Here is a 111,935-nt window from a genome sequence, read left to right on the forward strand (position 1 = left end):
GGGCGACCGAAGGGAGCCCGAAGACGCGCCCGACGAGGCTGGGGAGGCGTGAGGTGCGGTTGCGGTGCTGGGTGGGGCGGGACTCAAAGGGGCAGTCGCGAAGCCGCCGCAGACGACGCAAGCACCGGAACGAGTGAGCGGAGCGAACGAGGGAGGAGCACAGCGAGTGTGCGGCGGCTTCGCGGCTGGGGCTTTGGCGGTGTTCGCCGCGGATCCGTCATCAGCCATTTATAAGCGAACGGCCGCGATTTCCGCTACTATCACCACACCGACAACCCCGCCGGCGAAACACGAAGTTCCGTATTACTCGAATCGGTACGTCGCGCCGTCCGGACCATCTTCAATCTCAACGCCAACGTCACGAAGCGCGTCCCGGAGTTCGTCGGCGCGCTCGTAGTTACCCGCCTCGCGCTCCGCCTCGCGCACGTCGAGCACCAGCTCGACCAGCTCGCCGGCCAGGTCTACGTCGCCGTCCGTCGTCGACTCGAACTGGAGCCCGAGCACGCCGCCGGCGAGGTCGTCGAACGCCTCGACCGCCTCGCGGAGGCCGCGGTAGTCGTAGGCGGTCTCGGCGTCGGCGCCGGCGCCGTCTCCCGCCCCGTCCTCGACCGCGTCCACGTGGCGGTTCACGGCGTCGGTGAGGTCCAACAGCGCCGCGGTCGCCTCCCGGAGGTTCAAGTCGTCGTTCATCGCGGCCGCGAAGTCGTCGCGGGCCGTCGCGACCGCCTCGCGGAGCTCGTCGTCGGTCGCCTTCGCACGGGCCTCGGTGGAGTCGAGCGCGTCGACGGCGCGGTCGTAGGTCCGGGAGAGCCGCTCCCAGCGCTCCTCGGCCTCCGCGATCGTCTCCTCGGTGAGCGCCTGCTCGGAGCGGTAGGCGGCGCCGGCGTAGAAGGTGCGGACCACGTTGACGCCGAGCTCGTCGAGGGCGTCCGGCACGGTCCAGAAGTTTCCGATCGAGGAGGACATCTTTTCGCCGTCCATCGCCAGCAGGCCGACGTGGAGCCAGTGGCGCGCGAACGTCTCGCCGGTGGCCGCCTCCGACTGCGCGATCTCGTTCTCGTGGTGCGGGAAGACCAGGTCGCGCCCGCCCATGTGGATGTCCAGGGTGTCGCCGAGGTGCGTCGTGGACATCGCCGAGCACTCGACGTGCCACCCGGGGCGGCCCTCGCCCCAGGGGGAGTCCCACGTCTCGCCGCTCGGGGTCTCGGCGCCGTGGTCGTGTTTCGCGTGCTCGCGCGCGGCGGTCTCGCTCACGCCGTCCGCCTTCCACAGCGCGAAGTCCGCCGGGTTGCGCTTCTCGGACCGCTCGTCCGGCTCGCCCTGCGCCTCGAGGTCCTCGACGTCCTGGTTCGAGAGCTTCCCGTAGCCGTCGAAGCCGGTCACGTCGAAGTAGACGGAGCCGTTCGACTCGTAGGCGTACCCCTTCTCGATCAGCGTCTCGACGAGGTCGCGGATCTCCGGGACGTGCTCGGTGACGCGGGGGTACACCTCGGCCCGTTTGAGGTTCAGTCCGCGCATCGCGTCGAAGGTGGTCGCGGTGAACGCCTCGGCCACGTCGCGCTCGGCGGCCCACTCGTCGCGCTCGCCGATCCGGGCCGTGATCTTCTCGTTGACGTCGGTGACGTTCTCGACGTGACGCACGTCGTAGCCGAGGTGGTCGAGCCACCGGTGGAGCACGTCGGCGTGGAACCACAGGCGGGCGTGTCCGAGGTGGGGGTCGTCCGACACCGTCAGACCGCAGACGTACAGCGTGACGTCGCCGTCGGCCGTGAAATCGACGCGCTCGTCTGCCAGGGTGTCGGTAACGACGAGACTCATTAGCGGGTCGTTGCTGTGGTGAGACTTTTAAACCGTCGGATCGGGCGAGAGGACGAAGACGTGTTCTCTGTCGGTTCGTCTACTCGAGGTTAACTGGTCGTTGTCGACGGCGGATCGGTGACGGACGCCGCAAAGCCTCGGCCGTCCATTTATAAGTGGTTAACCGTCGGTTAGCGGAGAACACCGCCACAGCCCCAGCCGCACCGCTCCGCACAGCACCTCGCACCTCCCCAGCCTCGCCGCTCGCTCCCTCCGGTCGCTCGCGGCGTCCCTCGCGCGTGCGACTCGCGCCCTGCGGGCGCTCGCCGGCACGCGCCACCGCAGTCCCATTTATAAACAGACGATTGCCTATCTTCACAGAGGAGGAAGCCCACGAGTTCAGTCGTGGGTCACTGACGCCTCCCGCGTCGTCCACTCCACTTCGTAGCCCGCCTCGCGCACCGCCGTCAGGACCCGGTCGACGTGGGCGGGCCCGTTGGTCTCCACCTCGAACACGAGGTCGGCGTCGCCCACCGGGAGGTCCGGGCGACTGCGCTCGTGGCGCACCGTCCGGATGTTCGCGCGCTCCCCGCCGATCAGGGTGGTGATCTCCCCCATCGTGCCGGGCGTGTCGTCGATCCGGACGGACAGCTCGATCAGCTGGTCCCGGTCCACGAGGGCGTGCGTCACCACCTCCTTCAGCGTCGTGACGTCGATGTTTCCGCCGCAGAGCAGCGGGACCACCGTCTCGCCGGCCAGATCGAGCACGTCGACGGCGCCGTCGTTCAGGAGAGCGGCCGCGGCGGTCGCGCCCGCGCCCTCGATCATCTGTTTCGCGCGTTCGAGGAGGAGCAGGATCGCGCTCGCCACGTCGTCGTCGCTGACGACGACCACCTCGTCGAGGTGCTCCTCCAGAAGCCCGAAGGTGAGGTCGCTCAGCCCGCCGGTCGCGATCCCGTCGGCGATCGTGTCGGGCTCCCCGCGCGTCACGAGCTCGCCGGCCGCGAGGCTCTCCGAGAGCGTCGAGGCGCCCTCTGTCTGGACGCCGACGACCCGCGTCTCGGGCGAGCGCGCCTTGACCGCGGTCGCGACCCCGCCAGCGAGCCCGCCGCCGCCGACCGGGACGAGCACGGTGTCGACCCCGGGCACCTGCTCGAGCACTTCCAGCCCGAGCGTCCCCTGTCCGGCGACCACGTCCGGGTCGTCGAACGCGTGGACGAACCGCGTCCCGGGATCGTCTATCAGGGTCTGCGCGTGCGCCATCGCCTCCGGGAACGCGCTCCCGCGCAGCACGACCTCGGCGCCGTACCCGCGGGTCGCCTCGATCTTCGCCGCCGGCGCCGACTCAGGCATCACGACGGTCGCGTCGATCCCCGCGCCGGAGGCCGCGAGCGCGACCCCCTGCGCGTGGTTGCCCGCGCTCGCGGCCACGACCCGGTCGATCTCGGGGGCGTCGGTTCCCGCCCCGGACTCGGCGACGGCTCGAGAGATCGCGTTGTACGCGCCCCGCGTCTTGAACGAGCCGGTGCGCTGGAGGTGTTCCATCTTGAGGCGCACGTCGGCGCCGCACCGCTCGCTCAGCGACCGGCTGCGCTCGACGGGCGTGCGCTGGACGATCGCCGCCGGTTCGAGCCGATCGGCGGCGGCCTCGACGTCCGCGATCGTGACGGAGGACATGAGCACGGTGTTCTCAGCGGTCCCCGAAAAGGACTCGGTTCCGAAACGGAGTTTTATCGAGCGGACCGCCCGGCCCTCACCGTCTTCCCGGCCCTCACCGTCTTCCTGGCTCTCACCGTCTTCCTGGCTCTCACCGTCTTCCTGGCTCTCACTGTCTTCCCGGCCCTCACCGTCTTCCTGGCTCTCACCGTCTTCCTGGCTCTCACCGTCTTCCCGGCTCTCACTGTCTGCCCCGCCTTCACCGTCTGCCCGACCTTCACCGCTTCCCGAGCGCCTCCTCGAACACCCGCTGGGCGCGCTCGTACCCCTCGTCGCGGTCGACGATCGGCTCCGGGTAGTCCGGCGCCAGCCCCTCGCGCTCGCCCCGCGAGAGGGTCGGCCAGTCGACGATCTTCTCCGGGGGCACGTCGCGGAGCTCGGGGACGTGCGCCTTCACGAAGCGGGCCTCGTCGTCGTACTTCGCCATCTGCGCCACCGGGTCGAAGATGCGCACGTCCACCGAGTCGGTGCCCGTGGAGGCGGTCCACTGCCACGCGCCGTGGTTCGAGGCGTGGTCGTGGTCGATCAGCTGCTTCGTGAAGTAGCGCGCCCCGCGCCGCCAGTCGATCAGGAGGTGTTTCGTCAGGAAGCTCGCGACCACCTGCCGCGGGCGGTTGTGGACGTACCCCTCCGCGTTCAGCTGGCGCATCCCCGCGTCGACGAGCGGGTACCCCGTCTCCCCGCGCGTCCACGCCTCGAAGTCCGCGTCGGACTCGCGCCACGCGATCTCGTTGGGGAACGCCTTGTAGTTCGAGACGGCCAGATCGGGGTTGTGGTACAGCAGGTGGTACATCTGCTCGCGCCACGACAGCTCGTCGCGGTACTTGTCGACGTTGCGGCGCTCGTCGCCCGTCGCCGCCTCGAACGCGGCGGTCGCGTCCGCCCACAGCTCCCGGATCCCGATCGCGCCCGCCGCGAGGTACGGCGACATGCGCGAGACGGCCCGGGTCGGCGCCTCGACGGCTCGAGCGAGGTCGTCGCGCGTGTCGGCGTACGACCGGATCCCGTACTCGAGGAACCCGTCGAACCGGTCGCGCGCGGCCTCGTACCCCGCGGTCGGGAGGTCGATGTCGGCGTCCGGCTCCGGGACCGCCTCCCCGTCGCGCACGGTCGCGAGCGCCGCCGGATCGGGCTCCGGACGCGGGTCCCGCTTCGGAACGGCGTCCCAGTCGTCGCGGAACCGGCCGTGGTTCGGATACCGCTCCGCCAACCGACCCGGATCGACCAACACGGCGTCGGTGTGGGCCTCGGTCGCGACCCCGACGCTCCCGAGGGCCGCCTCGACGGCCCGTTGGCGAGCGCGTCGGGCCGGCCGGTAGTACTCGTTGTAGAACGCGGCGTCGGCGTCGTGCTCGTCGGCGAGCTCGACGAGGACCGACTCGGGGTCGCCGACCCGAACGACGAGGTCGCTCCCGAGTTCGCGGTACCGCGCCTTCAGTCGCTTGACGTGGCGGAGGACGAACGCGCGCTGGCGCGCGCCCGTCGTCTCGAACAGGTCGTCGTCGTAGACGAACACGGGGAGGACGGTCCCCGCGCGTGCGGCCGCCGCGAGGCCGGCGTTGTCCCGCGTGCGCGGGTCGCGTCGGTGCCAGAAGACGTGCATGGGTGTGGTACGGGCTCCGCCGGATAGTGTCCTTCGGGGCTCGCTCGACGCCGAGCCGCCGAACCCACCCGTGCGTTTATATCGTCGAGGTCGAAGCGAGGGTATGCAACCGCTCGTCGTCGTCATCCTCGTCGGCGTCCCGCTCGTGTGGCTCGTCGCCTTCGCTGCCTACGCGTATCTCGACGCACCGAACCACGGAATGGACCGGCGGAAGTGGGCGCTCATCTGCTTTTTCGTCCCGCTGTTCGGCTTCTTCGCGTACGTGTTCGAGCGCGGCGAGCTCGACTACGACCCCTCCGAGGACCCCTACGCGCAGGGCAGCGACGCGCGCAAGGCCGGCCTCGCGGTCCACGAGCGTCGGCGCGGGGAGAAGGGGCTGGGCCCGGCCGGGACCGAGGCGGACGACGGCGAGGACGACGAGACCGACGAGTGGAACGACCCCGACGGGATCGATATCGACGACGACGGGTGAGCCGCCGACGGCGGGGGACCGCGGAAACTCACAGCATGTCGAGCAGCGCCGAGCGCCGCCGGTCGAGATCGAACGCGGCGTCGTCGGCGTCGAGCCGCTCGAAGAACGCGAAGGCGTCTGCGCCCGACCGCTCCGCGTGCTCGACGAGCGCCTCGATCGACGCCCGGTTGAGCGCGAGCGATTCGAGGTGGCCGCAGGCGAGCGCCAGCGCGACGCCTGCCTCGCCGGCGGGGAACGCGGGATCGACCGCGGAGAGGTCGGGGTCGCTTTCGACCGCGCCGCCGGCGTCGGCGTCGACGGCGGGGAACGTCCGGAGACAGCGGGTGCAGACCGCCGTCTCCGCCGCCGGTGCGTGGTCCCGAACCGCGGTCGGAACCGCGAACGCGACGACGTCGGCGTCACAGCGAGGACAGGGCATGTCAGCCACGACGACCGTGGCGAGTATGAATGTGGCCGTCGACCGCGGCGAAGTCGATCCCCCGTCGGCCGAGCGATATCAGTCCACCGTGGCGGACACGCGACCCCGAGACGCCCGGAGCGAGCGGAGCGTCGTGAAGACGATCGCCGCGGCCACGACGACCGCGGCGCCGATCACGAGGACGAGTCCCAGCGTCTCCAAGGTCTCGTTCCCGAGGTACGTCCCGATTTCGCCGATGCCCACCGCCACGGAGCCGGCGAGCAGCATGCCGCCGAAGTACACCTTGATGTCGTCGGCGTCGACCACGGCGGTCGCCGCGGAGCCGATGCGGGCGCCGAGCGCGCTCCCGAACAGGAGGGGGGCGACGATACCGAGGTCCACGCCCCCGCTCTGCCCGTACAGGTAGCTCCCGATCCCGCCGGAGAACACGATCTCGAAGAGGTCGGTCCCGACGGCGACCGGCGTGGGGACGCCGATCGCGTAGATCATCGCCGGCATCCTGATGAATCCGCCGCCGACGCCGAGGAACCCCGAGAGCACTCCCGTCGAGAAGGCGACCGCGGTGATCACCCACGCCGAAACGTGGACGTCGCCGCGGAGCGTGACCATCGGCGGGATCCGGACGGTTTCCTGGATCCGCTTGGCGATGTCCGGAATCTCGTACTCACTCAGGTCCTCGTCGGCGGCCGCGTCGTGGTCGATGCCGCCGTCGCTATCGTTCGAGAGCGCCTCGCGCGTGATCATCAGCCCGATACCGCCGAGCAGGAACACGTAGACGACGCTGATGATCCCGTCGGCGAGCCCCAGCGCCTCCAGGTAGAACACGCTGGCTCGGCCGACCTCGATCCCGACGGTCGTCCCGGCGATCATGATCGCCCCGAGCTTGTAGTCGACCTGCCCGAGGTCGTGGTGTTTCAGCGTCGCGATCACCGCCGTCCCGAAGACGAACGCCATTCCGCTCCCCACCGCGACGGAGGCCGGATACCCCAACATCAACAGCGCGGGCGTCACGAGGAAGGAGCCTCCCATGCCGAAGAAGCCGAAGAGCAGCCCGACGACCAGCCCGAAGCCGACGAACAGCGCCAGCATCTCCGGCGAGGTGTCGACGACTCCTATCAGGTTACTGAACATCTTTCGACCCTCCGACGATCACCCGCATGAGACGGGGACCGACGAGCCGTTCGAGCCCCCCGTAACCGACGTACAGCAGGACCGCCTCGACCAGGATCGCCCCGATCAGCATCGCCGTCTGGGGGTCCCACGTGGGGATCTCGAGACCTGACATCACTCTGCCCTCCGGTTGCTGCGAACAGTCGTTTGGGTTTCGCACATTTCTGCTCACTACACCGTATCCCGCTCACGGATAAAATAGTTGTGTATAGTCAGCACAATTCTATATCTCCGTAACCTCCCCCCGACCACAGATAACTTATTCGTGGGTTTCCCGATGGGCCGCCCGACCGCGACGCCGTGGCCCGCGCTGTCAGCGCGGCCTTCCGCCGGAAACGTCAGTTCGTCGGTCGCGGCATTCTCCGCGTGGCACATTCCGTCGATCGCTACATCCTGTCGACCGCCGCATCTCGTCCATCTCCATACCCCGCCGACCGCCATATTCCATCAGCCGCCGGTTTGCAGGTCTTAATATTGTATAATAATGTGGTTGATACACACTAAATTCGACCTCGAAGCGACGGCTTCCGACTCGTCGACGGCGGCTAACGCAGCGAAAAGGCGTCGCTGACGCAGCGAAAAGGCGTCGCTGACGGAGCGGCGGCGGCGAGCGGATTCAAAAGGGGGCGACTCCGCGAAACGGACTCGACCGGCCGCCTCAGTCGGCGGGTTCGGGGTCCTCGACCGCGGCGGCTTCGACCTCGGCGGCCGCCTCGGCCTCCGCCTTCTCCTCTTCTTCCTTCTTGGCCTTGATCTTCTTCATGCGGAAGATCTCCTCGCGCTCCTGCTCTTCGAGCTTCTGCTCGATGTACTCCTGATTCTCGTAGAGGGTCGGGAGCAGCGTGAACTCGAGGGCGTTCACGCGGCGCTTCGTGGTCTCGATCTCCGTGAGCATCTTCTTCATCGCCGTCTCGACCTCAGCGGCGAGAATGATCTTCTCCAGCAGCTCCTCGTAGGCGTCCGCGGCCTCGTCGATCCGCGCGGAGGACCCGAGCAGTCCGTACCCCCGCTCGTCGAGGCTCTTTTTCACCTTCGAGGACTCGATCTGCGGGACCACGACGCCCATGATGTTCTTCGACTGGGTCGTGATCTCGGGGTGCTCTTTCAGCGCCGCGGCCGCGCCACGGACGGCGACGTCGCCCTCCATCGCGCGGGCCATGTCGATCTTGCGCTGGGCCGTCTCGTAGTTCTCGGACACGTCCGAGCGGACGTCCTGCGCCTGATCGAGGATGTCCATGAACTCCATGATGAGGCCGTCACGCTTCTGTTCGAGCGTGTCGTGACCGCGCTCGGAGAGCTCGATGCGGTCCTCGATCGCCATCAGGTTCTTGCGAGTCGGTTTGACGTCCTTGGCCATCTATTGGAGGGAGATAACGAACCGAGCCTGTTAACCTTTTATTGTTTGTCGACGGATTCCCGCGCTCGCCGCTCTGCGGTCCGTCCGGCGCTGTCGGTCGGTCGCCGCCGTCGCTTCCGCCGCTCGACGAGCGGCTGACGACGCTAACCGAACTGCGGAACGGCGCGGCCGGCACGCGGACCGCGAGGAGAGACCGAACGCAGACGGACGGACCGCCCGCCCTCGAAACCGGTGCAGCCGCGCCGTCGGTTCACACGACGTGTCGGTTCGCGGGACACGCCGTCGGTCGGCAGCCGTCGATCCTCCGCCACCGCCGAGCGTCCCGACCTCGTCGGGCGCGCTCGGACGTTTCTATCAGTCCGCCGCTCCGGGCTCGGCCGTCGCCGAGCCGGCGGCGTCGAGGACCTCGCGGCTCGACAGCAGGATGAACCCGAAGCCGACCTTCGCGACGAGGTCGAGGACCATGAACCCTGCCGTCTCAATGTTGAGCGTGAGGATCTGCAGCCCTTCGGTCCCGAGGAGCCACCAGACGGGGTAGACCAGCCAGATGACGACGATCAGCGTCCGAAGGGTGCTGAACGTCGACGCGGCCGAGCCGGACAACCGGGATGCCTTCTCGTCGAGCGAGCCGTACAGCATGTACAGGAGCACCAGCAGGAAGCCGGTGGAGACGCCCCACCAGACGAGACGATTCCCGCCGGCGCCGAGCACGGCCGCGCTCGTCGACAGCGTCGCGATCGCACCGGTACCGATCATCAGCACGTCGAGGCCCACCAGCGAGGCGAGCTCGTTCCGGTTCGCTCCGGCGAGCAGACCGAGGTCGAGGAGCAGAAGCGGCGTCGTGAACAGCCAATCGGTGTACCGTGCCCAGTAGATCGGAACCTCTTCACCGGCGAGCGTAATCGTCGTTAACCCGAACCCGAGCGCCATCGCGAGGTAGTTGACGAACGCGATGGCGGTGATGAAGATCGTTACGATGTAGAACTCCTGCCGCCGCCTGTCGGTCTCCCCCCACCCCCTCGCGATGAAGTACAACATCCCGAGGAGCATCCCTAGCGTCCCTATCCAGAGCCAGATCCCTTCGCTACCGGGTTGTGCCATCATGGCGCGGGTAAAGATATGTGAAGATCCGTACTAAACGGCGTACCCAACTAGTGTGGCTCTCCGCTGAGAACCGGTCACACCTGCTCGAAGCGAGGTGGTCGCGGCCGGCCGGCCCCGTTCACTGGTCGACGATCGCCGCCACGATCTTGCGCTGTGCCACTCGCAAGTGCTGGTGGAACGTCGATCGGGTGACGCCCATCGACTCGGCGATCTCGTCTCCGCTCGTTTCGTGTGGCCACGCGAAGTACCCGCTCGTGTGCGCGCGGACCAGCGCGGCGCGCTGTCGCTCCGTCAACTGCGACTCGATCTCGCCGACGAACCCGCGATGCGTCCGGTGGGTGTGTTCCCGCCGCCGATAGCTGCGGAGGTCCGCGTTCGGCAGGTCCTCCATCGCGTCGGCTGCGAGAGACCGCGCCAAGGCTTCCCGACCGACTTCGATCGTCGCGACCGCGACGCCGTCTTCGACCGACCAGCGACACAGCTCGCCGCTGTACTCCCTGAGAAGCCCCTCCAGCGGCGTCTGGTCGACGGACAGCTCGACCAGGGTTGCGGCGGTCTCCGCGGCGAGGATCGCGTGGACGGTGACGCCCGCTGCCTCGGCGGCCGCGTGGACACGCTCGTCGTCGACCCCCGTCGCGCCGTCGAGTTCGAACAGCAACGACTGCTCGCCCCGATCGCCGACGGTCCCGGTGTGGCGGAGCGAGCAGGACAGCGCCTCGGCGAACGCCCCCAGCGGGTGGTCGCCGAGCGCCAGCTCGAACTCGACGACGTTGTCCCCCCGGAGCGTCCGCTGGCTCTCGAGCGCGTTGATGCCGATCGCGACGGTCCGACCGAGCGCCGTCAGCACGTCGCGTTCGTGCCGCTGAAACTCCTCGGTCTGTGCGTAGACCGCGATGGCGCCGTAGGTCGCCTCGCCGAAGTAGAGCGGCACGCCGGCGACCGCGGCCGCCTCGGCCGGCTCGGTGGATTCGATCGGTTCGAGCTGCACGCGCCGGTCCTCGACCGCCGCCGCGACGACGGGGCTCGCCGAGCGAGCGCTGCCCTCCGTGGAGTCCATGGAGATAGATTCGATGTCCGGCCCGACCTCGCCCGCCGTCGCTTTCGGTTCGACCGTTTCGGTCGCCGGATCGTACGTCCCGATCCACGCGCCGGTGTACGTGTTCGCGATGCTCCGCACCACGTCCCGTCGGAGCTCGTCCCGTGACGACGCCAGCGCCACGGCTTCTGTCACGTCGGCAACGACGCCGTCCAGCCGCTCCAGCAGGCGGGACTGCCCGGTCCGCTCGCGTTCGACCCGTTCCGCGCGCTCCGCAGCGGCCTCTTCGGCCCGCTTGCGGCGCGTGACGTCCTGTTGGAAGCCGACGTAGTACGCGATCTCGTCCGCCTCGTCCCGGAGCGGCGCGAGCGTCACCTCGTTCCAGAACAGCTCGCCGTCCCGCCGGTAGTTTCGGAGTTCGACGGTCGTGGGCTCCCCGTTCTCGATCGCGGCGCGCATCTGACGCACCGGCTTCTCGCGGGTCGCCTCGCCCTGCAGGAACCGGCAGTTCCGACCGACCGCGTAGGACGTCGAGTACCCGGTCATCCGCTCGAACGCCGCGTTCACGTAGATCAGCGGCATGTCCGGCTCCGTCGCGTCCGCGATCGTGATCCCGACCGGCGCCTCGTCCATCGTGCGGGTCTTCAGCGCCTCGTCGACGGCGTCGGTGCTCGCGGACGTCGCCGAACCGGACGCGCGGGTCGACCGTTCGGACCCCCGTTCGGACCTCGGGAACTCCGGCCGTGTCATATGGGTACACGGTCGCGGACGACCAAAACCTACCGGGTCGCGCGAGCAGCCGGTCGGAGCCGTCCCTCAGCGCCGCCGCTGGCCGGAACGGGCGCGAAAGAGTGGAAAGAAGGCGGCGTCAGTCGGCCGCTTCGACGACCTGCCGCTCCGAGTCGTCCTCGCGGTAGTACTCCTCGATGAACTCCTCGTCGATCCGGTTGAGGGCGTCCTTCGGGAGCATCGAGAGCAGGTCCCAGCCGATCTCCAGCGTCTCCTCGATGTCGCGGTTCTGGTCGAAGCCTTGGTCGACGAACTCCGACTCGAACGCGTCCGCGAAGTCCAGGTACTTGTTGTCCAGCTCCGAGAGCGCCTCGCGACCGACGATGTTCACGAGGTCGCGCAGGTCCTCGCCCTCCGCGTACGCCGCGAACATCTGGTCTTTCACGTCGGCGTGGTCCTCGCGGGTGAGCCCCTCGCCGATCCCGTCGTCCATCAGCCGCGACAGGCTGGGAAGCACGTTTATCGGCGGCTGCAGGCCCTGACTGTTCAGGTCGGGGTCGACGTAGATCTGCCCCTCCGTGATGTACCCGGTCAGGTCCGGGATCGGGTGGGTGTCGTCGTCGCCCGGCATCGTGAGGATCGGAATCTGCGTGACCGAGCCCTCACGGCCCTGAATCCGCCCGGCGCGCTCGTACAGCTGCGCCAGGTCAGTGTACATGTATCCGGGGTAGCCACGCCGACCAGGGACCTCCTCGCGGGCCGCTCCGATCTCGCGGAGCGCCTCGCAGTAGTTGGTCATGTCCGTCAGGATGACGAGGACGTGGTAGTCCTTCTCGAAGGCGAGGTACTCGGCCGTGGTGAGCACCATCCGCGGGGTGACCGTCCGCTCGACGGCGGGGTCGTCCGCGAGGTTCATGAAGACGACGGAGCGCTCTAGCGCGCCGGTGCGCTCGAAGTCCTCCATGAACTCGTTGGCCTCCTCCTGTGTGATCCCCATCGCGCCGAAGATGACGGCGAACTCGGAGCTCTCCTCGTCGTCGCCCTCCTCCTCTTCGGGCACGCTGGCCTGCCGGGCGATCTGCATCGCCAGCTCGCTGTGCGGCTGGCCGGAGCTGGAGAAGATCGGGAGCTTCTGGCCGCGAACGAGGGTGTTCATCCCGTCGATCGCCGAGACGCCCGTCTCGATGAACTCCTCGGGGTACTCCCGGGAGTACGGGTTGATCGCCGCGCCGACGATGTCTTGACGCTCCTCGGGGACGATCTCCGGACCGTCGTCGATCGGGCGGCCGGAGCCGTCGAGGACCCGTCCGAGCAGGTCCTCGGTGACGGGCATCTTCATCGTCTCGCCCAGGAAGCGGACGGACGCGTTCTGGTCGATACCGGAGGTGCCCTCGAACACTTGGATGGCGACGACGCCCTCCGAGGATTCGAGCACCTGTCCGCGCAGCGTCTCCCCCTGTGCCGTCTCGATCTCGACGATCTCGTCGTAGCCGATCGACTCGTCGACCTCGGCGTACACGAGGGGGCCGCTGATCTCGGTGATGGTTTGATACTCTTTCATGTTAGTAGAGGCTCCGGAGTTCCTCGGCGATCTCCGATTTGAGCTCCTCGACGTACTCCTCGTAGTCCTCTTGGACGCCGATCCGGTTGATCCGGGGGGCGGCCTCGGTGTCGACGATCTCCTCGACGGGGACGCCCGCTTCGAGCGCCTTGAACGCCTCGTCGTTGAACGTCTCGATCGTCGTCAGCATGAGGTACGTCTTCTCCGGCGGACAGAACGTGTCGACCGGGTGGAACGCGTTCTGCTGGAGGTACGCCTCGCGCAGGTAGCGGGCGACCTCCAGGGTGAGCTGCTGGTCGTCGGGGAGGGCGTCCTTCCCGACGAGCTGGACGATCTCCTGCAGCTCGGTCTCCTCGTCGAGCACGTCGACCGCCCACTGGCGCTTCGTCGCCCAGTCGTCTGCGACCTCGTCTTCGAACCACGGGTCGAGCTGGTCCTTGTACAGCGAGTACGACTCGTTCCAGTTGATCGACGGGAAGTGGCGGCGCTCCGCCAGGTCCGCGTCGAGCGCCCAGAACGTCTTCACGATGCGCAGGGTGTTCTGGGTGACCGGCTCGGAGAAGTCGCCGCCGGGCGGCGACACCGCGCCGATCGCCGAGACGGACCCCTCCGTCCCGTTGACGTTCTCGAAGTAGCCGGCGCGCTCGTAGAACTGCGCGAGCCGGGCGGCGAGGTACGCGGGGTACCCCTCCTCGCCGGGCATCTCCTCCAGCCGGGAGGAGATCTCGCGCATGGCCTCCGCCCACCGCGAGGTGGAGTCCGCCATCAGCGCCACGTCGTACCCCATGTCGCGATAGTACTCGGCGATCGTGATCCCCGTGTAAATGCAGGACTCACGCGCCGCGACGGGCATGTTCGAGGTGTTCGCGATGAGCGAGGTGCGGGCCATCAGCGGGTTGCCGTTGGCCGGGTCCTCCAGCTCGGGGAAGTCCTCGATGACCTCGGTCATCTCGTTGCCGCGCTCGCCGCAGCCGACGTAGACGATGATGTCCGCGTCGGCGTACTTCGCGAGCTGGTGCTGGGTGACCGTCTTCCCCGAGCCGAACGGCCCCGGGATCGCGGCCGTCCCGCCCTTCGCGATGGGGAACAGGCCGTCGAGGATGCGCTGCCCGGACACCAGCGGCGTCCGGGGCGTCTTCTTGTTCTCGGAGGGGCGCGCCTCGCGGACGGGCCACTCCTGGTGCATCGACACGTCCGTGCCGTTGGCGAGTTCGGCCACCGTCTCGGTGACGTCGAACGACCCCGCCTCGATGGCGGTGACCTCGGTGGTCTCGTCCTCCTCGAGCGCGTCCGGCGGCACCATCACCTTGTGGTCGATGGTGACCGTCTCCTCGACGACGCCGACCACGTCCCCGCGGCCGACCTCGTCGCCGACCTCGACCGTGGGCTCGAACTCCCACTCCTTCTCGAGGTCGATGCCGGGCGCGTCGACCCCGCGGTCGAGGTACGGACTGCCCATCTTGCCCTCCAGCACGTCCAGGGGCCGCTGGACGCCGTCGTAGATGGCGTCCAGCATGCCCGGACCAAGGTCGACCGACAGCGGCTCGCCCGTGTTCTCGACGGGCTCGCCGGGGGCGACCCCGGAGGTTTCCTCGTACACCTGAACGGTCGTGATGTCGCCTTCGATCTCGATCACTTCCCCCATGAGGCCTTCGTCGCCGACGTAGACGACGTCGTTCATGCGGGCGTCGAGGTCGCGGGCGCTCACGACCGGACCGCTCACGCTCTGGATAACACCGTCTTCGCTTATGGTGGTCTCCGTGGATTCTGCTTTACTCATATTAGTCGTCCTCCTCCATCAGGTCGATCCCGATGGCTCGTTTGATCTGGTCGCGCAGCCCGCCGCTGCCGGCGCCGGACCCGCCGAGGGTCACGAGCACGGGCTCGATGCTCCCCTCCACCGACTCGCGGGTCCCCCGCGAGAGGTGGTCGAGGTCGTCGTCGTGCATCACGATGATGCCGGTGTCCTCGTCGCCGAGGGTCCGTTCGACGGCGTCGTCGAGCCGCTCGTCCTTCTCGTCGTCCGGTACGTTCTCGAACTTCCGCACGCCGGCGAGCCGGAACCCGGTGGTGAACTCAGGGCTCCCGACGACGGCGATCTCCTGGCTCATGTTATCACCAGCTACGATTCGATCTGGTCGACCGGCAGCCCGGCCTCCTTCCCGCGGGCGATCGCCCGGATGTTCTCCACCTCGCGCTCCTTCGCGAGGATGTAGGAGATGATCGGGGTGACCGACACCGGGTGAATCGTGCCGAGCCGGTCGCCGTACGCCAGCAGGGCGGCGTCGGTCGCGTGCTCGAACGCGATGAGGCTGTCCGCCTCCTCGAGCTCGCGAAGCGCCGGCCCAAGCTCCTCCCCGTACTGGCTGTCTCCGATGTACTCCACGAGCTCGTCGAGGTTCCGCGCGAGCCGCGCGAGCGAGTCGCGGGTGAACAGCTCGCCGCCCTCGATGAAGTACGCCGCGGGGTCGATGTCCGCGCCCGACCGGGCGAGCCGGAGGGCGTTCGTCGCGTTCCGAAAGTCGACCTCCGCCTTGAGGAACGCCTCGTACTGCCGGGTCGGCTCTGCGTTGCCGAGTCCCGACAGGAGGCGCTCGTAGAACGCGCGGTCGACGGCGTTCTCCAGCGGCACGAGCGTGTCCGTCTCCTCGTACTCGCCGTACGCCTCCCGCAGCGGGTCCCCGTAGATCGTGTCTTCGAGCACCTCGACGACGGCGTCGATCGAGTCGGCCTCGAGCAGCCGCCGCATCCGGCGGCCGTCGAACTCCCCAGCGCGGATCAGGTCGACCTCTATCGCCGACTGGTCCGCGTCCGTGTAGGCTCCGCGGATGACCGTCTTCACGTTCCAGGCGTCGAACTTGCGGAGGTACCGGGCGATCAGGTCGTACAGCGACCCCTCGCTCCAGTCGAGGATGTCGTCGAACTGCCCGGCGAGGTTCCGGTTCAACGCGTACTCGATCAGGTCCACGCCGCCGTGCCGACTGCCGAGGGCGTTGATGTCTGCGCCGTAGCTCGACTCCTCCATGAACCGGGCGATCTCCGCCGGGCCCATCCGGGTCAGCTTCCGGTACTCCTCGTCGCCGTAGAGGCTGCCGCGGCGGGCACGAACCCGCGCGACGACGTACTCTGGGTTCGAGCTCCCGACGGCGCTCATTGGTCGAACAGCTGCTCCGAGATGTTCTTCAACTCGTCGTCCCAGACGGACTCCAGGATCGAGTCGAACGTGTTGTTCACGCGAACGCGAGAGGTATCGCTCTCCGCGACGACCCCGCCGAGGCAGTCGACTTCGCCGTCGACCTCGGCGTTGCGGTCCTCGACGAGCTCCTCGACGAGCTCGACGTCCTCGGGGCGGGTGTAGACGGCGACGTCCTCGTCGTCGTCGAACTCCGCGAGGGTCGCGTCGAGCAGCGTCTCGGTCAGCTCGCGGCGGCGGTCGCCGTCGAGCCCCTCGATGGCGGCCTCGACGTCGTCGTAGACGTCTTCCAAGACGTCGCGACGGGCGCCGAGCCGCTCCTGTTTGGCCTCGAGTTTGGCCGAGGAGAGGGTCTGCTCGCGTTCCTGATCGATCTGTCGATCGACCTCTGCGAGCCGCTCCTCGCGGATGCGCTCGGCGTCGGTCTCCGCCTCGGCGACGATCTCGTCGGCCTCGGACTCCGCCGCCTCGCGGATCTCCTCTGCACGCGCGCGGGCTTCGTCTCGAACGTCCTCAACGACAGTGTCCAAACTCATTGGTGTGAAAGGGAGTGCCGCTTAGACGATGAAGACGACGACGAGCGCGAGGATGACGATCGTCTCGGGAAGGACAGTCAGGATGAGCCCGTTGACGAAGAGGTCGTCGTCCTCGGCCATCGCGCCGACGGCCGCCGAACCGATACCTCGCTCGGCGTAGCCCGCGCCGAGCGCCGCCAGCCCGACAGCGAGTGCTGCCGCGGCGTTGGCGTCAGTCAGCGTTCCACCGGCCTGCAGTGCGACGTTCCCGAGTTCGTTGGTAGCTTCAAGCATTGGTAGTAGTTGCGGTTGCTCGTCTCCGAACAGTTGCTAGTTGCCGCCACAGTGGTCATAAAGCTTCCCAAAACAACCGAATAGAGCGCCCCTGATTCGAAAGAGAGATACGACTGACAACGGTGATTCTCGCGCTCCGTGCGACGCCGGCGAGGCGATTCGCGGAGGCGGCCCCCGAAGGTGGACTCGGGGCGGACCGGACCGCGTCGGCGATTTTGCGTCCGTCGCGGTCAGTCGTCCTCGGCGGTGTACCGCCGGTCGTAGCCGAACGGCAGGTACGAGTCGCCGCCGCCCTCGTAGAAGTTCCCGAAGAACTCCACGTACTCGAGACGCACCGCCTGAATGCCGGCGGAGGTGACCCCGAGCGCGAGGACGACGATGTGCCCGACGACCGCGACGACGACACCCGCGACGAGAGCGAGGATGCCGACGATGGCGCTGGATTCGGGACTGTTGAACGCGGTCGTCATCCCCGCGAAGACCAGCTCGTAGTCGGCGGTGTTCTGGACCTCGGCGAGGTAGTCGGCGCTGAAGATGAAGTGGAAGCTCCCGTCTCCGCCGTCGTCAATGTACGCGCCGAACGCGAGCAGGTTCACGGCGAGCGCCATCCCGCCCTTCGCGAGCAGCACCGCCATGATCCGGGCGTACGAGATCACGTTGACGATCGGCGCGAGCACCTCGGCGAGCTCCGGCGGCTCACCGATCGCGAGCAGGACGATCCCGAGCACGATGGCCGCGATGGCGGCGTACCCGACCGCGACCGGGAAGCCGGCGAACGATACCGCGCCGAAGGTGAGGATGGAGAACGACTCGAACAGGAACTCCGGCTTCGGACCGGGGAGCTGCTGGCTGAAGATCCAGATCCACGCGCCGTTGAGGATCAGCAGCCACGAGCCGCCCTCGTACATCGCGTGTTTCAGGTCGTGCTGCTGGTAGTTGCTCACGAACGAGAGGACGTGCCCCACGTTCAGGTGAACGAGTCCGAACAGCACGCTGGCGACGAGGAACGACAGCGCCCAGTCGATGTCGGCGGGCGAGAGCCCCTTCCCGTCGACGGGCCAGTGGATATCGCCCGGCAGCAGCTGGTAGGCGTGGTAGCCGAACACGTCGATGCCGAAGTAGATGCCGAACAGGATCGTGAAGCCGCCGGCCCACAGCGCGACGGCGCCGAGTTCGCGGAACGTCCCGTCGTACCTGCTGTACAGGAAGGCGCCGATCGCGGCGTACAGCACGCCGTAGCCCACGTCGCCGATCATGAAGCCGAACATGAGCGGGAATGTGAGGAAGACCAGAAGCGTCGGGTCGAACTCCGAGTACTTCGGCCGCCCGAAGCCTCGCACGAGCACTTCGAAGGGGCCGGCCGCGCCCCCGTTGTCCTGGACGACCGGCGGGTCGTCGCTGCCGTGGGTCGCGTGGCCGCCGTCCGTGGCCGCCTCGCGCTCGCCGCCGCCGTCAGCGACCGCCTCGGTGTGGTGGTCGCCGTCGGGGGTGAACGACGCGCGCTCCAGCTCCTCGACCTCGGCGTGGTCGCCGACCGCGTCGGCGATAGCCGTCTGCAGGTCGGGGAACGTCTCGGTCGGGACCCACCCCTCGGCAATGAAGGCGTTCTCGGTGGTCGCGAAGGAGAGGGGCGCCTGCTTCTTCTCGGCCTCGATGGTGAGCCGCTCTTCGGCGCGCAGCAGGAAGCCGGCCGCCTCCTCCTTCACCGCCGCGAGCTCGGCCTGAACTTCGTCGAGGTCCTTCAGCAGTCCATCGCGTTCGCGCTCCAGCTCTGCGACGTAGTCGCTCGGGCTGGCGTCCGCGCCCGGCACCTCGAGCAGCGCGATGTCGACGCCCACGAGCGAGTCCTGCAGGACGCCCTCCTCGGCGCCCTCGGCGGGTCGCGCGAAGATCGCGACGACGTCGCCTCCGGCGAACACCTCGAACGCGTCGATTCCGTCCGCGTCGGCGAGCGCCGCCTCGACCGCATCCGGCTTCGCCTCGCCGACGACGACTTCGAGCGAGTCGTAGCCGCCGAGCAGGTCGAGCTCGATTCCCAGGTCCGCGAACGGCTCCATCCGCTCGATCTCCTCCTCGCGGTCGCGGATCTCGCCTTTCAGCTCGTCTTGGCGGTCGTTGAGCTCGTTGACGCGGTCGCGCACGTCGGCGAGCTCCGCCTCGAGTTCCTCGTCGTCGAGCGGGCGGGCCTCGTCGGCCTCGTCGCCCTCGACGTCGAGGATGCTCTCCAGCGAGCGGACCGTGACGAGTCGCTCGTTAACGGTCTCCGCGCCGTCGAGCGACTCGCCGGGCGCGAACCCCTCGTAGCGCTCGTCGTAGTCGGTGACGTGCAGGGAGTGGTGTTCGTACGTCGCCTCGATCACATCGTCGATGACGCGCTTCGAGCCCGTCACCGACACCTTGCTCATCCGCTCAGGCCTGAGCATCCACCGCCTCCTCGGCCTGTTGGTTCACCGCTTCTTCGAACCGTTCGACGGCGTAGTCGACGGCCGAGTCCACGCGGTCGCGGGCCTCGCGTTCGAGCTCGTCGCGGTCGGCACGACCCGATTCGAGGATCTCCTCGCGGCGTTCCTCGATCTCCTCGCGGGCCGCCGCCAGCCGGTCGTCGGCCTCGGAGTCCGCCTCTTCCTCGGCCTCCGCGCGGATCTCATCCGCGCGTTGTCGAGCCTCGGCGAGGCGCTCGTCGGCGTCCGATTCCGCCTTCGCGATGATCTCGTCCGCCTCCGTTTCAGCCTCTTTGATCCGGTCGAGCACCTCTGGTCTCGCCATGCTACTAATCGCCTGAAACTCCACAAGCGACGTATAAGGTGTTTGCGAAAGTGCGCGCGCGCTTCCGCCGATTCAGGCGGTCGACCGCGTCGAAACGCCGACGGGATCGCCCCGTCGCCGCCTACCTTTAAGTACCAGTCGCCGGACCCTCACCGTATGGCAACGGTGTATGCGGTCGCGTCGGCGAAAGGTGGGGTCGGCAAGACCACCACGACCGCGGCGGTGGCGACGCTCCTGGCCGACTCGGGCGCCGACGTCGTCGCGATCGACGCCGACCTCGGCATGGCGAACCTCGCAGAGGCCGCGGGCGTGGCCCCCGGCGGGATCACCCTCCACGACGTGCTGGCGGGGGCGGCCGATCCCCTCGACGCGGTCCACGAGGGACCGGCCGGTCTCCGCGTCGTCCCCGGGGCGGCGGACCTCGACGCGTACGCGGCGGCCGACCCATCCGGGCTCAGGGAGGTCGTCGGCGCGTTCGACGACGCGGACTACGTGTTCGTCGACGCCGGCGCGGGCCTCTCCCACGACTCCACGCTCCCGCTCGGGCTCGCGGACGAGACGCTGCTCGTCTCCACCGCCGAGCGGAGCGCCCTCGGCGACACCGAGAAGACCCGACAGCTGACCGAGCGCCTCGGCGGCTCCGTCGCGGGCGCCGCGATCACTCGCCTCGACCCCGCGACCGCCGCGGACGACGGCCCGATCGACGCGGTCGAGGGGACGCTCGACGCGCCCGTGATCGGACGGATCCCCGAGGACGACGCGGTGTTGCGCGCGGCGGAGTCGGCTCGGCCGCTCCCGCTCTTCGCCCCGGACTCCCCCGCGACCCGGGCGTACCGAGACCTGACGCGAGCGCTGACCGGCGCGGCGATCGACGGTCCCGGGCTCGCTGCCGGTGGGGTCGCAGAACCCGACCTCGCCGAACCCGAGGAGACCGACGCAGACGACCCGGACGCCGAGGAGACCGACGCAAGCGACGCGGACGCCGAGGAGACCGACGCAAGCGACGCGGACGCCGAGGAGACCGACGCAAGCGACGCGGACGCCGAGGAGACCGACGCGGAGACCGACTCCGGGGCGGAAGGCGAAGCCACCGACGGAGTTGGCGAGGCGGAGCGCGCCGCCGAGGGTGACGAGGCCGCGGCGGCCACCGCGGACGACGAGGCCGACACCGCGGACGACGAGGGTGACACCGCGGACGACGACACCGCGGACGACGAGACCGACGAGGACATCATCGTCGCGGACTCCGAGCGGGCCGGCCTCGGCGAGCCGGGCGACGAGGAGGACATCATCGTTGCCGCGGAGTCGGCCGTCGACGACGTCGAGGAGGCCGAGCCCGAAGCGTCGGCCGAAGACGCTCAGCCGACCGAATCGCCCGAGCCGACCGACGAGCCCACGACCGGCCCCGCGAGCGATTCGGAGGCGACCGAGACCGGCGCCGTCGCCGGCGACACGGAGACGGTCGGGGAGGACCACGTCGACGGCGACGACCTCGAAGCGATGATCGAGGACGACCTCGGCCCGGAGCAGTTCGACGACGAGGGTGGCTCGGCCGCCGAGTCGACCGTGGACGACGAGCCGGCGGCGGACGCGTCGGCGCCCGACGAGCCGGCGGCGGACGCGGAGCCTCCTGCGGAGCCGTCAGCGGACGACACGCCCGAGTCCGGCGGAGAGGCGACGACGGAGACGGACCCGGCGTCGAACGAGGCGGCCGAGGCCGACCCGGACGACGAGCTCGCCGGCAGCGTCCCGTTCCGCGACGACGACACCGGAACGATGAACACCGTCCTCTCGGAAGACGAGGCGGACGACGAGGAGGAGGAGGACAAAGACGGCGGCTTCTTCAGTCGGCTGCTCGGTCGCTAGCGGCGCTCTCAGGCTCGGCTCGGTCCGAGTACGGTCGAAGAACGATCCGGCCGGTCAGGCCTCCGACGGCGCCTTCGCCCGGTCGCGGATGAGCTCGCGGATGTCTTCCGGGTCGGAGATGTCGGCGAGCTCCTTGCAGGAGACGAGGGCGGTGCCGTCGACCGATTCGCGCTTCTCGTTCTCCTCGGTGAAGTACACCGAGCGGGTGCGCGCGACTTCCCCGATCGAGGACATGATCCGGGCGCGCTTCTCCGCGGCCGGCGTGAACGTCGAGTGGCCGGTGAGCACCCGCGTCACGGCGCTCCCCTCGTCCTCGGAGACCGCCTTGAACGGCGCGCGGGCGGTCGGGTGGACCGTGAAGCCCGCGTTCGTGAGCACGTGGAGGACGTGCTCGTCGTCGGGGTCGGTCTCGGGCGCCGACGGAGTGGGGTCGGCGTCGCGGACCTCGTCGGCTCCGTCGAGCACGTCGACCGGGCTGGAGAACGGCTCGTTGAACAGCTCCTCCAGCTGGATCGCCACCTCGATGGAGGCGTTCATCCCGTCCTCGTACTTCGAGACGGTGCGCCGTGAGACGCCGAGCTCGGTGGCGAGGCGGCCGAGCGACCAGCCGCGCTCCTCGCGCTCGTCGGCGAGCAGGTCGCCGTCGAGGCTGACGTAGAGCCCGCCGGGGGCCGCGTAGATGAGCGGCGGCATCCCCTCGACGAACAGGTCGTACCCCGTGTCGGGGTTGATCACCGGGACGCCGTGCCGGAAGTAGACGACTCCGGGCTTCAGCTCCTCGTCGCGGGTCCGGACCCCGATCACCATCGGCGTCGCCTGCAGGTACTCGCCGAGCCGGCGCATCTCCGCGCCCGTCTCCGCGTCGAGCGCGTCGACGTTCCCGAGGATCTTCAAAAGGACGAGGTCCTCGTCGCGCCGGGCCGCCACGTCGAAGCTCTTGGGCCGGACCGCACACCGGTCGCTGACGAGGAAGCCCGCGTCCTCCAGCATCGCGGTGACGTTTTCGATCAGCGCAGTCCGGGACATGGTCGAGATAAGCGGCTCGCCGTATATATGCGTTGTGTCAGTCGTATACGCTCGAAATCGCCGCCCGCCTGCGATTTTCCCGATCGGGGTGCCGGTGCAGTTATATACGGCTTCGCGAGGGCCGGCGTCGCCCCCGCCCGAAACCGGTTAGTCCGCGAGCGCGAAAGGGCGGGTATGCCCATCGTCGCCGTCGACGACACCGACTCCCGCGAGCGCGGGATGTGCACGACGTACGTCGGCGCGCGGCTGGCCGAGCGGCTCGGCGCGGCCGGCGGCCGCGTCCGCCGTCGGCTCCTCGTCCGACTCAACCCCGCGGTGAAACACAAGACGCGAGGCAACGCCGCGGTCGCGCTCCACGTCTCCGGCGTCGGCGCCGAGGCGGCGTTCGACCTCGCCGCGGAGACCGTCCGGAAGTTCGCCGCGGCCGACGACCCGCGAACCTCGCCCGGCGTCGTCGTCGCCGACCTCGACGTGGCCGACCTCGACATGGCCGACCTCGACGCGGCCGGTGACTCCCTCGAGCCAAGCGCTGTGACGATCCCCCCCGCCGTGGCCGATTTCGCCTGCCGCGCGCTCCGGCACCGCCTCTCGCTCGACGAGGCGCTCGAACTGGCGGACGAGCACGGGTTCCGCCACGCTGCGTTCGGATCCGGCGGGGAGGCCGAGGCGGACGCGGTCGCGGGACGCGGGCGGATCGGCGCGCTCGCGGCGGTCGGCGCCCCCGCCGCGTTCGACGACTGGACCGTCGAGCGGATCTCCTACCGCGAGCTGGACCGCTGCGGCACGCCCCGCGACGTCGACGTCGAGAGCGTGTTCGCGGCCGCCGACCGGGGGTACCCGACCGTCTGGGACACCGTCGACCGCGGGACCGGCGAGGCGGTCTGCGTCCCGAACGCTCCCGGCCCGATCCTCCACGGGATCCGCGGCGACGACGCCGGCGCGTGCCGCGAGGTCGCCGAGGCGATCGCCGCCGAGCCGGTCGAGCGCGCCGCGACGTTCCTGACGAACCAGGGGACCGACGCGCACCTCGCCCCCGGTGCGATCGGCGACCTCCGCGACGGCGCGGGGTACCGCGTCCCCGGCGTCGTCGCGAGCGAGCCGGAGACGAAACGCGGGGGGCACGTCCACGTCGACGTGGCGGCCCCGACCGACTCGACGCCGGACGCCGACCGTTCTCCCCGCCTCCGCTGCGTCGCGTTCAACCCGACCGGCCGATTTCGAGACCGGGTGCGCGCCCTCCGACCCGGCGACCGGGTGACGGTGTGCGGCGAGCACGAGGTCCGGACCGCCGAGGGCGACAGCGGAGGAACCGGGGGCAACGGTAATCCGACGACGGACACGCTGAAACTGGAGAAGTTCGCCGTGCGCGACCTCGTCGAGACGGAGCCCGTCGTGCCGACGTGCCCGGACTGCGGGCGGTCGATGTCCTCGGCGGGCCGGGATCAGGGGTACCGCTGTCGGGACTGCGGCACCGACGCGCCCGGGAAGGTCGAGGAGGCGATCGACCGCGAGGTAGCCCTCGGCTGGTACGAGGTCCCGCCGAGCGCCCGGCGCCACGTCGCGAAGCCGCTGGTTCGCGGCGGCTTCGACGGGCCGACCCATCCGGAGCGGTGAGGGGCGGCGGTCAGCGCGGTCGCGCCGACAGCGGGGGTCCCGTCACTCGCTCGCGACCAGCTTGTAACACATCCCGGGCTCGTCGGAGCCCTCCGGGGCGCGCTCCGCGTAGTAGATCGCGTCGTCGGTCACGAACGGCGCGCTGGTCACGTCGCCGCGCCCCCCGGCGGTCCAGGTGACCGACCCGTCGTCGCGGTCGAGCGCGTACAGCTTCGCGTCGTACGAGCCGACGAGCACGTGGTCGTTCGTGGCCACCGCGCTCCCAGTGATCCAGCCGCCCGTCGGGGTCGACCACAGCTTCTCGCCGGTCTCGAGGTCGATCGCGTAGGCGTTGCTGTCGTGGCTCCCCACGTACACCTCCCCGTCGTGGACCGCCGGGGCGCACATGACGCCGCCCGTGCTTCCCGGGTCGGGATCGTCCTTCGAGGTCTCGCCGCCCTCGGTCTCGAACTCCCACAGCTTCGAGCCGTCCTCGACGTCGAGCCCCGTGACGGTCCCCGCCCACGAGGGGACGACCGCGATCCCCTCGCTGATCGCGAGCGGGAGCTTCACGTCGCCGCCGGTGTCGTAGGCCCACTCGCGCTCCAGCTCCGGGAACGACCACGCGTAGCAGTGGCCGTCGTTCGAGCCGAAGATGAGGCGGCCGTGCTCGCGGTCGATCGCGACCGTCGAGTGCGGGTGGTCGGTGGGTCGCCTGTCGCGCTCGTCGATCTCGCCGCTCTCCGCGTCCATCTTGACGAAGCTCCCGTTCGGGGGCGCGTGCTCGACCGCGACGTAGAGCTTCCCGTCGAGGTAGGTCGGGCTGGCGGCGGCCGAGCCGCCCACCTTGTTCTGCCACAGGATCTCGCCGTCGTCGAGCGCCAGCGCCGAGACCACGCCGTCGTAGGTGCCGACGTACAGGCTCCCGTCCGCGATCGCCGGGGTCCCGTGGCTGCCCCGGTCGTCGTCGCTGATCGAGGTCGCCCAGTTCACCGACCCGTCCGGCGCGATCGACTGCACCCGACCGGTGTCGTCGGCGAGCACGACCGCGCCGTTCGGCGCCTCGATCGGGCTCCCCTTCGAGGCCGAGTGGTCGCCGCGGTTCGCCGGCAGCTCCCAGGCGGTCTCGACGGCCTCGGGGATCGCCGCGTCGACGTACCCGGTGTTCCGGAGCCCCTGGCGGAACTGCGTCTTCACCCCGTCGTCGGGGCCCGTCGTCGGGCGGTCGCTGCTGTCTCCGGAGCCGCCGTTCCCGGAGGTGTCGTCCTCGGCCGGTCCGCCGGCGTCGAAGGCGGAGCAGCCGGCGAGCCCCGCGGCGCTCGCGGCCCCGAGGGCCCGGAGCCAGTCGCGGCGCGTTCGTTCGGTCATGGTGGCCCATACCCCAGCGGGAATAAAAAGCCACGTTCCTCGGCGGCGCTCTTCGGGAGACGCTGGACCGAGACACCGGACCGAGACGCTGGACCGAGACACCGGACCGAGACGCTGGACCGAGACACCGGACCGAGACGCTGGACCGAGATGCCGGGACGCCGCCCGGTGTCGTGAAGTACCTCGTGCCCGTTTTCGGAGCCATGTCCGGAATCGTCTTCCACGCGACGGAGCGGCACGACGCGGTCGTCGAGTTCTACCGCGAGACGATGGGCGCCGCGGTGCGGCTCGAACAGCCCGACTGCACGATCTTGGGGTACGACAACATGCTGTTCGGGTTCTGCGAGCGCGACCGCACCGACGACTGCGGGACGCTCACGTTCGTGTACCCGGACCGCGAGGCGGTCGACGAGGCCCGCGAGCGGCTCGCCGAGGCGCCCGGCGCCCGCGCCGTCGAGGCGCCGCGCGAGAACGAGCGCTACGACATTTACCAGTTCTTCGCCGAGGACCCCGACGGCCGGACGATCGAGTGTCAGGCGTTCCTCGACGACGCGGTGTCGCTCCCTTGAGCGCCGGCCCGGGCCCGGTCGCGGGGTCGTCGTCGTGGACCAGTCGGCGCTGCCGATCAGTCGATGTTGCGCTCCTCGCGCCACGCGGCCGCGCGGTCGAGCGCGGCCTCGCGCTCGTCGAACCGCTCGCGCTCGTAGGCCGACTCGTCGTCGGCCTGCTCCATCACGTCGAGGCGGGCGACGAACCCGCCGTCGCCGCGCTCGCGGACCCGGACCGTCGCGTAGCCGTCGGAGCGCTCCCACTCGGTGATCACGTCGTCTTCGCGTCCCAGTGACCAAGCCATACCGGAGAGGGCGGGCGGCCGAGGCTAAAACGGCGCGGTTCGTGTCCGGCGAGGGGAGCGCGCCGCTCCGGTCACTCCCCGTCGGCTCCGGGTGCCGTCGCGTGCGAGCAGACCGGACAGACGGCGTAGCCGAGGGCGTCGTACGGCACCGACGCCGAGGGAGCGGTCACGCCGCACTGGGGACAGTCGAACGTCGACCCCTTCTGGATGCTCATACCCGCTCGTGGGCCGCTTCGCATATCGTTATGAGCCGCTTGCCGCCCCTCAACGCATCCCTACTTATAAGCGACCGCCGGTCCGAATGCGACCGTGACAGAAGACGTCCACGCGGAACGGCGCGAGCGCGCCGCGGCGCGACTCCGGGAGACCGGCGCCGACGGGCTCGTCTGCTTCCCCAGTCGGAACCTCCAGTACCTCACCGGCTTCGCCGAGGAGCCGGCCGAGCGGCACCTCCTGCTCGTCGTCCCGGCGGGTGACCGCGCGACGGACGGGGCCTCCGTCCCCGAACCGGCGTTCCTCGTCCCGGCCCTCTACGAGACGCAGGTCCGGGAGGAGACCACCGTCGGCGCAGTGCGAACGTGGGCCGACGGCGACGACCCGACCGCGGCCGCCCGGGAGCTGCTCGGCGACCTCGGGCTCCGCGGGGGGCGCCTCCTCGTCGACGACACGATGTGGGCGACGTTCACGCAGGACCTCCGGACCGCGGCGCCGGGCGCCGAGTGGGGGCTCGCGAGCGAGGCGCTCGCGGACCTCCGGGTGCGGAAGGACGAGGCGGAGCTGGACGCGATGCGCGCGGCCGCGGCGGCCGCCGACGAGACGGTCCGGGACCTCCGCGACCTCGGCGCGGACGCGATCGGGATGACCGAGCGCGACCTCGCCGACCGGATAGCGGACCGGCTGGCCGCTCACGGCGGCGCGGGGACTTCCTTCGAGACGATCGTCGGTGCGGGGCCGAACGGGGCGAAGCCCCACCACGGCTGCGGCGACCGCGAGATCCGGGCGGGCGAGCCCGTCGTGCTCGACTTCGGCACGCGGGTCGACGGGTACCCCTCCGACCAGACGCGGACGCTCGTGTTCGACGGCGACCCGCCAGCCGAGTACGAGCGCGTTCACGAGGTCGTTCGGGAGGCGCAGGCCGCCGCGGTCGAGGCGGTCGAGCCGGGCGTCCCCGCCGAGGCGATCGACCGGGCCGCCCGCGAGGTCATCGAGGACGCCGGGTACGGGGACGCGTTCGTCCACCGCACCGGCCACGGGGTGGGGCTCGACGTCCACGAGGAGCCGTACGTCGTGGCCGGCAACGACCGGGAGCTGGAGCCGGGAATGGTCTTCTCGGTGGAGCCGGGGATCTACCTCGACGGCCGGTTCGGCTGTCGGATCGAGGACCTCGTCGTCGTGACCGAGGACGGGTGCGAGCGGCTGAACGACACCGACCGCGGGTGGCGCTGAGCGGAGTCGAGGGGAGTCGGTTCCCGCTGGGCGTCGGTTCCCGCTGGGCGTCGGTTCCCGCTGGGCGTCGTCGCGCCGCTCCGGCTCTTGGCTCGCATCGAAACCATTAGTGTCGCCGGAGCGAAAGCGCGGGGTATGAGCGACACCGACGAGGCCGAGGCGGAGGAGGCGGAGGAGCCGGCCGTCGAGCTGGGCGAGGGGCCGGACGTGGCGGGCGAGCCGATCGCCCGCGTCGCGTCCCGGCTCACGTGGCCCGCGAAGCGCAGCGACCTGCGCGCTCAGGAGGGCGACGCGACGATCCGCACCCCGGAGGGCCCCCGCGACCTCGACGACGTGCTCGCGGACTCCGAGGTCCCGCTGTTCGAGAGCCGGAGCGAGTTCGTGACCGAGGTCGAGGAGGTCGTCGGACGCGGCCCGGTCGCGACCGAGTAGCCGGTCCCGCTCCGCTTTCGTTCCCCTCCCGGATCCGCTTCCGTTTCGCCGCTCCGCCGCCGCGGGCTTTTTGTCCGGGCGCCTCGGAGTCGAGCTATGTCGATCCCGTTCGATCCGCACGAACTCGACCCCGAGGAGTACGGCGAGACGCAGACGACGCTGGAAACCGACCACGAGTCGGCGATCGAGCGCGTCCGCGAGGTGTGTCTCGACGCGGGCTTCGGGATCCCGGTGGAGTTCTCACCGTCCGACATGCTCAACGAGAAGGTCGACGCCGGCCGCGACCCGTACTACGTCCTCGGCGCCTGCAACCCCGCCGTGGCCGACCGCGCGCTCGACGCGACGGACGGACGGATCGGCGGCCTGTTCCCCTGTAACATGGTGATCTGGGAGGCGGCGCCCGGCGAGCAGGTCGTCTACCACATCTCGATCATGAAGACCGCGCGGCTCCTCGGGCTCCCGACCGACGACGAGGAGATGGACGCGATCATCGCCGACACCGGCGAGATGGTCGACGCCGTGTTCGCGGAGCTGGATGAGTAGCGCTCTCGGAGCCGAAACCGTTTGAGAGCGCGGGATTCAACTGCTGAAGTCGTTACAAACAGGAATCCCGAGCGTGTTGTAATCGCTCATTGCCGCCAGTTCGTCGGGCACTGAGTGGATGTCGATCGTCTTGTCGACCAACGCCGTCGGATCCAGCTTCCCGGAACTGATCATGTCCAGCATCTCGCTGTATCGGGACGGTTGGAGCCCTAACGACCCCTTGAAATCGATCTCTTTCGCGACGAACTCGTCCGTCGGGAGCGACACCATTCCCTCTTCTTCGGACGTCGTCAGCCCGATCTGCACGTGTGTGCCCCCTTTTCGGAGGCTGTTGACCGCGTTTCGACAGGTCGTTGCGATGCCGAGTGCGTCTGCTGAGACATCCGCACCGCCGTTCGTGATGTCGCGCACTTCGGAGGCGGGGTCGTCGACCTCCGCGGCGTTGACGGTGGCGACGGCACCGAGCTCCTCGGCTTTCGTTAGTTTGTTGTCCATCAAGTCGACGCCGATGACGTTGGCGCCGAGCGCGTTGGCGATGTGGATTGCCGAGAGGCCGATTCCGCCGCAGCCGTGGATGACGACATCGTCCCCTGCGCTAACGGGCGCCCTGTGTGCCATCGCGTGGAACGAGGTCATAAACCGGCAGCCGCAGCCGGCAGCCGCCTCCGCATCGATATCATCAGGCAGCGGCACCGCGTTGATGTCTGCGTTGGGGATGTGGACCTCCTCAGCGAACGCTCCCGGTGCCTCGTTCATGAAGCCGAGGCCGACGTGGTTCTCACAGATATTCTCCCGCCCGTTCCGACACATGTCACAGTCGCCGCAGGCGAAGTTGAACGGGATCGCAATCTCCTGTCCCTCTTCGACGTTCTCGACCTCGTCGCCGACAGCGACGATGCGTCCTGTCGGTTCGTGACCGAGGACGTGCGGCGGGTCAGGGCGGTATCCGAACCAGTCCCAATCTCCCTGCCAGCAGTGCCAGTCCGATCGGCACACACCACAGCCGATCACTTCGGCGACGGCTCCGTCGGGTTCCGGTTCGGGACGCTCAACGTCTTGTACCTCCAGCGGTTCCTGAAACTCCTCGAGTAGCACGGCTTGCATCACGTTAGCACGATTGGTGAGTTAGACATTAAAATTAATTATATATAGTATACAAAGATATACTCTTCATGTCATATTTCTCATATCCCGAAGTGTGTGGCAGGGCGGCCGTCGTTCACGGCCCTGATTCACGGACGAAAAGAGGCGTCAGGCACCGTCGACGGCGGAACGTCTCGGGACGGAGAGAGCCGACCCGCTTCGTTCGGTCACTCCGACGACAGCGGTCGATCCAGCCACGAGATCGCGACCGACTCGAACGGCTCCGAGTACTGCATCAGCGTCGTCCCGAGGATCGCCATCACGAGGACGTAGCCGACGGCGAATGCGTTGATCCTCGCCGCGAGCGCCGGGTCGAACGCGCCGGCCTGACCCGCAGTCACCGCGATCGTCGCGATGATCAGCGAGAACTCCCCGCGGGTGGTCATCCCGAGCGCGACGCGGGTCGACCGGCGGGTGTCCAGGTCGAACGCGCGCCCCGCGAGGAAGCCGGTCACGAGCTTCGTCGGGGTCGTCACGACCACGGCGAGCGCGATCAGCGCCGCCACCCCGCCGAACAGCAGCGGGTCGGTGACGAGCCCGATCCAGAAGAAGAACACCGCGGCGAACGTGTCGCGGACGGGTTCGAGCAGCGCCTCGATCTCGTGGTTGTACTCCGTCGAGGCGAACGCCATCCCGACGAAGAAGGCCGCGACCGCCTCGCTGACGCCGAGCGCGAGCGCCGCGCCAGCGATCAGCACCACGGTCGCGATCGACCGGAGCGCGACGAACTCCCGGTTGTCCGTCTCGACGAGCCGGGAGAAGGCGGGCGTGCCGAACCACACGAGCGCCAGGAGCCCGAGGATGAACCCGATCGCGATCCCGATGTCGACGGCTGCGGCCCCAATGTCTCCGCCGCCGAGCGCGATCGCGGACGCGACCGCGAGGTACACCGCGATGAACAGGTCCTCGTAGACGAGGGTGCCGAGCAGCGGCTCCGCCTCGTCGTTGGCGATCCAGCCGAGGTCGATGAGCGACTTCGTGATCACCGCCGACGAGGAGATGTACACGATGCCGGCGACCAGGAACGCCGGCAGGAACGCGCCGAAGACGAGCCACCCGAGGACGAGCCCGACACCGAAGTTCGCGAGGTCGATCGTCCCGGCGGTGCCGATCTGCGTCCGGCGGGCGAGCAGGCGGTCGAGGTTGAACTCCAGCCCGAGGAAAAACAGGAGGAAGACGATCCCGAGCTCCGCGCCGAGCGCGATGAACTCCGTCTCGGGGACGTAGGCGGTTCCCCAAACCGGCAGCGCGACCCGGCCGAGCACGAACTCGCCGAGGGCCATCCCCGCGACGATATAAAAGGGGATCACGGACTGGCCGAGGCGGTCCGCGAGCGCGCCGGCGACCGCGACCGCGGCGAACATGACGCCGACATCGAGCAGCGCCACTACCGGTCACCTCTGAGACGACCGGCCGGCGCGGTCGAGTCGGCGGCGTCTGACCGGCCGCTCATCCGGCCAGGATCTCCTCGAACGCCTCGCAGTCCTCCGGCGTTCCGACTCCGATCAGGGTGTCGCCCTCGCGCAGAGTGGCCTCGGCGCCGGGGCTGTCGATCACCTCGTCGTCGCGCTGGATCGCGACGACGGTGAGCCCGGTCCGGTTCCCGATGTCGGCGCTCTCCAGCGTCTCGCCGACGAGCGGGGAGCCCGGGGGGAGCTCGTACCACTCCAGGAGGATGCCGCCCGGCAGCGTCGTCTCCTGGGTGTCCGGCTCGACCGGCTGGAAGTACGCGCCCTCGATGATCGACCCGATCGTCCGGGCGAGGTCGTCGCCGAACTCGAACACCTTCTCGGAGTCGGCGCCCGGATTTGGCCGGCGGAACACCTCGCGTTTCCCAGTGTTGTGGATGACGACGACCATCTCGCCGTCTCGGAGTTCGATCTCGAACTTCTTCCCGACGCCCGGAAGGTCGGATTCCCTGATCGGCATATCGGAGGCAAACGGGGCGACCGTCTTAGTAGTGTAGCTCGCCGGGGACGGATCGGCCCCGAGGCGGCCCGTCCGACGGGCGTCTGCCGCGTACCAAACGCTAAGTACGCCCGGTCCGAGGTGAGAGACATGTGGCGCTCCCGGAAAAGCCGGGACCGGCGGACGGTGATCTGCATCGCCTGTGGCGACTCCGTGCTGCGCGAGGACGCGCGCGAGTACGACAAGGAGGGCGACCGCTGGAACCGGCGCGACAAGGAGTTCGAGTACCTCTGTACCGACTGCGACGACGAGATCTGTCACCAGCCGCGCGACGGGCTCGAATCGCTGATCCTCTCGATCGAGTCGGACGGGCTCTCTCGCGAGGAGTTCCTCGACCGCTACGCCGAGGCCGTCGCCGACGCCGGCGGGTCGCCCGGCCGTTCCGAGCGCGACCGGTAACGGTCGAGCGTCGTCGTCGACCGTCGCCGTCCCCCGCTCCCCGACAGGCCTTTCTAACGGACCCGCGTTGGTCACCGTATGTCAGACGACGAGCCGAAACCGGGGTCCGCGGAGGACCAGGGTCCCGTGACGATCACGCCGGATCTGGCCGACACCCTCGCCGAGAAGCGGACGGAGCTGTTCGAGGAGTTCGAGATCCGCGACGAGTTCCCGAGCGAGGTCCTCCGTGAGGCCGAGGCCCGGACCGAGGACGTGTACGAGGAGATCGAGGCCGAGATCGACGAGCGGGAGGACCTCCGCGACCTGACCACGTGGACCACCGACCCGATCGACGCGCAGGACTTCGACGACGCGATCTCCATCAAGCGCGAGGAGGGCGCCTACCGGCTGTGGGTCCACATCGCCGACGTGACCCACTACGTCACCCCCGACACCGCGATGTGGGAGGAGGCGGTCCAGCGGTCGAACACCGTCTACCTGCCCGACTACACGATCCACATGCTCCCGCCGGTGCTCGCCGAGACCGTCTGCTCGCTCGTCCCGAACGAGGACCGGCTCGCGCACACCGTCGAGATGGAGATCGACGACGAGACGCTCTCATTCGAGAACATCGATATCTACAAGTCCGTCATCAACTCCGACGAGCGACTCACGTACAACGAGTGCGAGGAGCGGCTCGAGGACCCCTCGCTCCCCCTCGGCGAGGAGAACGAACTCGCCTTCGAGCTCGCCGATCGGATGCACGAACAGCGCAAGGAGGACGGCTCCCTCGTGTTGAACCCCCGGAGAGACCGCGCGCACACCATCATCGAGGAGTCGATGCTGAAAGCGAACAAGGCGGTCACGCACACGCTGATGTGGGACCGCGGCGTCGAGGCGATGTACCGCGTCCACCCGCAGCCGACCCCCGATCAGTGGAACCAGGCGTTAAAAGAGATCCAGGAGCTCGACTCCGTCTCCATCCCCGGCGACGCGTGGGGCGACGACCCGCGTAAGGCGGTCAACGCCGCCTTAGAGGAGTCGCCCGGCCGCCAGCTCAACAAGATCCAGCGCGCCGTGCTGAAGGTGATGCCCCGCGCGAAGTACATGAACGACCCGTTCGGCGGCCACCACGCGCTCAACTTCGACATCTACGGCCACTTCACCTCGCCGATCCGCCGCCTTTCGGACACGATCAACCACTGGATCGTCCACGAGAACGACGTGCCGGAGAACCTCGTCGAGCTGTGCGACCACGCCAGCGACAAGCAGAAGGACGGCGAGACCGCGGAGCGGCTCTACAAGCAGTTCCTCCAAGAGGTCGGCCTCGACCCCCACGCGGTCAACAACCGCGGCGTCGAGGTCGTCGAGGACCCCGACGAAGCGAAGCACACGGCCTGAAACGCGGCAGCTTGCACTCTCTGCGCACCGATCTCTTCTCCTGTCCCGCTTCTCGCGTCCCTCGCTTCCCGTTCGCGCCCGCTCGCCGTTTCTCTGAACCGATGTCTCGTCGATTTCGGGCGCGCGATCGCGGGATCGCCCGTCGATTCGTCCTACAACGACGCCGTGAACAGCAGCAGCGCGACGGCGACGAGGGAGACGAGGATGATCCACCCGACCATGATGATCCCCATCTGGCGATGCGTGAGGTTCTGGCCCTCAAGAATGTCGGAGATGCCCATACGACGCCAAACTGACTCGGAATATATAAGCGGTCTGGGTCGCGGTACGGCGTCCGTCCGCGCCGGTACGCCGTCTCGCCGCGTCGTCACGCCGTTTGGCCGCGTCGTCACGCCGTTTGGCCGCATCGCCGTACCGCCTCGCAGAGAAACCGAGAGCCAGAGCGACCGCGCGGCGCCGAGGTGCGCTCACCCGGCTCGCTGGGCCGCGGACTTGCGGTCATTTTGTCAATCGGCCAACCAGACCTCGTTCGTTCAATTTTCGTCCCTGATATTCATGCCATTAAGTACATAAGCGAGGTCCGCATCGCTTCAGCTAACCAGCAACCGATCGGAACGCGCGTGGGGGGTCCGCGGCGTCGTCGACGGCGCGCGGACTCACTCCTCACGTTCCTCGGTGGGCCGCTGGGTTCAACTCATGAAACCAAGCAACCAGTCCAACGCAGACGACCGTGCAGTGAGCCCCGTTATCGGGGTTATCCTGATGGTCGCAATCACTGTCATTCTGGCCTCCGTCATCGGGACGTTCGTGCTCGGGCTCGGCGATCAGCTCGGAGACACCGCGCCGCAGGCGTCGTTTACTGTCGACGGGAATTCCTCGGATAACATCACCGTCGTCAAAACCGGCGGCGAACCGATCGAAGGCGCTGACCTCGTCGTCTCGGTCGACGGTGAGAGAGGCGAGGCATTCGACAGCGGTGCTTGGGAGAGCGGGCAAAAAAAGAACGCTACCATTACCGGCCTTAGCCCCGGCGAAAACAGCGTCGTCCGGATCATCCACGATCCCAGCGGAAACACGATCTACGAAGAAACGTACGACTTCTAATCCTGCGTTTTCTTTTGAGAATTTCTTCAAACCTGTTTTCTAATACCATACCCGCTCTAACAGCGGTATTGCCATTGACTCGCGGGGATTTGAACCAGAGCCAGACGTGCTCGCTCACTGCTCACGGCTCCGCCGCTCGCTTATCGAGGTGATCGCTTCGCTCGCACCGTTCGCTGTGCGCGACTGGCAGGGTTCAAACCTCGCTCGTTGCAGGGTTGCGCCGCTCGCGGTGTTGCTCGCGGCGCAAAAACATGGACTCGCGGGGGTCTCGCGAGTGAACGCAGTGAGCGAGTGGGACCACGCGAGGGAACGACTAAGCGAACGAAGTGAGCGAAGGAGTGGACTCGCGGGGATTTGAACCCCGGGCCTCTTCCTTGCGAAGGAAGCGATCTGCCGCTGATCTACGAGCCCGCACCCGAAACCAATCGCCGTTCGTATTTGTACCTTACCTTTCGACGACCTGCACGCGGGTGAGTCTCACCCCTCGCCGCCGACCGCCGCGCCGTTGGAGCCTCCCGCTCGACGCCGTCACAGCTCGCGACGAGGACCGCCGATACCGACGGGATTAGGTACCGGGGTCACCGAGTTTCGGTTGACGAAACAGCTCGCCGACGCGCGGATCCCACTGCAAACGCTGTTAACGTTTTTGGGATGCATCTCATTTCCGTTACTCTTTTGCGTGCGGACGACGCAGATCTGATCATGGCAGAAGCGACGTCGACGGCGGACCCCGACCCGGCCGCTATCGCGGCCCTGAAACACGTCGGGCTCGTCGGCGGCCTGACCGAGACGAAGGTGTCGTGCGCGGCGCTCGGCGACCGGCTCGACGCCTCGACGCAGACCGCCTCTCGGCGGCTCCAGAGCCTCGAATCGGCGGGGTACATCGAGCGCGACGTGGTCGGCGACGGGCAGTGGGTGCGCGTCACCGACGAGGGCGAGGCGGCGCTCCGCGCCGAGTACGCCGACTACCGCCGGCTGTTCGAGACCGACGTGGAGCTCGTGCTCCGCGGCGCGGTCACCGGGGGAATGGGTGAGGGACGCCACTACATCACCCTCCCCGGCTACGCCGAGCAGTTCCGGTCCCGGCTGGGCTACGAGCCGTTCCCGGGGACGCTCAACGTCGACCTCTCGGAGGAGAGCGTTCGCCGGCGCGGCGAGATGGCCGGTATCGACGCGGTCCCGATCGACGCGTGGGAGGGCGAGGACCGGACCTACGGCGCGGCCTCGTGTTATGGCGTCACGATCGTCGCGGGCGACGACCGGTATGAGGAGGTCCACGCGATCGTCCCGGACCGAACCCACCACGACGACGACCAGTTCGAACTGATCGCTCCCGATCGGCTCCGCGACGCGCTCGACCTCGACGACGGGGACGCCGTCGAGGTCCGCGTGGCCGCCACGAGCCGGGCGGACGCGCCCGAGAACGAGGCGGAGCTGGAGACGGAGGTCGCCTGATGCGCGCCGACGCCGACGCCGAGGGCGACGCCGCCGGGTCCGCACCGGACGCGGCGGCCGACCCGGTCGAGTGCGCGCTCGACGCGTTCCGCGCGGGCGACCCCGTGTGCGTCCACGACTTCGCGGACCGCGAGGGGGAGACGGACATCGTCTACCCGGCCGGCGCCGTCGACGAGGCGGCCGTCGCCCACATGCGCAACGACGCGGGCGGGCTGATCTGCGTGGCCGTGAGCGACGCGGTCGGCGACTCGTTCGACTTACCGTTCCTCGCGGACGCGCTCGACCACCCCGCGGTCGACGACGACCCCGAGTACGACGACCGGTCGTCGTTCTCGCTCCCCGTGAACCACCGCGAGACGTTCACCGGGATCACCGACGAGGACCGCGCTCGGACCATCGTCGAACTGGCGAGCGCGGCGGCCGCCGTCGACGCCGACCCCGCGGGGTACGGCCCCGAGGACTTCGCCGCGGAGTTCCGCGCGCCCGGTCACGTCCACGTGCTGCGGGGCGCTCGGGACGGCTTGGGCGGCCGGACCGGCCACACGGAACTCGGGCTCGCGATGGCTGAGGCGGTCGACGCCGCCCCAGCCGCCGTCGTCTGCGAGATGCTCGACGACGAGACGGGCGCCGCGCTCTCGCCCGAGGACGCCGAGGCGTACGCCCGCCGGCGCGGGATCCCCTACGTCGAGGGGGCCGCGCTCGTCGAGGCGTTTAAATAACGAACTACGGTGCTGTCGGCGCGCGCCGCCGAACGGCCGCCTCCGGCGGCCGTGAGGTGCGCGTGCGAGGGAGTCGCTGGTGCCCGAAGCGAAGCGGAGGGTGCCAGCGACGAGGCTGGGGAGGCGTGAGGTGCGGTGCTGTGCGGTGCGCGGCGGGACTCAAAGGGGCAGTCGCGAGGACAGCGCACGCTCGCTGCGCTGTCCTCGCGACTGGGGCTTTGGAAGTGTTCTCCGCCGATCAGTGATTGAGTGTTTATAAGCGAGCGGCTGGGGCTGTGGCGGTGTTCGTCGTGGAGCCGTGAGCAGCTGGTTCATTGTCCAACCTCGGTTCCTCGCGGCAGCCCCCGCCCGGTTGTCACAGTTTTAAGCCCGCCGACCGCAACCTCCGAGTATGGGATTCGACGAGATGGATGTCGACACGATCTGGAAGAACGGTGAGTTCCTCGACTGGGAGGACGCGACGACTCACGTTCTGACGCACGCGCTGCACTACGGGAGCGGCGTGTTCGAGGGTGTCCGCTGTTACGACACCGAACAGGGACCGGCGATCTTCCGCTGGGACGAGCACCTCGACCGGCTGTTCGACTCCGCGAAGCTGTACGACCTCGAGATCGAGCACTCCCGCGAGGAGATCACCGAGGCGACCCTCGAACTGCTCAACCGACAGGACCTGGAGTCCTGTTACATCCGGCCGATCGCCTACTACGGCTACGACTCGCTGGGCGTCTCGCCGAAGGACTGCCCGACGGACCTCGTCGTCGCCGCGTGGCCGTGGGGCGCGTACCTCGGCGAGGAGGCCCTGGAGGACGGCGTCGACGTGATGGTCTCCTCGTGGCGGAAGCACGCCTCCTCGCAGGTGCCCACGAACGTCAAGACCACCGGGCTGTACGTCAACTCCATGCTCGCGGGCGAGGAGGCCCGCCGCAACGGCTACGTCGAGGCCATCGTCCTGAACAAGGAGGGGAACGTCGCCGAGGGGCCGGGCGAGAACATCTTCATGGTCAACGACGGCGAGATCTACACCACCGGCCTCGCGCAGTCGATCCTCGAGGGGATCACCCGCGACACCGTCATCGAACTGGCGGAAGAGCGCGGCTACACCGTCCACGACGAGGCCGTTATCTCACGGGGACAGCTGTACACCGCCGACGAGCTGTTCTTCACGGGCTCTGCGGCCGAGGTGACTCCCATCCGATCGGTCGACGACACGGAGATCGGCGCGGGCACCCGCGGCCCCGTCACGGAGGAGCTCCAGAGCGCCTTCTTCGATCTGGTGGAACGCCGGACCGACGACCACGACGACTGGTTCAAGTACTTATAAAACGACCCTCTCGGGCGTCTCTCTGCCTCTCCGCGGTCTCCGCGGTCTCCGCCGAGACTCCCTCCGATTCTCGCGTTTTCTCCGCCGGGCTCACCTCCCGATCAGTCGCCGTCTCAGTCGCTCTCGCCGTCTCAGTCGCTCTCGCCGATCAGTCGCCCTCGCCGCTGCCGTCGGTCGACGGCCGCTCGGCCTCGCCCGGGGTCCCGTCGGTGCGGACGCCGCCGACGCCGCCCGGCTTGCCGGTGGTCCCCTCGGGCGGGCGCTCCTCCTCGACGGGGACCTGGTGTGCGGACTCGGCGAAGCCGGCCGAGAGGACGCGCGTCATCCCCTCCTCGACGGTCTCGCCGGTCTCCTCGATGCGCTCCGGCTCGACTTCGATGACGAAGCCGGTGGTGATGTTCGGAGCGGTCGGCATGAACAGGACGATCTTCCCGTCGCGGGTCTTCTTCCCGGTCCGGAACGCGGTCATGCGGATCCCCGGCCACGTCTCGATGTACACCGGGCTCTGGAGCTCGTCCGTCCCGGAGACGGCCGTCTCGATCGCGAGCTTCGACGCGTTGTACACCACGCGCAGCGCCGGGATTCTGTTTATCGCGCCGTCGACGGCCGACTCCGCCAGCCGGCCGAGCGTCGTCCGCATGAAGTAGCCGACCGCGAGGACGACGGTCGCGAACACCGCCAGCGCGATGATCACCCGGGAGACCGGCTCCAGCGGGGCGGGAATGATCGCCGGCTGGAGCCCCTCGATCAGCGGGATCGACGCGATGTACCGGTAGATCCACTGGAGGACTAAGAGCAGCACCAACAGGGGGGCCAGCACGATGAGACCGCTGGCGAAGTCGCGTTTCCACGTGGACATCTATCGAGTCGATATGTGGCGGCGACCCTTAAGAGGGCTTCTACGGGAGCGCACGGCTACGCTTCCTCGGCTCGCGTCCGGGCGTCCGCGACGATCGCTCGGCGCCTCGCTCACCGAATCGCTCACTGGCCGACCACCGCCCGCAGCGCGAACGTCAGGTTCTGTCTGCGCTCGCGCACTCGCCGGTAGAAGTACGAGAGCCACTTCGTCCCGTAGGGGGCGTACTGGGCCACGTCCACTCCCTGCGCGGCGAGGTCGCGCTGGGCGTCCTCTCGGACGCCCATCAGCATCTGGACCTCGTAGTCGGTCCCGTGTTCGCGGGCGAGGCGGTCGGCCAGCCCGATCATCTCGGGGTCGTGGCTGCCGACGGCGACGCCCCGGTCTCGGGCCTCGAACAGGAAGCGGAGGTCGTCGCGGTACGCCTCGTCGACCCGCGATTTCTCCCTGTACGCGATCGACTTCGGCTCGTCGTACGCGCCCTTCACGAGCCGTATCTTCCCGGGCACGTCGCGGAGCCGGTCGAGGTCCTCGCGGGTGCGCTTGAGGTTCGACTGGACGCACTGGCCGACGCTCCACGGGTACTCCGCGGCGATCGACTCGAAGGCGCCGAGCGTCGCGTCGGTGGTGTCGGCGTCCTCCATGTCGCACCAGACGAACGCGTCGAGCTCGTGGGCGCGAGCGACGATCTCGCGGTAGTGCTCCTCGAAGCACTCGTCGGACACGTCGAGGCCGATCTGGGAGGGCTTCACCGAGACGCAGGCGTCCAGCCCGCTGTCGGCGATGTCCTCCAAGAGCGCGAGGTACGCGTCGGTGTCCGCGCGCGCGTCGTCGCGGTCGTCGTAGTGCTCCCCGAGCAGGTTCAGGATGACGGCGACGCCGTCCTCGTTGCGCGCTCGGGCGTGCTCGATGGCTTCCGGGACGCTCTCGCCGGCGACGAACCGACGCGCGATCGGAGGGATCATACAGCCTACTCGCGTCGGTAGCGACTTGATTGTTGCCGACTCGGACGGTTTCGGGGCGGACCGCGCGTGAGTCGACCGTCGCTTCGGCCCGGTCCGGATCCGAGGTTTATATACCCCAGACGGGCGACGGTGGGGTATGATCGGTTCGCTCGTCGCGACCGCGTTCTGGGCGATGTTGCCCGCCTACGTGCCGAACAACGCCGCGGTGATCGCCGGCGGCGGCCGCCCCATCGACGGCGGTCGCGAGTGGCGCGGCGCCCGCCTGCTCGGCGACGGCAAGACGTGGCGCGGCACCGCGGTCGGCACCCTGGCCGGGGTCGCCCTCGCGCTCGCGCTCAACGCCCTCGCGGAGCCCGCGAGCGCCGCGCTCGGCGTCGACCTCCCGACGTTCGCGCTCCCGGCCGCGTTCGCGCTCGCGTTCGGCGCGATGTGCGGCGACATCGGCGCCTCGTTCCTCAAGCGCCGGTCGGGCCGGGAGCGTGGGGCTGCGTTCCCCGGGCTCGACCAGCTCGACTTCGTCGTCGTCGCGCTCGCGGCCGTCTTCGTCGTCGACACCGACTGGGCGCTCGCGGTGTTCACGCCGTCCGTCCTGTTGGTCGTCCTCGTGATGACGCCGATCCTCCACGTCGTCACGAACGTCGGCGCCTACGCGCTCGGGCTGAAGAACGAGCCCTGGTAGGCGCGTCGCGCTGAGCGACGCGGCGGACGCGTCGCCGCCGCCTCCTCGACCTTCGTTCACACGGGACATCCGCTTGCTGTAGGTTTTTGCGCCGACGGGCACAACCGTTCGATCGATGACCCCAGAACTCGACGCGATCGACCTCGACACGGTCCCCCTCGGCCGAACCGGCCTCCGGACGAGCGAGCTCCAGCTCGGCACGTGGCGGTTCGGTCGCGTGACCGAGGCGGGCAACGTGGAGATCGACGAGGCCCGCGCCCACGAGCTGCTCGACGGGTACGAGGCCGCCGGCGGGCGCTACATCGACACCGCCGACGTGTACGGCGGCGGCGACTGCGAGCGCTGGATCGGCGACTGGCTCGCCGAGCGCGACCGCGAGCGCTTTACGATCGCCTCGAAGGTGTACTGGCAGATCCGCGACGGCGACCCGAACAGCCGCGGCACGAACCGCAAGAACGTCCGCCACCGCGTCGACGCCCTCCTCGACCGGCTCGACACCGACTACCTCGACGTCCTCTACATCCACCGCTGGGACGACGAGACGCCGGCCCGCGAGCTGATGAAGACGCTCAACGGGCTCGTCGAGTCCGGAAAGGTCCACTACATCGGCGCCTCCACGCTCCGCCCGAACGCGTGGAAGGTCGCCCGCGCCAACCAGATCGCCCGCGACGAGGGGTGGGAGCCGTTCACCGTCCTCCAGCCGCGCTACAACCTCGTCGACCGCGAGATCGAGGGAGACTACCTGGAGTTCGCGCGCCAGCGCGACCTCGCCGTCTCGCCGTGGAGCCCGCTCGGACAGGGCTTCCTGACCGGGAAGTACGACCGCGACGAGGACCTCCCGGAGGAGTCGAAGGCCGCCGAGTCGAGCCGCTTCCAGGAGGCGTACCTCACCGAGACGAACTTCGACCTCCACGACGAGCTCGACGCGGTCGCCGACGCGGTCGACGCGACCCCCGCACAGACCGCCCTCTCGTGGCTCGCTCACCGCGACGGCGTCACCGCGCCGATCGTCGGCGCGCGCACGACCGATCAGCTCGCGGAGAACCTCGCGGCCGCGGAGATCGACCTGTCCGACGAGCAGGTCGACCGGCTCACCGCCGCGAAGCCCGGGCCGTACGACGGACTGTGAGGCGGGTCTTGGGTCGACTCGCCTCCGACTCGGGGCCTACCGGTCCGCGCAGTACTCGACGAAGTTCCGCAGAATTCTGAGCCCCGTCTCCCCGCTCTTCTCGGGGTGGAACTGCGTGCCGAACACGTTGCCCGCCTCGTTGGCGACGACGGCGGGGAAGTCGACCCCGTAGTCCGCGGTGGCGACGACCGCGTCCGGGTCGTCGGGCTCCGCGTAGTAGGAGTGGACGAAGTAGGCGTACTCCCCGTCGACGGACCCCCCCGTGGGTCCGTCTGCCTGCGGGGTCTCTGACCCCGCTCTGTCGACCCCCTCGACGATGGGGTGGTCGCGCTCGACCTCGAGCTCGTTCCAGCCCATGTGCGGGACCTTGCGGTCGACGTCGAACCGGACGTTGGTGCCGGAGACGAGATCGAGGCCGGTCACCTCGCCTTCCCCCTCGTGGTCGGCCTCCTCGCTAGAGGTGAGAAGCATCTGCATCCCGAGACAGATTCCGAAGAGGGGACGGCCAGCCTCAGCGTGGTCGGTCAGCGCCTCGCGCAGGGGCCCGGCGTTCTCCATCCCCTCGCGGAACGCGCCGACGCCGGGGAGGACGACGCCGTCGGCGGCCGCGAATGCCTCCGGGTCGTCAGTGATGTCGACCGAGGCGCCCGCGCGTTCCAGCCCGCGGGTCGCGGACCGAAGGTTCCCGAGACCGTAGTCGACCAGAACCACGTCCGCCAGCGTCTCCGCGGGCGGTTCGAAAGTGCTCATGGGTCCCCTCCGAGGGGGACGGAAAAGTCGGTTTCCCTTGTGGCAGTTCGGTGGACGGCCGTCCACTCCGGACGGGTGCGGTCCGGTTTAAACGGGGCGCGGACGGCGAGGGCGCTGCGGCGGTTATCTCAGCATCGAGTCAGCCATCCGGCGCGGGAAGCCCGTGATGAGCTCCCAGATGCTCATCTCCACGTCGTCGGAGCGCAGCCGCGACCGGAGCCGCTGGCTGAACAGCTCGACGGAGATGATGAGCAGGAAGATGGCGAGTAGCGTCGCCATCATGTTCGTGAACCGCAGCAGGTTCTGCTGCGAGGTGAGGACGTACCCGAGTCCGCCCGCACCGATGACGCCGACGGTGACGCCGATGCGGACGTTGATCTCGAAGATGTACAGCGTCCACGCGATGAACGCGGTCCGGACTTGGCTCAGCATGCCGAAGAAGACGATCTGCGGCTTGCTTGCCCCGGTCGTGCGCATCGCCTCGATCGGCCCGTCCTCGATCTCCTCGAGCTCGTCGACGAACAGCCGTCCGAGGTTCCCGATCGTGTCGAACGCGATCGCGATCGCGGCCGAGGCGGGCCCGAGCCCGAGGAACGGGATGAAGATGAGCGTCCAGATGATCGCGGGGATCGCCCGGATGAACGACATCGTCCCGCGGAAGATGAAGTTGAAGGGGAACGGGGTGACGCGCTCGGAGCCGAGCGTCCCGAAGACGAGCGCGAACGGGAACCCGAGAACCGTCCCGACGAACCCCATCGCGAGCGTGATGCCGGCCTCCCCGAAGATCTGGAAGATCCCGAGCTCCTGGAAGAAGAACACGTAGATATCCGTCGGGTTCGGCGGGAACTGGAACAGGAGCCCGCCGATCTCGGGGTCGTACAGCAGGTTCTCCTGTCTGATGAAACTGATGTACTGGCCGACGTCGAGGAACGGGATCACGCCGAAGTAGTCGGTGATCGGGAAGAAGCCGGTCAGCGATTCGGTGAACGTCTCGAGGCGCGCGTCCGGATCCAGCAGCTCCGTCGCGGCGAACGCCTGCAGGGTCGTAAACGCGAGGAACGCCAGCAGTCCGGTCCACCCGAGCGCCCGGCGGCGACGGGTCTGCTTGATGTTCTCGAACTGTTCGGTGATGCGGTCCGGAACGTCGGCGTCGTCGACGCCGACCGCCTTCGATCTGCGCGTCCCGTCGGAATCGGTGGTGTCTGTTGTCACTCGTAGATCAGCTCCGTTCTCGTCACGTCGTCGCGACCTCGTCGGCCGCGCCGTCCCCGTCACCGTCGTCGCGGACGAACATCCCCTTCGTGTCTATGTCGCCGTAGAGGTCGTCGATGACATCGATCGTCAGATCGTCCCGGTACCCGTCGAACACCTTCTTGCCGTCTCTGAGACCGATGAACCGGTGTCCGAACTTCCGGGCGATGTTCACCTGGTGGAGGCTACAGAAGGTCGTCAGATCGCGGTCGTCGGAGGCGGTTCGGAGGTACCCCATTACGCTCTGTGCGCTGCCGGGGTCGAGGCTCGCGACCGGTTCGTCTGCGAGCAAGACGTTCGGCTGTTGAACGAGCGCGCGAGAGATCCCCACCCGCTGCTGTTGGCCGCCGCTCATGCTCCGCGCCTTCTGTTCGGCCTCGTCGAGGAGCCCGACCGTGTCGAGCGCGTCGAGGGCGCGGTGTTTCTCCTCGGGGTCCTGTAGCTGCAGCACGCTCGTGAGGAACCCCGAGCGGTGGACGCCGCCGGAAAGCGAGTTCGAGTACGCCGTCATATCGCCGATGATGTTGTGCTGCTGGAAGATCATCGCGACGTCCGGCCGCGGCTCGATCATCGGCTCGTCGTCGATCCGGATCTCCCCCTCCGTCGGGGCGAGCAGCCCGCTCAGCGTCCGGAGCAGCGTCGACTTCCCGGAGCCCGAGACCCCGAGCACGATGACGAACTCGCCGGCGGGAACCTCGAAGGACACGTCGTCGAGCGCGACCGTGTCGCCGAACCGTTTCGTAAGACCGTCTACTTCGATGTAAGTCATAAAGAAAGCGTGTAACAGCTCGCTCGGTCTACAGGTCGCTCCACTCCAGCCCGAGCTCCTGACCGAGCTCCGCGACGGGGTCGTAGTCATCGACGCCCGCCTCGACGACGCCGCTGAACCAGAGGGAGTGGGCCTCGACGAGCTCCAGATCGGCCTGCTGATCCTCGCTCAGCTCGGACTCCTCCATGTCGAGGATCTCGGGGTCGACGCTGAGCGCCTCGGCGATGTCCGCCTGCGACTCGTGTTCGAACGCCTCCTGCGGCGCGTCGATCATGAGCTGACGGAGGTCGTCTTTGAGCGACTCCTCCCACGCGGCGTTGCTCACGATCGGCGCGCGCGGGATCGGGTCGGAGACCGCGAGCAGCCGGAGCTCGGGATCGGCTTCGCCGGCCCCCTCGTACTCGGCCGAGATGTCGACGAAGTCCTGCGACATCTCGTCGAACTGCTCCTGCGGCACGTGCGCGGCCGTGGAGAACGCGCCGGTCCCGGCGGCCGCGATCCGGTCGTCTTGGATGAGCTGTTCGCGGGCGGTCGAGTGGTCAGAGGTCCGGAGCTCGAAGTCCTCGGGCGAGCCGGAGGGGGCGCTCCCGATGTCGAGCCCGGCGTTGCTGAGCATGAACAGCGGGAACAGCGTCCCGGAGACCGACGTCGGGGCGGCCGACGCGACGAGCTCGCCTTCGAGATCAGAGAGCGACTCGATGCCGCTGTCGGTCGTCGTCGTGATGAGCGAGAAGTACTTCTCGGCGCCGTAGGCGACACGCATCCCCGTGACGTCGAGCTCGCTGGGAATCTGTGCGACCGCGCCGGGCGACACGTCGGCGAAGATCCGATCGCCCTCCGCCGCGCGGCGGAGCTCCTGTGCCGTGCCGGAGTAGCTCGCGGTCGGCTGTTCGACGATCTCCACCTCGGCCTCGGACTCGAGGTACTCGAACAGCGGCTGGTACTGGACCTGAATGTCGATCTCCTCCTCCGCGGGGTTCAACACCCACGTGACCTCCGTTACGGAGTCGCTGGAGTCGCCGGCCGTCCCGCCGTCCGAACCGTCGCTTCCGTCTCCCGATCCGTCGTCGCTCCCGTCTCCGCCGCTGCTGTCAGAACAGCCGGCGAGCCCGACCACGCCAGCCGCGCCAGCCGTCTTGACAAACGTTCGCCGATCCGCCGACCACCTGTTGTCGGACATACAATTGTGGGTTCGACTCGCATGGTATATTATTTTCTATGTTTCATATACAGCGCCACTGTGACGAACGTTCGCACGGCTTTTTTGCCCGATACGTTCGTTTCAGAACTCCCCGAGCCGCGACTGACCGCCCGACTCGCCGCCGGCGGTCCCGCTCAGCTCGCCCGCCCGTGCGATGGTCTCGAAGAACCCGTCGCGCTGGCTCCGGTCGTACAGCGTCGCCGCCGGGTGGACGGAGAGGAGCACGCGCCGCGAGGCCCCCGCGATCCGCGCGTCGACCACTTCGCCCGACTCCGCGGTGATCGCCACCGACCGGTCCAGCAGGTGCTCGCTCGGCACCTTCCCGAGGGTGACGATCAGCTCGGGGTCGAGCCGGTGAATCTCGCTTTCGAGGTGCCCGCGGCAGTTCGCCAGCTCCTCGCCCGTCGGGTCGCGGTTGTCCGGCGGGCGGCAGCGAACGCAGTTGGTGATCCGCACGTCTGCCCGCGCGAGCCCGGCGTCGCGGAGCGCGTCGTCGAGCACGTCGCCCGACCGGCCCACGAAGGGCTCGCCCTGCTCGTCCTCCTGTGCGCCCGGGCCCTCGCCGACGAACAGCAGATCTGCGTCCGTCGGGCCGACGCCGTCGACGATCCGGCTCCGCGACTCGACGAGCGCCGGGCAGCGCTCGCAGGACGGCACTCGGAGGTCCTCGTCGAGCGCGCTCTCCGAGGCTCCGCCGGCGGGCGCGTCCCCGTTCTCGGTCATGGATCGAGGTGTGAGCGGGGCGGACATAAGTCCGTCCGCCTCGGATCGATCTCTCGATCGGCTGAGCGGGGTCGGTCGTTTATAACTAATCGTCGTGCGCCTCGACACTCACTCTCGTTTCTCCACCACGATCGCTCGCAGGTCGTTGACGTTCGTCCCGGTCGGGCCGGTCTCTAAGAGCGCGTCCGCGTCGTCGAGGAGCGGGTACACGTCGTGGCGGTCGAGGGCGTCGCGGGCGGCGTCGGGGTCCAGCGTCGTCGCGTCCGCGACCGCTCCGGCGACGTCGGTCGGGCCGTCGAGCCCGTCGGTGTCGACGCTCGCGACGACCACTCGGTGGTCGGTCTCGTCCTCGGTCCGCGCTCCGTCCCCCAGCGGCCCCTCCGCGAGCGCCACCCCCGCGCTCGCGACGAACTCGGCGTTCGGGCCGCCGGTTCCCGGCTCCTCCGCGTCCGAGAGCGTCACGGTCGTCTCGCCGCCGGAGAGCAGCACGGCCGGCGGCTCGACCGGCGACCCGCGGGCGGCGCACTCCTCGGCGATCGCGGCGTGGGTCGGGCCGACCTCGCGCGCCTCGCCCCGGACGCTCGCCGAGAGCACCAGCGGCTGGTACCCGCGCTCCGCCGCGGCGCCCGCGGCCGCGTCCAGCGCGGTCCGGCCGTTGCCGACCACGAACGCCGCGCTCCGGGCGAACGCCGGATCGCCCGCGGCCGGGGTCTCGGGTCGGTCCCCCTCGGCGCCGGCCGACAGGCGCTCGCGCACCGCCGCGGGCGCGTCGAGGTCGTACCGGTCGAGGACCGCCAGCGCGTCCGCGTAGGTCGAGGGGTCCGGGACGGTCGGCCCGCTCGCGATCGTGTCGAGCGGGTCGCCGATAACGTCGCTGACCGCGAGCGCGACGGTCGTCGCGGGGGCCGCGGCGCGCGCCAGCCCCCCGCCCTTCACCGCCGAGCAGTGCTTCCGGACCGCGTTGATCTCGTCGATCGACGCCCCCGACGCCAGCAGCCCCGACGTGAGCGCGCGGAGGTCCTCGACCGAGACGGGGTCCGCGGGCGCGGCCAAGAGCGCGCTCCCCCCACCGGTGACGACCGCGAGAACGAGGTCGTCGGGGCCGGCGCGCTCGGCCGCGTCGAGCACGCGCCGGGCGCTCTCGACGCCCCGCTCGCTCGGGAGCGGGTGATCGCCCGGGATCACCTCGATCCCGGCGGCCGCCGAGGGGTTGGTCGAGGGTTCTCCGCCCCCGGCCGGCGGGTCGTCGGTGACGACGAGCGCCTCGTCGACCTCCGCGTCGCCCCCGCCGAGCACTCCGGCGAGCCCGCGCGCCGCGCCCGCGGCCGCCTTCCCCGCGCCGAGGAGGACGATCCGGTCGTACGCGTCCAGGTCGTACTCGCCGACCGCGCCGTCGACGCCCGCGATCCGGAGGGTCCCGTCCGTGACCGAGGCGGCGTCGCGGACCAGCCGCTCCGGAAGCGCGGCCTCGATCCCGGCCGCGAGGCAGTCGAGGGCGATCCCGTGCCCCGCCGTCCGAGCGAGTCGCTCGCGGTCGCGGAACGTCACGGCTGTCTCGTGTGTCATGGCGGCGGATCTCGGCGGAGCGGTATATATGCGGCGCGCGACGGGTCGCTTCGGACGGACTGGTGCGCGACGGGTCGCTTCGGACGGACTGGTGCGCGACGGGTCGCTTCGGGCGGACTGGCGCGTGGCGAGTCACCGCGTCACGCGCGACGGCGGTTACTCCCCCGCCGTCGCCTCTCGGTGGGCGCTCGCCGCGATCGCGGCGATCCTGAGCGGCTCCGGGCGGCGGAACCCCTCGCGGACCAGCCCGCGGACCGCGGCTGCGGCCTCGTCGGCGTCGATCCCGACCGCGCGGACGAACAGGGGGTCGAGGGGGTCGCCGGCGGACTCCCCCGTCACGTCGCGCTCCACCCGAACCCGCGGCGGGAGGGACCGATAGGTGTCGAGTCGCCGTGCGAGCGCCGCGCCGTCGAACGCGTCGCGGAGCGCCGGTTCGAGCCCGGGGCTCTCCTCGTAGCTCACGGCGTACGCCGGTCGGCCGAGGGCCTCGCGGATCCGCGGCAGTTCGAGGAGGTTGAACCACGCCGGCGCGATCCCGGCGACGGCGACGTGACGCACGTCCTCGCGGCCGAGGCGGTCGAAGAGCGCGATCGCGGCGTCGGTCGCGTCGACCCCGCCGACGGTGCAGGTCTCGAACCCGAGCCCGTCGAGGGTCCCGTCGTCCCTGACGACAGCCCCGGCTAGGACGCTGGTTCGGTCGCCGTCCGAAAACGCGATACCGAGCGTCCGGCTCGGCGGCGTCACCCGCTCAGGTCTCCTCGGACTTGATCTCCTGGAGCCGGTCGAGCAGCTCGTCGTTCGACGCGCCGGGCTCGTAGTCGACGGACCCCTCGTGTACCTCTTCTGCGGCTCGGACTCCGTCGTCGTCGTCGAAATCCGCATCCAGGTCTTGGTTCTCCTGTTCGGATTCGTCGTAGCTTCCGAAGCCCATATGTGCGTGAAACTAACACGCCGCGACGGATAAATCCCCGGGCGGACCGAAATCGCCGCCGTCTCCGGGCTCCCGGGGACTGCACGCTTTTCCCGTCGGGCGCCGTCCGTGGGCGTATGGAGCCGATCACCGTCACCGCGAACGCCGAGGAGTTCACCTGCAACGCGTACCTCGTGCCCGGCGAGGCGCCGACCCTCGTGGACGCCGGGACGATGCCGGGCGTCGACGACGTCATCGCCGACGCGCTCGATGAGGCCGGCGTCGACGGGCTCGACCGGGTGGTGTTGACCCACCAGCACCACGACCACGTCGGCGAGCTCGACGCGGTGCTCGACCGCTTCGACGCGACCCTCTACGCCAACGCCGCCCACCCCCGACGCGACGTGGCGATCGGCGACGGCGACGAGATCCTCGTCGGCGACGAGCCCTGCGAGGTCGCGTTCACGCCCGGTCACGCCCCCGACCACGTCGCGCTCGTGGGCGAGGAGCGGCTCTACTCCGGCGACGTGGTCGTCTACAACGACGGCGCGTTCGACGACGGCTCGTTCGGCCGCACCGACATGGCCGGCCAGTCGCGCGAGGAGCTGATCGAGAGCCTCCACACGATCCTCAACGCGCTCCCGGATACCGTCGAGGCGATGTACCCCGGGCACGGCGACGTCTACCGCGCGAGCGACGGCCCCGACACGGTTCGCGAAGTCATCGAACGCGCGACCGAGCGCGCGGAGCGCCGCGAGCCGAAGTACCCGGAGGAGTAGGCCAGGGATCGCGCGCGGGACGACGGACAGCTATATATAAACAAATATGTGGTGGCGCGCGCCTCCGAGCGGCCATCGACGAGGTTGGGGAGGTGAGGGGTGCGGGGCGGTCGGGTGGGGATTTTGGCGGTGTTCACCGTCGATCCGGTCTCAATCAGTTATAAGCGAGCGACCGGAGCTAGACACCGACCTGGGCCTCGATCCACAGATCCACCGCTCGCAGAAGCGATCTGCAGGAGAAACGAGGGGGCCGGGGACCGATCTACGCCGCGCGGCGTTCCTTCGCCTTCGGGCGGAGATTCGTGTAGCCGCACTTGCGGCAGCGGTCCGCGTCCGGGGAGTTGCGGGCGTTACAGCGCATGCAGATGTGTCGGTCGAGGTTGCGGCGTTCCGCGGCGTCGAAACTGGCCATACCGCAACTGTCGGGCCGACGCTGTAAAAGGTTGCGAGACGCGGCGGGGGCGAGCCGACCGCCTTCGGCTCCCCTGAGTGCCCGTGGTGTCCCCGGTCAGGCGCCCGCTTCGGAGAGCGCGGCCTCGATGTCCTCGCGCTGGGTGACGCCGACGAACCGGTCGACGACGCCCTCGTCGTTCTCGACGATGAGGGTCGGCAGCGAGCGCACTTGATACTGGTTGGCGACGTCCTGCTCCTCGTCAACGTTCACCTTCTGCAGCTCGAAGGCGTCGCCGAGGTCCTCCTGGATCTCCTCCAGAATCGGGTCCTGCGTCTTACACGGGCCGCACCAGTCAGCGTGAAAATCCAGCAGTCGAACAGTCATTATCCGGCGCAACCTACCCCCGGGCCGCGCATAAGGGTTTCCCACTCGTGCACGCGTCGGCGTCGAACCGCGGCGGTGACGCTCCGATCGCGGCCGTGGCGCTCGGAGATTGACGTCCCGAGCGGGCCCCGCGCCGATCGTCGAACGAAACGTTTAGAACGCCGCGAGGCGCACCGTCGCGTATGAGCAGTGGTTCCAACTCCGGCGGGCTGATGTCCAGCGCGGGGCTCGTCCGATACTTCGACAGCGACGACCGGAACGCGATCACGATCAACCCGAAGACCGTCCTCGCGTTCTGCATCCTCTTCGGCGTGTTCGTGCAGGTCCTCTCGCTGACCGTCGCGTAGGTCCGCCGGTCGAGTGTTCCGCTTCCTCTCACCGCCCCGCAACCTCCCGCTTTCCGGTCCGTAGCGCGCCCTTTTTGCCCGTCCCCCACCGACCGGTTCACATGCAAGCAGGCGTCATCGCCGTCCAGGGGGACGTAGCCGAACACGCCGCGGCCGTCGAGCACGCCGCGGCCGCTCACGGCGAGCCCGCGGAAGTAGTCGAGGTTCGAGACGCGGGGATCGTCCCCGACTGCGACGTGCTTCTCATGCCGGGCGGAGAGTCGACGACCATCTCGCGGCTGATCCGCCAGGAGGGGATCGACGAGGAGATCCGCGAGCACGTCGCGAGCGGGAAGCCCGTGCTGGCCACCTGCGCGGGGCTCATCGTCTGCTCGCGCGACGCGAAGGACGACCGCGTCGACCCGCTCGGGCTCGTCGACGTCTCCGTCGACCGCAACGCGTTCGGCAGGCAGAAGGACTCCTTCGAGGCGAAGGTCCCGGTGACCGGGCTCGACGACCCGTTCCACGCCGTGTTCATCCGGGCGCCGCTCATCGACGAGGTGGGCGCGGGCGTCGAGGTCCTCGCCACCGTCGACGACCGCCCGGTCGCGGTCCGGGACGGCCCCGTCGTCGCCACCGCGTTCCACCCGGAGCTCACCGACGACCCGCGGATCCACGACCTCGCCTTCTTCCCCGAACGGGAGGTGGTCGCGTGAGCGACCCGGACGCGGAGCCCGACGGTGTCGAGCACGCAGCGAACCCCGACGTCCCCTCCGAGGCCGTCCTCGACGAGCTGTTCGCCACCATCGAGTCGCGGAAAGCGGAGCTCCCCGAAGGCTCGTACACCGCCTCGCTGTTCACCCACGAGAAGGGCGAGAACGCCGTCTTAGAGAAGCTCGGCGAGGAGTCCACGGAGACGATCCTCGCGGCGAAAGACGACGACCTCGACGAGCTCACCTACGAGGGCGCCGACCTCGTCTACCACCTGCTGGTGCTGTTCGCGATGAAGGACCTCGACCTCGACGACCTGCGCGACGAGCTTCGGGACCGTTTTTAATTGCTAGCGCTCGCGTTCGAGTTCCTGTTCGATATCGGCGACCTTCCGGTCGACGTCGTCAGGCTCCTCAGTCTCCAGCTCGCTCGCGATCCGGCGTTCGAACTCCGCTTCGCTGATCTGTCCCTCGACGTACTGCCGGCGGAGCCGGTCCTGCCGGCTCTCCGCGGCGGCGTCGGTCGACGCCGAGGCCGACCGCGACCCCCCGACCGAGTCGCTCGCGGAGTAGTCCGCGTCGTCGCCGCCCAACAGCCACGCTCCGGTCTTATAAAGGACGTAGACGACGCCGGCGAGCACGGCGAGCGAGACGATCCCGGAGACGATCGCCCACGCGAGACTCAGAAGCGCCGAGACCACGGAGACGACGATGCTGACCCCGATCAACACCGCGATCCCGATCGCCGCGTAGTAGAGGGCCCTCTTGCCGTCCATACCCCGGAGTCGGGTGGCCGGCCGCAAATACCTTCTCCCGGGAGCGTTCCGCTCGTCCGTCCGTCAGAAGACTTATTCGCCGCTACGCTCGTGAGTTAACGAAATGCATCCGGAGCCGCGGTCTTCGACGGACGATCCGCCCACGGAGGACCCGGAGGTGCGCCCGTGACCGATCGCGCCGACGCTGAGGGCGGTCGCTCCGACGCCGGGAGCGGTCGCTCCGACGGCGGCGTCGACCGTCGGACCGTCCTCGGCGCGCTCGCCGGAGCGGGGAGCGCCGCGATCGCGGGCTGTTCCGGCTCGGAGCCGGACGACGCCGCGACCAGCGGACTGGAGGCGGAGACGCTCGAGGAGCTCGCGGCCCGGTTCGCGCCGACGCTGTACTTCGACTCCGCGGAGCCGTGGTTCCCGACCGACCCCCGCCCGTACACGGTCGAGGAGGGCGGCGAGACGGTCGTCGACGGGTTCGCGGCGTTCGACGGCTACCATGAGCGGTACGACGAGGCGGGGGAGCCGCCCGACCCGACCGTCTTCTACAACGGTGTCCGGTACGAGGACTCCCCGCTCGCGGTCGTCCAGTTCTGGATCTACTCCTCGTTCGATCAGTTCACGGCCAACTTCCACTGGCACGACTGGGAGGTGCTCCACGTCTTCGTCGACCTCGACACGGGCGACCCGCAGCTGTACGTCGCCAGCTCGCACTCCCGCAGCGTGCCGAACAACGAGTTCCTCGACCCGGAGCCCGACGCGATCCCGCGGATCCTCACCGAGCTCGGGTCGCACTCCAGCACCCTCTCGGTCAACGAGAACCCCGACGGCTTCCAGCGGGTCGGCGAGGAGGGGCTGCTCGCGGACATCACGAACACGACGATCGACACCGTCGAGGACCTCCTCGGGATCCCCATCGCGTACGGGCTCCCGCGCGACGAGGGGATGCGGCTTCCGTTCGTCGTCCCCGAGTACGAGGGCGAGCCGATCTACGAGCACCCCGACCTCCCGTCGGTCACCGCCGAGTCGCTGGTCGACGACGCCCTCTCGATCCGGTCGCTCGACGCGCTGCGCTCGCCGCCGACCGACCTCCCGCTCCGGGAGACGGGGATCGCCTTCCGGTACGCCGACCGCGAGGACGCGACCGCGGACGAGGTCGCCGAGGAAGTCGTCGGGTACGACCTCGTCGAGACCGCCGAACTGGAGGACATCGCGGCGTTCACCGGCCCGCAGCTGAGCTTCGAGTTCGCGGTTCCGGAAGCCGTCGAAGACGCCGTCGCCGGCCACATCACGACCACCGGCGTCCCGTGGGACCAGCCGCGGTACGAGAACCCCGCGCTCGACGTGACCGCCGGGAACCACCGCGCGGAGCTCGCCGGTCGGTACGACGCGATCGCCGACGCCGAGTCGCTCGGCGCCGGGGCGGCCGAGGAGCTCGACGCCGTCGTCGCGCGCGTCACCCGGGCGACCGAGACCGACGAGGCCCCCGACGGGGAGGGGTTGACGACGACCGATGCGGTCACCGAGTCGTTCGTGCTGATCGAGAGCGACCCCGAGGCGGTTCCGACGTTCGCCGGCGGGGTCGCGGTCGCGAACGGGGTCCCGGAGGGCGACCACCGCCTGACGATCAACGGCGCCGGGCAGGCCCCGCACAGCGAGACGCTGACCGTCTCGGCCGACGAGCCGGTGACGACGGCGGGCGTCGACAGCGAGATCCCTCTCGTCGCCAGGGAGAACGCGCGGAAGGTGGAGATCGACGACGCGGACAGCGACGTCGACCTGGCCCGCACGGCGATCGAGGACGACTTCGCCGGTCGGATTTACGACTCCGCTGTCGACGGGACCGACGCGGTGTACGTGCACGCCGGCGGCGCGTACACGACCGAGGTCCGCGACGCCGACGACGAGATCGGGGCGTACCGGGTCAACCCTGACCCGCCGGGGAGAGACGACGACTCGGACGACGGTGACGACTCGGACGACGGCGCCGACTCCGAGGGGAACGCCCCGATCCGGATCGACCGCCCGGAGACCGGCGCGGCTCCGCTCGCCGGCTACGTCGCCGACGTGGCCGAGGAGACGCGCGCCGCGGTCGCGGCCGCGGCGGCGGAGGGCGACGACGGCGACGACGATGACGACGACGGGAGCGACGACGCTAGCGGCGGGGGCGGCTCCGGCGGCTCCGGCGGCCCGTCGAACGCGGTGAACGGCCTCGAACGCGCCCTCGCCGCAGCGGTCGACGCCGCGGAGCGGGCCGAGGAGCGCGCCCGCGAGGGCGACGGCGAGGGGACCGACCGCCAGCTGGAGAACGTGCTCGCCCGGATCGCGCGGATCGAGGAGCGGCTCGAAGCGGCGCGCGAGGGGCTCCCCCCCGGCCTCGCGAACGCGACCGGGAAGCGGGTCGAGCAGGCGACCCGGCGGGTCGAGCAGGCGCAAAACGCCGGGAAGCTATAGGCGGCGGTCCGCTTCTCGCCGGCTTCACCGCCGCCCACGAGCCAGTGTGCCACGGCGCACCACTGGATGGAAAGCTATACGACGCCGACCCGACCACGGGTATATAAGCAGATGTCTCAGGAGGGTTACGACCACACCGCGGTCGAGAAACGGTGGCAGGAGGCGTGGGACGACGCCTCCGTGTATCGCACGCCGGACGAGGTGGACGACCCCACCTACGTGCTGGGGATGTACCCGTACCCGTCCGGGAAGCTGCACATGGGCCACGTCCGCAACTACACCATCACGGACGCGTACGCCCGGTACCGCCGGATGCGCGGCGACGACGTGCTCCACCCGATGGGGTGGGACGCGTTCGGGCTCCCGGCCGAGAACGCCGCGAAGGAGCGGGACACCAACCCCCGCGACTGGACGTTCGACTGCATCGACACGATGAAGGGACAGATGAAGTCGATGGGGTTCGGCTACGACTGGGACCGGGAGGTCACCACCTGCACCCCGGAGTACTACCAGTGGAACCAGTGGCTGTTCCGCCGGTTCCACGAGGCGGGGCTCGTCGAGCGCCGCGACGCCGAGGTGAACTGGTGTCCCTCCTGCGAGACCGTCCTCGCCGACGAGCAGGTGGAGGGCGACGACGAGCTGTGCTGGCGCTGTGACACCCCCGTCGAGACCCGCGACCTGGACCAGTGGTTCCTGGAGATTACGGAGTACGCCGACGAGCTGATCGACGCGATCGACGAGCTGGAGGGGTGGCCCGACTCCGTGCGCCAGATGCAGCGCAACTGGATCGGCCGCCAGCACGGGACGACGCTCGATTTCCACATCGATGGCCACGGCCCCGTGCAGGCGTTCACCACCCGCGTCGACACGATCCACGGCGCGACGTTCTTCGCGCTCGCCCCCGATCACCCGATCAGCGAGGAGCTGGCCGCCGAGGACGACGCGGTCCACGAGTTCGTCCACCACGAGGCCGACCCCGAGGGCGATGAGCCGAACGGCGTCGCGACCGGCCTCACCGCCACCAACCCCGCCACGGGCGAGGAGATCCCCGTGTTCGTCGCCGACTTCGTTCTCTCCGACGTGGGGACGGGCGCGCTGATGGCGGTGCCCGGGCACGACGACCGCGACCACGCGTTCGCCGAGAAGATGGGCGTCGACATCGAGCCGGTGATCGCCCCGGAGCCCGACGACTGGGACGGCGAGACGCTCCCTGAGGCCCCCGACGTGAGCGAGGCGGCGTTCACGGACGACGGCGTCGTGATCAACTCCGGCGAGTACAGCGGCCTCGACAGCGAGACGGCCCGCGAGCGGCTCACGGAGGACATCGAGAGCGCCGAGGCGACCACCCAGTACCGCCTCCGCGACTGGGGCATCTCCCGGCAGCGCTACTGGGGGACCCCGATCCCGGTCGTCCACTGCGACGACTGCGGCTCGGTGCTCGTGCCCGAGGCGGACCTGCCGGTCGAGCTACCCGAGTTCATCAACACGACGGGGAACCCGCTCGACGCCGCCGAGGAGTGGAAGCAGACGACCTGCCCGGAGTGCGGCGGGCCCGCGACCCGCGAGACGGACACGATGGACACGTTCGTCGACTCCTCGTGGTACTTCCTGCGCTACGTCTCGCCCGGGAACGAGGCGGTCCCCTTCGACCTGGACCGCGCGAACGACTGGATGCCGGTCGACCAGTACGTGGGCGGCATCGAGCACGCTGTGATGCACCTGCTGTACTCCCGGTTCGTCACCAAGGTGCTGGCCGACGAAGAGGGGCTCGACCACCGCGAGCCGTTCACGAACCTGCTGGCGCAGGGGATGGTCCAGCTGGAGGGCGAGAAGATGTCCAAGTCGAAGGGGAACACGGTCTCTCCGCAGCGCATCGTCGAGGAGTACGGCGCCGACACGGCCCGCCTGTTCATGATGCAGGCCGCCCAGCCGGAGCGCGACTTCGACTGGTCCGAGGAGGGCGTCAAGTCGACGCACCGCTTCCTGGCGCGGCTGACCGACCTGGTCGAGGCGTACGCGGCCGGGGAGACGGGAACCGCGCCCGCCGACGCCGGCCGCGATGAAATCGACGACTACGTCGCCGGCGAGGTCGACGCCGCGGTCGCCATCGCCGGCGCGGAGTACGACGACCTCACGTTCAACGTCGCGCTGCGCGAGGCGCAGGACCTCGTGGGGACGCTCCGAAGCTACCGGGACCACGCCGACCCGAACCCGGAGACGTACGAGCGCGGCCTCGACGCGGCCGTCCGCCTGCTCGCGCCGGTCGTCCCGCACCTCGCCGAGGAGCTGTGGGCGACGCTGGACCGCGACGGGTTCGTCGTCGAGGCCGACTGGCCGACCGCGACGGCCGACCGCGAGACGGTCGAGCGCCGCCGCCGGCTGGTCGAGAACACCCGCGAGGACGTGCGCGACATCGTCGACGTCGCGGGCATCGAGGACCCCGAGCGGATCGACGTCGTCGTCGCGCCCGACTGGAAGTACGACGCGCTGTCGATCGCGATCGACAGCGACGCCGACAACCTCATCTCCGAGCTGATGGGGGAGCCGCACATCCGCGAGCGGGGCGACGACGCGGCCTCGTACGGGCAGGACCTGCAGGCGAACCGCGAGGCGCTACAGGAGACCCTGTCGGGGGACGACGAGTATGAGGCACTGCGCGCGGCCTCGTGGCTGATCGAGCGCGAGTTCGACGCGCCGGTGAGCGTCGAGCGCGCCGCGGACGCCGACGAGTCGGTGGTCCGGAAGGCCGAGCCAGGCCGGCCGGCGATCGACATCGTCGAGTAGGGACCCGGCGCTCATTTTTAAACGGCCCCGGCGGCCCGGAAGCGATTAGTCGGCGGCGACACCCGTTCGCGTATGGAGGACCCTGACGCCCCCGCCCGCGACGACCCCTACGCCCCCGCCCGCGACGCCCTCGCCGGCGACGGACTGGCCGGCGGCGCAGCCGATTCCGACCCCGCCGTCCTCGCCGCTCGCCTCGACGACGCGGACCCGCTCTCCTCGTTCGCCGACCGGTACCGCGTTCCGGACGACCTGCTCTACATGGACGGCAACTCGCTCGGCCCCGCCAGCGACGCCGCCCTCGCGAGCCTCGATCGGGTCGTCGACGAGTGGCGCGAGCTCCTGATCTCCGGGTGGACCGACGCCGACCCGCCCTGGTTCTCGGTCGGCGAGCGGCTCGGCGACGCGCTCGCGCCGCTCGTCGGTGCCGACCCCGNAGGTCGTCGTCGGCAACTCGATCACGGTGAACATCCACACGCTCGTCGGCACCTTCCTCGACGAGCTGCTGGCCGGTAACGGCCCGGAGCGCCCCGAATTCGACCCGGCCGACGGAGCGTGGGACCCCGCTGTCGACCCCGCCGTCCTCGTCAACGAGCTCGACTTCCCCTCCGACCACTACGCGATCCGGGCGCAGCTCCGCCAGCGCGGGATCGACCCGGACGAGAAGCTCCGGGTGGTCGAGAGCCGCGACGGCCGGACGATCGATCCCCGGGATATCGAGGCCGCGCTGGCGGCGCACGACGACGTCGGGATCGTGTGGATGCCGACCGCGCTGTACCGCTCCGGCCAGCTGTTCGACGTCGAGCGGATCACCCAGGCCGCCCACGAGGCGGGCGCGTTTGTGGGGTTCGACGCCGCGCACTCCGCGGGCGCGGTCCCGCACGAGTTTCGGGAGGCGGGCGTCGACTTCGCGGTGTGGTGCACGTATAAATACCTCAACGCCGGCCCCGGCTCCGTCGGCGCGCTGTTCGTCGCCGAGCGCCACCACGGGCTCACGCCCGCTCTCGCCGGGTGGTGGGGCCACGAGAAGGCGACGCAGTTCGAGATGAACATGACGTACACCCCCGCCGACTCGGCCGGCGCGTGGCAGATCGGGACCCCCCCGCTGCTCGCCGCCGCGCCCCTGGAGGGGTCCGTCGAGACGCTGCGAGAGGCCGGGATCGAGCGCCTCCGCGAGAAGTCGCTGGCGCTCACGGACTTCCTGATCGCTCTGGTCGACGACCGACTCCCCGAGGTCGCGGTCGGGACCCCGCGAGAGCACGCGGCCCGCGGCGGTCACGTCGCCCTCGAGCACCCGGAGGCGGAACGCCTGAGCGCGGCTCTCACCGACCGCGGCGTCGTCGTCGACTTCCGACCGCCGAACGTGGTGCGCGTCTGCCCGGCCGCGCCGTACACCTCCTTCGCCGACGTGCTCGCGGTCGTGGACGAGGCCGAGGCGATCCTCGACTCGGGCGCACACGAGGCGTACGCGACGAGCGAGGGCGGCGTGACGTAGCGGGCGCGGGGCCGTGAGGAGCCGCGATCGGGGTCGACGGGCGGATTATTCCCCGCGTTGACATCCGCGGTATTATTACTTGCGGCGGCGTAGAGAGAGAGAAGTGAGATAATGGGAAGCGGGTCATCTACTAACACTACTGATCGGTTCGAATCTGGCGGCGACGAGGTGACGAGCGTTTACGAGGCGATGTTTCGAGAGGCGGACGACGCGATCTTTCTCGTTGATGCCGAGCAGACCGGCGGCGAGTACGAGTTCACGTTCAAGCAGAACAACACCGCACACCAGCAACAGACCGGACTGACCGAGGACGCGATGTTCGGGAAGACGCCGCGAGAACTCCTCGGCGAGGAACAGGGGGCCGCGGTCGAAGCGAACTACCGGCGGTGCGTCGAACGGGGGACGACGATCGAGTACGAGGAGCGACTCGACTTCCCGGGCGGGACGACCGACTGGCAGACGAAGCTGACGCCGGTCACCGACGACGAGGCGGTAACGCAGATCGTCGGTATTGCTCGCGACGTCACAGAGCAGAAGGAACGGGAGCGGGAGCACCAGCGAACGTACCGCCGGTTCCAGACCGTGTTGGAGACGATGTCCGCGGCAGTGTTCCTGAAAGACGCCGACGGGCGGTACCTCCTGATGAACCAGGCGTGTCGCGACGTGTTCGACGTGGACGTGGACCCAATCGGCATGACCGACGAGGAGCTCTTCCCGGAGGCCGTCGCGGCGCGAGCTCGGGCGGACGACCGCCGAGTCGTCGAGGACGGCGAACAGATCGAGATCGAGGAGACGATCCCGACGCCCGCCGGCGAGAGCGTTCGGCTGACGCGGAAGTCTCCCGTGTACGACGAGGAGGGGACGATCCGTGGTGTGTGCGGCGTCTCGACGGATATCACCGAACAGCGAGAGCGGGAGCGAGCGCTCCAGCAGCTCAAAGACCGGATCGAACTCGCGGTCGAGGGCGCGCAGATCGGCGTCTGGGACTGGGACATGACCACGGACGAGGTCGAGTTCAACGACCAGTGGGCGGCGATGTTGGGCCACTCGCTCGACGAGATCGACCCGCACCTCGACGCGTGGGAGCGGCGCGTTCACCCCGACGACACCGAGTCGGTCGAAGCCGCCCTGTCGGAGCACGTGGCCGGCGAGACGGAGTACTACGACGCGGAGCATCGGATGCGGACCGCGTCTGGGGAGTGGAAGTGGATCCGGGACATCGGGAAGGTCGTGGAGCGCGACGGTGACGGGGAGCCGGTCCGAGCGGTCGGGATCCACCTCGACATCGACGAGCAGAAGCGGCGGGAGAAGGAGCTGATACGGACGCGGCGGCTCATCGAGCGGACGCAACAGAGCGCGTCGATGGGGTGGTGGGAGGTGGATCTCGTCGACGAGTCGGTCACGTGGAGCGACGAGGTGTACCGGATCCACGAGATGCCGACCGACGAGCCGATCGATCTGGAGGCGGGGTTAGACTTCTATCACCCGGACGACCGCGACACCATCGAGCGGGCGTTCACCCGGGTGACAGAGGCGGGCGAGTCGTACGACCTCGAACTACGGATCCTCACGGCGTCCGGCGGGACTCGATGGGTCAGGACCGTCGGCGACCCGCAGTACGACGAGAACGGCGAGGTCGTCGGCGTGTTGGGGCTGTTCCAAGACATCACCGACCGGAAGGAGCGGGAACAGACGCTCGAGGAGACGAAACAGCGCCTGACGGTCGCGCTCGACGGCACGAGAACCGGTGTCTGGGAGTGGGACTTAGCCACCGACGAGGTGATCTGGACCGAGTCGATGGAGCGCCTCTTCGGGCTCGAACCGGAGACGTTCGAAGGCACCTACGAGGCGTTCGCCGAGCACGTCCACCCAGACGACCTCCCGGCGTTAGAGCGGGCGATCGAGCGAGCGAAGGCAGCCGACGAGCCGCTCAAGACGGAGTACCGGATCCGGACCGCCGACGGCGAGCAGCTGTGGGGCGAGGTGCGTGCCGAACTCGTCGAATCCGAGGACGGCTCGCGCCGGCTGGTGGGGGTGCTCTCAGAGATCACGTCGCGGAAGGAGTACGAGATAGCCCTCGAGGCGACGCGTGAGGAGCTCCGGAAGATCATCGACCTCGTGCCGGACTTGGTGTTCGTGAAGAACCGCGACGGCGAGTACCTCTTGGCCAACGAGGCGACTGCAGAGGCGTACGGGAAGACGCCCGCGGAAGTGGAAGGGTGCTCGGAGGCCGACATCATCCCGGACGTCGAGGACTCGGTCGAGTTCCGGCAGGACGACTTGGAGGTGATCGAGTCCGGCGAGCCGAGGTCGATCGGGGAGGAGACGCTGACGACGGCGGACGGCGAGACACGCGTCCTTCAGACGACGAAGATCCCCTACAAAGTGCCGGAGACGGGGGAGGACGCCGTCCTGGGGTACGCCCGCGACGTGACCGAGCTCAAGGAGTACGAGCGGACGCTCGAAGAGCAGCGGGACAGCCTCAAGCTCCTGAACCAAGTCGTTCGGCACGACATCCGGAACCAGCTGATGGTCGTCGAGTCGTACACCGAACTGCTCGAGGGGTCGCTCCCCGACGATCAGAGCCGAACGTACGCGCGGACGGTCATCGAGGCGGCGAAACAGGCCGCGGAGATCACGGAGACGGCGAAGGACGTGACCGACGTGCTGCTACAGGTCGGTTCCGACCGCTCCCCGGTGGGTCTCCGTACCGTACTCACCGAGCAGATCTCGCAGATCCGGTCGGATCAGGACCGCGCGACGGTCTCCGTCGACGGGGACGTCCCCGACGTGACGGTGTTGGCGGACGACCTGTTAGAGTCGGTGTTCCGGAACCTGCTGACGAACGCGGTCGTCCACAACGACAAGGACGCGGCCGAAATCGCGGTCTCGACTCGCGCGGCAGACGATTCCGTGCGCGTGTCGATCGCCGACAACGGCCCGGGCATCGCCGACGACCACAAAAAGCAGATCTTCCAGGAGGGCGAGAAGAGCCTCGAGAGCGGCGGAACGGGGGTCGGGCTGTACCTCGTGAAGACGCTCGTCGACAAGTACGGCGGCGACGTCTGGGTCGAGGACAACGAGCCGACGGGCAGCGTGTTCGTCGTCGAACTACTCCTCGCCGACTGAGCGATCGCAGGCCCCTCGCGGACGGGTCCGACGGCTCACACGGATCTCGCACAGCGACGGGCTTAATCGCCCGAGCGCCCAACGTCCGACGAACAGATCATGGCGGAACCGTCGGGCATGGACGCGTTCGCGCACCTCGGGAGCGAACTCCGCGCGGCGCTCTCCGAGCAGGGGTTCTCGACGCCGACGGAGCCGCAGCGCGAGGCGATCCCGCCGCTCGCCGACGGTCGGAACGCCCTCGTTCTCGCGCCGACGGGCACCGGGAAGACGGAGACGGCGATGCTCCCCGTCTTCGACGCGATCGTCGACGCCCGCGACGCGCCCGGCGACCGGCCCCGCGACGGGATCTCAGCGCTCTACATCACCCCGCTCCGCGCGCTCAACCGCGACATGATGGACCGGCTGGAGTGGTGGGGCGACCGGCTCGGCGTCGAGGTCGCGGTGCGCCACGGCGACACCACCCAGTACGAGCGGTCGAAGCAGGCGGACGACCCGCCGGACGTGCTGATCACGACGCCGGAGAGCCTCCAGGCGATCCTGACGGGCTCGAAGATGCGGGTCGCCCTCGAAGACGTCGAGCACGTCGTGGTCGACGAGGTCCACGAGCTGGCCGCCGCGAAGCGCGGCGCCCAGCTGACGGTCGGGCTCGAACGCCTCCGGCGCGTGGCGGGGCCGTTCCAGCGAGTCGGGCTCTCGGCCACCGTCGGCGACCCAGAGGAGGTCGGTCGGTTCCTCGTCGGCTCGGGGAAGCGCGACCCCTACCGCCCGGGTGACCGCGCGTTCGAGATCGTCGAGGTCGCGGCCGGGACGCGGACCGACGTGCGGGTGCTCGACCCCGAGATCACCGACCGCGACGCGACCCTCGCCGGCGAGCTGGCGGTCGACGAGACGACCGCGAGCCACGTCCGGACGATCCGCGAGATCGTCGCCGACCACGACTCGACGCTGATCTTCGTCAACACGCGGCAGACCGCGGAGGCGCTCGGCTCGCGCTTTAAGACGCTCGCGGAGCGGGAGGAGAAAGACGAGGGAACCGCCGACCCCACCGAGATCGAGGTCCACCACGGCTCGCTCTCGAAGGACGTGCGTATCGACGTGGAGGACCGGTTCAAGTCGGGCGACATCGACGGGCTCGTCTGCACCTCCTCGATGGAGCTCGGCATCGACGTGGGGCGCGTCGACCACGTGGTCCAGTACGGCAGCCCGCGCGAGGTCGCCCGGCTGCTCCAGCGCGTCGGGCGCGCGGGCCACCGCCGCGACCTCGTCTCGGAGGGGACCGTCGTGACGCAGGGCGGCGACGACACGCTTGAGGCGCTCGCGATCGCCCGGCGCGCCGACGCCGAACTCGTCGAGCCCGCCGACATCCACCACGGGAGCCTCGACACCGTCGCGAACCAGATCGTCGGGGTCGTGATGGACGAGGGCGACGTCCACGCCCGCGTGGCGTACGAGATCGTCACGAGCGCCTACCCGTTCCGAGACCTCTCGGAGCCGCAGTTCCAGGAGATCGTCCGCGAGCTGGACGGGAACCGGCTGCTGTGGCTCGACGAGGAGTCGGACACCCTCGAGAAGTCGGGCGGCACGTGGCAGTACTTCTACGCGAACCTCTCGATGATCCCCGACGAGTCCACCTACGAGGTGTACGACATGTCCTCGCGGCGGCAGATCGGCACCTTAGACGAGCGGTTCGTCGTCAACTTCGCCGGGCCGGGCGAGACGTTCATCCAGCGCGGCGAGATGTGGCGGATCACCGAGGTCGACGAGGAGGAGGAGCGCGTGAACGTCACGCCGATCGCCGACCCCGCGGGCGAGGTCCCCTCGTGGATCGGCCAAGAGATCCCGGTCCCGAAGCCGGTCGCCGAGGAGGTCGGGCGGATCCGCGGCGAGGCCGCCGCGGCGCTGTCTGCGGGCTCGACCCCCGAGGCCGTCGCGGGTGACCTCGCGGAGCGGTACCCGGCCGACGAGGGGACGATCGCGACCGCCCTCCAGCCCGTCGTCGACCACGTCGACGCCGGCCACCCGGTTCCCACGGACCGCCGGGTCGTGATCGAGGGGAGCGCGCGCACGGTCGCGGTCAACGCCGCCTTCGGTCACGAGGTCAACGAGACGCTCGCTCGCCTGCTCGCGGCGCTCGTGGGACAGCGCGCCGGCTCGTCGATCGGGATGGACGTGGACCCGTACCGGATCGAGTTCGAGGTGCTTCACGACGTCGACCCCGGCGTCTTCCGCGAGGTGTTGGAGACGACCGACCCCGACCGGCTGGAGGCGTACCTCGAACTCGCCCTGAAAAAGTCCGACGCGCTCAAGTTCACGCTCGCGCAGGTCGCCGCGAAGTTCGGCGCCGTCAAGCGCTACCGCGAGGGGAGAGGGCGGTTCGGCGGCGACCGCCTGCTCGCGGCGTTAGAGGGGACGCCAGTCTACGACGAGGCGCTCCGCGAGGTGTTCCACGCCGACCTCGCGGTCGCGGAGACCGCCGAGCTGCTCGAGGGGGTCCAGAACGGGTCGATGGACCTCGCGATCGCTCGCGAGCGGACCCCGCTCGGCACGGCCGGGCGGTCCTCAGGTACAGAGTTCCTCGTCCCGGAGAACGCCGACGCCGACGTGATCGAGACGGTCCGCGAGCGCATCCGGAACGACCGCGTCATCCTCTTCTGTCTCCACTGCGCCGACTGGCGGCGGACGACGAAGGTGCGCCGCGTCCCCGACCAGCCGGAGTGTCCCGACTGCGGCTCGACGCGGGTCGCCGCGCTGAACCCGTGGGACGACGAGACGGTCGCGGCGGTCCGGGCGACCGAGAAGGACGAGGAGCAGGAGCGGCGCACCGAGCGCGCCCACCGCGCCGCGAGCCTCGTCCAGACGCACGGGAAGCGCGCCGTGATCGCGCTGGCGGCGCGCGGGGTGGGACCGCACAACGCCGCCCGGATCATCAACAAGCTGCGCGAGGACGAAGACGAGTTCTACCGCGACGTGCTTCGACAGGAGCGCGAGTACGCGCGGACGCAGTCGTTCTGGGACTAGACGCGTGTCGGCGTTCGATCGAGTCTCTGTCGGGTGGCGACGCGATCACCCATTTATAAGCGATTGTTACTGATGACGCGGTGAGAAGCGCTGCTGCGGTGTCTGTCGGTCGTTTATAAGTCGTTCACTGTCGGACCCGCGCTCACGCATCTCGCACCCGTTTCGTCCGCTCGCCGCTCGAACCGCTACCCCAACACCGTAACTGCGAGGAGCATCCCGCCGGCCGCGGCGGGCGGGATGGTGAGGTTGTCGTCGACGGCGACGCCCCGGATGATCGGCGGGAGTCCGTCGGCGACCGCGGCGGGGACCGCGCCGGCCAGCGCCACGGCGACGCCGACGCCGGACCCGAACGCCGGCACGGTGAAGGGAAGCGCCAGCGCGAGACTGACGAGGAACATCGCGATCCACGCGACGGGGCGCTTCGCCTCGGTCGCGTCGTTGTCCCCGAGCGCGCCGCTGACGGGGTCGCCGAGCGACACCATCCAGATCGCGGGGACCGCCAGCGTCGGCGTCATGCCGGGGACGCCGAGCGCGGGGACCGCGGCGACCGCGACCGCCGCGGTGCTGATCTGGTACATCGCGTAGCCGGCGACGCTGTCGGACTCGTACTCCCGAGTGAGGCGCCGGTAGACGGCGTGATCGAGCCCCACGACGAGCCGGAGGAACTCCAGCAGGCCGACGACGGCGACGCCGAGCGCGAGGATCGCAGCCGTCTCGGTCCACGTGAGCCAGCCGAGCAGGTACGGGACCGGGAACAGGGTGCCGCTCGCGTGGACCAGCCGCCGCTCAAACTCCACCTCGGCCCGCCACTCCGCCGCCGGAAGGGGCACGGGTCAGTTGGTCTCGACGTCGGTCGCGACAGTCTCGTAGCGGTCCACCAGCGCGTCGAACTCGCCGCCCGCGCGGAGCGCGGCCAGCTCCTCGGCCAGCTTCCCAGCTGGGACCCGGACCTGCGCCGCGGAGTCGCGCTCGCGGACTGTCACGGTGTCGTCGCCGTCGCTCTCGATCCCGTCGCGGTCGATCGTGACGCAGAACGGGGTGCCGATCTCGTCCTGCCGGCGGTAGCGCCGCCCGATCGAGCCGGAGTCGTCGTACGCGACCGCCAGCCCCGCCTCGCGGAGGTCCGCGGCGACGCGGTCGGCCAGCTCAGTGAGCCGCTCGTCGTTGGTCACCAGCGGGAAGACCGCGGCGTCCTGCGGCGCGACCTCAGGCTCTAAGGAGAGGTACGTGCGCTCCTCGCCGTCGACCTCGTCCTCGCTGTAGGCGTGCGCCAGCAGGGTCTGGACCGTCCGCCCCACGCCGAAGGAGGGCTCGACGACGTGCGGCGTGAGGTGCTCGCCGTTCTCGGTCACCGTCTCGACCGAGAAGTTCGCCACGTCGGCGTCGACCTCGTGGGTCTCCGCGTCGTCGCCCTCGCCGACCTCGACCGACACCGTCTCGCCGTCGAACGCGCCGGGGTCGCGCTCGGCGAGCGTCTCGAGGGCCTCGGCGACCGCGGCGGCGTCCCCGCCGAATTCGGGCCCGAGCACGGACATGTCGGGGTCGACCGTGGCCCGCTCGACGGTCTTCGGCTCGTCGTAGCGCTTGAACACGGTGAACGCGTCGTCGCCGTACTCGTCGTGCTTCGAGAGGTCGTAGTCGGCGCGGTACGAGAAGCCCGCGATCTCGATCCAGTCGCCGTCGACCTCGCTCTCCGCGTCCCAGCAGTCGGCCGCGTAGTGGGCGCGCTCGCCCGCGAGGTGCTGGCGGAACCGGAAGCGGTCGAGGTCGACCCCGATCCGGTCGTACCACTCCTTCGCGACGCCGAGGTAGTAGCCGACCCACGGGGAGCCGATGACCCCCTCGTCGACCGCCTCGCCGACCGTGGTCTCGACGTACTCGCCGTCCTCGGCCTGCTGTTCCGCCGCGGGGTACAGCCGCACTGACACGTCGCGCACGCGGTCCAGCGGCGGCTCGTCAGCCTCGGGGTCGATGAACTGCTCCAGCTCGGCCTGGGTGAACTCGCGCAGCCGGAGGAGCCCGCCGCGCGGCGAGATCTCGTTACGGTAGGCGGGGCCGATCTGGGTGATGCCGAAGGGGAGGTTCCCGCGGGCGTACTCCTTCAGCCGCGGGAACTCCACGAAGATGCCCTGCGCCGTCTCCGGTCGGAGGTAGCCGGGCTGGGCGTCGCCGGGACCGATATCGGTCGCGAACATGAGGTTGAAGTCCTCGACGGTCACGCCCGCGAGGGCGGTTCCGCAGGAGGGGCAGGCGATGTCGTTGTCGGCGATGAGCTCCTCGACCTCCGGCCCGGGCAGCGCCTCGGCGTCCTCGATCTCCGTGACCGCCTCGACGAGATGGTCGGCGCGGTGGGACTCGCCGCACTCGGGGCACTCGACGAGCATGTCGTCGAACGTGTCGAGGTGCCCGGACGCCTCGAAGACGGCCTCCGGCATGATCGTCGGCGCCTCGATCTCGCGGTTCCCCTCTCGGATGGTGAACCGGTCGCGCCACGCGTCCTCCACGTTCTTCTTCAGCGCCGCGCCCTGCGGGCCGAAGGTGTAGAAGCCCGCGGTGCCGCCGTACGCGCCGTTCGAGCCGAAGAAGAACCCGCGCCGCTTCGCCAGCTCGACGATCGCCTCGGACGCCATTTATAAGCCCTCCAGCAGGTCGACGTCGCGAACGATGCCGTCGAGGTCGGTACCGTTGACCAGCGGCACCTGCTCGATGTCGTTGCTGATGAGCTCCTGTGCGACCTCCTTCGCGGTCCGCGTCCCGCTGACAGTCACGAGGTCCGGGGTCATGAAGTGACGCACCGCTCCCACGGGGAGCTCGACGTTCCGGGTCGGGAGGTAGCGGGCGCCGGTCGCCTTGATCCCCTCCCAGGACCACTCGGAGTCCTGCTCGGCGATGGAGTCGCCCGTGCTGGCCTCGCCCTCGACGACGCGGGCGACCTCCAGCACGTCGACCTCGGTGAGCATGCCGGCGAGCCCGGCGTCGTCGTCGAGCACCACGGCGTAGGGGACGTTCGCCAGCCCGATCTCCCGCTCCGCGACCGGCAGGGGGGTTTCGGTGTGGGTCGCGTTGACCGCGCGGGTCGCGAGCCCCTCGACCTCTGTGTCGCCGTCGATCTCGCCGCGGGCGATGGCCCGCACCACGTCGGTGACGGTGATGATGCCGACGAGCGAATCGCCGTCGACGACCGGAAGCCGACGCGACCCCTCGTCGACCATCGTGGCGGCGACGTCTTCGATCGCGTCCTCGGCGCTCACGGTCGGCACCTCCCGCATCAGCAGCGCGAGCTGGTCCTCGTCCGGCTGCTCGATCAGGTCGTCGCGGGAGACGAGCCCGCGGTACACCTCGTCGCCGTCGACGTCTTTCACGACCGGTACCGAGGAGAAGCCGTACTCCTGGATGTACTCCAGCACGTCGTTCCGGCTCCCCGGAATCTCGACGACGACGAGATCCGACCGCGGCGTCATGGCGTCTGATACGTTCATGCACCGTCTTTCAGCGTGGCACCTCTTGTATACTGCGAAGGTGGTTCGCGAGCGGTCGGCGGTCGGCGACCGGCTCGCGCGGCGTTCGTCGGGTACCGAGAGGCGGCCCGGAGAAGCGACTCTGACAACGAGCCAATCGGTCCGTCAGATCGACGCTTCAATCCGCCCATTCTCCCGTGATCGACGACTGACACGGGCTCTCGTCCCCGATCTTTCCCTCAGGTCGCGGATCCACCGACAACGGCGGTTCCCAGTCCGGAACCCTTATACGTACTGTGAACAATTCACAAACATGTCACGGAGTTCCACTCCATGGGACGACCCGGACCCCGATCACCGCCGGACGGCGTTACCGACGGACCCGACCCTCGACGCGGCGGACTCGCCGGACATCATGGCGTCCATCGACTCCTCGTCGTCGCGACCGGAGCTCGTGATCGCGGACGTTTCTCGGGAGAACGCGTGGGTCTCGGTCGACGAGACCGACGCCACCGTCCTCGAAGAGTGGTGCTGAGGCCGTTTTAGACGCAGCTGGAGGCGCCGTCGACGCCTCCGTCTCTCACTCCTCCGACGTCACTCCGCCGCTTCCTCGTCAGCGTCCGCTTCGGGTCGAACCCCCGCACCGGCCTCCCACGCCCGAATCAGCGACGCGAGCGTCCGACACGTCGGCGCCGACACGCCGAACCGGTCGGCGCGGTCGATCGCGGCCCCGTAGATGGCGTCGACCTCGGTCTGACGTCCCGCCGCCACGTCCTCGCACATCGACGAGCGGTTGGCGGCGGTGTCGGCGCCGACGCGCTCGACGGCGGCGACGGCGTCGGCCTCGTCGAGCGCCACCCCGTCGGCCCGCGCGACCCGCGCGACCTCTCGGGCCGCCTCGCGGGCCGCCTCGCCGCCGGGTCCGTCGAGGGTCGCGCCGTTCGAGAGCCGCGCGAGCGCCGAGGGGCCGTTGATCCCGGCGTTGACCGCGAGCTTCTCGTACCGGCGCCGGGGCATGTCCGCGGCGACGGTGGTCTCGATCCCGGCCGCCGCGAACGCGCTCCCGGCGCGCTCCGCGAGCGGGTCGTCGCCCCCCGTGAGCGCTCCGACGACGACCTCGCCGACCCCCGTGCAGGTCACGCGCCCGGGCTCGACGAACCGGGCGCCGTAGCTCGCGGTGCCCGCGAGCACGGTGGGGTCGAGCGCCGCGACCAGCCGCTCCTCCGTGAAGCCGTTCTGGAGCGAGCAGACGGCGCCGTACTCGCCGGTCGCGAGCGCTCGCGCGGCCGCGTCGGTGTCGTACGCCTTCGTCGTGACCACCGCGAGGTCGGCGGAGCGGTGCGCCCCGTCGGTGAGCGCCTGCGGGTGGACGTGCGCGTCGACCGCGCCGTCGATCCGGAGCCCGTCCTCCCGGATCCGCCGCATGTGCGGGTCCCGCCCGACGAGCGTGACCTCGTGAGCCCGCGTCAGCAACCCCCCGACGAGGCTCCCGAGCGCGCCCGCGCCGTAGACGAGGACCTTCATACGCGTCCTCACGGGGCGGGACGGAAAAGGGATGGCGGTGGGCGGGGGGTCGGCTACCGCGGTCAGTCCGTCGCCCCCGGTCGCCCGTTCAGCATAAATCGAGGTGGAGCCTCCGACCTCAAGGAGCGAGTGCGGCGAGCGAGTAGGTCGGAGAGGAAACCGACAACGGACGACGTAACCGCACGACGGTAGCAACCTGATCCCCAAGTATATAAATACTGTCGGCTAGTAATCTGAAACATGGAGGTGCGTCGAACTGCGTCGGTCAAACTCGTTGTTCCCGATGAGCGGCGCGACGACCTCCACGAATCCGCGCGACAGTTCCTTCACTGTGCGAATCGTGCCGCGGAGTTCTGTTGGGATGACGACTCCTACACCAACTGTGTTACGGCGAACTCGACCGCACGGGACGCGCTCTACGAACAACTGCGAGAGGAAACCAATCTCACTGCGAACCTCGTTCAAGAAGCTATCCGACGTGCCGTCCAAGCGACGAAAGGGTGCGTCGAACGGTGGAAATAGGGCAAGCGTGTGAGCCAGCCGGAGTTCACCTCGTGGAGCATGGTCTACGACAAGCGAAGCGCGACGTTCTACCGCGACCGCGTGTCCCTCTCGACCGTCAACGGACGCGTCGAGTGCGAGTTTGAACTTCCGACGGATAGCCCGACTCCCTACGAGCGGTACGTTCTCTCGGAGGACTACGAGTTCCGGGCGAGCACACTGCAATACGACAAGGCGACTGGCGAGTTCTACTTCCACATCACGACGCGGAAGTACGATACCGACGAATCCGAGGTTTCGGAAGATACCGAGCACCAAACAGTTCTTGGTATCGACCTCGGCGTCAACAGCCTCGCAGTAGCTTNCGTTCTGGCAGGGAGACGACTACGATCACTGGTGCCGCGAGTTCGAGAAGCGACGTGGTGAGATGCAACAGCGCGGGACGCAAGCCGCGCACAACGCGGTTCTTCGCCTCGGAAAGCGTGAAGAAGCGTGGCGGAAACAGTACATCCACACCGTCGCCAACGAGATCGTCACGGAAACCACCGAGAACGGATGCGACGTAATCGTGTTTGAGGAGTTAACGGACATCCGCGAGCGACTTCCACAGGCGAAGTGGCACCACATGTGGGCGTTTCGACGCCTCGCCGAGTACGTCGAGTACAAAGCGCCCGAACAGGGCATCTCCGTGAAGCAAGTTGAGCCGAACCACACGTCCCAACGCTGTTCTCGAACGGACTGTGGGTTCACGCACGAATCGAACCGTGACGGCNCGTGAAGCAAGTTGAGCCGAACCACACGTCCCAACGCTGTTCTCGAACGGACTGTGGGTTCACGCACGAATCGAACCGTGACGGCGAACACTTCCATTGCCAGAAGTGTGGCTACGAGGTCAACGCAGACTACAATGCAGCGAAGAATATCGGGCTACGCTACGCCCGAAAGCGACAACATAGACTCCGTTCCTCGCCCAAGTCGGGGAGCGGAGACGCACCAGTAGACGTGCGTGTAAATGGTGGGACGTTCACGAGAGCAGAGCTCTCGTGAGCCAACCAGAACGCTCTGCGTTCTGGTGACGTTGAACGGCAAGAGTCACCAGCCTATTGCTGGCGACTGATCACCGGGAGTCCACATCAAAGCCCTACCCTCAACGAGCGAACCCCGTATGAGGTGAGCGAAGTAGGGTAGGGTAGTTTACCCCTTCAGCCCGCTCCCGGTCAGGGGGACGACCACGTCGTCGTCGGCCGCGAGAACGCCGCGCTCGCGGAGGTCACGGAGCGCCGCCGGCGCCACCGCGCAGGTCGGTTCGGTGTAAAAGCCCGCGGCGTGAAGCCGGTCGAGCTCCCGCTCCGCCGCCGCCTGCGTGACCGCGAGGGCGTCGCCGTCGGTGTCGGCGACGGCGTCGAGGATCTCCCGCTTCCGGACCGGTTCGGCGATCTGGATCCCGTCGGCGGCCGCGTTGACGCGCCCCGCGGGGTCGGCCGCCTCCGCCCCGTGGAGTTCGCGGACGACCGGCGCGACGCCGGCCGCCTGCGCGCCGAACAGCCGTGGGACCTCGTCGATCCAGCCCGCGCGCTTCAGCCGGCGGAACCCGCGGTGGGCGCCGAGGAACAGCGTGCCGTGCCCGAGCGGGGTCACGACCGCGTCGGGGGCCTCCCAGCCGCGCTGGAACGCGATCTCGTAGGCGACCGTGGCGGTCCCCTCGAAGAAGGCTGGGTTCCACGCGTGGCTGGCGTACCACGCGGACCCGACGCCATCACCGCGCTGTCCGCCCTCGTCGCCCTCGCCGAGCGCGGCCACGCACGCCTCGGTCACGTCCGCGCGGGAGCCCTCGACCCGGATCGGCTCGGCGCCGGCTCGCCGGATCGCGCGGAGCTTCGCGGCCTTGACGTCGGCCGGGACGTACACCGCGGCGTCGATCCCGGCGCGCGCCGCGTACGTGGCGATCGCGGCGCCGGCGTTACCGGAGGAGTCCTCGACGACGCGCTCGACGCCCAGCTCGCGGGCCCGCGTGAGCGTCGTCGTCGCGCCGCGGTCCTTGAACGAGCCGGTGGGGAAGACGTACTCGAGTTTGAACGCGGCGTTCCACTCGCCCGCGTCCGCCGGCCCATCTCCGTCCGCCGTCGCGTCGCCCCCCGGCTTCCCGCCGTCCGCGTCGACGAGCGGCGTCATTCCCTCGCCGAGCGTCACTCGGTCGGCGGGGTCGTCGCCGACGGCGAGAAACGCCTCGAACGCCCAGAGCCCGTCCCGGGCGTCGAGCCCGTCGCCCTCACCGCGTCCGTCGCTCCCCGTGTCCGGTGCCGGTCCCTGCGGAATCGGCGGGGCGGCGAACTCCAACGGGGCGCCGCACTCGCAGCGCCACCGGTCTCGCACCGTCGCGCCGCACTCGGGACAGGCGAGGTCGCGGGCCGGACCGCGGTCGTCGGGCATCAGTACCGGTCGACGTTGGTGCCGACCGAACAGACGTACTCGCCGGCGGCGACCTGCGGGAGCCGCCGCGTGCGCCAGAAGACCCCGTCGTCGTCGGCGGTCACCTGCGCTTTCAGCTCGCCGAACACGTCAGTCACCTCGTAGAGGACGTCACCGGTCGAGACGCGCTCGCCGAGCTCGCGCTCGAACCGGACCAGTCCGCCCGCGGGGGAGCCGTACTGGTCGAAGCCGCGCGCCCTGGTCTGCCGTTCGAGTTCGACGTCGCCGTCGAGGAAGCCGTAGTGGCGGAGCACGTTGAACACGCCCTCGACGCCGTACCGGATCGACTCCTCGTCCCAGCCGACGCAGCCGCCGAGCTCGGGGTCGATGGTCGGGATCCCGTGTTCCGGGCCGGCGCGCGCGAGCTGTCCGTCCGGCCCCTTGATGTCGAGGACGTGGCCGCAGCCGAAGGCCTTCGCCAGCTCCAAGCAGTCGCCGTGGAGGTGGTGGCGGATCCCGCAGCGGACCCGCGTCTCGTTTATCATCCTGCTGGTCGACCCTTGGTGGAGATCGAGGATGAGGTCCGCCCGCTTCGCGGCCTGGAACGTCGCGTGGGCGATGCGCTCGCTCGTCGTTCCGTCCTCGTCGCCGGGGTAGCCGCGGTTCATCTTCCGGTCGTCGATCGGATTCCGGTGCTCGGCGACCTGGAACGCGAAGTAGTTGACGACGCCGACGACGAGGACGGTCCCGGACAGCTCCGCCGGATCGAGTCGGGGGACGACGCGGTTGACGACGCCGAGCCCGTTGAGCTCGTCGCCGTCGCTGACTGCCTGCACGTACAGCGTCTCGCCGTCCTCGGCGCCGTTGATAACGGCGACCGGCAGTCGGACGGGACTTCCGTCCCGCGTCTCGCCGACATCGAGACGGCCCGTGTCCGTCTCCCCCGGCGAGGCGCGAGCCGTTCCAAGCGTGATCATTACGCGAATGTGGGCCGGCCGCCCCTTTATCCGTTCGGTCCGCGGCGATCCCCCGACACAAGCTTTATCGCCGGGTCGCCCCAGAAATCGGTAACAACGGCCGCAACGCATCGCCACCGCGGCGACTCCACGGCAGACCGAACGCGGCCTCCCCCATGAGCATCGACATCGACCCGCTGTCCGAGGCGGCCGGGCTCACCGTCACGGATCACATCGAGAACACGCAGTTCGAGGTGTACACCGACCGGTCGGTCGAGCCGGTCGCGAGCCCGGAGGACGCCCACTACTTCCCGGTCGACGCGAGCGTGACCGTCGAGACCGGGTCCATCGAGATCCCCCGCGTCGCGGTCGTCGAGACGCGCTCCGGCGACGGGACGCTGCTCACCCGCGGCGACTCCTACGCGATGCCGGCGGGGGCGTATCACGTCGGGATCGACCCGGCGCCGACGAAGCTGTACCTCTCGTTCGAGGCGCCCTTCTCGGTGTCGACGACGGAGCGGACGACCCGGATCGACCTCGATGTCGCCGCCGAGGTCACGCTCGGGTTCCGATCGCTCCACCAGGTCCCGGCGGGGACGATCGAGACGCCCACGGACCCCGAGTCGCTGATGGACGCCGTCTCCCTGCTCGGTTCCGCGCTCCAGACGACGAGCCCGGAGCGGTCGTTCCCCACGCTCCGCGGGCACCCGCCGCTGATCGAGCCCGGCGACGAGTTCCGCGTCCCCGACCGCGTCGAGCCGCTCGACTCCGGGGTCCGAATCGTCGTCCCCCCGGAGTACCGCTCCCTCTACCCGGTGGTCTCGCTCGCGTACTACTTCGCCGCCGACGTGGTCCCCGGGGACGCCCCCCGGATCGAAGGCGACGGCTGGATGCACTCGCTCGAGCCCGACTTCGAGCGACGGACCGCGGAGGTGCTCCGGCAGGCGTTCCACTTCGACTGTCTCGCGCGGACGGAGGGGTTCTACCCGGTCGACCTCCACGAGCGCGAGACCACCGACCTCGACCTCGACTGGGGGCGGCTGTACGACCTCCCGCTCGCGGAGCGGCTCGGCGAGTACCTCGACGTGCCCTTCGAGCGCGTCGAGCCGGAGCTGCCTCAGTGGACGCTGACGACCGACGTGCGCCCCGACCCCGACAACGTGGAGATGCTCCCGTTCGTCGCCGGCGAGCTGTCAATCGTCCGGTCCCCGGAGACGGTGACCCCCGCGACGGCCGGCGAGGCGGACGGGCTCGGGTTCTTCCGCGGGCCGGGGGCCGGCGCGGCGACGCTCGGGCCGGACGAGTTCGTCCGCGGGGCCGCCGGAAGCGAACTCACCCGCGGGGCCGCCGGGAGCGAACCAACCCGAGGGATCGGAACCGAACCCACCCGCGGCGCCGACGCCTCGTCGGAGCGCGGTGCGGTGCCGACCGACGCCGACTTCATCCGGCCCGAGCCGGTCGACACGGTCGAGCACGCGTGGGTCGGCGCCGGCGTCCCGCTCGACGCCAACAAGGCCACCCTCGACGCCTACCACCGCCGGCTGGAGGCGGGCGCGGTCGAGCAGTCGCGGATCTCCGTGCTCGTCGTCTGTAACGACGAGCAGATGCGCGAGGAGGGCGAGGTCGCCGACTTGTACGGCCTTCGCGACATGGTCCAGTTCGACATCGAGGTGCGCCACGACCTCACCCGCGAGGAGATGCGCGAGACGCTCGAGTCCGACGTCGACTTCCTCCACTACATCGGTCACGTCGACGACCGCGGGATGCAGTGTACCGACGAGTACCTCGACCTCACCGCCGCGGACCTCGACGTCGGCGTCAGCGCCTTCCTGCTCAACGCCTGCCAGTCCTACCAGCAGGGCGAGGCCCTCGTCCACCGCGGCTCCCGGGGCGGCATCGTCACCCTCTCCGACGTGGCGAACTCGCCCGCGACCCAGCTCGGCCGGATCGTCGCCCGCCTGATGAACAGCGGCTTCAACCTCCGCACCGCGCTCCACGTCGCCAAGCGGGAGCTGATCACGGGTCACCAATACATCGTCGTCGGCGACGGCGGGACGACGATCTGTCAGAGTCGGAGCGGGGCGGCTGTTGTTGTCAATATAAATGGTGAGGAAACTCCCTGGAATCTTTCTATAGAAGTATATCCAAATGGTCCATACGGTTCCGGATCTCTAACAACTCCAAATACCGGTTCTGACTCATCAAATTATTATGTCCCGGGTGACGTTGATCTGAGCAACATCAGCGACCAGCAGCTAGGAAAGTTTCTCAATTTAGAGGTACTTCCTGTCTTCACCACTTCCGGCTTGAGCTGGAGTGATGAATTTGAATAATTAGGGACCGGGGGTGGTTGCCATCGCATTCGCCGCCGCGGGCGCCGCCTGCGTCAGCAGGAGGAGCGCGGTGAACAGGACGCCGGCCATCTTCGGGTGCTCTGCCACGTAGTCTGCAACACTTTCGTGCATATTACACAGAATATCGCGTGATATTAACATCAAAACCGTTTTGCGGTAACTATTCTCGAATATTTGAACACTAATTCAATAATAAATTAACGATCGCTCAGGAGATGCCGCTCGGTCCGTTCGCCTCGTCACCGCCTACGACCGCCGTCGTGAAGCCGGTTTCGGGGGGTCGCCCCACTGTTTTTTCCGCTTCCCCGACGGAGGGAGGAGCATGACTGACGTCAACGCGGCCGTCCGTGAGGCGTTTGAGCACACCGACTACGACCTCGGCGACGTCGCCGTCAACCGGCGACAGGTCCGAGTGCCGGTGCTCCAACAGGGGGCCGACCCCGAGGCGCTCACCGCGGTGATCGAGGAGGCGCTCGGCGCGGACGCGGTCGTCGCCGCGACCGTCACCACCGAGGCCATCGACGGCGAGGACACCATCGGCACCGTCGTCTCGTTCCGGTACCAGCCGTGAGGGGGTCGCGGGACGCGCGGCACGCCGTCTCTCGGTGCGAGGCGACCCTCTCGCCGAAACGCGACGCGGTACGGTTAACAGTGCGGTGGTCGAACACACGGGCCGCACGATGACGGCCGACGACGGACACGACGGCGCACAGTACCTCGCCGGGTCTCCCGTCCGCGTCGCGATACTCCGGTCGCTTCGCGAGGAGCCGCGCCGCCCGGCGGACCTCACGGCCGCGGTCGACGCGACGCGGACGACGGTCCAGCGCATCCTCTCGGGGTTCCGCGAGCGCGACTGGGTCGTCAAGCGCGACGCGGCCTACCACGTGACGCCGACCGGGGCCAGGGTCCACGACGCGTACGAGACGCTGCTCGACGAGGTCGAGGTCGCCGACCGATACGGGCAGTTCGCCGCCGACCTCGAACGCGTCGGCGCCGACTTCCCGCCCTCGGCGATCGGCACCGGAGAGCTGACCGTCGCGGCCGATCGCAACCCGCTCGCGGTCGTCGACCGACTCACAGAGCTGCTGCGCGAGGGGTGCGGCTCAGAGATCCGCGCCGTCTCGCCCATCGTCATCCAGCAGTTCAACGACGCGGCCGCGGAGGCGATCGACGCGGGCGCCCAGGTCGAACTCGTCATCGACCGGGACGTGGTCGCGGAGTCGATCTCGGAGTTCGGTTCGGCGACTGACCGGGCGCTCCACGACGACGGTGCGACGGTGTACGTCTCCCCCGAACCGATCGAATACGGGATCTTCAGACGCGGGGAGGTCGCGTGCGTGACCGCCTACGACCGCAGAAACAACCCTCGCTGCGTGCTCGAATCGACAGACTCGAAGGTGATCGAGTGGGTCGACGACCGGTTCGAGTCGTTCGTCGACGGGGCCCAACAACTCTCCGCGGTCGTCGAGAACGTCTGAGCCGACTAGCGGTCCGCCTCCCCGTCTTGGGCCGCGTCTCCGGACCCGTCGTCGTCGTCTTCCGGCTCGAAGTTGGCGGGGACGACCGTCGGGTGGTCGATGCCGACGGACGGCTGGCTGTGTGCGCTCATGGCTCTACCTGCGTGTAGACGACCGATACCCTAAAAATTACCCATGGGCATAACGCATCCGCGGCGCGGGTGGGTATGCTCGAGGGTTATTCACCGCATCGGGGCCGAAGCCGTCTCGCGTTTTCGGATCGGACTACTGGAACTCTTCGTCGTACAGGTCCTGCGCGTGTTCGATCGCGTCCTTCGCGGCCTGCTTGTCCTCCCACCCGAGAGTCTCGACCTCTTTGCCCGCTTCGAGGTTCTTGTACGTCGAGAAGAACTCGTCAATCTCGTCGCGGATCTGCTTCGGGATGTCGTCGAGGTCGTCGATGTGGTCGAACCGCGGGTCCTCTGTCGGCACCGCGATCACCTTGTCGTCCTGCTCGCCGTCGTCGTCCATCTTCATCAGCGCGACGGGGCGGGCCTCGATCACGCAGCCGGGGAACGTCTGGTCCTCGACGAGCACCATCACGTCGAAGGGGTCCTCGTCGTCGTAGTACGACTGCGGGATGAAGCCGTAGTCGTACGGGTAGTGGACGTTCGAGTGCAGCACGCGGTCGAGGACGACGCCGGGGATGTCCTTGTCGTACTCGTACTTGTTCCGCTCGCCTTTGAGACACTCAACGACGGCGTAGATCTCGTCCGGCGCGTTCGGTCCCGTCTCGAGATCTTCCCAGAGATTGGCCATGTGAGGTGTACTCCGTCCATGGCTCGCAAAGTCCTTTCGGGTTCTCGTCGCGAGCCCCCGAACGGCACATTTTCCGGCCCGCCGACGACCTCTGCCGAGCGACGGGAATTCCGGCCGGGGACACCGATATCTCGGGTGACATATTTGGCCCGAACGACCCGATCCGGTCGAGGATCTGTCGTGTATTTCCGCCTTACGTCGGCGATCGGTTGATGACGAAAATCGACCGGATCGGCGCGCTCGAGTCCGCTCCCCCGGGCGGCGGTGGGACTCGCCGTTTTTACCACTGATGAAGTATTTAAACGTTCGTGAACCTTGAGAAAGGTTATAAGTTCGGGTTCCCTTCATCTAGCTATGTCAGAGGCACAATCAGTCACCGATGGCTCACAGACGCGGACGGCGGCGGACTTAACGGCGTTCCAACAGAACATCCTCGCGATCCTCTCGGAGGAGCCCATGTACGGGCTCGCGATCAAACGCGAGCTTGAGTCGTACTACGGCTCGGAGGTAAACCACGGTCGGCTCTACCCGAACCTCGACGACCTCGTCGAGGAGGGGCTCGTCGAGAAGAGCGAGCTCGACAAGCGGACCAACCAGTACGAGCTCACCGAGGCGGGCCACGACGCCGTCCTCGCCCAGCTGGAGTGGGTCCTCGATCGGTTCGTCACCGACGAGGCGCGCGCGGACGAGGTCCGCGCGCTCCTCGGCGAGTAACGACGGCCGCGTCGCAGACGTACCGAGCGGCAACCGACACTCTTGGCACACGAGCGCGGCGAAAGCCGCGCGCGCTCGATCCCTGAGCGGCCGCTCCGTGGGCCATCGCGGGGTACTGCGGGCCGCCGCCTACGACCCCTCAGAGCCGTGCCGCCTACGACCCCTCAGGGCCGTCCACGTCCGCCGCGACTGACTCGATCACGCCCAGCGACTCGTCGACGACCGCCAGCTGCTCGTCGCTCGGCCAGCCGTTCCGCGGGAGGTACTCCTCGCGGAACTCCGCGCGCACGTCGGGCGTCGCGTCGTCGACCGCGCGCACGTAGTGGTTGCTCATGAACGCGGCGAAGCTCTGAGCGGTGTCGGCGTGGACCGCGTCGTGCGTCTCGGCGACCGCGTCGGCGACCGCGTCGTTGTACGCGGCGATCTCGCGGTAGCGGTCGGCGTCGCCCGGCCCCGACAGCGACACCTCGACGGCCCGGTCGGTCGTCTCGATCCGGTCGAGCTGGACGGTCCCATCGTCCATCCACTCGTCGGGGTACAACACGAGCGTGTCGTCATCCTCGCGGAGCCGCGGGACGTAGTCGTACCCGTCGACCAGCTCGTCGCGGCGCTCGCGGTAGAACGCGGCGGCCGCCTCGTCCTCGGTCCCGCGGGCGAGCCGGGTGAGCCGCTCCGCCTCGTCGACGACCTCGGCCGGCACGTCGGGGACGCGGTCGGCGTCACCGCCCGCGTCGGCGTCGGCCCCCTCCGACGTTCCGTCGCCGGTCGTCCCGTCGTCGGTCTCCGCCGCCATCACTTCTCGCGCCCGTTCCTTCGCCCACTCCGGTGGTTCGTCGTCAGTTCGCGTCATCGAGTGCCTCGTTCGCCAGATCGTCGGCCCGGTCGTTTATCTCTCGCGGAACGTGGCCGATCGACCACCGGTCGAACCGGTCCAGCAGCTCGCGGACGCGGACCCGCCGCTCGCGGAGCTCCGGGTCGTTGGCGTTCCACTCGCCGCGCACCTGCTTGACGATCAGCTGGGAGTCGCCGCGGACGTCGATCTCGTCGAACCCGTACTCGTCGGCGGCCTCCAGCGCCCGGATCAGCGCGGCGTACTCGGCCTGGTTGTTGGTGGCGCGACCGATCCGCTCACCCCCCTCGGCGACGATCCCGTCCGACGTGACCAGACACCAGCCGACCGCGGCCGGACCGGGGTTCCCGCGCGAGGCGCCGTCGAAGTAGACGTGCGCGCGACCGCCGCCCTCGTTCAGCAGGGCCGTCAGGCGGGTCGGATCGCTCCCTTGGACGACGACCTTGTCGTCGTACGCGACGGCGACGGCGCCCTCTCGCTCGGCGCGCCACCGCTCGTGGGCGGTGTTCCCCTCGTCGATCCGGACGCCGGCGTCCGTCAAGCGGGCCCGCGCGGTCGCCGGATCGCAGTCGATCGTCGGCATTCGAATGGCTTCCGCGCTCGCCGGACAAAGGCCTGTCCGTCCGCCCCGTCCGTCATGTGAGGACTCGGTACTCGTCGACGGCCCGGCCGGAGCGGCCGTCCGCTCCGAGCTCTCCGCAGATCGTGTTTCTGTGTGACACACCACCACTCTAACGAACTTTTAAGTTAATTCGTTTGGATAGTATATAAATGCGATGACACGGCCAACCCGGCAACGGGATCACGACCGGCAGCGTGTGCGGGACGAGGACGCCGACGAGACTGAAACCGACGCCGAGGGGGTCGACACGACGGAGTTGGACCCCGACGAACTGGACCCAGAGGATTTCGACCCGGAAGAGCTCACGAGGACGGCCGACGGGGAACTGATACACGAGGAGACGGGGATGATCATCGAGGAGGAGCAGATCGACCCCGGGCCGGAGTGGCGCGCGTTCAACCACTCGGAGCGACAGGAGAAGTCGCGCGTCGGCGCCCCGACGACGAAGACGATGCACGACAAGGGGCTGACGACGACGATCGACTGGAAGGACAAGGACGCGTACGGTCGCTCCATCTCCTCGAAGAAGCGGTCCCAGATGCACCGGCTCCGCAAGTGGCAGGAGCGGATTCGGACGAAGGACGCCGGTGAGCGCAATCTCCAGTTCGCGCTCTCCGAGATCGACAGAATGGCCAGCGCGCTGGGCGTCCCGCGCTCGGTCCGCGAGGTCGCGTCGGTGATCTACCGACGCGCGCTGAACGAGGACCTGATCCGCGGCCGGTCGATCGAGGGCGTCTCCACCGCCGCCCTCTACGCNACCGACGCGCGCTGAACGAGGACCTGATCCGCGGCCGGTCGATCGAGGGCGTCTCCACCGCCGCCCTCTACGCCGCCTGTCGCAAGGAGGGAATCCCCCGATCGCTCGAAGAGATCTCCGACGTCTCGCGGGTCGACCGCAAGGAGATCGGCCGGACGTACCGATACATCTCCCAAGAGCTCGGACTGGAGATGCGACCCGTCGACCCGAAGAAGTACGTCCCCCGGTTCTCATCCGAGCTCGAACTGAGCGAGGAGGTGCAGTCGAAGGCCAACGAGATCATCGAGACGACCGCCGAGAAGGGATTGCTCTCCGGGAAGTCCCCAACCGGGTACGCCGCGGCCGCCATCTACGCCGCGTCGCTCCTCTGTAACGAGAAGAAGACCCAGCGCGAGGTCGCCGACGTCGCGCAGGTCACCGAGGTCACCATCCGCAACCGGTACCAAGAGCAGATCGAGGCGATGGGGATCCACAGCTAGGCCCCGCCGGGAAGACCGCCCGCCCGCGGTTTCCCTCTCGCTAGCAACGTTCAAGCCGCCGGGGACCTAACCTCGATCCGAATGCGGCTCGACGAGTTCATCGAGTTCGAGGCCAACGAGCGCGCCGAGCGACGGCGCCTCGCCGCCGAGAAGGACTACGGCATCCTCGACCACCTCGACTCCTTCGAGCGGCGCTTCGAGGAGCACGTCTCCGACGACGCCGTGGTCGGCAGCGTCTCCCCCTCCATCTTCGTCGGTCGCTCGAACTACCCGAACGTCTCGACCGGGCTGCTCTCACCGGTCGGGCGCGAGGATCGAGCCGAACGCTTCGAGACCTCCGCGGCGTGGTACGACGAGGGCGTCTCCATCGCGGACGTGTTCGACCGTCGGACCAGCCTGCTCAACTCGACGCGGGGGGTCGACGTGGCGGACGCCGGCGCGACCGGCGGGGTCACGTCCCTCGGCGGTGACGGGCCGAGCGAGAGCGTCCACGACGCGTGGGACGGGTGGCTCGGCGTCCAGCGTGAGGTCGCGATCGCCGACCGCCCGGTCGACGTCGAGATCGGGCTCGACGGCTCCCCCGACCTGGACTTCGACATCGGCACGGAAGACATCAAGACGCCGACCGGTCCGCGCGCGGCGGCCCGGACCGCCGACCTCGGCGAGAACCCGCACGTCCCGCGCCCGGTGAAGAAGACGCTCGAAGACGACGACTGGCGCGCCGAGGGCGCGATGACGTACCTCTACCGCCGCGGGTTCGACGTGTACGAGATCAACACGATCCTCTCGGCGGGCGCGCTCGGGCGCGGGCGAAACCGCCGGCTTGTCCCGACGCGCTGGTCGATCACGGCCGTCGACGACACGGTTGGACAGTTTCTCCGCGGCTCGATCCGCGACAACCCGACGGTCGACCGGATCGAGGTCCACCGGAACGAGTACTTGGGGAACGCGTTCTGGGTGATCCTGGTCCCCGGACGGTGGGAGTACGAACTCGTCGAGATGAAGTCGCCCGGCTCGATCTGGAACCCCGACCCCGAGGCGGGCGTCTACCTCGCGGCCGCCAGCGAGGGGCGCGAGGGCCGGACCGGCTACGTCGAGGAGACGGCGGGCGCCTACTACGCGGCCCGGCTGGGCGTCTTGGAGCACCTCGACGACCGCGGCCGGCAGGCGAAGGCGCTCGTGTTGCGGCACGTCTCCGACGACTACTGGGGGCCGGTCGGCGTCTGGCAGGTGCGCGAGGCGGTCCGGAACGCCTTCGAGGGCGAACACGGGGCCGCCGAGACGTTCGGGGAGGCGGTTCGCGGCGTCGCCGACCACCTCCCGGTCTCGGTCGGTCGACTCCGCCGGAAGTCGACGATGGCGGCCGGGCTGCAGGCGAACCTCGGGGACTTCGTCGACGCGGAGTGACCGCGCAGTATGTATAAGCGGCTGTGGAAGCGGTCGCGTCTACTTATAAAGAGACGTGCGGTGGCGCGCGCCTCCGAGTGGCCGCCGAAGGCGGCCACGAGGAGCCCGTGCGAGGGAGTCAGTCGCCGAGCGGAGCGACGGCGACTGACGAGGCTGGGGAGGCGTGAGGTGCGGTCGCCGTGCGGGGCGGGGCTCGAAGGGGCAGTCGTGAGGCGGGCGCAGGCGACGCAAGCACCGCAACGAGGGAGCGAAGCGACCGAGTGAGGAGCGCAGCGAGCGTGCGCCCGCCTCACGGCTGGGGCTTCGGTGGTGTTCGCCGGGGATCCACAGCTGCCTGTTTATAAGTGATCGGCTGGGGCTTCGNGGGCTTCGGTGGTGTTCGCCGGGGATCCACAGCTGCCTGTTTATAAGTGATCGGCTGGGGCTTCGGTGGTGTTCGCCGGCGATTCACAGTTGACTGTTTATAAGTGATCGGCTGGGGCTTCGGCGGTGTTCGCCGCGCCGACGCAGTCAATCGGTTAACAATAAACGACGAGGACACGAGCGGGGTTCCCGCCGTCGTCGTCTCAGTCCTCGGCCCAGTAGTACAGCTCCTCGCGCGGCGCGTCGCAGTTCGGGCAGTTGGCCGGGAGCTCCTTGCCAATCTCGCCCATCTCGCCGCACTCCCAGCAGCGCCACATCACGTAGGCGGTGCCGAACACGTCGCGGGCGTCGGTGAGCGTCAGCGGCTCCGAGCCGGACGGTGACGAGACGTAGAAGCCGTCGTCGTCGACGCCGCGGACCGTCCCGAGCTCCTCGCCGTCTTCGTCGTACACGGACTGTCCGATGCTCACTTCGGCGAACACGGGTTCTTCGGAGGCCATACGCGGCTGTACGCGTTGATTCCTTATAAGTGTGTGAGGAGATAACACGGATCGTACACGGGAGCGCGGAGTCAGTGGCTGGTCGTGTCGACGGATCGGCCGTGAACATCGGCAGAGCACCAGTCAGGTCGCTCTGTCGAAGTTCCGAGGCCGCGATATGGCCTTCAAACCGCACAGACGCGATACAGTTATGTTTTCTTTCATCGTAGATCGTGTGGTATGTCCACACTACTCAAAGACAACGTGGCGGTCGTTACCGGTGGCTCCAGCGGAAATGGACGCGCAATTGCCCGTCGGTTCGCTTCGGAAGGGGCCGACATCGTTATCGCGGACATTCAGGAGTCTCCTCGTGAAGGAGGAGACCCGACACACGAACTGATTGAGGCCGAAACGCAGGCGAGGGCGACGTTCGTCGAGTGTGACGTCACGAACGTCGACGACCTCGAGGCTGCGGTTGCGGCTGCCGAGGAGTTTGGTGGTGTCACCGTAATGGTGAACAACGCGGGGATCTTCCACGGCGAGGAATTCCTCGAAGTCGACGAAGACGCGTTTGATCGGATGATGGACATCAACGTCAAAGGTGTCTATTTCGGCGCGCAAGCGGCGGCAAAACGGATGGTCGAGGCCGGTGGCGGGCGGATCATCAACATCTCATCGGTCGCCGGTCTTGAGGGCTCAGGAGAGTTCATCACGTACTGTGGGACGAAGGGTGCTGTGCGACTACTCACGTATGCGATGGCGGCGAAGTTGGGACCCGATGGTGTTCGGGTAAACGCCATCCATCCGGGGCTGATCGAGACGACGATGACGACCGACGACTACCCGATCATGGGCACAGATGCTGAAGAAGACTTCCTACAGGCGATTCCGTCGCGGCGGGCAGGCCAGCCTGAAGACGTCGCAGATACGGCGCTGTACCTCGCTAGTGATCTCTCGGACTACGTGAACGGTGAGTCGCTCGTCGTTGACGGCGGGATGACGAATACACAGTGAACTGCCTCGGGGCTTGACCCCGAGGCACTCGTCCTGCTCAGCCTGTAGATACAAAACGACGGTCACACGACGAATAGCAAATCGACTCGGGCGACTGAGACCGACCGCTTCAGGCGACCGGCGTGCGCTCGACGACGGTGCCGTCGGCAGTCGGATACTGCTCGACGATCTCGCCCTCGTCGAGGTCGCCGTCTTCGACCATTTCCTCGAGGAGCCACCACGCGACCTCGACGTGGTTCGACTTGACGGTGTAGAACTCCTCGGGAACGCCGAGCGCCTCGAAGCGCTCGGGGTCGGCGAACGCCTTGCCGTAGACGAGGGTGCCGTCGTCCGTCACCTCGTCGAACTCGCGACGGATGTTCTTCGCCATCCGCTTGAGCCGGTTCCGGTGCTGGGCGGCGTCTTTGAACACGGACGTACAGAAGTACACCTTCTCGTGGCTCGCCATCTCGGAGACGATCGCGGCGTCTTTCGACCCTTCGACAGCGGACATGTGGTTCTCCTGCAGCTCGAACCCCTCCTCCTGCATCCGGCGGTAGTTCCCGTCGGACATCTCGAACTCGTTGATGTTGCAGAACTCGGCGGCGCCCTCGTCCAAAAAGTCCAGGAACTCCGGCTCCGCGCGGATGCCGGGGATCTCGAAGGCGGGCGTGAGTCCCTCCTCGCGGGCGATATACAGGATCTCCTCCCACTCGGTGCCGTGCATGTCGCCCCACATCTCGAGCGGGGGGTGAAAGCGGATCTCGTCGAGACCGGCCTCCGAGAGGCGGCGCATGTTCTCGCGGCCGCCCGTGATCCCGGTGTAGAGGTGGGTGTGGTGGTCCTCGCCGAACTCGTCTTTCAGCAGCTCGAGGTACCGGGTCGTCTTCGCCATCGCCTCCTGCGGCTCGCCGCCGGTGATCGACGTGCCGAGCGCGCTCATGCGCTTAGCCTCCTCGATCACGTCCTCGTCGGACTCGACTTTCCGCTCGTTGGCGTACACGTCGGTGACGTTCTTCCGGTTCTCTCCGAGGGGGCAGTAGAAGCAGTCCCGCTGGTCGCAGTAGCCGTAGACGAAAAGCACCATCTTCCCGCCCTTGGCGCACTGTTCACAGCCCTTGGAGATCATCTACTCACCCATACCGGCTGCGGCCTCAAAAAGCGTCCGAACCGCGCGCTCCCGGGAGATCCGTTGTCACGGGGGCGTTTCGCGTGGCCCTCGCGTCGCTTCCGTTTCCCGAAACGAACACAAAGTATGTACCTCCGCCGCCGGGACCGACACATATGACATTCGACCAGCCGTCCGACCGGCCGTCCGACTCTCCCGCGGGGAACCGCTCGGAGACCGACCCGACGACCCGCCGCCGCGCGCTCGCGCTCGCCGGGGCGGTCGGCGCGGCCGGCCTCGCCGGCTGTACCGCGCTCGACGTCGTCACGGGCGACCCGGCCGAGTTCGCTTCGGGCACCGCGACGGTCGCGGACGCGACGCTCTCGGAGAGCGGCTACCAGCTCAACGAGGTCACCGAGAACACCCAGACCCGCGAGTTCGACGTGGCCGGATCGACCCGCGAAGTGCGGGTGACGAGCCGGATCGCGGAGTACGACAAGGCCGTCGAGCTCTTGGGCGAGCGGTATCAGGCGGCGGTGTTCGCCGTGCTGGCGACCCCGCGCGTCGAGGTGCTCGGGCAGGCGTTCAATCCCGTCGGCGAGCTCGACGACGAGGAGCGCGCACAGCTGATCGTGGACCGCTACGAGGGCGTCAGTAGCCTCGAACGCGGCTCCGAGTACACGACCGACGTGCTCAGCACCGAGGCGTCGGTCGTGGTGTACTCGGGGGAGGGTGAGATCGAGGGGACCGGCGTGAGCGTCGAGCTCGAGTTCCACGTCGCCGAGGCGGTGGAGGCCGGCAGCGACTACGTCGTCCCGCTGGCGGCGTACCCGGCCTCGTTCGGCGACGGCGAGAACGTCCGCCGGATGCTGAACGGGATCGAACACGAGCCGGCGTCGGAGGACGACTGAGGGGAGGCGACCGGGCGGCAGCGATCCGAGTCGACCCCCGCATGCGGCAGCGATCCGAGTCGACCCCCGCATGCGGCAGCGATCCGAGTCGACCCCCGCATGCGGCCGCCGCCCGAGCCGAAAACATATGCCGACCCCTCGCCTAGCGTCGCCTAATGCTGCTCGTCCTCTGCGTCGACCTCGACGACGACCTCGGCCGGAAGACGGGGATCCCCACGCCCGTCATCGGCGCCGACGAGGTCACCGAGGCCGCGGTCGCGCTCGCGACCGCCGACCCGGAGGACTCCGACGTGAACGTGCTGTTTCAGGGCGTCAACGTCTACGACGAGCTGGCGGCCGGCGGCGAGTCGGTCGAGGTCGCGGCGGTCACCGGCGTCGACGGCTCCGACGTGCGGGCGAACCGCGCGGTGGGCCAAGAGGTCGACCGCGTGCTCGCCGAGCTGTCGACCGGCGAGGAGGTCTCGGCGGTCGTCATCACGGACGGCGCACAGGACGAGTCGGTCCTCCCGGTGATCCGCTCTCGGATGCCGATCGACGGGATGCGCCGAGTGGTCGTGCGGCAGGCGCAGGACCTCGAATCGCTCTACTACACGATCAAGCAGGTGCTCGCGGACCCGGAGACGCGCGGGACGATTCTGGTGCCGCTCGGGGTGCTCCTCCTGATCTACCCGCTCGTCGTCGTCGCCAACCTGTTTGACGTCGCGGGCGCGGCCGTCCTCGGGATCCTCTCCGGGGTCCTCGGGCTCTACTCGCTGTTCCGCGGGCTCGGCCTCGAAGACACGGTCGACGGCGCGGCCGCGTCGGTTCGCAACGTGCTCTACACCGGGCGGGTGACGCTCGTCACCTACGTGGTCGCGCTCGCGCTGATCGTCGTCGGCGGGGTCCAGGGGATGGAGACGATCGAGTCCGTCCGCGGCGTCCGCGGAGGGGGCGTCACCGCCGGCATCGCGCTCGCGGCGTTCGTCCACGGGTTCGTCCAGTGGCTCGCGGTCGCCGGCGTCACCTCCAGCCTCGGCCAAGTCACCGACGAGTACCTCGCGGGTCGGTTCCGGTGGCGGTACCTCAACGCGCCCTTTTACGTGCTCTCGATCGCGGTCGTGCTGTACGCGGTCTCCGGGTTCTTCCTCCCGGCCGCGCCGGGCGTGACCTCGCTCGGGCTCTCCGACCTCGCGATGGCGCTCGCGGCCGGGACGCTCACGGCCGTGTTGAGCACGCTCGCGTTCGCGGTCGCGGAGTCACAGCTCCCGTCTGCGGACCCGACGTGAAAATCCGACGACGCTCGTCACCGGTCGCTCCCTCCTGGCCCGCTACCGCGGGGTCCACTCCTCGCAGGCGTCCATGTCGTCCATCAGCTCGTCGTGGTGGCCGCAGTACGGCTGCATCCCCTGCTCGGTCCGGACGTAGTCGAACTGCGCGCAGTTCCCGCAGTACGTGTCGCCCGGGCCGTCGCGAGCGGCGGGCGAGACGCCGGGGGTGACCGGACCGCCCGGCGTGTCGGAGTCGTCCCCGTCGCCCGTCCCGTCGAGCGGCGACCTGATGTCGGTCGCGGTCGCGCCGCCGTCGCTCACGCCGGTGGTGCCCGTTCCCGGAGCCTCCATGCCGCCGGTCGACCCCGACCCGGTGGGGGTCGACCCGTTCGTCGTTCCGGGGGAAGCGGACCCGCCCGACCCGGAGCCGCTCCCTCCCCGCCGGTTCGTCTGCGTCTCCACGTTGCCGTCGGGGGTGTCGCCGAGGAGCCCGACGCCGCCGCCCCGGCTGAGCTCCGCGCGGTCGACCTCGATCACCTTCGTCTCGCCCTTGTGCGTCACCTCCATCGTGACGGTGCCGCCGGGGTCGTTCCGGGTCTTGAAGTTCGCGACCCCGACGAACACGCTCCACAGCGTCGTCGCGGCGCCGACGAAGTACAGCCCCGCGGTCGGCAGCGTGAGGTCCGTGAGCTCCGGGCGCGGCCCGCCGACCCAGTGGTTAGGATACGCGTACGCGAACAGCGCGACGCCGAGACACATCACGGACGCCCCGACGACCGCGGCGACGCGGGTGTTTCGATCCGCCGGGAGCACGGTCATCACGCCGAGCAGCACGAGGGGGACGCCCACGCCGCCGAGCACGCCGCCGAGTTGCCGCGCCGCGCCGGAGTTGTAGCCGCTCGGGAGGACGACCTCCGCGGCCACGAGGATTCCGGCGACGAGCAGCAGCGTCCCGGCGACGAACGAGCCCACGCCGAGGTACAGTCGGCGCGAATCGACCTCGGAGCGCCCCCGCCCGCCGTACGCCTCCGAGAGACTGGTCATACGGGCCCTACGGTGTCCTCCCTGAAAACAGTATGTCAGACGTTCGCCCGCGGTGGGGGACGGGACGGGGACGGACCGACCGGGTCCCCGGTCCTCGTCTCAGACGAGCGCGTCCACGTCGACGTTGGCGTCGAGCAGCTCCGCCATCAGCTCCACGGTGCGCGCGTCGCGGGTGCGCCCCCCGCGGACGACGCCCTCGGCCCGGTCGATCGTGGTGACCGTGTCGGTGTTCACCGCGAGCACGGGCTTGCCGGCGTCGGCCGCCTTGCCCAGCACGGCTCCGGAGGGTCGGTGGCCGCCGGTCAAGACGAGACAGGCGACGCCGGAGGCCTCGAGCGCCGCGGTCTGGACGTCCGCGCGGTCGCCGCCGGTGATGACGGCGGCGTCGCGGGCGCGCCGGAAGTAGCGGAGCGCCTCGTCGCCGCCCATCGCGCCCACGAGGAAGCGCTCGACGAAGCCGTCTGTCGGGGCGTCGGTGAGCAGCTCCGCGCCGAGCTCGTCGGCGAGCTCGCCGACCGTGACGCCGGCCAGCTCCTTCTCGGTGGGGATGGCGCCGAACACGGTGATCCCCTTCGACTCGAGGAACGGGATCCCGTCCTGATCGAGCGACTCGAACGCGTCGTCGGAGATCTTGTTGAACACGACGCCGGCGAGCCGGTCGCCGAACGCGTCGGCGGCGGCGAGCACGTCGTCGAGGTCGTTCGGCGACTGGTACCCCGCGACGAGCACCACCCGTGCGTCGAGCAGCTCGGCCACGTCGACGTCCGTCAGGTCGACGACCCCGCCGGTGGTCCAGCTGCCGCCGCCCTCGACGAACATGTGATCGCGGTCGGCCGCGAGCTCCTCGTACTCCTCGCGGATCCGGCTGCGGAGCGCCTCCGCGTTCTCGGTGCCGCGGATCGCGCCCTCGACGAACGTCGGCGAGTAGACGACCGGCTCCATCTGGTGCATCTCGGCGTCGAGGCCGAGCACCTCGCGGGCGAGCATGGGGTCCTGATCGAGCGTCTTGCCGACGTTCGACTGGAGCCGCGTTCCCTTCGGTTTCATGTAGCCGACGCTGCGGTCGCGGTCGGCGGCGAGCCGAGCGAGCGCGACGGTGATCGCTGTCTTTCCGGCGCCTTCTCCGGTCGCGGTGACGAGTGTCGTGGTGGTGTCTGTCATGGGTCGAGTTTCTCCGGGTCAACCGTAAGTCTCACGTCGACGGCGGCGGCGTTCGTGCCGCCGTCGGCGTCGGGCAGTGCGACGAGCGGGTTGATGTCGAGTTCGAGGATGGCCGGGAAGTCGGTGACAAGCTGCGAGAGCCGGCCGATCGTCTCGACGACGGCGCCGATGTCGACCGGATCGCGGCCGCGGGCACCGCGCAGCAGCGGCGCCGACTGGATCTCCTCGGTCATCTCGCGGGCCTCCGGCTCCGAGATGGGGGCGACGCGGAAGGTGGTGTCTTCCATCACCTCCACGAAGATCCCGCCGAGCCCGAACATCAGCAGCGGGCCGAACTGGGGGTCGCGGTTCATGCCGACGATCGTTTCGACCCCGTTGTCGAGGTCGACCATCTCCTGCACCTGCACGCCGAGCAGCGTCGCGTCCGGCTGGTAGTTGCGCGCGCGGGTGACCAGGTCCTCGTAGGTGTCCGCCACGTCGTCGTCCGAGACACCGACGGCGACGCCGCCGATGTCGGACTTGTGGAGGATGTCCGGCGAGACGATCTTCATCACCACGTCGCCGTCGACGTCGGCCGCGACCTCGGCGGCGCGCCCGGGGGAATCGACGATCTCGCCGTCCGGCGTGGGGATCCCGTAGGCGTCGAGCAGCTCCATCGCCTCGACGCCGAGTCGGTTGTCGTCGCGGTCGCGCACCGTCGCGAGAATCTCGTGGGCGCGCTCGCGGTCGACGTCGAACGACATCGGGTCGGCGTACTCGCGGTCCTTGATGTCGCGGTATCGACCGAGCGTCGCGAGGCTCTCTATCCCGCGTGCGGGGTCGAAGTAACAGGGGATCCCCTTCGCCTGCAGCTGCTGTTTCGGCTCCCGCGTCCGGTCGCCGCCCATCAGGCAGGCGGCGACGGGCGCGTCCATCTCCTCGCTGACCGCCTCGATGGCGTCCGCGAGGTCGTCGAAGTCGATCGTCGCCGTCGGCGCGGCCAACACGAGGGCCGCCCCGACGTTGTCGTCGGCGACGGTGATCTCCAACGCCTCGCGGAACCGCTCCACGTCGGCGTCGCCGATCACGTCGACCGGGTTGTGGATGTTCGCCTCGTCGGGCATCGACTCTCGGAGCGCGTCGCTCGTCTCCGCGGTGAACGACGCCATGTCGAGGTCGGCGTCGCCCACGGCGTCGGTCGCCATCACGCCGGGGCCGCCGGCGTTGGTGACGATGGCGACGCTGTCGGTGTCGGGGAGCGGCTGGCTCCCGAGGATACCCGCCGAGTCGAACAGCTCGTCGACCGACTCCGCGCGGATGACGCCCGCCTGATCGAGGCCGGCCTCGTACGCCTTGTCGGAGCCGGCGAGCGTGCCGGTGTGCGAGGAGGCGGCCTGCGCGCCGGCGCTGGTTCGCCCGGACTTCACGGCGACGATCGGTGTGTCCTGCGTCGTCTCGCGGGCGGTATCGATGAACTCGCGGCCGTCCTCGATCCCCTCGAGGTAGCCGATGATCACGTCGGTCTCCTCGTCGTCGCCCCAGTGGTCGACGAAGTCGGTCTCGTCGAGGACGGCCTTGTTCCCGAGCGAGACGACGTCTTTGAAACCGATGCCGTTGTCGTTGGCCCAGTCGAGGACCGCGGTGACGAACGCGCCGGACTGGCTCATAAAGGAGAGTCCGCCCGGGAGCGCGTTCTCCGGACCGAACGTCGCGTTCATCCCCGAGGGGGTCGACATGATCCCCAGGCTGTTGGGGCCGACGAGGTTGAGATCGTGCTCGTCGGCTATCTCTGCGAGGCGCCGCTCCCTCGCCGCCCCGTCCTCTCCCGTCTCGCCGAACCCGGCTGTGATCACGACGACGTTCCGGACGCCCGCCTCGCCGCACGCCTCGATCGCGTCCAACACGATCGACGGCGGTACGACGACCACGGCGACGTCGGCGTCCGCTTCGGACACCTCGTCGACGCAGGGCGTCCCGAGCACCTCGTCGTAGTTCGGGTTGACGGGAACGGTGTCGCCGTCGAAGTCGTCGAGTAGATTCGACGTGACGGCGCGACCGACGGCTCCCTCTCGGGAGGTCGCGCCGACGACGGCGACCCGGTCCGGGTCGAACATCTCGTTGAGCGTACCCATCGGTACGTAACTATACGCACCGACGGTTTAAGATCGACGGGAGCGTTCTCATACCCTGAATATTAATGAACAACCGATCGGATCGAATCGACTTGATACGGAAATCGGCGAGGCGATTCGTCACTCGGCCCGCATTCCACCGCTTCGGTCCGGACGGTTGATCGCCGGTTACCGGTTCGCTCCGTCCTCACTCCGCCCTCGCTCGCTCCGTCCTCACTCCGCCCTCGCTCGCCCCGGGCTCAGTTCGCCCCGTCGGTATCGTCGTCCTCGCCCCCGTCCGGCGCCGAGGGGACGGAGCCGTCCGTTCGAATCCGCGTGTCCGCTCTCTCGACGCCGCCCGTTTCCGACCGGTTCGAACGCCCCGGCTCGCGGGAGCCCTCGACGCTCGCGTCGGTCTTCGCGTTCGGGACGGTGAGCGTCACGATGTTCCCGTCGCCGTGGGTGTCGAAGTTGAGGTCACCGCCAGACCGGTTGGCGACCCAGTAGACGAGCCACAGGCCCATCCCACCGGTGTGACGGAGGTCGTCCATCTCCCAGCGGTCGGTGATGACGTACCGCTCCTCGACCGGGATCGGCGGGCAGTTGTCGTGGATCGACACCTCGATCACCTCGTCGGTCGCGCGCACGTCGATCCGGACCCGCGGCGTCGACTCCGCGTGTTCGATGGCGTTCTCGACCAGCTCCGCGATCGCGTAGTCGAGCTCCGGATGCGTGAACGCCCTCGCGTTCGGCGGGTACGAGACCGACACCCGCGGCGACGATTCGCTGTCGCCGTTCGCCGTTTCGTCGACCGGTCCCCCGTCCGCCGACCGGGCTCCGGTCTCCGTCTCGGCTCCGAATCTGCTCCCGGCTCCGGTCTCGGCTCCCCCTCCGAACCCCTTTTCGCTCGCGCCCGCGTCGTCCATCGGTTCGCGGTAGCCGATGTCGATCGCCTCGTCGCAGTCGTCGACGACCATGCCGAGCGCCTCCTCGACTACGGGCGCGACCTCGACCGTTCGGGGCGACCCGCGCTGTCGCAGCAGGTCGATCACGCCGCGCTGCTTCTCTGCCGTCGTCAACAGGTCCGAGGCGACCCGCCGGATCGTCTCCGCGTGCTCCTGTAAGCCCGCGCCGAGCTCGGCGAGGGCGTCCGGATCGATCCGACCGTCACCGACCTCCGCGTCGAACGCGTCCGCCTCGGCGACGGCGTCGGCGATGCGCTCCGCGGTCCCGTCGACGATGTTCATGTCGTTGCGGATCGTGTGTCGGAGGAGGTTGTCCATCACGGCGAGCTGCCGTTCGCGCCGATACTCCTCGGTGACGTCGCGAGCGAACCCGGCGACCGCGACGACCTCGCCGTTCTCGATCACCGGCTCGCCGGGCACGCGGACCCATCTCGTCACCCCGTCGGCGGGTCCCAGTCGGTAGTCGATGCGCGTCGACTCGCCGTTCGAGAGGCGCTTCATCGCCCGCTTGACGTAGGGGCGGTCGTCGGGATGAACCGCGTCGAGGAAGCTCTCGGGCCGGCGCTCGAGCGCGTCCGCCGGTACGCCGAAGACCTCTTCGACCGACTCGTTGACGAACAGCAGCTCGTCCCACCCGGAAGAGAACATCCAGAACACGTCGCCGGAGACCGACGCAATCGTCTCTAGTCGGCGGCGGGACTCGACCTCGGCCGTGATGTCCCGCGACGTCAGCACGTAGCCGTCGATCCCCGTCTCTTCGGGCAGATGCACTGTCGTCCGGAGCCACACCCATCCGGCGTCTGCGGTTCGGTACCGGTACTCCAGTGGCTCGTCCGGAGCCGGATCGCCCGAAACGATCTCCGCGAGGATCGCCCGGAGCCGCGCCTCCTCGTCCGGGTGAACGAGGGCGAGGGCGTCCGTCCCGACGAGCTCGTCCGACCGAAACCCGAGCAGGTCGGTGACGGCCGCGTTGAGGTGCCGGAAGATCCCGTCCTCGTCGAGGACCGCGATTTTGTCACCCGCGAGGTCGAGGAGAACCTCGGGATCCGGCGACTCGGCCATATGGTAGCGCTTCGCGAGGTGGTTGATAAGACTGACCGCCCGATTATCACGCGAGAAATCTCACGGTCCCGCGATCAGTCGGCCGAGATCCCGGTCGTGTCGAACGCGGCGCTCACCGGGTCGGCCGCCGAGTCGTCGACGGTCAGCGTGACGCCGTCCTCGCCGAGCTCGATGGTGGCGTCGGTCGCGCCCCGCGTGTACTCCGCCGCGTGGTCTCCGTCGGGGTCGAAGCGGACGCCTTCGACCAGCAGGGGCGTCTCGCTGAGCCGTTCGACCTTGCGGTAGGCGGTCGAGAGCGCGATGTCACACGCGTCGGCCAGCTCGCTCGTCGTCATCGCCGTGTCGGCCGCTCCGAGGATCGCGCGGCAGTCGGGGTCGGCCAGGGCGTCGAACGTGTCGTCGAGCGTCTCGTCGCCTTCCGTTGCGGTCGTCGGTCCGGTCGCCTGCGGCGCGTTTCGCTTCATAGATGCAGGTAATGGCTCCGTCTCCCCCAACACCGGCCCTGCATATGTGGGGTGTTTTATAAGCGAGCGCCGATCGGCGGCGACGGCGAGCGTGCCGCGAGCGGGCGGTGACGACACGGACAAGCGAACGAGATGACACGAAGGCGCGACCGCCACCGGCGACACCGGCGGCGCGACAACGCCGTCCGGACGGCGTCAACGTTTTGCCCGGTGGCGGACACGAACGGATGCAGATGGGATCCGGAATCAGGGCGGAAGTCTCGCTCCCGACGGCGGCGCCGTCGCCGTTCGACGGCGTGGTCGACGGGTCGACGCCGATCTACAGCGTCGCTCGCAGCGCGTCGACCGACGACTCGGAGACGGTCGTCCTCGAGTTCATCGCCGACGCGGACCTCCCGGTCCCCGAGGGCGTCGAGGTCGTGTTCGACTACGGCGCCAAGGCCGCGTACCGGTTCGAGGCCCCCTGCGTCGAGACGTCGCCGTTCACGGTGCTCGACCGACACGGCGTCCCCGTCTTGGAGACCACGATCCGCGACGGGCGACTCGTCGTCACCTTCCACGCGACCGACCTGCCGACGCTCCGCTCCGTGCTCGACGAGTTCCGAGAGTCCTGTCCCGACATGCAGGTGTTGCGACTCCTGCAGTCGTCGTCGACGCCCGAGGAGTCGGACCTCGTCACCGTCGACCGAAGCGATCTGACCGAGCGCCAGCGCGAGGTGATCTCCGCGGCGTACGACGCCGGCTACTTCGACCACCCGAAGGGGGCCAACGCCAGCGAGGTCGCCGAGTCGCTCGGCATCGATCGGTCGACGTTCTCGGAGCACATCGCGGCCGCACAGCGGAAGCTGCTCTCGACGCTGCTCGACTGACTTCGGCCCTCGTCGGGCGACCCGCCGCCCCGCTCTCCCGTCGGCCCGGCTGACTCCCGGATTCCGAACCAACAGGAATCCGATCTATCCTTCATGTGGGTCTATGTCGTACTCATTGCCATGACGAGTCCACGGACACACACCTTCGTCTGCCCGGAGTGTCGCCGGTCGATCGAGGTGGACGAGGCGATGCGAGCGACGCTGCTCGAGACGGGCTGTGTCGTCTGCGGCGCACCAATCACCGAGGGCGACATCGCGGACCCGCAGACCGCGTAGCGGTCGCCGTCCCCCGTCGCGGCTCGCCGCCCTCACCAGCCGACGCCGTCTCCCTCGTCCGGTCTCGTGTCCTTTATCCCCGCGTACGCGCAGAGGTAGCCTATGGCGACGAGAAGCGAGGTCGAGATGTCCGACGCGGAGGTCGACGCGTTCCTGTCCCAGCACGAGACAGGGGTGCTGTCGCTCGCGCGAGGCGAGACCCCGTACGCGATCCCGATCTCCTACGGATTCGACGCGGAGTCGCGGACCGTCTTCCTCCGGCTGGTTTCGACGCCCGACAGCGAGAAGCGGAACTTCCTCGCGTCCGACCCGAAGGCCCGGGTCGTGCTGTACGACGAGGACGGCGAGGGGGACCGCGAGGAGTACGCGAGCGTCGTCGGCGTCGGCACCCTCTATCGGGTCGCCCTCGACGATCTCACGCCCGAGACGATCGCGCAGTACGGCGAGACCCACCGCCCCCTGTTCGAGATCTGGGCCGACGGAAAGGAGGAGCTCGACATCGAGCTGTACCGGTTCGAGCCCGAGCGGCTCACCGGCCGGACGGTCGTCGTCGACCGCGACGCGGAGTAGGGGTCACCGCTCTCTCGACCCGTCTTCCAGCTTCTCACGTCGGGTTTCGAACTCTTCGTCAGTGAGATCGCCGCGGGCGTACGCCAGCCGCAGCTCCTCCATCGCGGGATTGTGAGGCGTCTGCGTCTCGCCCGCGCGCCGGACGAGCAGATAGCCACCGCCGATGAGCACGAGGAGGGAGACGAGCGGAACGAGCATCCCGACGAGCGGCCACCACCCACCCGTAGTGCCGTACTGACCCATCATCCCGCCGTATCCCGTCGCTCCACCGTATCCCATCATCCCGCCGAATCCCATACCCATCGTGAGCAGGGGGAGGAGGATGACCGCCCCGAGGATCAGGAGCAGTACCGTCGTCGTGTCCAGTCGATCCGACGAAGACATCGTAAATCAGGCCTCCGACGCGGGATCGAACTCGTCCGTAACGGCCGCCAACACCCGATCGAACCGCTCGGAGACCTCGGTCGCGATGGGGTCCAGCGCGTCGTTGTCGGCGATGCCAAGCAACTGACCCGGGTCGACCGCACTCACCACGATATCGCCGTCATCACTCTCGTAGACGATGACGTTGCACGGTAAGAGCGCGCCCAGTTCGATCTCCTCGGTCAACCCGTCGAACGCCAGCGACGGGTTACACGCACCGAGGATCCGGTACTGACGGAACTCCTCCCCGAGTTTCTCTCTGAGCGTCGCCCGGATGTCGATATCGCTGAGGACACCGAACCCCTCGTCTTTGAGCGCGGCGGTCGTCGCGTCGACGACGTCGTCGAATTCACCGGCGACGGCTGTCTGTCTTGTGTATTCCATGAACTACTATACCCAATCAACGGGGTTAACGGTTGGGTGCCTCAACGCCGGGCGTCGGGGGCGCGCACCGGCTGGAACGGCGACTAATCCGATCATTCGGACCGTTCGAGCCGCTTTCGCTGCCGATCGAATTCCTCGTCCGAGAGCTCGCCGCGGGCATAACGCTCGCGGAGAACCGACAGGGGCTGTTCGTCGCTCCCGTCAGACCCGCGGTTGCGGAGCGCACCGAGGAGGTAGATCGGAACCGCGATGAAGAGCCCCATCCAGAGGAGTCCCCAGAGGCCCATCGCCCCACCGAAGAGCCCCCAGCCGTCCATCATGCCGCCACCGTAGCTCCCGCCACCGTGGGCGGCGGCCGTTCCGGTCGTCGCGACCAGCAGCGGAACTGCGAGCGCGGCGAGTCGACGGGCAGTGCGTCCGGCGTGTGCGGTGAGTTGTGTCATTGTCTCGCGTTGGGAAGTCCTGGTGTTCGATCGGAACGGTTCGACTCGGTCAGGTCGGTCAGCAGTGGCCTTGCCCGTACGCCCCGCCCTGTCCGTACGTCCCACTCTGTCCGTGCATCCCGCCGTGTCCGTACGTTCCACTCTGTCCGTACGCCCCGCCGTGTCCGTACGTATCACTCTGCTCGTACATCCCGCCGTGTCCGTACGTATCACTCTGCTCGTACATCCNGTACGTATCACTCTGCTCGTACATCCCGCCGTGTCCGTACGTATCACTCTGCTCGTACATCCCGCCGTGTCCGTACGTATCACTCTGCTCGTACATCCCGCCGTGTCCGTACGTCCCACGCTGCCCACGCGTCCCGCTGCGGTAGTCGTCGTCAGCCATGTTGCGGGCCATCTCGTCGACGGTCACGCCCGTGTTCGACTCCATCCACTCGACGCCATCGGGACCCATGTGCTCGGTCATCTGCGCCTCCATCCAGACCGCCCAGTCGTCGTCGGTCGCGTCAGACGGCGGGACGCCGTCAGCGGTCGAGACGCTGTCACCGGTCGTCACATTACCGTGTGCGCTGACCGCGGGGGCGGCGAACGCGAGTCCGGCGATCGCGAGCGCCACGAGCAGCCAGCCGCCGAGTTTGAAGTTTGTCATCGTGTTTCTCCTCAGTTGCTCGTACGCCCCTTCCGGGGTTATCTTACTGGGTGTGAATCCAAACAGGAGAGCGTCCGAGACCGTTTATACTCTGGTTTAAACGTTTCTTAGGACGAAGATCGTTCATCCGGCCCGAATTCGCCGGATTCGGACGCGATGAATCTCCCGAGAGGTAGCCGATACCGCGCCAACGACGGTGTGAACCGTGTAACCGACCCCACCCTACTTCACTCGGCCTTGCGGCCTCGCTCGTTGAGGGTGGGGCTTTGATGTGGTTTTCGCCCTCGGTTGGCNGTTGGCGCGACGGGGCGTCTTGTGCGCCCCGCCTACCGGACGCCCTTCGGGGTCGACAAACCCACCATTCAGGGCCGGGCTACTGCGGCCCGTACTGCGCGCCACTTGTGGACGCACAGCACTAGCTGGCAGTAAGATATGGTGTAACATAGTGGTTGCGAAAGTTCGTGTCGGCTTCCTCTCCGGCCTACTCGCGTCGCGCTTCCGACTGAGCGTCGGAACCCCTCGCTCCTTGAGGCCGGAGGCTCCGCCTCGAAAACTGCTGAAACGGTCGAACGACCGTTTCATTCGACGTATCTCACGACGCGAGCCATCCCCGCGTCGAGATGGTACAGGTTGTGACAGTGGAACAACCACCGGCCAGGGTTGTCGGCGTGGAAGTCGATCGTCACCTGCCCCCGGTGCCCGGGGACGAGGACCGTGTCCTTGATCGCGTCGCCGACTCGGAAGAAGTGGCCGTGAAGGTGCATCGGGTGAACGACCGGGCTCTGGTTGGTCATCCGGACCCTGACGTGTTCCCCAGGTCGGATCTGCAGCGGGTCGGCGTTCGGGTAGGCCTGCCCGTCGATCGTCCACGTGTATGATTGGCTCCTGCCGCGAGAGAGCGTCAGATCGAACGTTCGATCCGGATCGCCACTCACTCCGTCGAGCGAGGCGATCGCTCGCAGGTCTCCGTACTGCAGTTGAGTACCGGCCGCCGCCGGGCGCTGCGGGGGTCCCCCGCCCGCTGAGTCGTACTCGATGACGGCCCTGGCCGGTGGTTCGTTCCCGTCGAGCGCGTCGGCCTGCACGGCCCACGTGCCCGGGTTCGTCGCCTCGACCACGACGTCGTAGCGCTCGCCGGCACCGAAGACGAAGGAGTCCACGTCGACGGGGTCGACGGGGCGCCCGTCGGCGTGGGTCACCGTCATCTCGTGGCCGGCGATCCGGACACCGAAGAGCGTCGCGCTGGCGGCGTTCACGAACCGGAAGCGAATCCGCTCGCCCTCCGTTACGTCGAACCGCTGGGGGCTCTCAGGGAGTCGGCCGTTGATCAGGAGCCCAGCGTACGGCGGCCGAACGTCACTCATCATCCCGCCTCGTCCGCCCATGCCCCCACCGCCCCTCATTCCGCCACCGCCCCCCATGCCGCCACCGCCGGCGACCCCCCCGTCCGAAGGGAGACTCGGAGCCCCGGGGAGGTAATCGTCGACGAGGACGACGTACTCGCGGTCGTACTCGACGTGCGGGTCACGCTCTTCGACGATCAGCGGTCCGAGCAACCCGCGGTCGAGCTGGAGGCCGGCGTGACTGTGGTAAAAGTACGTCCCGGCGGGTTCGGCACGGAACTTGTACGTGAACGTCTCGCCGGGAGCGACCGGCTCTTGCGTTACGTTCGGCACTCCGTCGACCGGATTCGCGACCGGAACGCCGTGCCAGTGAACCGTCGTCTCCGCTTGCAGGTCGTTCGTCAGTTCGACGCTGAGCACGTCGCCCTCCCGAACGCGTAGCTCCGGCCCCGGGAACTGTCCCTCGTACAGCCAGTCGGTCGCCGACGTCTCGGGGGCCGGTCGAACGGTCCCGGACGCTGCGGTGAGGCTGACGGTCGTATCCGGATCGGCCGTCACCGTCGGACGGGGTGCCACTTCGCGACCGCCGCCAGCGCCGGTGCCCGGTAGCCGGTCGGCGCAGCCCGCGAGCGCGCCGAGGCCGGTCGCCCCCGTCAGCTGCAGGAGTTTGCGACGAGAGACCGGGCGGTGTGACCTACGCGGCATCGTTAGTCACCCCCAGTTCGCCGTCGAAGTCGCCTCGGTGCCGGCGGCGGTGTCGCAGCACGGACGCACCCCGTTTCCGACGGTCGGCCCGCTCTTCGAGTAGCGCTCGCCGGTTTCGCCTGCGGTCGGTTGTACAACAATGCGCCCGTCGTTCATCGGCGGCTCAGTCGTCCGCGGCGGCCGCGTCGACCTCGCCTTCGTACAGCTCGCCGGCGCGCTCGCGCTCGGTGAGGTACTCGTCGGCGTCGAGCGCGGCCTTCACGCCCATCCCGCCGGCGGTGGCCGCCTGCTGGTAGTGGAAGTCGACCACGTCGCCGGCGCCGAAGAGGCCGGCGACGCCGGTCGCAGTCTGGTTGCCGCCGCGGCCGCCTTCGGTGAGGAGGTAGCCGTCGTCGTCGAACTCGGCGCCCGTCCCTTCCAGGAAGTCCGTGTTCGGCGTGTGGCCGATCGCGAAGAAGACGGCGCCCACGTCGAAGTCGTACTCGTCGACCTCGTCGGCAGTCGCCGGGTCCTCGAGCTTCTCCGTGGGGTGGCCGTCCGGGTGCTCGACGAGCGTCACGTGGTCGATGCCGTCCTCGGGGGTGCCGTGAATCTCGGTGAGCTCGGTGTTGAGGAGGAGCTCGATCTCGCCGTCCTCGACCTTCTCCATCGTGCGGTCGATCCACACGTCCTCCGCGCGGAACTCCTCCCGGCGATGCGCGATGTAGACGGTGTCAGCGAACTTCGTCAGGAAGTTCGCCTCCTCCATCGCGGCGTCCCCGCCGCCGACGACGAGCATGTCCTCGCCGCGGAAGAACGCCCCGTCGCAGGTCGCGCACGTCGAGAGCCCGTACCCCATCAGCTCGTCCTCGCCGGGGACGCCGAGCGTCCGGGCGCTGGCGCCCGAGGCGGCGATAACGGCGTCGGCGGTATAAACGTCGCCGTCGGTGAGCGCGACGCGGAAGTGGCCCGCGGGCTCCTTCGAGACGTCCTCGATGACCCCGTTCCGGGTCTCGGCGCCGAACTTCGTCGCCTGCTCTTTCATGTTGTTGATGAGCTCCGGCCCGGAGATCCCCTCGGGGAAGCCGGGGTAGTTCTCCACGTCGGTGGTGAGCGTGAGCTGGCCGCCCGGCTCGTCGCCCTCGACGAGGAGAGGGTCGTTGTTCGACCGCGCGGCGTAGATGGCCGCGGAGAGCCCGGCGATCCCGGTGCCGGCGATGATCAGTCGGCGGTGTTCGACGATGTTGTCTGGCATACGTGCCGGTTCGCCGTCGCGAAGTATGTAGGTTGCGACCGTTGCGTCTTCGCTGCACGACCGGCGGACGATCACCTATCGCACGGCGACGGACGCGTCGGTCGGCTCCCGTCGCCGCCGTCCTCAGTCCGTCGGGAACTCCGGGAGCGCCCCCGACGGCGGCGAGGGCGCGTCGTCGAGCGCCTCGAAGAAGCGCCCGGCGACGAACGTCTCGACGACGTCTTCGAGCGACTCCTCGTCCGTCACTTCTTGGAGGATGCCGAGCGAGACCTGCGCGCCGGCCATGGTCGCGTGGCCGCCGGCGGAGCCGACCGTGTCGAGCGCGTCGCGGAGCAGTTCGCCCACGTCGAGGTCGGCGCCCCGGGCGCGGGCGGAGCCGTAGATCACTCCGTCCATGTAGCCGAACACGAACGTCACCGCGATCCCGTCCAGATCGAGGAGGCGCTCGGCGGCCTGCGCGAGGGCGTCGCGGTCGCCGATCTCGCCGACGCAGGAGGCGACGGTCGAGCCGCGCACGTCCCGCCCCTCGATTGCGCGAGCGAGCACGCGGAGCGTCTCCGGGCTCACGCTCGGGCTCTCGACCCGTTCGAGCGTCGACTCGTCGGCGAACGCCGACAGCGACGCGGCCGCCTCGAAGTCCGGGATCGACGTCGACCGCGTGAAATCCTTCGTGTCGATCCGGATCCCGTACAGGAGGGCGGTCGCGAGGTCCCGCTCCGGCTCGATCCCGAGCCGCGAGAGGTACTCCTCAATCAGCGTGCTCGTCGCGCCGGCGTCCGGTCGGATGTCGACGAACTCGCCGGCGACGGGCCCCCGCGGGGGATGGTGGTCGACGACGATGTCGACCGGGTGTCCCTCGGGGAGGCTGTCGTTGATCCCGGCGCGCGAGTGGTCGACGAGGGCGACCCCGTCGTAGTCGTCGAGGTCGGTCCCGTCGAAGGTCCGCAGCGAGAGGTCGAGTAAGTTCACCATCGCGCGGTTCTCCTGATGGGCGATCTCCCCGCCGTAACAGGCGTCCGCGGGGACGCCGATCGACTCGGCGACTCGAACCAGTCCGAGGGCGCTCGCGATGGCGTCCGGGTCGGGGTTGTCGTGCGCGACGACCAGCAGCGGGCCGGAGAGGTTCCGGAGCGTTTTCAGCAGCCGGACCGGCTCCTCGTGGGCGTCGACGCCGGTCGCCTCGCGGACCCGGGAGACGATGGCCTCGACCGGGTCGACGACGCGGTCGGCGACCGCCCGCACCGCGTCCTGTTGGGCCGCGGTCGGGTTCGTGCCGACGTGCGCGACGATCATCGCGTCGGGATAGCGTTCCCTCGCGGCCTCCGCGGCGGCGACGTTCCGCGCCGGGTCGTCGCTCGCGACCAGCACGACCGCGGCGCTGTCGGGGTACGTCGCGGGGTCGGTCGGGTCGGCCTCCACGGTGGCGACGTTGCGGTCGCGCAGGGTGGAGGCCCACCCCGTGTCGTCGGTGATCGCGACGAGTTCGCCGCGCGCCTCGCGGGTCCGCTCGACGAGCGTGTTCCCGACCGCGCTACAGCCGAGCAGCAGACGCCGGGCCATACCGACGCGAGGGAGCCGCGACGCAAAACGCTGCCGTCATTCGCCGGGGGCGTTCCCCTCGGAGTCGGCGTCGGGTCGTCGCGCTCCGCGCAGAGACCCGTTCACCGCGGCGGCGACGTCGACGGCGGCTCGGTTCTCCGCCACGTCGTGGACTCGGACGATGTCGGCGCCGCGGTCGGCGGCGAGCGCGGTCGCGGCGACGGTGGCGTGCTCGCGGTCGTCCGGGTCGCGGTCGACCGCCTCGAACATCGATTTGTGCGAGTGGCCGATGAGGACCGGGCAGTCGAGCGCCGCGAACTCACCGACGCGGTCGATCAGCTCGAACGCCTCCGCGGCCGACTTGTCGAAGCCGAGCCCGGGGTCGACGATCACCTTCTTGCGGTCGATGCCGGCGGTCTCGGCCAGCGCGAGCCGCTCGCGGAGCGCCGCGATCACGTCGTCGACGGCGTCGTCGTACTCGGGGTCGTTCGTCGGGTCGACGGGCGCGTCGAGGCTGTGCATCACCACGACCGGACAGTCGGCGTCGGCGACGACCTCGCGCATCTCCGGGTCCGCCAGGCCGGTCACGTCGTTGATGATGTCCGCGCCGGCGTCGAGGGCGGCCGCCGCGACCGCCGGCTTCCGCGTGTCGACGGAGACCAGTACGTCGCCGTCGGCGACCGCCGGCACCGACCGGATCGCTTCGAGCGTCGGGACCACGCGGTCGATCTCCTCGTCCACCGGTACGGGCTCGGCCCCCGGCCGGGTCGACTCGCCGCCGACGTCCACGATGTCGACGCCCGCCTCGACCATCCGCTCGACGCCCGCGACCGCGTCGTCGAGCCCGGCGTGTCGCCCCCCGTCGTGGAAGGAGTCCGGCGTGACGTTGAGGACGCCCATGACGGCGGTGCCGTCGATCCAGGGGTAGCCGTCGTCGGGGCCGGAGCCGGCGACGCCTCGCGAGTTCCCGTCGATACCGAGCCGGTCCGCGACGTCGGCCGCGATCCCCGCGAACTCCTCGCTCTCGCGACCCGCCTCGCGGAGCCGACCGAGCAGCTCGCGGTACTCTTCGACCGTCCCCGCGAGCGTGACGGGGACGCGCTCGCCGCCCGGGACGCGGCCGGCTCCGGCGCCGAGCCCACCGACCGCGGCGTCGCCGCCGACCTCGCGGAGGGCGGCGGCGATCCGCTCCGCGCGGTCGCCGCGGAGCCGGAGGGAGAGGACGCGGTGGTCGATGCGGTCGGCGCGGGCTGCGTCCGGTGGGGCCCCGCCGACCTCGAGCGCGCGGGCCGCGTCCGCGGCGGGGTCGCTCCCCCCGACCGACCGCGGCGTCACGGTCCGCATGCGCGCCGCGCGCGCCTCGGCGACCGCGAACAGCGACCCGACGAGCAGCACGCAGTCGTCGGGGTCGGCGCGCTCGACCGCGGCGTCGAGGGCGGCGGCCACGTCGCCGCCGGCGGTCACCTCGTCGACGCCCGCCGTCCGCAGGGCGGCGGCCAGCACCTCGGGGTCCTCCGCGCGGTCGAGGTCCGGGCGACAGGTGATCGCCGAGGCGGCCGCGGGGAGCGCGCTCGCGGCGCTCGCGTGGTCCTTGTCGTGCATCGCGCCGTACACGAGCTGAAGGTCGTCGTAGTCGTACTCGTCGAGGGTCCCCGCCAGGGTCCGGCAGGCCGCCGGGTTGTGCGCGCCGTCGAGCACCGTCAGCGGGGCCGTGTCGACCACCTCGAACCGCCCGGGCCACGTCGCTCGGGCGAGGCCGTCGCGGACCGCCGCGTCGGGGAGGGCGTCGCCGGCCCCCTCGGCGCCCCCGTCTCCGAGGGCGGCCGCGGTGCGGCGAGCGAGCGCGACCGCGATTCCCGCGTTCGTCGCCTGGTGGTCGCCGACCAGCGGGATCCGGTACGTCCCGTCGACCTCGCCGGCCAGCGTCACCTCGGAGTCGGTCGGGCTCACGCGGCCCTCGTACGCGACGGAGAGGGCGGGCTCGGCGTCGCCGTCGGCTGCGTCGTCCGCGTCCCCCTCCGGGTGCCCGTCTCGCCGGGCCCCCGCTACGGTCGCGACCGGGGCGCCGGCGTCGTCGGCGACCTCGCGGACGACCGACAGCGCCTCGCCCTCGCAGGCGGTGACGAGGGGCGCGCCCGCGTTCGCGATCCGAGACTTGGTGCGGGCGATCTCCGCGATCGTGTCGCCGAGGACCGCGGTGTGTTCGAGCGAGACGTTCGTGACCGCGGTCGCGACGGGGTCGACCGCGCTGGTGGCGTCGTACTCGCCGCCGAGCCCGACCTCCAAGACCGCCACGTCGACCTCGCGGCGCGCGAAGTCGTGGATCGCCATCGCCGTGACGACCTCGAAGAAGGTGAGGGGCTCGCCGGCCGCGGCGCGCTCGACGAGCCACGGCTTCGCCTCCTCGACGAACTCGGCGATCGCGTCCTCGGTCATCGCGATTCCGTCGACCCGGACCCGCTCGGCGAGCGCGGAGAGGTGCGGCGAGGTGTAGAGGCCGACGGAGAACCCGGCCTCGCGCAGGATCGACTCGGTCATGCGCACCGTGCTTCCCTTCCCGTTCGAGCCCGCGACCTGCACGAACGGCACGTCCTCCTCGGGGTTCCCGAGCCGGTCGAGCAGGGCCGCCACGCGCTCGGTCCCCGGCTTCACCGAGAAACGGCGGAGGTCGAAGAGGAACGCCGCCGCCTCGTGGTAGTGCATACGCCGTGGGTCGGCTCGCCGTCGCTTAGGCGTAACGGACCGGGACCGGTATCCTCCCTCCCGTCGACTTTCCTCTCCCGGCCGACCGGAAGAGCAACCCTTACGCGCGCGGGACCCCGACTCGTTCGCATGAACGAGACTGCGGCCGCGTCGGCGTCCGCGGCCGAAGGCAGGGACCGCGACGCCGCGGACGGCGCCGGCTCCGACCCGGTCGTCGTCGGCGAGGGCGTCCGCAAGTCGTACGGCGAGGTCGTCGCGCTCGACGGCGTCGAGATCCGCGTCGAGCCCGGCGAGGTGTTCGGGCTGATCGGTCCCAACGGCGCTGGGAAGACGACGCTCGTGCGCGCGCTGACGGGTACGACCGAGGCCGAGGGCGACCTGCGGGTGTTCGGGGTGCCGCCGCGCGAGGTCGACCCGCAGCGGATCGGGCTGCTCCCGCAGTCGTTCGACCCGCCGGAGCGGCTCACGGCGACCGAGCTGGTCGACTACTACGGCGGGCTGTACGACGCGGCCCGCGACACCGAGCCCGTCCTCCGGGACGTGGGGATGGCCGACGACGCCGACGCGTGGTACGAGACGCTCTCGGGCGGGCAGAAGCGCCGGACCTGCGTCGCCACCGCGATCGTCAACGACCCCGACCTCCTCTTCCTCGACGAGCCGACCACGGGGATCGACCCGGCCGGGCGGCGGTCGATCCACCGGCTGATCGAGCGGCTGGCGGACGGCGGCACGACGGTCTTCCTCACGAGCCACGCGATGGACGAGGTCGAGCGGCTCGCCGACCGCGTCGCGCTCCTCAGAGAGGGCGCGGTCGTCGCGGTCGGCGCCCCCGAGGCGCTGATCGCCGCGCACGGCGGCGAGCCGCGGTTGGAGGTCGCGCTCGACGGCCCCGCCGAGGAGGCCGACACCGAGGCGGTCCGGGGGGCGCTTCGCGACGCGCTCTCGGACCGAGCCGCGGGAGCGGGGCCGGACGCGCCCGCCGTCGAGTCCACCCGCGGGGGCCTCCGGATCGTGGGCGTCCGGCCCGAGGGGATCGGGAACGCCGTCGACGCGCTGGACGCGGCCGGGGTCGCCTTCGAGTCGCTCGCGTGGTCCGAGCCCTCGCTCGAGGACGTGTACCTCCGGCTCACCGGCGAGGAGTACTCGCCGCGGTCGGGCGAGGTCGGCGAGGCGGACCCCGACGGGGGCGACCGATGAGCCGCTTCGGGCGGATCGCGACCGAGGCGAGCGCGGCGGCGCGGTCGTTCCTCCGGCGGCGGACGGCGGTGTTCTTCACCTTCTTTTTCCCCGTGATCCTCGTGATGATCTTCGGCGCGCTGGTCCAGACGCAGCCGACCGGCGGCGGGCTGTTCGCGGAGCCCGCCGGCTACTACATCCCCGGCTACCTCGCGGTCGTCGTGCTGTTCACGCCGCTGTCGCGCGTCGGCTCCGAGATCGCTCGCCACCGCGACGGGGGGCGGTTCGAGAAGCTTGCGACGACGCCGCTCTCGCGGAGCGAGTGGCTGCTCGCGCACACGCTGGTCAACGTCGCGATCATCGGCGCGGCGAGCCTCCTCATCCTCGGGCTCGTGCTGGCCGTGACCGACGCGGAGCCGGTCGTCTCGCCCGCGCTGGCGGCGTTGCCCGTCTTCGTCGCCGTCGGCGTCGCGCTCTTCTGCGGGCTCGGGGCGCTGCTCGGCGCACTCGCCGACTCGCAGGACGGCGTGATCGCCGCGAGCAACACGATCGCGCTCCCCCTCCTCTTCCTCTCCGAGACGTTCGTCTCGCCCGACCTGCTGCCGGAGTGGTTCCTGCCGGCGGTCGCGGCCTCGCCGCTGACGTACTTCGCCCGCGGGACGCGAGCGATCATCTACGAGCCGGGCCCGTGGCTCGGGGACCTGGCGGTGCTCTCGGTCCTCGCCCTCGCGTTGCTCGCGCTGGGCGCGTACGCGGTCCCGCGGACGGAGTAAGCGACGGGACGGCGGGGAAAGGGCCCGGAAGCCGGTCATTTATACCGCCCGCCGCCGTTCCCGACAACGAGGGGGAAAGCGTTGCTCACCGTCCAATTCACCTGCCCCGACTGCATGCAGACCATCGAGGTTAACGACGAGATGCGGGAGACGATCCTCGACACCGGCTGTCCGGTCTGTACGACCGCGGCCAGCGAGGACGACTTCGACGCCGAGTAGCGGATTTCGGGTCGAGAGGTTAGAGTGTTTGGCTGTTTATAAGGGACCGACGACGCTGCGGTGATCACTTCCAGAGCCCCTCTGAGTCCCACCCGACCGCACACCGCCTCACGCCTCCCCAGCCTCGTCGCCGGACTACGTCCGGCTGCAAGCGAGAGCTTCGCTCTCGCCCTGTCAGTCGCCCGGAGCGAAGCGACGGGCGACCGACTCCAGCGAGAGCCCTCCGGTCCCTCCCTACTCGCGCACTGCGGGCGCTCGGAGACGCGCGCCACCGCAGAGTCTATTTATAAGTATTCGTCCGCGATCACGAGAGCACCTCGACCTCGTACCCCTCGGCTTCGAGGGCGTCGACGATGTCGGCGGCGTGTTCGGCGTCGTCGGTCTCCAGTTCGAGTTCGAGCTCCGCGGCGTTGACGGCCACGTCCCGCGAGGTGCGGTCGTGGTGGACCGCGTACACGTTCGCGCCGGTGCGGGCGACGATGCTGGAGACGCGCTCTAACTCGCCGGGCCGGTCCTTCAGGTCGATCGTGATCTTGAGGTACCGGCCCATCTGGACCAGTCCGCGGCGGATCACGGTGCCGAGGCGGTTGAGGTCGATGTTGCCGCCGCAGAGCGCGGCCACGATCGTCTCGTCGTCCTCGTACTCGAACGCCTCCGAGAGGACGGCCGCGAGCGCGACCGCGCCGGCGCCCTCGACGAGCGTCTTCGCGCGCTCCAGGAGGAGCGTGAGCGCCAGGGCGATCTCGCGGTCGTCGACCGTGACGACCTCGTCGACGTACGCCGACATCACCTCGAGGGTCTGTTCGCCGACCGATCGGGTGGCGATCCCGTCGGCGATCGTGTCGACGCTGTCGATCTCGTGGACCTCCCCCTTTTTCAGCGACTCGCCGGCGGAGGCCGCGCCCTCGGCCTGCACGCCGACGACGCGCACGTCCGGGAGCTGCTCTTTGATCGCGACCGCCACGCCCGAGATGAGCCCGCCGCCGCCGATCGGGACGACGACCGTGTCGAGGTCGGGGCAGTCGTCGACGATCTCCAGGCCGAGCGTCCCCTGCCCGGCCATCACCACGGGGTCGTCGAACGCGTGGACGTACGTCCGGTCCTCCCTGCGCTCGAGCTCGTGGGCGTACGCCTGCGCCTCGTCGTAGTCGACGCCCTCCAACCGGACGCTGGCGCCGTACCCGCGAGTGGCCTTCACCTTCGAGACGGGGGCGAACCGCGGCATCACGACCGTGGCGTCGACGCCGGCGCGGTCGGCCGCGAGCGCGACCCCCTGCGCGTGGTTGCCCGCGCTCGCGGTGACCACGCCGGCCTCGCGCTCCGCCTCGGAGAGCGTGGCGATCCGGTTCATCGCCCCGCGGATCTTGAACGCGCCGGTGCGCTGGAAGTTCTCCAGCTTGAGGTGGAGGTCGGCGCCGCTCATCTCGGAGAAGCTCCGCGACCGCTCTAAGGGCGTGTGCCGGGCCACGTCGCCGACGCGCTCGCGCGCCTCGCGTACGTCGGAGAGGGTTATCATACACCGGTTTCGCCGCGCCGGCCGCTAATCGGTTCCGGTCCGTTCCGTCGCGGCTCGCCGGTGAACGGAGCGAGCCGAGACCGAGCCGCGGGCTCGCCGTCTGTGAAAGGGGGAATGCACGCGTGTGACGTGCAAGTGGAACGAGACGTGCCGAATACAAAAAGGTGGGGCTAGCGGAGTGAAAGTGAAACCGCACGACTGCGACGCCGTCATCTCTCCGTCAGACGGGATCTCCGGGGGTCAGGCGGACCCGGACGGCTTCCCGTTCGAGGTAGCGGTCGACCCGATCGGCGAACCCGCTATCGTCGCCGGCGCGGTCTCCCACGGAACCGTCGCGCTCGCTCCCGTCACCGCCCGGCCACGTCGCGTCCGCGCCGAGCCGGTCGGGGTCGCCGACGTACACCGCCGCCTCGTCCGGGTGGCCCTCGGGCGCGTCGAGCGGGACCGCAACCCGCCGGTACAGGCCCGCGTCGACGCCCTCGTACTCGTCGAGGGCGTCCATCTCCTCGGTCCGGAGGAGCCGCCCGCCGGTCTCGCCGCCCGGCACGAGCGTCGGGTACCGCCCCTCGACGAGGTGGAGCCCGGACAGCGTCGCCGGCCCGACGTACACGTACGAGTCGAGCACCTCGGCGACTCGGTCCGGTTCGGTCAGGGTACCGTACACGAAGACGTCCATGTCCGTGTGTATGTGTATTGTTCGCACGTTTCAACGTTCGGGCCGGCGGACGACACTCGCCTCCCTCCCGACGCGGGTCACATCCGGCGGGACCCGCTGACTCCGATACGGTGAAAGCCCGCCCGCCCCTCCGCGGTGATACATGGACCTCGCGCGGTTGCGGCGCGTCTGGACGCGAGTGTTCTCGCTCGCGTGGCCGGTCATGGCCGAACAGACGTTCCGCACCGCGATGCGGACGACCGACATCCTCGTCACCGCGCTCTTCTCGCCGGCGGCCGTGGTCGCGATCGGCCTCGCCGACCTCTACGCCCGCTTCCCGCTCCGGTTCGGGCTCGGACTCGGAGGCGGCGCGATAGCCCTCTCCTCGCAGGACACCGGCGCGGGCGCGACCGACACGCGCGACGAGGCGGTGACGCAGGCGATCCTGGTCGGCGCGCTCGCGGGGATCCCGTTCGTGCTCTTCGGCCTCTTCTTCGGCGAGTACGCGATCGACGTCTTCGGGCGGCTCGTCGGCGAACGGACCGCTCCGGACGTCGTCGCGCTCGGGTCGACGTACCTCGCGATCGTCTTCGCGACCGCTCCCGCACGCCACGTCGCGCTGGTCGCCGCCCGCGCGCTCCAGGGGACCGGCGACACCCGGACGCCGATGTACGTCAACGTCGCCGCCAACTCCGTCAACATCGCGGGCTCGGTCCTCCTCGGGCTCGGCCTCTTCGGGCTCCCGCGGCTGGAGGTCGTCGGGGTCGGCCTCGCGACCGCGGGCGCCAACGTCCTCACCGCCGGACTCCTCTGTCTCGCGATCTGGGGCCCGTGGACCGAGGCCTCGTTCGCGCGCCCCCGCGACCCCACGATCGCGAGGC

Annotated in this window: 105 protein-coding genes, 1 tRNA gene and 4 pseudogenes (1 of these 110 running past the window's edge); 43 read left to right on the plus strand and 67 right to left on the minus strand. The window is 69.2% G+C overall.

Features of this window, described 5'->3' with window-relative positions:
- Positions 1-303: 303 nt before the first annotated feature.
- The 4 genes from cysS to C468_RS10405 all read right to left on the minus strand — a co-directional run bounded on the left by cysS (position 304) and on the right by C468_RS10405 (position 5,116).
- Positions 304-1,818 carry a cysteine--tRNA ligase gene (gene cysS, locus C468_RS10395; protein ID WP_008848841.1) on the minus strand — a complete coding sequence of 505 codons (1,515 nt, stop codon included), beginning with the start codon at positions 1,816-1,818 and terminating at the stop codon, positions 304-306.
- Between the two features lie 378 nt (positions 1,819-2,196).
- Entirely contained in the window at positions 2,197-3,474 is a 1,278-nt protein-coding gene (ilvA, locus tag C468_RS10400; protein ID WP_008848842.1) for a threonine ammonia-lyase, read from the minus strand.
- A gap of 53 nt (positions 3,475-3,527) precedes the next feature.
- The gene (locus C468_RS18080) at positions 3,528-3,734 is read right to left on the minus strand and encodes a hypothetical protein (protein WP_008848843.1); all 207 of its coding nucleotides are present in this window, start codon (positions 3,732-3,734) and stop codon (positions 3,528-3,530) included.
- Positions 3,731-5,116: a cryptochrome/photolyase family protein gene (locus C468_RS10405; RefSeq protein ID WP_008848844.1), complete on the minus strand. Its 1,386-nt coding sequence runs from the start codon at positions 5,114-5,116 to the stop codon at positions 3,731-3,733. The genes C468_RS18080 and C468_RS10405 overlap by 4 nt, the downstream gene beginning before the upstream one ends.
- A gap of 103 nt (positions 5,117-5,219) precedes the next feature.
- On the opposite strand from C468_RS10405, the gene C468_RS10410 reads away from it, so the two are divergent.
- On the plus strand, positions 5,220-5,588 hold the full coding sequence (locus tag C468_RS10410; RefSeq protein WP_008848845.1) for a hypothetical protein: 369 nt from the start codon (positions 5,220-5,222) through the stop codon (positions 5,586-5,588).
- A 28-nt stretch (positions 5,589-5,616) separates the two neighbouring features.
- Here C468_RS10410 and C468_RS10415 read toward each other — a convergent pair whose 3' ends face one another.
- From C468_RS10415 to ahaH, 14 genes are all read right to left on the minus strand, one after another.
- On the minus strand, positions 5,617-6,006 hold the full coding sequence (locus tag C468_RS10415; RefSeq protein WP_008848846.1) for a DUF6276 family protein: 390 nt from the start codon (positions 6,004-6,006) through the stop codon (positions 5,617-5,619).
- 78 nt (positions 6,007-6,084) lie between these two features.
- Positions 6,085-7,137, minus strand: coding sequence for a sulfite exporter TauE/SafE family protein (locus C468_RS10420; protein ID WP_008848847.1), 1,053 nt, complete (start codon positions 7,135-7,137; stop codon positions 6,085-6,087).
- Positions 7,127-7,291: a DUF7512 family protein gene (locus tag C468_RS18635; protein WP_008848848.1), complete on the minus strand. Its 165-nt coding sequence runs from the start codon at positions 7,289-7,291 to the stop codon at positions 7,127-7,129. Before C468_RS18635 ends, C468_RS10420 begins: the two co-directional genes overlap by 11 nt.
- 543 nt (positions 7,292-7,834) lie before the next feature.
- On the minus strand, positions 7,835-8,533 hold the full coding sequence (locus C468_RS10425) for a V-type ATP synthase subunit D (RefSeq protein WP_008848849.1): 699 nt from the start codon (positions 8,531-8,533) through the stop codon (positions 7,835-7,837).
- Between the two features lie 354 nt (positions 8,534-8,887).
- Positions 8,888-9,637, minus strand: coding sequence for a bacteriorhodopsin (locus C468_RS10430; protein ID WP_169330907.1), 750 nt, complete (start codon positions 9,635-9,637; stop codon positions 8,888-8,890).
- 118 nt (positions 9,638-9,755) lie between these two features.
- The gene (locus C468_RS10435; protein WP_008848851.1) at positions 9,756-11,423 is read right to left on the minus strand and encodes a PAS domain-containing protein; all 1,668 of its coding nucleotides are present in this window, start codon (positions 11,421-11,423) and stop codon (positions 9,756-9,758) included.
- Between the two features lie 118 nt (positions 11,424-11,541).
- Positions 11,542-12,963 carry a V-type ATP synthase subunit B gene (locus tag C468_RS10440; RefSeq protein WP_008848852.1) on the minus strand — a complete coding sequence of 474 codons (1,422 nt, stop codon included), beginning with the start codon at positions 12,961-12,963 and terminating at the stop codon, positions 11,542-11,544.
- A gap of 1 nt (position 12,964) precedes the next feature.
- Positions 12,965-14,743 carry a V-type ATP synthase subunit A gene (locus C468_RS10445; RefSeq protein WP_049912179.1) on the minus strand — a complete coding sequence of 593 codons (1,779 nt, stop codon included), beginning with the start codon at positions 14,741-14,743 and terminating at the stop codon, positions 12,965-12,967.
- Between the two features lies 1 nt (position 14,744).
- Complete coding sequence (locus tag C468_RS10450) at positions 14,745-15,074, minus strand: V-type ATP synthase subunit F (protein WP_008848854.1); 330 nt, start codon at positions 15,072-15,074, stop codon at positions 14,745-14,747.
- An 11-nt stretch (positions 15,075-15,085) separates the two neighbouring features.
- Positions 15,086-16,117, minus strand: coding sequence for a V-type ATP synthase subunit C (locus C468_RS10455; protein ID WP_008848855.1), 1,032 nt, complete (start codon positions 16,115-16,117; stop codon positions 15,086-15,088).
- Positions 16,114-16,692, minus strand: coding sequence for a V-type ATP synthase subunit E (locus tag C468_RS10460; protein WP_008848856.1), 579 nt, complete (start codon positions 16,690-16,692; stop codon positions 16,114-16,116). The genes C468_RS10455 and C468_RS10460 overlap by 4 nt, the downstream gene beginning before the upstream one ends.
- A 21-nt stretch (positions 16,693-16,713) precedes the next feature.
- Complete coding sequence (locus C468_RS10465) at positions 16,714-16,965, minus strand: hypothetical protein (protein ID WP_004049078.1); 252 nt, start codon at positions 16,963-16,965, stop codon at positions 16,714-16,716.
- Positions 16,966-17,195: 230 nt separating this feature from the next.
- Positions 17,196-19,388 carry a V-type ATP synthase subunit I gene (locus C468_RS10470; RefSeq protein ID WP_080510631.1) on the minus strand — a complete coding sequence of 731 codons (2,193 nt, stop codon included), beginning with the start codon at positions 19,386-19,388 and terminating at the stop codon, positions 17,196-17,198.
- A complete protein-coding gene (gene ahaH, locus C468_RS10475; RefSeq protein WP_008848858.1) occupies positions 19,375-19,731 on the minus strand; it encodes an ATP synthase archaeal subunit H in 357 nt (118 codons plus the stop codon). Before ahaH ends, C468_RS10470 begins: the two co-directional genes overlap by 14 nt.
- A gap of 156 nt (positions 19,732-19,887) precedes the next feature.
- Here ahaH and C468_RS10480 point away from each other — a divergent pair, with 156 nt between their 5' ends.
- Positions 19,888-21,597 carry a nucleotide-binding protein gene (locus tag C468_RS10480; protein WP_008848859.1) on the plus strand — a complete coding sequence of 570 codons (1,710 nt, stop codon included), beginning with the start codon at positions 19,888-19,890 and terminating at the stop codon, positions 21,595-21,597.
- Positions 21,598-21,651: 54 nt separating this feature from the next.
- Here the strand turns inward: C468_RS10480 and C468_RS10485 are convergent, their stop codons facing one another.
- Positions 21,652-22,623 carry a transcriptional regulator gene (locus tag C468_RS10485; RefSeq protein ID WP_008848860.1) on the minus strand — a complete coding sequence of 324 codons (972 nt, stop codon included), beginning with the start codon at positions 22,621-22,623 and terminating at the stop codon, positions 21,652-21,654.
- Between the two features lie 174 nt (positions 22,624-22,797).
- Here C468_RS10485 and C468_RS10490 point away from each other — a divergent pair, with 174 nt between their 5' ends.
- Positions 22,798-24,237: a tRNA(Ile)(2)-agmatinylcytidine synthase gene (locus C468_RS10490; protein ID WP_008848861.1), complete on the plus strand. Its 1,440-nt coding sequence runs from the start codon at positions 22,798-22,800 to the stop codon at positions 24,235-24,237.
- A 42-nt stretch (positions 24,238-24,279) separates the two neighbouring features.
- Here the strand turns inward: C468_RS10490 and C468_RS10495 are convergent, their stop codons facing one another.
- Positions 24,280-25,584, minus strand: a complete 1,305-nt coding sequence (locus C468_RS10495; protein ID WP_008848862.1) for an outer membrane protein assembly factor BamB family protein — start codon at positions 25,582-25,584, stop codon at positions 24,280-24,282.
- Between the two features lie 203 nt (positions 25,585-25,787).
- On the opposite strand from C468_RS10495, the gene C468_RS10500 reads away from it, so the two are divergent.
- Positions 25,788-26,153, plus strand: a complete 366-nt coding sequence (locus C468_RS10500; RefSeq protein WP_008848863.1) for a VOC family protein — start codon at positions 25,788-25,790, stop codon at positions 26,151-26,153.
- Positions 26,154-26,209: 56 nt separating this feature from the next.
- On the opposite strand, the gene C468_RS10505 is transcribed toward C468_RS10500, so the two are convergent.
- Both C468_RS10505 and C468_RS18640 read right to left on the minus strand, forming a co-directional pair.
- Entirely contained in the window at positions 26,210-26,437 is a 228-nt protein-coding gene (locus C468_RS10505) for a DUF7543 family protein (protein ID WP_049912180.1), read from the minus strand.
- A 71-nt stretch (positions 26,438-26,508) separates the two neighbouring features.
- Complete coding sequence (locus C468_RS18640) at positions 26,509-26,652, minus strand: hypothetical protein (protein ID WP_008848865.1); 144 nt, start codon at positions 26,650-26,652, stop codon at positions 26,509-26,511.
- Positions 26,653-26,746: 94 nt separating this feature from the next.
- On the opposite strand from C468_RS18640, the gene C468_RS10510 reads away from it, so the two are divergent.
- From C468_RS10510 to C468_RS10520, 3 genes are all read left to right on the plus strand, one after another.
- Complete coding sequence (locus C468_RS10510; protein ID WP_008848866.1) at positions 26,747-27,883, plus strand: M24 family metallopeptidase; 1,137 nt, start codon at positions 26,747-26,749, stop codon at positions 27,881-27,883.
- Positions 27,884-28,018: 135 nt separating this feature from the next.
- Positions 28,019-28,315, plus strand: coding sequence for a DUF5789 family protein (locus tag C468_RS10515; RefSeq protein ID WP_008848867.1), 297 nt, complete (start codon positions 28,019-28,021; stop codon positions 28,313-28,315).
- 96 nt (positions 28,316-28,411) lie between these two features.
- On the plus strand, positions 28,412-28,858 hold the full coding sequence (locus C468_RS10520; protein WP_008848868.1) for a DUF302 domain-containing protein: 447 nt from the start codon (positions 28,412-28,414) through the stop codon (positions 28,856-28,858).
- 36 nt (positions 28,859-28,894) lie between these two features.
- Here C468_RS10520 and C468_RS10525 read toward each other — a convergent pair whose 3' ends face one another.
- The 3 genes from C468_RS10525 to C468_RS10535 form a co-directional block, all read right to left on the minus strand.
- Positions 28,895-29,962 (minus strand): zinc-dependent alcohol dehydrogenase family protein, encoded by a 1,068-nt coding sequence (locus tag C468_RS10525; RefSeq protein WP_008848869.1) that lies wholly within the window; start codon positions 29,960-29,962, stop codon positions 28,895-28,897.
- A 206-nt stretch (positions 29,963-30,168) separates the two neighbouring features.
- Positions 30,169-31,389 (minus strand): cation:proton antiporter, encoded by a 1,221-nt coding sequence (locus C468_RS10530; RefSeq protein ID WP_008848870.1) that lies wholly within the window; start codon positions 31,387-31,389, stop codon positions 30,169-30,171.
- A gap of 61 nt (positions 31,390-31,450) precedes the next feature.
- Positions 31,451-31,930, minus strand: coding sequence for a cation:proton antiporter regulatory subunit (locus tag C468_RS10535; RefSeq protein WP_008848871.1), 480 nt, complete (start codon positions 31,928-31,930; stop codon positions 31,451-31,453).
- A gap of 129 nt (positions 31,931-32,059) precedes the next feature.
- Between C468_RS10535 and C468_RS10540 the strand changes: the two genes are divergently transcribed.
- Together C468_RS10540 and C468_RS10545 are read left to right on the plus strand one after the other, a co-directional pair.
- Complete coding sequence (locus C468_RS10540; protein WP_008848872.1) at positions 32,060-32,368, plus strand: DUF7562 family protein; 309 nt, start codon at positions 32,060-32,062, stop codon at positions 32,366-32,368.
- Between the two features lie 78 nt (positions 32,369-32,446).
- The gene (locus C468_RS10545) at positions 32,447-33,748 is read left to right on the plus strand and encodes a ribonuclease catalytic domain-containing protein (protein ID WP_008848873.1); all 1,302 of its coding nucleotides are present in this window, start codon (positions 32,447-32,449) and stop codon (positions 33,746-33,748) included.
- A gap of 152 nt (positions 33,749-33,900) precedes the next feature.
- On the opposite strand, the gene C468_RS19105 is transcribed toward C468_RS10545, so the two are convergent.
- Complete coding sequence (locus C468_RS19105; protein ID WP_008848874.1) at positions 33,901-34,029, minus strand: hypothetical protein; 129 nt, start codon at positions 34,027-34,029, stop codon at positions 33,901-33,903.
- A 415-nt stretch (positions 34,030-34,444) separates the two neighbouring features.
- On the opposite strand from C468_RS19105, the gene C468_RS10550 reads away from it, so the two are divergent.
- Complete coding sequence (locus C468_RS10550) at positions 34,445-34,852, plus strand: type IV pilin (protein WP_080510632.1); 408 nt, start codon at positions 34,445-34,447, stop codon at positions 34,850-34,852.
- Between the two features lie 339 nt (positions 34,853-35,191).
- Here the strand turns inward: C468_RS10550 and C468_RS10555 are convergent.
- Positions 35,192-35,263: transfer RNA gene (locus tag C468_RS10555), tRNA-Ala, on the minus strand.
- Positions 35,264-35,554: 291 nt separating this feature from the next.
- On the opposite strand from C468_RS10555, the gene C468_RS10560 reads away from it, so the two are divergent.
- The 3 genes from C468_RS10560 to C468_RS10570 all read left to right on the plus strand — a co-directional run bounded on the left by C468_RS10560 (position 35,555) and on the right by C468_RS10570 (position 38,347).
- On the plus strand, positions 35,555-36,307 hold the full coding sequence (locus tag C468_RS10560; protein ID WP_008848876.1) for a DUF120 domain-containing protein: 753 nt from the start codon (positions 35,555-35,557) through the stop codon (positions 36,305-36,307).
- Positions 36,307-37,026: a 3,4-dihydroxy-2-butanone-4-phosphate synthase gene (ribB, locus tag C468_RS10565; RefSeq protein WP_008848877.1), complete on the plus strand. Its 720-nt coding sequence runs from the start codon at positions 36,307-36,309 to the stop codon at positions 37,024-37,026. Before C468_RS10560 ends, ribB begins: the two co-directional genes overlap by 1 nt.
- 391 nt (positions 37,027-37,417) lie before the next feature.
- The gene (locus C468_RS10570) at positions 37,418-38,347 is read left to right on the plus strand and encodes a branched-chain amino acid transaminase (RefSeq protein WP_008848878.1); all 930 of its coding nucleotides are present in this window, start codon (positions 37,418-37,420) and stop codon (positions 38,345-38,347) included.
- 148 nt (positions 38,348-38,495) lie between these two features.
- Here C468_RS10570 and C468_RS10575 read toward each other — a convergent pair whose 3' ends face one another.
- Positions 38,496-39,206, minus strand: coding sequence for a DUF502 domain-containing protein (locus C468_RS10575; protein ID WP_008848879.1), 711 nt, complete (start codon positions 39,204-39,206; stop codon positions 38,496-38,498).
- Positions 39,207-39,328: 122 nt separating this feature from the next.
- The gene (locus tag C468_RS10580) at positions 39,329-40,168 is read right to left on the minus strand and encodes a proline dehydrogenase family protein (RefSeq protein ID WP_008848880.1); all 840 of its coding nucleotides are present in this window, start codon (positions 40,166-40,168) and stop codon (positions 39,329-39,331) included.
- A 136-nt stretch (positions 40,169-40,304) separates the two neighbouring features.
- On the opposite strand from C468_RS10580, the gene C468_RS10585 reads away from it, so the two are divergent.
- On the plus strand, positions 40,305-40,847 hold the full coding sequence (locus C468_RS10585; protein WP_008848881.1) for a CDP-2,3-bis-(O-geranylgeranyl)-sn-glycerol synthase: 543 nt from the start codon (positions 40,305-40,307) through the stop codon (positions 40,845-40,847).
- A gap of 115 nt (positions 40,848-40,962) precedes the next feature.
- The gene (locus C468_RS10590) at positions 40,963-41,976 is read left to right on the plus strand and encodes an aldo/keto reductase (protein WP_008848882.1); all 1,014 of its coding nucleotides are present in this window, start codon (positions 40,963-40,965) and stop codon (positions 41,974-41,976) included.
- A gap of 36 nt (positions 41,977-42,012) precedes the next feature.
- Here the strand turns inward: C468_RS10590 and hisH are convergent, their stop codons facing one another.
- The 8 genes from hisH to C468_RS10630 form a co-directional block, all read right to left on the minus strand.
- Positions 42,013-42,726, minus strand: a complete 714-nt coding sequence (hisH, locus tag C468_RS10595) for an imidazole glycerol phosphate synthase subunit HisH (protein WP_008848883.1) — start codon at positions 42,724-42,726, stop codon at positions 42,013-42,015.
- 123 nt (positions 42,727-42,849) lie between these two features.
- Positions 42,850-43,938, minus strand: a complete 1,089-nt coding sequence (phnE, locus tag C468_RS10600; RefSeq protein ID WP_008848884.1) for a phosphonate ABC transporter, permease protein PhnE — start codon at positions 43,936-43,938, stop codon at positions 42,850-42,852.
- Between the two features lie 22 nt (positions 43,939-43,960).
- Positions 43,961-44,746, minus strand: coding sequence for a phosphonate ABC transporter ATP-binding protein (locus C468_RS10605; protein WP_008848885.1), 786 nt, complete (start codon positions 44,744-44,746; stop codon positions 43,961-43,963).
- A 28-nt stretch (positions 44,747-44,774) separates the two neighbouring features.
- Positions 44,775-45,926, minus strand: a complete 1,152-nt coding sequence (locus C468_RS10610; protein WP_008848886.1) for a PhnD/SsuA/transferrin family substrate-binding protein — start codon at positions 45,924-45,926, stop codon at positions 44,775-44,777.
- 102 nt (positions 45,927-46,028) lie between these two features.
- On the minus strand, positions 46,029-46,670 hold the full coding sequence (locus tag C468_RS10615; RefSeq protein ID WP_008848887.1) for a uracil-DNA glycosylase: 642 nt from the start codon (positions 46,668-46,670) through the stop codon (positions 46,029-46,031).
- Between the two features lie 108 nt (positions 46,671-46,778).
- On the minus strand, positions 46,779-48,236 hold the full coding sequence (locus tag C468_RS10620) for a glycerate kinase type-2 family protein (RefSeq protein WP_008848888.1): 1,458 nt from the start codon (positions 48,234-48,236) through the stop codon (positions 46,779-46,781).
- 156 nt (positions 48,237-48,392) lie between these two features.
- The gene (locus tag C468_RS10625; RefSeq protein WP_008848889.1) at positions 48,393-48,980 is read right to left on the minus strand and encodes an endonuclease dU; all 588 of its coding nucleotides are present in this window, start codon (positions 48,978-48,980) and stop codon (positions 48,393-48,395) included.
- Between the two features lie 4 nt (positions 48,981-48,984).
- Positions 48,985-49,167, minus strand: coding sequence for a DUF5786 family protein (locus C468_RS10630; protein ID WP_004049114.1), 183 nt, complete (start codon positions 49,165-49,167; stop codon positions 48,985-48,987).
- A 116-nt stretch (positions 49,168-49,283) separates the two neighbouring features.
- Here C468_RS10630 and C468_RS10635 point away from each other — a divergent pair, with 116 nt between their 5' ends.
- Positions 49,284-49,925: an MBL fold metallo-hydrolase gene (locus tag C468_RS10635; RefSeq protein ID WP_008848890.1), complete on the plus strand. Its 642-nt coding sequence runs from the start codon at positions 49,284-49,286 to the stop codon at positions 49,923-49,925.
- 262 nt (positions 49,926-50,187) lie between these two features.
- Here the strand turns inward: C468_RS10635 and C468_RS10640 are convergent, their stop codons facing one another.
- Positions 50,188-50,337: a 50S ribosomal protein L40e gene (locus C468_RS10640; RefSeq protein ID WP_008848891.1), complete on the minus strand. Its 150-nt coding sequence runs from the start codon at positions 50,335-50,337 to the stop codon at positions 50,188-50,190.
- Between the two features lie 96 nt (positions 50,338-50,433).
- Positions 50,434-50,703 carry a thioredoxin family protein gene (locus C468_RS10645; protein ID WP_008005064.1) on the minus strand — a complete coding sequence of 90 codons (270 nt, stop codon included), beginning with the start codon at positions 50,701-50,703 and terminating at the stop codon, positions 50,434-50,436.
- 182 nt (positions 50,704-50,885) lie between these two features.
- Between C468_RS10645 and C468_RS10650 the strand changes: the two genes are divergently transcribed.
- The 3 genes from C468_RS10650 to hisE all read left to right on the plus strand — a co-directional run bounded on the left by C468_RS10650 (position 50,886) and on the right by hisE (position 52,086).
- Complete coding sequence (locus C468_RS10650; protein ID WP_008848892.1) at positions 50,886-51,050, plus strand: preprotein translocase subunit Sec61beta; 165 nt, start codon at positions 50,886-50,888, stop codon at positions 51,048-51,050.
- A 101-nt stretch (positions 51,051-51,151) separates the two neighbouring features.
- A complete protein-coding gene (gene pdxT, locus C468_RS10655; RefSeq protein WP_008848893.1) occupies positions 51,152-51,745 on the plus strand; it encodes a pyridoxal 5'-phosphate synthase glutaminase subunit PdxT in 594 nt (197 codons plus the stop codon).
- Positions 51,742-52,086 carry a phosphoribosyl-ATP diphosphatase gene (gene hisE, locus C468_RS10660; protein WP_008848894.1) on the plus strand — a complete coding sequence of 115 codons (345 nt, stop codon included), beginning with the start codon at positions 51,742-51,744 and terminating at the stop codon, positions 52,084-52,086. The genes pdxT and hisE overlap by 4 nt, the downstream gene beginning before the upstream one ends.
- A 3-nt stretch (positions 52,087-52,089) precedes the next feature.
- Here hisE and C468_RS10665 read toward each other — a convergent pair whose 3' ends face one another.
- Positions 52,090-52,515 carry a hypothetical protein gene (locus C468_RS10665; protein ID WP_008848895.1) on the minus strand — a complete coding sequence of 142 codons (426 nt, stop codon included), beginning with the start codon at positions 52,513-52,515 and terminating at the stop codon, positions 52,090-52,092.
- A 165-nt stretch (positions 52,516-52,680) separates the two neighbouring features.
- Here C468_RS10665 and C468_RS10670 point away from each other — a divergent pair, with 165 nt between their 5' ends.
- The 5 genes and pseudogenes from C468_RS10670 to C468_RS10690 all read left to right on the plus strand — a co-directional run bounded on the left by C468_RS10670 (position 52,681) and on the right by C468_RS10690 (position 65,380).
- Positions 52,681-54,957, plus strand: coding sequence for a hypothetical protein (locus C468_RS10670; RefSeq protein WP_008848896.1), 2,277 nt, complete (start codon positions 52,681-52,683; stop codon positions 54,955-54,957).
- 111 nt (positions 54,958-55,068) lie between these two features.
- A complete protein-coding gene (gene leuS / locus C468_RS10675) occupies positions 55,069-57,741 on the plus strand; it encodes a leucine--tRNA ligase (RefSeq protein WP_008848897.1) in 2,673 nt (890 codons plus the stop codon).
- 72 nt (positions 57,742-57,813) lie between these two features.
- Positions 57,814-59,233, plus strand: a pseudogene (kynU, locus tag C468_RS10680) (kynureninase).
- A 111-nt stretch (positions 59,234-59,344) separates the two neighbouring features.
- Positions 59,345-62,362: a PAS domain-containing protein gene (locus tag C468_RS10685; protein ID WP_206536743.1), complete on the plus strand. Its 3,018-nt coding sequence runs from the start codon at positions 59,345-59,347 to the stop codon at positions 62,360-62,362.
- A 99-nt stretch (positions 62,363-62,461) separates the two neighbouring features.
- Positions 62,462-65,380 (plus strand): DEAD/DEAH box helicase, encoded by a 2,919-nt coding sequence (locus C468_RS10690; protein WP_193788255.1) that lies wholly within the window; start codon positions 62,462-62,464, stop codon positions 65,378-65,380.
- Between the two features lie 185 nt (positions 65,381-65,565).
- On the opposite strand, the gene C468_RS10695 is transcribed toward C468_RS10690, so the two are convergent.
- Genes C468_RS10695 through C468_RS10705 form a run of 3 tightly spaced genes read right to left on the minus strand, consistent with a single transcriptional unit; the run spans position 65,566 to position 68,859 of the window.
- Entirely contained in the window at positions 65,566-66,210 is a 645-nt protein-coding gene (locus C468_RS10695) for a hypothetical protein (RefSeq protein WP_008848900.1), read from the minus strand.
- 3 nt (positions 66,211-66,213) lie between these two features.
- Positions 66,214-68,010, minus strand: coding sequence for a glycine--tRNA ligase (glyS, locus tag C468_RS10700; RefSeq protein WP_008848901.1), 1,797 nt, complete (start codon positions 68,008-68,010; stop codon positions 66,214-66,216).
- Positions 68,011-68,859: a CBS domain-containing protein gene (locus tag C468_RS10705; RefSeq protein ID WP_008848902.1), complete on the minus strand. Its 849-nt coding sequence runs from the start codon at positions 68,857-68,859 to the stop codon at positions 68,011-68,013.
- A gap of 292 nt (positions 68,860-69,151) precedes the next feature.
- Here C468_RS10705 and C468_RS10710 point away from each other — a divergent pair, with 292 nt between their 5' ends.
- On the plus strand, positions 69,152-69,373 hold the full coding sequence (locus C468_RS10710) for a DUF7556 family protein (RefSeq protein ID WP_008848903.1): 222 nt from the start codon (positions 69,152-69,154) through the stop codon (positions 69,371-69,373).
- 59 nt (positions 69,374-69,432) lie between these two features.
- Here C468_RS10710 and C468_RS10715 read toward each other — a convergent pair whose 3' ends face one another.
- Positions 69,433-70,362 carry a ketopantoate reductase family protein gene (locus tag C468_RS10715; protein WP_008848904.1) on the minus strand — a complete coding sequence of 310 codons (930 nt, stop codon included), beginning with the start codon at positions 70,360-70,362 and terminating at the stop codon, positions 69,433-69,435.
- A gap of 240 nt (positions 70,363-70,602) precedes the next feature.
- Here C468_RS10715 and C468_RS10720 point away from each other — a divergent pair.
- Both C468_RS10720 and C468_RS19330 read left to right on the plus strand, forming a co-directional pair.
- A pseudogene (locus C468_RS10720) lies at positions 70,603-71,629 on the plus strand (RNA-guided endonuclease InsQ/TnpB family protein); the annotation flags it as partial.
- An 8-nt stretch (positions 71,630-71,637) separates the two neighbouring features.
- A pseudogene (locus C468_RS19330) lies at positions 71,638-71,980 on the plus strand (zinc ribbon domain-containing protein); the annotation flags it as partial.
- A 77-nt stretch (positions 71,981-72,057) separates the two neighbouring features.
- On the opposite strand, the gene C468_RS10725 reads toward C468_RS19330, so the two are convergent.
- Complete coding sequence (locus C468_RS10725) at positions 72,058-73,293, minus strand: pyridoxal-phosphate dependent enzyme (protein ID WP_008848905.1); 1,236 nt, start codon at positions 73,291-73,293, stop codon at positions 72,058-72,060.
- A complete protein-coding gene (locus C468_RS10730) occupies positions 73,293-74,249 on the minus strand; it encodes a succinylglutamate desuccinylase/aspartoacylase family protein (RefSeq protein WP_008848906.1) in 957 nt (318 codons plus the stop codon). The genes C468_RS10725 and C468_RS10730 overlap by 1 nt, the downstream gene beginning before the upstream one ends.
- A gap of 155 nt (positions 74,250-74,404) precedes the next feature.
- Between C468_RS10730 and C468_RS10735 the strand changes: the two genes are divergently transcribed.
- Entirely contained in the window at positions 74,405-76,561 is a 2,157-nt protein-coding gene (locus C468_RS10735) for a caspase family protein (RefSeq protein WP_008848907.1), read from the plus strand.
- On the opposite strand, the gene C468_RS19110 is transcribed toward C468_RS10735, so the two are convergent.
- Positions 76,562-76,693, minus strand: a complete 132-nt coding sequence (locus C468_RS19110) for a DUF7503 family protein (protein WP_008848908.1) — start codon at positions 76,691-76,693, stop codon at positions 76,562-76,564.
- 211 nt (positions 76,694-76,904) lie between these two features.
- Between C468_RS19110 and C468_RS10740 the strand changes: the two genes are divergently transcribed.
- Complete coding sequence (locus tag C468_RS10740; RefSeq protein WP_008848909.1) at positions 76,905-77,153, plus strand: hypothetical protein; 249 nt, start codon at positions 76,905-76,907, stop codon at positions 77,151-77,153.
- Positions 77,154-77,262: 109 nt separating this feature from the next.
- The gene (locus C468_RS10745; RefSeq protein WP_049912186.1) at positions 77,263-78,060 is read left to right on the plus strand and encodes a helix-turn-helix transcriptional regulator; all 798 of its coding nucleotides are present in this window, start codon (positions 77,263-77,265) and stop codon (positions 78,058-78,060) included.
- A gap of 5 nt (positions 78,061-78,065) precedes the next feature.
- On the opposite strand, the gene C468_RS19115 is transcribed toward C468_RS10745, so the two are convergent.
- Positions 78,066-78,191: a hypothetical protein gene (locus C468_RS19115; RefSeq protein ID WP_008848911.1), complete on the minus strand. Its 126-nt coding sequence runs from the start codon at positions 78,189-78,191 to the stop codon at positions 78,066-78,068.
- Positions 78,192-78,324: 133 nt separating this feature from the next.
- On the minus strand, positions 78,325-78,858 hold the full coding sequence (locus C468_RS10750; RefSeq protein ID WP_008848912.1) for an inorganic diphosphatase: 534 nt from the start codon (positions 78,856-78,858) through the stop codon (positions 78,325-78,327).
- Between the two features lie 354 nt (positions 78,859-79,212).
- Here C468_RS10750 and C468_RS10755 point away from each other — a divergent pair, with 354 nt between their 5' ends.
- Complete coding sequence (locus C468_RS10755; RefSeq protein WP_008848913.1) at positions 79,213-79,572, plus strand: PadR family transcriptional regulator; 360 nt, start codon at positions 79,213-79,215, stop codon at positions 79,570-79,572.
- Positions 79,573-79,726: 154 nt separating this feature from the next.
- On the opposite strand, the gene C468_RS10760 is transcribed toward C468_RS10755, so the two are convergent.
- Together C468_RS10760 and rnhA are read right to left on the minus strand one after the other, a co-directional pair.
- Positions 79,727-80,422 carry a DUF7108 domain-containing protein gene (locus C468_RS10760; RefSeq protein WP_008848914.1) on the minus strand — a complete coding sequence of 232 codons (696 nt, stop codon included), beginning with the start codon at positions 80,420-80,422 and terminating at the stop codon, positions 79,727-79,729.
- Positions 80,409-81,005: a ribonuclease HI gene (rnhA, locus tag C468_RS10765; RefSeq protein WP_008848915.1), complete on the minus strand. Its 597-nt coding sequence runs from the start codon at positions 81,003-81,005 to the stop codon at positions 80,409-80,411. Before rnhA ends, C468_RS10760 begins: the two co-directional genes overlap by 14 nt.
- A 193-nt stretch (positions 81,006-81,198) precedes the next feature.
- Here rnhA and C468_RS10770 point away from each other — a divergent pair.
- Both C468_RS10770 and nreA read left to right on the plus strand, forming a co-directional pair.
- Positions 81,199-82,280: pseudogene (locus tag C468_RS10770) on the plus strand (transcription initiation factor IIB).
- An 81-nt stretch (positions 82,281-82,361) separates the two neighbouring features.
- The gene (nreA, locus tag C468_RS10775) at positions 82,362-83,687 is read left to right on the plus strand and encodes a DNA repair protein NreA (RefSeq protein ID WP_008848918.1); all 1,326 of its coding nucleotides are present in this window, start codon (positions 82,362-82,364) and stop codon (positions 83,685-83,687) included.
- 566 nt (positions 83,688-84,253) lie between these two features.
- Here the strand turns inward: nreA and C468_RS10780 are convergent.
- Positions 84,254-84,550: a PRC-barrel domain-containing protein gene (locus tag C468_RS10780; protein WP_008848919.1), complete on the minus strand. Its 297-nt coding sequence runs from the start codon at positions 84,548-84,550 to the stop codon at positions 84,254-84,256.
- A 219-nt stretch (positions 84,551-84,769) separates the two neighbouring features.
- Here C468_RS10780 and C468_RS10785 point away from each other — a divergent pair, with 219 nt between their 5' ends.
- Positions 84,770-85,543 carry an SDR family oxidoreductase gene (locus tag C468_RS10785; protein ID WP_008848920.1) on the plus strand — a complete coding sequence of 258 codons (774 nt, stop codon included), beginning with the start codon at positions 84,770-84,772 and terminating at the stop codon, positions 85,541-85,543.
- 109 nt (positions 85,544-85,652) lie between these two features.
- Here the strand turns inward: C468_RS10785 and C468_RS10790 are convergent, their stop codons facing one another.
- Positions 85,653-86,651, minus strand: coding sequence for a radical SAM protein (locus tag C468_RS10790; RefSeq protein WP_008848921.1), 999 nt, complete (start codon positions 86,649-86,651; stop codon positions 85,653-85,655).
- Positions 86,652-86,806: 155 nt separating this feature from the next.
- Between C468_RS10790 and C468_RS10795 the strand changes: the two genes are divergently transcribed.
- Together C468_RS10795 and C468_RS10800 are read left to right on the plus strand one after the other, a co-directional pair.
- Positions 86,807-87,541, plus strand: coding sequence for a DUF6517 family protein (locus C468_RS10795; protein ID WP_008848922.1), 735 nt, complete (start codon positions 86,807-86,809; stop codon positions 87,539-87,541).
- Between the two features lie 155 nt (positions 87,542-87,696).
- Positions 87,697-88,806: a DUF373 family protein gene (locus C468_RS10800; protein ID WP_008848923.1), complete on the plus strand. Its 1,110-nt coding sequence runs from the start codon at positions 87,697-87,699 to the stop codon at positions 88,804-88,806.
- A 42-nt stretch (positions 88,807-88,848) separates the two neighbouring features.
- Here C468_RS10800 and C468_RS10805 read toward each other — a convergent pair whose 3' ends face one another.
- From C468_RS10805 to C468_RS10825, 5 genes are all read right to left on the minus strand, one after another.
- Entirely contained in the window at positions 88,849-89,832 is a 984-nt protein-coding gene (locus tag C468_RS10805; protein ID WP_008848924.1) for a DUF7139 domain-containing protein, read from the minus strand.
- A gap of 99 nt (positions 89,833-89,931) precedes the next feature.
- Positions 89,932-90,993 (minus strand): phosphotransacetylase family protein, encoded by a 1,062-nt coding sequence (locus C468_RS10810; RefSeq protein WP_008848925.1) that lies wholly within the window; start codon positions 90,991-90,993, stop codon positions 89,932-89,934.
- On the minus strand, positions 90,990-93,104 hold the full coding sequence (locus tag C468_RS10815; RefSeq protein WP_008848926.1) for an acetate--CoA ligase family protein: 2,115 nt from the start codon (positions 93,102-93,104) through the stop codon (positions 90,990-90,992). Before C468_RS10815 ends, C468_RS10810 begins: the two co-directional genes overlap by 4 nt.
- A 239-nt stretch (positions 93,105-93,343) precedes the next feature.
- Complete coding sequence (locus C468_RS10820) at positions 93,344-95,110, minus strand: PAS domain-containing sensor histidine kinase (protein WP_008848927.1); 1,767 nt, start codon at positions 95,108-95,110, stop codon at positions 93,344-93,346.
- 74 nt (positions 95,111-95,184) lie between these two features.
- Entirely contained in the window at positions 95,185-95,574 is a 390-nt protein-coding gene (locus C468_RS10825) for a winged helix-turn-helix domain-containing protein (RefSeq protein WP_008848928.1), read from the minus strand.
- A gap of 233 nt (positions 95,575-95,807) precedes the next feature.
- Here C468_RS10825 and C468_RS10830 point away from each other — a divergent pair, with 233 nt between their 5' ends.
- The 3 genes from C468_RS10830 (at position 95,808) to C468_RS10835 (ending at position 97,289) form a co-directional block, all read left to right on the plus strand.
- Positions 95,808-96,443 (plus strand): helix-turn-helix domain-containing protein, encoded by a 636-nt coding sequence (locus tag C468_RS10830; protein ID WP_008848929.1) that lies wholly within the window; start codon positions 95,808-95,810, stop codon positions 96,441-96,443.
- A gap of 120 nt (positions 96,444-96,563) precedes the next feature.
- On the plus strand, positions 96,564-96,719 hold the full coding sequence (locus C468_RS18645) for a DUF7560 family zinc ribbon protein (protein WP_008848930.1): 156 nt from the start codon (positions 96,564-96,566) through the stop codon (positions 96,717-96,719).
- A gap of 102 nt (positions 96,720-96,821) precedes the next feature.
- Positions 96,822-97,289: a pyridoxamine 5'-phosphate oxidase family protein gene (locus tag C468_RS10835; protein WP_008848931.1), complete on the plus strand. Its 468-nt coding sequence runs from the start codon at positions 96,822-96,824 to the stop codon at positions 97,287-97,289.
- 3 nt (positions 97,290-97,292) lie between these two features.
- On the opposite strand, the gene C468_RS10840 is transcribed toward C468_RS10835, so the two are convergent.
- From C468_RS10840 to folP, 7 genes are all read right to left on the minus strand, one after another.
- Complete coding sequence (locus C468_RS10840; RefSeq protein ID WP_008848932.1) at positions 97,293-97,673, minus strand: SHOCT domain-containing protein; 381 nt, start codon at positions 97,671-97,673, stop codon at positions 97,293-97,295.
- Positions 97,674-97,679: 6 nt separating this feature from the next.
- Positions 97,680-98,096 carry a DUF302 domain-containing protein gene (locus tag C468_RS10845; protein WP_008848933.1) on the minus strand — a complete coding sequence of 139 codons (417 nt, stop codon included), beginning with the start codon at positions 98,094-98,096 and terminating at the stop codon, positions 97,680-97,682.
- Positions 98,097-98,188: 92 nt separating this feature from the next.
- Positions 98,189-98,539: an SHOCT domain-containing protein gene (locus C468_RS10850; RefSeq protein WP_008848934.1), complete on the minus strand. Its 351-nt coding sequence runs from the start codon at positions 98,537-98,539 to the stop codon at positions 98,189-98,191.
- A gap of 1,230 nt (positions 98,540-99,769) precedes the next feature.
- Positions 99,770-101,239, minus strand: coding sequence for a multicopper oxidase family protein (locus C468_RS10860; RefSeq protein ID WP_049912181.1), 1,470 nt, complete (start codon positions 101,237-101,239; stop codon positions 99,770-99,772).
- 163 nt (positions 101,240-101,402) lie between these two features.
- Positions 101,403-102,473: an NAD(P)/FAD-dependent oxidoreductase gene (locus tag C468_RS10865; protein ID WP_008848937.1), complete on the minus strand. Its 1,071-nt coding sequence runs from the start codon at positions 102,471-102,473 to the stop codon at positions 101,403-101,405.
- 123 nt (positions 102,474-102,596) lie between these two features.
- A complete protein-coding gene (locus C468_RS10870; protein WP_008848938.1) occupies positions 102,597-104,033 on the minus strand; it encodes a DHH family phosphoesterase in 1,437 nt (478 codons plus the stop codon).
- A 36-nt stretch (positions 104,034-104,069) separates the two neighbouring features.
- On the minus strand, positions 104,070-106,715 hold the full coding sequence (gene folP / locus C468_RS10875; RefSeq protein WP_008848939.1) for a dihydropteroate synthase: 2,646 nt from the start codon (positions 106,713-106,715) through the stop codon (positions 104,070-104,072).
- 129 nt (positions 106,716-106,844) lie between these two features.
- On the opposite strand from folP, the gene C468_RS10880 reads away from it, so the two are divergent.
- The 3 genes from C468_RS10880 (at position 106,845) to C468_RS18650 (ending at position 108,883) form a co-directional block, all read left to right on the plus strand.
- The gene (locus C468_RS10880) at positions 106,845-107,912 is read left to right on the plus strand and encodes an ABC transporter ATP-binding protein (RefSeq protein WP_008848940.1); all 1,068 of its coding nucleotides are present in this window, start codon (positions 106,845-106,847) and stop codon (positions 107,910-107,912) included.
- The gene (locus C468_RS10885) at positions 107,909-108,664 is read left to right on the plus strand and encodes an ABC transporter permease (RefSeq protein ID WP_008848941.1); all 756 of its coding nucleotides are present in this window, start codon (positions 107,909-107,911) and stop codon (positions 108,662-108,664) included. Before C468_RS10880 ends, C468_RS10885 begins: the two co-directional genes overlap by 4 nt.
- 81 nt (positions 108,665-108,745) lie before the next feature.
- Positions 108,746-108,883 (plus strand): DUF7560 family zinc ribbon protein, encoded by a 138-nt coding sequence (locus tag C468_RS18650; protein ID WP_152422909.1) that lies wholly within the window; start codon positions 108,746-108,748, stop codon positions 108,881-108,883.
- Between the two features lie 304 nt (positions 108,884-109,187).
- Here C468_RS18650 and ilvA (C468_RS10890) read toward each other — a convergent pair whose 3' ends face one another.
- Together ilvA (C468_RS10890) and C468_RS10895 are read right to left on the minus strand one after the other, a co-directional pair.
- Positions 109,188-110,399: a threonine ammonia-lyase gene (gene ilvA, locus C468_RS10890; RefSeq protein WP_008848942.1), complete on the minus strand. Its 1,212-nt coding sequence runs from the start codon at positions 110,397-110,399 to the stop codon at positions 109,188-109,190.
- 220 nt (positions 110,400-110,619) lie between these two features.
- A complete protein-coding gene (locus tag C468_RS10895) occupies positions 110,620-111,075 on the minus strand; it encodes a gamma-glutamylcyclotransferase family protein (RefSeq protein ID WP_008848943.1) in 456 nt (151 codons plus the stop codon).
- Positions 111,076-111,217: 142 nt separating this feature from the next.
- On the opposite strand from C468_RS10895, the gene C468_RS10900 reads away from it, so the two are divergent.
- On the plus strand, positions 111,218-111,935 hold the 5' portion of the coding sequence (locus C468_RS10900; protein ID WP_008848944.1) for an MATE family efflux transporter. It continues 689 nt past the right edge of the window; 718 of the gene's 1,407 nt are visible here — the first part of the coding sequence; the start codon lies at positions 111,218-111,220; its stop codon lies off the right edge, out of view.

It is taken from the genome of Halorubrum kocurii JCM 14978 (genome assembly GCF_000337355.1).
GTDB lineage: Archaea > Halobacteriota > Halobacteria > Halobacteriales > Haloferacaceae > Halorubrum > Halorubrum kocurii.

What these genes read in the sequence shown, in the direction of transcription:
- C468_RS10800 (WP_008848923.1), top strand. Translation starts at nt 87,697, where the DNA reads ATGCTGCTCGTCCTCTGCGTCGACCTCGACGACGACCTCGGCCGGAAG.
- C468_RS10710 (WP_008848903.1), top strand. Translation starts at nt 69,152, where the DNA reads ATGTCACGGAGTTCCACTCCATGGGACGACCCGGACCCCGATCACCGC.
- C468_RS10880 (WP_008848940.1), top strand. Translation starts at nt 106,845, where the DNA reads ATGAACGAGACTGCGGCCGCGTCGGCGTCCGCGGCCGAAGGCAGGGAC.
- C468_RS19105 (WP_008848874.1), bottom strand. Translation starts at nt 34,029, where the DNA reads ATGGGCATCTCCGACATTCTTGAGGGCCAGAACCTCACGCATCGCCAG.
- C468_RS10810 (WP_008848925.1), bottom strand. Translation starts at nt 90,993, where the DNA reads ATGACAGACACCACCACGACACTCGTCACCGCGACCGGAGAAGGCGCC.
- C468_RS10715 (WP_008848904.1), bottom strand. Translation starts at nt 70,362, where the DNA reads ATGAAGGTCCTCGTCTACGGCGCGGGCGCGCTCGGGAGCCTCGTCGGG.
- C468_RS10425 (WP_008848849.1), bottom strand. Translation starts at nt 8,533, where the DNA reads ATGGCCAAGGACGTCAAACCGACTCGCAAGAACCTGATGGCGATCGAG.
- C468_RS10610 (WP_008848886.1), bottom strand. Translation starts at nt 45,926, where the DNA reads ATGTCCGACAACAGGTGGTCGGCGGATCGGCGAACGTTTGTCAAGACG.
- C468_RS10410 (WP_008848845.1), top strand. Translation starts at nt 5,220, where the DNA reads ATGCAACCGCTCGTCGTCGTCATCCTCGTCGGCGTCCCGCTCGTGTGG.
- C468_RS10580 (WP_008848880.1), bottom strand. Translation starts at nt 40,168, where the DNA reads ATGATCCCTCCGATCGCGCGTCGGTTCGTCGCCGGCGAGAGCGTCCCG.
- C468_RS19115 (WP_008848911.1), bottom strand. Translation starts at nt 78,191, where the DNA reads ATGAGCGCACACAGCCAGCCGTCCGTCGGCATCGACCACCCGACGGTC.
- C468_RS10815 (WP_008848926.1), bottom strand. Translation starts at nt 93,104, where the DNA reads ATGGGTACGCTCAACGAGATGTTCGACCCGGACCGGGTCGCCGTCGTC.
- C468_RS18635 (WP_008848848.1), bottom strand. Translation starts at nt 7,291, where the DNA reads ATGTCAGGTCTCGAGATCCCCACGTGGGACCCCCAGACGGCGATGCTG.
- C468_RS10735 (WP_008848907.1), top strand. Translation starts at nt 74,405, where the DNA reads ATGAGCATCGACATCGACCCGCTGTCCGAGGCGGCCGGGCTCACCGTC.
- C468_RS10650 (WP_008848892.1), top strand. Translation starts at nt 50,886, where the DNA reads ATGAGCAGTGGTTCCAACTCCGGCGGGCTGATGTCCAGCGCGGGGCTC.
- C468_RS10605 (WP_008848885.1), bottom strand. Translation starts at nt 44,746, where the DNA reads ATGACTTACATCGAAGTAGACGGTCTTACGAAACGGTTCGGCGACACG.
- C468_RS10825 (WP_008848928.1), bottom strand. Translation starts at nt 95,574, where the DNA reads ATGAAGCGAAACGCGCCGCAGGCGACCGGACCGACGACCGCAACGGAA.
- C468_RS10885 (WP_008848941.1), top strand. Translation starts at nt 107,909, where the DNA reads ATGAGCCGCTTCGGGCGGATCGCGACCGAGGCGAGCGCGGCGGCGCGG.
- C468_RS10525 (WP_008848869.1), bottom strand. Translation starts at nt 29,962, where the DNA reads ATGCAAGCCGTGCTACTCGAGGAGTTTCAGGAACCGCTGGAGGTACAA.
- C468_RS10755 (WP_008848913.1), top strand. Translation starts at nt 79,213, where the DNA reads ATGTCAGAGGCACAATCAGTCACCGATGGCTCACAGACGCGGACGGCG.
- C468_RS10615 (WP_008848887.1), bottom strand. Translation starts at nt 46,670, where the DNA reads ATGACCGAGAACGGGGACGCGCCCGCCGGCGGAGCCTCGGAGAGCGCG.
- C468_RS10440 (WP_008848852.1), bottom strand. Translation starts at nt 12,963, where the DNA reads ATGAAAGAGTATCAAACCATCACCGAGATCAGCGGCCCCCTCGTGTAC.
- C468_RS10640 (WP_008848891.1), bottom strand. Translation starts at nt 50,337, where the DNA reads ATGGCCAGTTTCGACGCCGCGGAACGCCGCAACCTCGACCGACACATC.
- C468_RS10780 (WP_008848919.1), bottom strand. Translation starts at nt 84,550, where the DNA reads ATGGCCTCCGAAGAACCCGTGTTCGCCGAAGTGAGCATCGGACAGTCC.
- C468_RS10685 (WP_206536743.1), top strand. Translation starts at nt 59,345, where the DNA reads ATGGGAAGCGGGTCATCTACTAACACTACTGATCGGTTCGAATCTGGC.
- C468_RS10490 (WP_008848861.1), top strand. Translation starts at nt 22,798, where the DNA reads ATGCCCATCGTCGCCGTCGACGACACCGACTCCCGCGAGCGCGGGATG.
- folP (WP_008848939.1), bottom strand. Translation starts at nt 106,715, where the DNA reads ATGCACTACCACGAGGCGGCGGCGTTCCTCTTCGACCTCCGCCGTTTC.
- C468_RS10460 (WP_008848856.1), bottom strand. Translation starts at nt 16,692, where the DNA reads ATGAGTTTGGACACTGTCGTTGAGGACGTTCGAGACGAAGCCCGCGCG.
- C468_RS10690 (WP_193788255.1), top strand. Translation starts at nt 62,462, where the DNA reads ATGGCGGAACCGTCGGGCATGGACGCGTTCGCGCACCTCGGGAGCGAA.
- ilvA (WP_008848842.1), bottom strand. Translation starts at nt 3,474, where the DNA reads ATGTCCTCCGTCACGATCGCGGACGTCGAGGCCGCCGCCGATCGGCTC.
- C468_RS10740 (WP_008848909.1), top strand. Translation starts at nt 76,905, where the DNA reads ATGACTGACGTCAACGCGGCCGTCCGTGAGGCGTTTGAGCACACCGAC.
- C468_RS10470 (WP_080510631.1), bottom strand. Translation starts at nt 19,388, where the DNA reads ATGCTCAGGCCTGAGCGGATGAGCAAGGTGTCGGTGACGGGCTCGAAG.
- C468_RS19110 (WP_008848908.1), bottom strand. Translation starts at nt 76,693, where the DNA reads ATGCACGAAAGTGTTGCAGACTACGTGGCAGAGCACCCGAAGATGGCC.
- C468_RS10560 (WP_008848876.1), top strand. Translation starts at nt 35,555, where the DNA reads ATGGCAGAAGCGACGTCGACGGCGGACCCCGACCCGGCCGCTATCGCG.
- C468_RS10820 (WP_008848927.1), bottom strand. Translation starts at nt 95,110, where the DNA reads ATGGCCGAGTCGCCGGATCCCGAGGTTCTCCTCGACCTCGCGGGTGAC.
- C468_RS10495 (WP_008848862.1), bottom strand. Translation starts at nt 25,584, where the DNA reads ATGACCGAACGAACGCGCCGCGACTGGCTCCGGGCCCTCGGGGCCGCG.
- C468_RS10570 (WP_008848878.1), top strand. Translation starts at nt 37,418, where the DNA reads ATGGGATTCGACGAGATGGATGTCGACACGATCTGGAAGAACGGTGAG.
- C468_RS10845 (WP_008848933.1), bottom strand. Translation starts at nt 98,096, where the DNA reads ATGGAATACACAAGACAGACAGCCGTCGCCGGTGAATTCGACGACGTC.
- C468_RS10480 (WP_008848859.1), top strand. Translation starts at nt 19,888, where the DNA reads ATGGCAACGGTGTATGCGGTCGCGTCGGCGAAAGGTGGGGTCGGCAAG.
- C468_RS10540 (WP_008848872.1), top strand. Translation starts at nt 32,060, where the DNA reads ATGTGGCGCTCCCGGAAAAGCCGGGACCGGCGGACGGTGATCTGCATC.
- C468_RS10635 (WP_008848890.1), top strand. Translation starts at nt 49,284, where the DNA reads ATGGAGCCGATCACCGTCACCGCGAACGCCGAGGAGTTCACCTGCAAC.
- C468_RS10865 (WP_008848937.1), bottom strand. Translation starts at nt 102,473, where the DNA reads ATGCCAGACAACATCGTCGAACACCGCCGACTGATCATCGCCGGCACC.
- C468_RS10725 (WP_008848905.1), bottom strand. Translation starts at nt 73,293, where the DNA reads ATGCCCGACGACCGCGGTCCGGCCCGCGACCTCGCCTGTCCCGAGTGC.
- C468_RS10520 (WP_008848868.1), top strand. Translation starts at nt 28,412, where the DNA reads ATGTCGATCCCGTTCGATCCGCACGAACTCGACCCCGAGGAGTACGGC.
- pdxT (WP_008848893.1), top strand. Translation starts at nt 51,152, where the DNA reads ATGCAAGCAGGCGTCATCGCCGTCCAGGGGGACGTAGCCGAACACGCC.
- C468_RS10485 (WP_008848860.1), bottom strand. Translation starts at nt 22,623, where the DNA reads ATGTCCCGGACTGCGCTGATCGAAAACGTCACCGCGATGCTGGAGGAC.
- C468_RS10745 (WP_049912186.1), top strand. Translation starts at nt 77,263, where the DNA reads ATGACGGCCGACGACGGACACGACGGCGCACAGTACCTCGCCGGGTCT.
- C468_RS10750 (WP_008848912.1), bottom strand. Translation starts at nt 78,858, where the DNA reads ATGGCCAATCTCTGGGAAGATCTCGAGACGGGACCGAACGCGCCGGAC.
- C468_RS10420 (WP_008848847.1), bottom strand. Translation starts at nt 7,137, where the DNA reads ATGTTCAGTAACCTGATAGGAGTCGTCGACACCTCGCCGGAGATGCTG.
- C468_RS10550 (WP_080510632.1), top strand. Translation starts at nt 34,445, where the DNA reads ATGAAACCAAGCAACCAGTCCAACGCAGACGACCGTGCAGTGAGCCCC.
- C468_RS10790 (WP_008848921.1), bottom strand. Translation starts at nt 86,651, where the DNA reads ATGATCTCCAAGGGCTGTGAACAGTGCGCCAAGGGCGGGAAGATGGTG.
- C468_RS10575 (WP_008848879.1), bottom strand. Translation starts at nt 39,206, where the DNA reads ATGTCCACGTGGAAACGCGACTTCGCCAGCGGTCTCATCGTGCTGGCC.
- leuS (WP_008848897.1), top strand. Translation starts at nt 55,069, where the DNA reads ATGTCTCAGGAGGGTTACGACCACACCGCGGTCGAGAAACGGTGGCAG.
- hisH (WP_008848883.1), bottom strand. Translation starts at nt 42,726, where the DNA reads ATGAGCACTTTCGAACCGCCCGCGGAGACGCTGGCGGACGTGGTTCTG.
- C468_RS10850 (WP_008848934.1), bottom strand. Translation starts at nt 98,539, where the DNA reads ATGACACAACTCACCGCACACGCCGGACGCACTGCCCGTCGACTCGCC.
- C468_RS10870 (WP_008848938.1), bottom strand. Translation starts at nt 104,033, where the DNA reads ATGGCCCGGCGTCTGCTGCTCGGCTGTAGCGCGGTCGGGAACACGCTC.
- C468_RS10455 (WP_008848855.1), bottom strand. Translation starts at nt 16,117, where the DNA reads ATGAGCGCCGTCGGGAGCTCGAACCCAGAGTACGTCGTCGCGCGGGTT.
- C468_RS10450 (WP_008848854.1), bottom strand. Translation starts at nt 15,074, where the DNA reads ATGAGCCAGGAGATCGCCGTCGTCGGGAGCCCTGAGTTCACCACCGGG.
- C468_RS10805 (WP_008848924.1), bottom strand. Translation starts at nt 89,832, where the DNA reads ATGACCAGTCTCTCGGAGGCGTACGGCGGGCGGGGGCGCTCCGAGGTC.
- C468_RS10415 (WP_008848846.1), bottom strand. Translation starts at nt 6,006, where the DNA reads ATGCCCTGTCCTCGCTGTGACGCCGACGTCGTCGCGTTCGCGGTTCCG.
- C468_RS18640 (WP_008848865.1), bottom strand. Translation starts at nt 26,652, where the DNA reads ATGAGCATCCAGAAGGGGTCGACGTTCGACTGTCCCCAGTGCGGCGTG.
- C468_RS10830 (WP_008848929.1), top strand. Translation starts at nt 95,808, where the DNA reads ATGGGATCCGGAATCAGGGCGGAAGTCTCGCTCCCGACGGCGGCGCCG.
- C468_RS10465 (WP_004049078.1), bottom strand. Translation starts at nt 16,965, where the DNA reads ATGCTTGAAGCTACCAACGAACTCGGGAACGTCGCACTGCAGGCCGGT.
- C468_RS10430 (WP_169330907.1), bottom strand. Translation starts at nt 9,637, where the DNA reads ATGATGGCACAACCCGGTAGCGAAGGGATCTGGCTCTGGATAGGGACG.
- C468_RS10620 (WP_008848888.1), bottom strand. Translation starts at nt 48,236, where the DNA reads ATGACACACGAGACAGCCGTGACGTTCCGCGACCGCGAGCGACTCGCT.
- C468_RS10665 (WP_008848895.1), bottom strand. Translation starts at nt 52,515, where the DNA reads ATGGACGGCAAGAGGGCCCTCTACTACGCGGCGATCGGGATCGCGGTG.
- C468_RS10515 (WP_008848867.1), top strand. Translation starts at nt 28,019, where the DNA reads ATGAGCGACACCGACGAGGCCGAGGCGGAGGAGGCGGAGGAGCCGGCC.
- C468_RS10590 (WP_008848882.1), top strand. Translation starts at nt 40,963, where the DNA reads ATGACCCCAGAACTCGACGCGATCGACCTCGACACGGTCCCCCTCGGC.
- C468_RS10835 (WP_008848931.1), top strand. Translation starts at nt 96,822, where the DNA reads ATGGCGACGAGAAGCGAGGTCGAGATGTCCGACGCGGAGGTCGACGCG.
- cysS (WP_008848841.1), bottom strand. Translation starts at nt 1,818, where the DNA reads ATGAGTCTCGTCGTTACCGACACCCTGGCAGACGAGCGCGTCGATTTC.
- C468_RS10705 (WP_008848902.1), bottom strand. Translation starts at nt 68,859, where the DNA reads ATGAACGTATCAGACGCCATGACGCCGCGGTCGGATCTCGTCGTCGTC.
- nreA (WP_008848918.1), top strand. Translation starts at nt 82,362, where the DNA reads ATGCGGCTCGACGAGTTCATCGAGTTCGAGGCCAACGAGCGCGCCGAG.
- C468_RS10585 (WP_008848881.1), top strand. Translation starts at nt 40,305, where the DNA reads ATGATCGGTTCGCTCGTCGCGACCGCGTTCTGGGCGATGTTGCCCGCC.
- C468_RS10785 (WP_008848920.1), top strand. Translation starts at nt 84,770, where the DNA reads ATGTCCACACTACTCAAAGACAACGTGGCGGTCGTTACCGGTGGCTCC.
- C468_RS10630 (WP_004049114.1), bottom strand. Translation starts at nt 49,167, where the DNA reads ATGGGCTTCGGAAGCTACGACGAATCCGAACAGGAGAACCAAGACCTG.
- ahaH (WP_008848858.1), bottom strand. Translation starts at nt 19,731, where the DNA reads ATGGCGAGACCAGAGGTGCTCGACCGGATCAAAGAGGCTGAAACGGAG.
- C468_RS10795 (WP_008848922.1), top strand. Translation starts at nt 86,807, where the DNA reads ATGACATTCGACCAGCCGTCCGACCGGCCGTCCGACTCTCCCGCGGGG.
- C468_RS10545 (WP_008848873.1), top strand. Translation starts at nt 32,447, where the DNA reads ATGTCAGACGACGAGCCGAAACCGGGGTCCGCGGAGGACCAGGGTCCC.
- glyS (WP_008848901.1), bottom strand. Translation starts at nt 68,010, where the DNA reads ATGGCGTCCGAGGCGATCGTCGAGCTGGCGAAGCGGCGCGGGTTCTTC.
- C468_RS10895 (WP_008848943.1), bottom strand. Translation starts at nt 111,075, where the DNA reads ATGGACGTCTTCGTGTACGGTACCCTGACCGAACCGGACCGAGTCGCC.
- C468_RS10840 (WP_008848932.1), bottom strand. Translation starts at nt 97,673, where the DNA reads ATGTCTTCGTCGGATCGACTGGACACGACGACGGTACTGCTCCTGATC.
- C468_RS10505 (WP_049912180.1), bottom strand. Translation starts at nt 26,437, where the DNA reads ATGGCTTGGTCACTGGGACGCGAAGACGACGTGATCACCGAGTGGGAG.
- C468_RS10860 (WP_049912181.1), bottom strand. Translation starts at nt 101,239, where the DNA reads ATGCCGCGTAGGTCACACCGCCCGGTCTCTCGTCGCAAACTCCTGCAG.
- C468_RS10760 (WP_008848914.1), bottom strand. Translation starts at nt 80,422, where the DNA reads ATGACGCGAACTGACGACGAACCACCGGAGTGGGCGAAGGAACGGGCG.
- C468_RS10730 (WP_008848906.1), bottom strand. Translation starts at nt 74,249, where the DNA reads ATGATCACGCTTGGAACGGCTCGCGCCTCGCCGGGGGAGACGGACACG.
- ribB (WP_008848877.1), top strand. Translation starts at nt 36,307, where the DNA reads ATGCGCGCCGACGCCGACGCCGAGGGCGACGCCGCCGGGTCCGCACCG.
- C468_RS10435 (WP_008848851.1), bottom strand. Translation starts at nt 11,423, where the DNA reads ATGACACGGCCGGAGTTCCCGAGGTCCGAACGGGGGTCCGAACGGTCG.
- ilvA (WP_008848942.1), bottom strand. Translation starts at nt 110,399, where the DNA reads ATGATAACCCTCTCCGACGTACGCGAGGCGCGCGAGCGCGTCGGCGAC.
- C468_RS10405 (WP_008848844.1), bottom strand. Translation starts at nt 5,116, where the DNA reads ATGCACGTCTTCTGGCACCGACGCGACCCGCGCACGCGGGACAACGCC.
- C468_RS10500 (WP_008848863.1), top strand. Translation starts at nt 25,788, where the DNA reads ATGTCCGGAATCGTCTTCCACGCGACGGAGCGGCACGACGCGGTCGTC.
- C468_RS10535 (WP_008848871.1), bottom strand. Translation starts at nt 31,930, where the DNA reads ATGCCGATCAGGGAATCCGACCTTCCGGGCGTCGGGAAGAAGTTCGAG.
- rnhA (WP_008848915.1), bottom strand. Translation starts at nt 81,005, where the DNA reads ATGCCGACGATCGACTGCGATCCGGCGACCGCGCGGGCCCGCTTGACG.
- C468_RS18645 (WP_008848930.1), top strand. Translation starts at nt 96,564, where the DNA reads ATGACGAGTCCACGGACACACACCTTCGTCTGCCCGGAGTGTCGCCGG.
- C468_RS10645 (WP_008005064.1), bottom strand. Translation starts at nt 50,703, where the DNA reads ATGACTGTTCGACTGCTGGATTTTCACGCTGACTGGTGCGGCCCGTGT.
- C468_RS10445 (WP_049912179.1), bottom strand. Translation starts at nt 14,743, where the DNA reads ATGAGTAAAGCAGAATCCACGGAGACCACCATAAGCGAAGACGGTGTT.